Origin of the sequence: Neobacillus sp. 114 (assembly GCF_030127045.1) — a bacterium.
Lineage (GTDB): Bacteria > Bacillota > Bacilli > Bacillales > Cytobacillaceae > Neobacillus > Neobacillus rhizophilus.
Genome location: NZ_CP126144.1, coordinates 360172 through 475514 on the forward strand (window position 1 = coordinate 360172; position 115343 = coordinate 475514).

General features: G+C 42.3%; 102 protein-coding genes and 3 pseudogenes (2 of these 105 only partly in view). 79 read left to right on the plus strand and 26 right to left on the minus strand.

What is annotated here, in order from left to right:
* Positions 1-99 carry the beginning of a glycerol-3-phosphate 1-O-acyltransferase PlsY gene (gene plsY / locus QNN06_RS01810; protein ID WP_217034231.1) on the minus strand. The gene continues 528 nt to the left of window position 1, outside the view, so the window shows 99 of its 627 coding nt (coding positions 1-99); the start codon lies at positions 97-99; the stop codon falls past the left edge of the window.
* A gap of 297 nt (positions 100-396) precedes the next feature.
* On the opposite strand from plsY, the gene QNN06_RS01815 reads away from it, so the two are divergent.
* From QNN06_RS01815 to QNN06_RS01825, 3 genes are all read left to right on the plus strand, one after another.
* Positions 397-1338: a diacylglycerol kinase gene (locus QNN06_RS01815; protein WP_213120866.1), complete on the plus strand. Its 942-nt coding sequence runs from the start codon at positions 397-399 to the stop codon at positions 1336-1338.
* A 145-nt stretch (positions 1339-1483) separates the two neighbouring features.
* Complete coding sequence (locus QNN06_RS01820) at positions 1484-2035, plus strand: cysteine hydrolase family protein (protein ID WP_213120865.1); 552 nt, start codon at positions 1484-1486, stop codon at positions 2033-2035.
* A gap of 63 nt (positions 2036-2098) precedes the next feature.
* Entirely contained in the window at positions 2099-3568 is a 1470-nt protein-coding gene (locus QNN06_RS01825) for a nicotinate phosphoribosyltransferase (RefSeq protein ID WP_213120864.1), read from the plus strand.
* Positions 3569-3773: 205 nt separating this feature from the next.
* Here the strand turns inward: QNN06_RS01825 and QNN06_RS01830 are convergent, their stop codons facing one another.
* On the minus strand, positions 3774-4094 hold the full coding sequence (locus tag QNN06_RS01830; protein ID WP_213120863.1) for a hypothetical protein: 321 nt from the start codon (positions 4092-4094) through the stop codon (positions 3774-3776).
* A 756-nt stretch (positions 4095-4850) separates the two neighbouring features.
* Here QNN06_RS01830 and rlmD point away from each other — a divergent pair.
* The 27 genes and pseudogenes from rlmD to QNN06_RS31205 all read left to right on the plus strand — a co-directional run.
* The gene (gene rlmD / locus QNN06_RS01835) at positions 4851-6221 is read left to right on the plus strand and encodes a 23S rRNA (uracil(1939)-C(5))-methyltransferase RlmD (protein WP_284036827.1); all 1371 of its coding nucleotides are present in this window, start codon (positions 4851-4853) and stop codon (positions 6219-6221) included.
* A 309-nt stretch (positions 6222-6530) separates the two neighbouring features.
* Positions 6531-7367, plus strand: coding sequence for an ABC transporter permease (locus QNN06_RS01840; protein WP_213120861.1), 837 nt, complete (start codon positions 6531-6533; stop codon positions 7365-7367).
* Entirely contained in the window at positions 7360-8139 is a 780-nt protein-coding gene (locus QNN06_RS01845; RefSeq protein ID WP_213120860.1) for an ABC transporter permease, read from the plus strand. The genes QNN06_RS01840 and QNN06_RS01845 overlap by 8 nt, the downstream gene beginning before the upstream one ends.
* Positions 8140-8180: 41 nt before the next feature.
* Positions 8181-9221 (plus strand): ABC transporter ATP-binding protein, encoded by a 1041-nt coding sequence (locus QNN06_RS01850; protein ID WP_213120859.1) that lies wholly within the window; start codon positions 8181-8183, stop codon positions 9219-9221.
* Positions 9222-9276: 55 nt separating this feature from the next.
* Positions 9277-10335, plus strand: coding sequence for an ABC transporter substrate-binding protein (locus QNN06_RS01855; RefSeq protein ID WP_284036828.1), 1059 nt, complete (start codon positions 9277-9279; stop codon positions 10333-10335).
* Between the two features lie 77 nt (positions 10336-10412).
* Complete coding sequence (locus QNN06_RS01860; protein WP_284036829.1) at positions 10413-12125, plus strand: adenine deaminase C-terminal domain-containing protein; 1713 nt, start codon at positions 10413-10415, stop codon at positions 12123-12125.
* Positions 12122-13453 carry an amidohydrolase gene (locus QNN06_RS01865; protein ID WP_213120856.1) on the plus strand — a complete coding sequence of 444 codons (1332 nt, stop codon included), beginning with the start codon at positions 12122-12124 and terminating at the stop codon, positions 13451-13453. The genes QNN06_RS01860 and QNN06_RS01865 overlap by 4 nt, the downstream gene beginning before the upstream one ends.
* 235 nt (positions 13454-13688) lie before the next feature.
* Positions 13689-14189: a phage tail protein gene (locus tag QNN06_RS01870; protein ID WP_217034517.1), complete on the plus strand. Its 501-nt coding sequence runs from the start codon at positions 13689-13691 to the stop codon at positions 14187-14189.
* A gap of 105 nt (positions 14190-14294) precedes the next feature.
* Positions 14295-16373: a DUF4179 domain-containing protein gene (locus QNN06_RS01875; protein ID WP_284036830.1), complete on the plus strand. Its 2079-nt coding sequence runs from the start codon at positions 14295-14297 to the stop codon at positions 16371-16373.
* A 111-nt stretch (positions 16374-16484) separates the two neighbouring features.
* The gene (locus QNN06_RS01880; protein ID WP_284036831.1) at positions 16485-17273 is read left to right on the plus strand and encodes an enoyl-CoA hydratase/isomerase family protein; all 789 of its coding nucleotides are present in this window, start codon (positions 16485-16487) and stop codon (positions 17271-17273) included.
* 161 nt (positions 17274-17434) lie between these two features.
* On the plus strand, positions 17435-18370 hold the full coding sequence (cyoE, locus tag QNN06_RS01885) for a heme o synthase (protein ID WP_213120852.1): 936 nt from the start codon (positions 17435-17437) through the stop codon (positions 18368-18370).
* Between the two features lie 353 nt (positions 18371-18723).
* Positions 18724-18873 (plus strand): hypothetical protein, encoded by a 150-nt coding sequence (locus tag QNN06_RS01890; protein WP_213120851.1) that lies wholly within the window; start codon positions 18724-18726, stop codon positions 18871-18873.
* Positions 18874-18884: 11 nt separating this feature from the next.
* The gene (locus QNN06_RS01895; protein WP_284036832.1) at positions 18885-19352 is read left to right on the plus strand and encodes a cytochrome c oxidase subunit II; all 468 of its coding nucleotides are present in this window, start codon (positions 18885-18887) and stop codon (positions 19350-19352) included.
* 14 nt (positions 19353-19366) lie between these two features.
* Entirely contained in the window at positions 19367-21046 is a 1680-nt protein-coding gene (locus QNN06_RS01900) for a cbb3-type cytochrome c oxidase subunit I (RefSeq protein ID WP_284036833.1), read from the plus strand.
* A 199-nt stretch (positions 21047-21245) separates the two neighbouring features.
* Positions 21246-21878 carry an SCO family protein gene (locus QNN06_RS01905; RefSeq protein ID WP_213120848.1) on the plus strand — a complete coding sequence of 211 codons (633 nt, stop codon included), beginning with the start codon at positions 21246-21248 and terminating at the stop codon, positions 21876-21878.
* Between the two features lie 3 nt (positions 21879-21881).
* Positions 21882-22439 carry a hypothetical protein gene (locus QNN06_RS01910; protein WP_284036834.1) on the plus strand — a complete coding sequence of 186 codons (558 nt, stop codon included), beginning with the start codon at positions 21882-21884 and terminating at the stop codon, positions 22437-22439.
* A gap of 114 nt (positions 22440-22553) precedes the next feature.
* Entirely contained in the window at positions 22554-23375 is an 822-nt protein-coding gene (locus tag QNN06_RS01915) for an MBL fold metallo-hydrolase (RefSeq protein WP_284036835.1), read from the plus strand.
* Positions 23359-24666, plus strand: a complete 1308-nt coding sequence (locus tag QNN06_RS01920) for a serine hydrolase domain-containing protein (RefSeq protein ID WP_284036836.1) — start codon at positions 23359-23361, stop codon at positions 24664-24666. The genes QNN06_RS01915 and QNN06_RS01920 overlap by 17 nt, the downstream gene beginning before the upstream one ends.
* Positions 24667-24861: 195 nt before the next feature.
* Complete coding sequence (locus QNN06_RS01925) at positions 24862-26337, plus strand: IS200/IS605 family accessory protein TnpB-related protein (protein ID WP_284036837.1); 1476 nt, start codon at positions 24862-24864, stop codon at positions 26335-26337.
* Positions 26338-26784: 447 nt separating this feature from the next.
* Entirely contained in the window at positions 26785-28161 is a 1377-nt protein-coding gene (locus QNN06_RS01930; RefSeq protein WP_213120843.1) for an RsmB/NOP family class I SAM-dependent RNA methyltransferase, read from the plus strand.
* 5 nt (positions 28162-28166) lie between these two features.
* The gene (locus QNN06_RS01935; RefSeq protein ID WP_217034519.1) at positions 28167-28769 is read left to right on the plus strand and encodes an SAM-dependent methyltransferase; all 603 of its coding nucleotides are present in this window, start codon (positions 28167-28169) and stop codon (positions 28767-28769) included.
* Positions 28770-28846: 77 nt separating this feature from the next.
* Entirely contained in the window at positions 28847-29491 is a 645-nt protein-coding gene (locus QNN06_RS01940) for a LytTR family DNA-binding domain-containing protein (RefSeq protein WP_213120841.1), read from the plus strand.
* A 131-nt stretch (positions 29492-29622) separates the two neighbouring features.
* Complete coding sequence (locus QNN06_RS01945) at positions 29623-31140, plus strand: succinyl-CoA:acetate CoA-transferase ScpC (protein ID WP_481819238.1); 1518 nt, start codon at positions 29623-29625, stop codon at positions 31138-31140.
* A gap of 140 nt (positions 31141-31280) precedes the next feature.
* Entirely contained in the window at positions 31281-32294 is a 1014-nt protein-coding gene (locus tag QNN06_RS01950) for a DUF3231 family protein (protein WP_284036838.1), read from the plus strand.
* Between the two features lie 128 nt (positions 32295-32422).
* The gene (locus QNN06_RS01955) at positions 32423-32965 is read left to right on the plus strand and encodes a histidine phosphatase family protein (protein ID WP_284036839.1); all 543 of its coding nucleotides are present in this window, start codon (positions 32423-32425) and stop codon (positions 32963-32965) included.
* A gap of 77 nt (positions 32966-33042) precedes the next feature.
* Positions 33043-34038 (plus strand): DUF418 domain-containing protein, encoded by a 996-nt coding sequence (locus tag QNN06_RS01960; RefSeq protein WP_284036840.1) that lies wholly within the window; start codon positions 33043-33045, stop codon positions 34036-34038.
* Positions 34039-34084: 46 nt separating this feature from the next.
* Positions 34085-34210 (plus strand): annotated as a pseudogene (locus QNN06_RS31205) (ATP-binding protein); the annotation flags it as partial.
* Between the two features lie 79 nt (positions 34211-34289).
* Here QNN06_RS31205 and QNN06_RS01965 read toward each other — a convergent pair.
* Together QNN06_RS01965 and QNN06_RS01970 are read right to left on the minus strand one after the other, a co-directional pair.
* On the minus strand, positions 34290-34826 hold the full coding sequence (locus QNN06_RS01965; RefSeq protein WP_213120837.1) for a ribonuclease H-like YkuK family protein: 537 nt from the start codon (positions 34824-34826) through the stop codon (positions 34290-34292).
* 106 nt (positions 34827-34932) lie between these two features.
* Positions 34933-35445, minus strand: coding sequence for a DinB family protein (locus tag QNN06_RS01970; protein WP_213120836.1), 513 nt, complete (start codon positions 35443-35445; stop codon positions 34933-34935).
* A 280-nt stretch (positions 35446-35725) separates the two neighbouring features.
* Between QNN06_RS01970 and QNN06_RS01975 the strand changes: the two genes are divergently transcribed.
* Positions 35726-37030: a S8 family peptidase gene (locus QNN06_RS01975; protein ID WP_217034255.1), complete on the plus strand. Its 1305-nt coding sequence runs from the start codon at positions 35726-35728 to the stop codon at positions 37028-37030.
* Positions 37031-37182: 152 nt separating this feature from the next.
* Positions 37183-37776 carry a biotin transporter BioY gene (locus QNN06_RS01980; RefSeq protein ID WP_217034257.1) on the plus strand — a complete coding sequence of 198 codons (594 nt, stop codon included), beginning with the start codon at positions 37183-37185 and terminating at the stop codon, positions 37774-37776.
* Positions 37777-37900: 124 nt separating this feature from the next.
* Here the strand turns inward: QNN06_RS01980 and QNN06_RS01985 are convergent, their stop codons facing one another.
* A complete protein-coding gene (locus QNN06_RS01985) occupies positions 37901-39154 on the minus strand; it encodes a GGDEF domain-containing protein (RefSeq protein WP_284036841.1) in 1254 nt (417 codons plus the stop codon).
* A 245-nt stretch (positions 39155-39399) separates the two neighbouring features.
* Here QNN06_RS01985 and QNN06_RS01990 point away from each other — a divergent pair, with 245 nt between their 5' ends.
* Complete coding sequence (locus QNN06_RS01990) at positions 39400-39870, plus strand: nucleoside deaminase (protein ID WP_284036842.1); 471 nt, start codon at positions 39400-39402, stop codon at positions 39868-39870.
* Between the two features lie 707 nt (positions 39871-40577).
* Here the strand turns inward: QNN06_RS01990 and QNN06_RS01995 are convergent.
* Positions 40578-41312, minus strand: coding sequence for an IclR family transcriptional regulator (locus QNN06_RS01995; RefSeq protein ID WP_284036843.1), 735 nt, complete (start codon positions 41310-41312; stop codon positions 40578-40580).
* A gap of 168 nt (positions 41313-41480) precedes the next feature.
* Between QNN06_RS01995 and QNN06_RS02000 the strand changes: the two genes are divergently transcribed.
* From QNN06_RS02000 to QNN06_RS02020, 5 genes are all read left to right on the plus strand, one after another.
* The gene (locus QNN06_RS02000; RefSeq protein ID WP_213120925.1) at positions 41481-42335 is read left to right on the plus strand and encodes a dimethylarginine dimethylaminohydrolase family protein; all 855 of its coding nucleotides are present in this window, start codon (positions 41481-41483) and stop codon (positions 42333-42335) included.
* A 19-nt stretch (positions 42336-42354) separates the two neighbouring features.
* Positions 42355-43158, plus strand: coding sequence for a dimethylarginine dimethylaminohydrolase family protein (locus tag QNN06_RS02005; RefSeq protein WP_213120830.1), 804 nt, complete (start codon positions 42355-42357; stop codon positions 43156-43158).
* Between the two features lie 28 nt (positions 43159-43186).
* The gene (locus tag QNN06_RS02010; RefSeq protein ID WP_213120829.1) at positions 43187-44806 is read left to right on the plus strand and encodes a M20/M25/M40 family metallo-hydrolase; all 1620 of its coding nucleotides are present in this window, start codon (positions 43187-43189) and stop codon (positions 44804-44806) included.
* Positions 44807-44908: 102 nt separating this feature from the next.
* On the plus strand, positions 44909-46318 hold the full coding sequence (locus QNN06_RS02015) for an amino acid permease (RefSeq protein WP_213120828.1): 1410 nt from the start codon (positions 44909-44911) through the stop codon (positions 46316-46318).
* Between the two features lie 291 nt (positions 46319-46609).
* Positions 46610-47992, plus strand: coding sequence for an L-cystine transporter (locus QNN06_RS02020; RefSeq protein WP_284036844.1), 1383 nt, complete (start codon positions 46610-46612; stop codon positions 47990-47992).
* 126 nt (positions 47993-48118) lie between these two features.
* Here QNN06_RS02020 and QNN06_RS02025 read toward each other — a convergent pair whose 3' ends face one another.
* A complete protein-coding gene (locus QNN06_RS02025; RefSeq protein WP_284036845.1) occupies positions 48119-49276 on the minus strand; it encodes a M20 metallopeptidase family protein in 1158 nt (385 codons plus the stop codon).
* Positions 49277-49574: 298 nt separating this feature from the next.
* Between QNN06_RS02025 and QNN06_RS02030 the strand changes: the two genes are divergently transcribed.
* The 24 genes and pseudogenes from QNN06_RS02030 (at position 49575) to QNN06_RS02145 (ending at position 79191) form a co-directional block, all read left to right on the plus strand.
* A complete protein-coding gene (locus QNN06_RS02030) occupies positions 49575-50867 on the plus strand; it encodes an ATP-binding protein (protein WP_213120825.1) in 1293 nt (430 codons plus the stop codon).
* A 192-nt stretch (positions 50868-51059) separates the two neighbouring features.
* A complete protein-coding gene (locus tag QNN06_RS02035) occupies positions 51060-52292 on the plus strand; it encodes a Zn-dependent hydrolase (RefSeq protein WP_284036846.1) in 1233 nt (410 codons plus the stop codon).
* A gap of 147 nt (positions 52293-52439) precedes the next feature.
* Positions 52440-53906 (plus strand): PstS family phosphate ABC transporter substrate-binding protein, encoded by a 1467-nt coding sequence (locus QNN06_RS02040; protein ID WP_217034274.1) that lies wholly within the window; start codon positions 52440-52442, stop codon positions 53904-53906.
* A gap of 195 nt (positions 53907-54101) precedes the next feature.
* Positions 54102-54257, plus strand: coding sequence for a hypothetical protein (locus tag QNN06_RS02045; protein WP_284036847.1), 156 nt, complete (start codon positions 54102-54104; stop codon positions 54255-54257).
* A pseudogene (locus QNN06_RS02050) lies at positions 54238-54444 on the plus strand (ATP-binding protein); the annotation flags it as partial. The gene QNN06_RS02045 and the pseudogene QNN06_RS02050, both read left to right, overlap by 20 nt.
* Before the next feature lie 112 nt (positions 54445-54556).
* A complete protein-coding gene (locus QNN06_RS02055) occupies positions 54557-56182 on the plus strand; it encodes an ATP-binding protein (RefSeq protein WP_213120818.1) in 1626 nt (541 codons plus the stop codon).
* Between the two features lie 349 nt (positions 56183-56531).
* Positions 56532-57287: an NRDE family protein gene (locus tag QNN06_RS02060; RefSeq protein WP_213120817.1), complete on the plus strand. Its 756-nt coding sequence runs from the start codon at positions 56532-56534 to the stop codon at positions 57285-57287.
* A 243-nt stretch (positions 57288-57530) separates the two neighbouring features.
* Positions 57531-58742: a hypothetical protein gene (locus QNN06_RS02065; RefSeq protein ID WP_284036848.1), complete on the plus strand. Its 1212-nt coding sequence runs from the start codon at positions 57531-57533 to the stop codon at positions 58740-58742.
* A gap of 14 nt (positions 58743-58756) precedes the next feature.
* Positions 58757-59986 (plus strand): annotated as a pseudogene (locus QNN06_RS02070) (allantoate amidohydrolase).
* Positions 59987-59988: 2 nt separating this feature from the next.
* Positions 59989-61173 (plus strand): amidohydrolase, encoded by a 1185-nt coding sequence (locus QNN06_RS02075; RefSeq protein WP_284036849.1) that lies wholly within the window; start codon positions 59989-59991, stop codon positions 61171-61173.
* 640 nt (positions 61174-61813) lie between these two features.
* On the plus strand, positions 61814-62812 hold the full coding sequence (locus QNN06_RS02080) for a LacI family DNA-binding transcriptional regulator (protein WP_284036850.1): 999 nt from the start codon (positions 61814-61816) through the stop codon (positions 62810-62812).
* 208 nt (positions 62813-63020) lie between these two features.
* Entirely contained in the window at positions 63021-64298 is a 1278-nt protein-coding gene (locus tag QNN06_RS02085) for an ABC transporter substrate-binding protein (protein ID WP_284036851.1), read from the plus strand.
* Positions 64299-64421: 123 nt separating this feature from the next.
* Positions 64422-65288 carry a carbohydrate ABC transporter permease gene (locus QNN06_RS02090; RefSeq protein ID WP_284036852.1) on the plus strand — a complete coding sequence of 289 codons (867 nt, stop codon included), beginning with the start codon at positions 64422-64424 and terminating at the stop codon, positions 65286-65288.
* A complete protein-coding gene (locus tag QNN06_RS02095; RefSeq protein WP_284036853.1) occupies positions 65288-66121 on the plus strand; it encodes a carbohydrate ABC transporter permease in 834 nt (277 codons plus the stop codon). Before QNN06_RS02090 ends, QNN06_RS02095 begins: the two co-directional genes overlap by 1 nt.
* Positions 66122-66156: 35 nt before the next feature.
* A complete protein-coding gene (gene ebgA, locus QNN06_RS02100; RefSeq protein ID WP_284036854.1) occupies positions 66157-69309 on the plus strand; it encodes a beta-galactosidase subunit alpha in 3153 nt (1050 codons plus the stop codon).
* Between the two features lie 165 nt (positions 69310-69474).
* Positions 69475-70659: a galactokinase gene (locus QNN06_RS02105; protein WP_284036855.1), complete on the plus strand. Its 1185-nt coding sequence runs from the start codon at positions 69475-69477 to the stop codon at positions 70657-70659.
* Complete coding sequence (gene galE, locus QNN06_RS02110; protein ID WP_284036856.1) at positions 70656-71657, plus strand: UDP-glucose 4-epimerase GalE; 1002 nt, start codon at positions 70656-70658, stop codon at positions 71655-71657. Before QNN06_RS02105 ends, galE begins: the two co-directional genes overlap by 4 nt.
* On the plus strand, positions 71650-73131 hold the full coding sequence (gene galT, locus QNN06_RS02115; RefSeq protein WP_284036857.1) for a UDP-glucose--hexose-1-phosphate uridylyltransferase: 1482 nt from the start codon (positions 71650-71652) through the stop codon (positions 73129-73131). Before galE ends, galT begins: the two co-directional genes overlap by 8 nt.
* Positions 73132-73155: 24 nt before the next feature.
* Entirely contained in the window at positions 73156-74214 is a 1059-nt protein-coding gene (locus QNN06_RS02120; protein WP_284036858.1) for an aldose epimerase family protein, read from the plus strand.
* Positions 74215-74217: 3 nt separating this feature from the next.
* Positions 74218-75210, plus strand: a complete 993-nt coding sequence (locus QNN06_RS02125; protein ID WP_284036859.1) for a LacI family DNA-binding transcriptional regulator — start codon at positions 74218-74220, stop codon at positions 75208-75210.
* Between the two features lie 221 nt (positions 75211-75431).
* Positions 75432-75809, plus strand: coding sequence for a GntR family transcriptional regulator (locus tag QNN06_RS02130; protein ID WP_284036860.1), 378 nt, complete (start codon positions 75432-75434; stop codon positions 75807-75809).
* Between the two features lie 5 nt (positions 75810-75814).
* Entirely contained in the window at positions 75815-76714 is a 900-nt protein-coding gene (locus tag QNN06_RS02135) for an ABC transporter ATP-binding protein (RefSeq protein WP_284036861.1), read from the plus strand.
* On the plus strand, positions 76689-78662 hold the full coding sequence (locus QNN06_RS02140) for a multidrug ABC transporter permease (protein ID WP_284036862.1): 1974 nt from the start codon (positions 76689-76691) through the stop codon (positions 78660-78662). The genes QNN06_RS02135 and QNN06_RS02140 overlap by 26 nt, the downstream gene beginning before the upstream one ends.
* A 13-nt stretch (positions 78663-78675) precedes the next feature.
* The gene (locus QNN06_RS02145; protein WP_284036863.1) at positions 78676-79191 is read left to right on the plus strand and encodes an RNA polymerase sigma factor; all 516 of its coding nucleotides are present in this window, start codon (positions 78676-78678) and stop codon (positions 79189-79191) included.
* 388 nt (positions 79192-79579) lie between these two features.
* Here QNN06_RS02145 and QNN06_RS02150 read toward each other — a convergent pair whose 3' ends face one another.
* Entirely contained in the window at positions 79580-80485 is a 906-nt protein-coding gene (locus QNN06_RS02150) for an SDR family oxidoreductase (protein WP_284036864.1), read from the minus strand.
* Between the two features lie 177 nt (positions 80486-80662).
* Here QNN06_RS02150 and QNN06_RS02155 point away from each other — a divergent pair, with 177 nt between their 5' ends.
* The 3 genes from QNN06_RS02155 (at position 80663) to QNN06_RS02165 (ending at position 82478) form a co-directional block, all read left to right on the plus strand.
* Entirely contained in the window at positions 80663-81397 is a 735-nt protein-coding gene (locus tag QNN06_RS02155; RefSeq protein ID WP_284036865.1) for a sulfite exporter TauE/SafE family protein, read from the plus strand.
* Positions 81398-81503: 106 nt separating this feature from the next.
* Entirely contained in the window at positions 81504-81995 is a 492-nt protein-coding gene (locus tag QNN06_RS02160; RefSeq protein WP_284036866.1) for a hypothetical protein, read from the plus strand.
* A gap of 27 nt (positions 81996-82022) precedes the next feature.
* The gene (locus QNN06_RS02165; RefSeq protein WP_254124577.1) at positions 82023-82478 is read left to right on the plus strand and encodes a hypothetical protein; all 456 of its coding nucleotides are present in this window, start codon (positions 82023-82025) and stop codon (positions 82476-82478) included.
* Positions 82479-82540: 62 nt separating this feature from the next.
* Here the strand turns inward: QNN06_RS02165 and QNN06_RS02170 are convergent, their stop codons facing one another.
* Together QNN06_RS02170 and QNN06_RS02175 are read right to left on the minus strand one after the other, a co-directional pair.
* Positions 82541-83512: an NAD(P)H-dependent flavin oxidoreductase gene (locus tag QNN06_RS02170; RefSeq protein ID WP_284036867.1), complete on the minus strand. Its 972-nt coding sequence runs from the start codon at positions 83510-83512 to the stop codon at positions 82541-82543.
* Between the two features lie 136 nt (positions 83513-83648).
* Positions 83649-84827, minus strand: a complete 1179-nt coding sequence (locus QNN06_RS02175) for an SLC45 family MFS transporter (RefSeq protein ID WP_284036868.1) — start codon at positions 84825-84827, stop codon at positions 83649-83651.
* 248 nt (positions 84828-85075) lie between these two features.
* On the opposite strand from QNN06_RS02175, the gene QNN06_RS02180 reads away from it, so the two are divergent.
* The 9 genes from QNN06_RS02180 to QNN06_RS02220 all read left to right on the plus strand — a co-directional run bounded on the left by QNN06_RS02180 (position 85076) and on the right by QNN06_RS02220 (position 92908).
* Positions 85076-85852 carry a YhfC family intramembrane metalloprotease gene (locus QNN06_RS02180; RefSeq protein ID WP_217034287.1) on the plus strand — a complete coding sequence of 259 codons (777 nt, stop codon included), beginning with the start codon at positions 85076-85078 and terminating at the stop codon, positions 85850-85852.
* Between the two features lie 146 nt (positions 85853-85998).
* Positions 85999-86952 carry an efflux RND transporter periplasmic adaptor subunit gene (locus QNN06_RS02185; RefSeq protein WP_284036869.1) on the plus strand — a complete coding sequence of 318 codons (954 nt, stop codon included), beginning with the start codon at positions 85999-86001 and terminating at the stop codon, positions 86950-86952.
* 58 nt (positions 86953-87010) lie between these two features.
* Complete coding sequence (locus QNN06_RS02190; protein WP_249366988.1) at positions 87011-87721, plus strand: ABC transporter ATP-binding protein; 711 nt, start codon at positions 87011-87013, stop codon at positions 87719-87721.
* The gene (locus QNN06_RS02195) at positions 87699-88865 is read left to right on the plus strand and encodes an ABC transporter permease (protein WP_284036870.1); all 1167 of its coding nucleotides are present in this window, start codon (positions 87699-87701) and stop codon (positions 88863-88865) included. Before QNN06_RS02190 ends, QNN06_RS02195 begins: the two co-directional genes overlap by 23 nt.
* Before the next feature lie 85 nt (positions 88866-88950).
* The gene (locus QNN06_RS02200) at positions 88951-89622 is read left to right on the plus strand and encodes a response regulator transcription factor (protein ID WP_284036871.1); all 672 of its coding nucleotides are present in this window, start codon (positions 88951-88953) and stop codon (positions 89620-89622) included.
* Positions 89623-89631: 9 nt separating this feature from the next.
* Entirely contained in the window at positions 89632-90882 is a 1251-nt protein-coding gene (locus QNN06_RS02205; RefSeq protein WP_284036872.1) for a sensor histidine kinase, read from the plus strand.
* A gap of 97 nt (positions 90883-90979) precedes the next feature.
* The gene (locus QNN06_RS02210; protein ID WP_284036873.1) at positions 90980-91567 is read left to right on the plus strand and encodes a PepSY-associated TM helix domain-containing protein; all 588 of its coding nucleotides are present in this window, start codon (positions 90980-90982) and stop codon (positions 91565-91567) included.
* Positions 91568-91733: 166 nt separating this feature from the next.
* On the plus strand, positions 91734-92261 hold the full coding sequence (locus QNN06_RS02215; RefSeq protein WP_284037876.1) for a DinB family protein: 528 nt from the start codon (positions 91734-91736) through the stop codon (positions 92259-92261).
* Between the two features lie 20 nt (positions 92262-92281).
* Positions 92282-92908 (plus strand): histidine phosphatase family protein, encoded by a 627-nt coding sequence (locus QNN06_RS02220; RefSeq protein ID WP_284036874.1) that lies wholly within the window; start codon positions 92282-92284, stop codon positions 92906-92908.
* A 47-nt stretch (positions 92909-92955) separates the two neighbouring features.
* Here QNN06_RS02220 and QNN06_RS02225 read toward each other — a convergent pair whose 3' ends face one another.
* From QNN06_RS02225 to QNN06_RS02245, 5 genes are all read right to left on the minus strand, one after another.
* Positions 92956-94902: an FtsX-like permease family protein gene (locus QNN06_RS02225; RefSeq protein WP_284036875.1), complete on the minus strand. Its 1947-nt coding sequence runs from the start codon at positions 94900-94902 to the stop codon at positions 92956-92958.
* Positions 94892-95653, minus strand: coding sequence for an ABC transporter ATP-binding protein (locus QNN06_RS02230; RefSeq protein ID WP_217034295.1), 762 nt, complete (start codon positions 95651-95653; stop codon positions 94892-94894). Before QNN06_RS02230 ends, QNN06_RS02225 begins: the two co-directional genes overlap by 11 nt.
* 100 nt (positions 95654-95753) lie before the next feature.
* On the minus strand, positions 95754-96758 hold the full coding sequence (locus QNN06_RS02235) for a sensor histidine kinase (protein ID WP_217034296.1): 1005 nt from the start codon (positions 96756-96758) through the stop codon (positions 95754-95756).
* A complete protein-coding gene (locus QNN06_RS02240; RefSeq protein WP_213120794.1) occupies positions 96755-97450 on the minus strand; it encodes a response regulator transcription factor in 696 nt (231 codons plus the stop codon). Before QNN06_RS02240 ends, QNN06_RS02235 begins: the two co-directional genes overlap by 4 nt.
* 102 nt (positions 97451-97552) lie before the next feature.
* The gene (locus QNN06_RS02245) at positions 97553-98536 is read right to left on the minus strand and encodes a Gfo/Idh/MocA family protein (protein ID WP_284036876.1); all 984 of its coding nucleotides are present in this window, start codon (positions 98534-98536) and stop codon (positions 97553-97555) included.
* Positions 98537-99212: 676 nt separating this feature from the next.
* Between QNN06_RS02245 and QNN06_RS02250 the strand changes: the two genes are divergently transcribed.
* Positions 99213-100595, plus strand: a complete 1383-nt coding sequence (locus tag QNN06_RS02250) for an L-cystine transporter (RefSeq protein WP_213120792.1) — start codon at positions 99213-99215, stop codon at positions 100593-100595.
* Positions 100596-100664: 69 nt separating this feature from the next.
* Here the strand turns inward: QNN06_RS02250 and QNN06_RS02255 are convergent, their stop codons facing one another.
* From QNN06_RS02255 to QNN06_RS02265, 3 genes are all read right to left on the minus strand, one after another.
* Entirely contained in the window at positions 100665-101954 is a 1290-nt protein-coding gene (locus QNN06_RS02255; RefSeq protein WP_284036877.1) for an NCS2 family permease, read from the minus strand.
* Between the two features lie 301 nt (positions 101955-102255).
* Complete coding sequence (locus QNN06_RS02260; protein ID WP_213120790.1) at positions 102256-103221, minus strand: LacI family DNA-binding transcriptional regulator; 966 nt, start codon at positions 103219-103221, stop codon at positions 102256-102258.
* A 95-nt stretch (positions 103222-103316) separates the two neighbouring features.
* Positions 103317-104201 (minus strand): SEC-C domain-containing protein, encoded by an 885-nt coding sequence (locus QNN06_RS02265; protein WP_213120789.1) that lies wholly within the window; start codon positions 104199-104201, stop codon positions 103317-103319.
* Between the two features lie 201 nt (positions 104202-104402).
* Here QNN06_RS02265 and QNN06_RS02270 point away from each other — a divergent pair, with 201 nt between their 5' ends.
* Both QNN06_RS02270 and QNN06_RS02275 read left to right on the plus strand, forming a co-directional pair.
* Entirely contained in the window at positions 104403-104969 is a 567-nt protein-coding gene (locus QNN06_RS02270; RefSeq protein WP_213120788.1) for an MOSC domain-containing protein, read from the plus strand.
* A 135-nt stretch (positions 104970-105104) separates the two neighbouring features.
* Positions 105105-105917: a VOC family protein gene (locus tag QNN06_RS02275; RefSeq protein ID WP_213120787.1), complete on the plus strand. Its 813-nt coding sequence runs from the start codon at positions 105105-105107 to the stop codon at positions 105915-105917.
* Between the two features lie 42 nt (positions 105918-105959).
* Here the strand turns inward: QNN06_RS02275 and QNN06_RS02280 are convergent, their stop codons facing one another.
* From QNN06_RS02280 to QNN06_RS02305, 6 genes are all read right to left on the minus strand, one after another.
* Complete coding sequence (locus tag QNN06_RS02280) at positions 105960-107081, minus strand: Ger(x)C family spore germination protein (RefSeq protein WP_284036878.1); 1122 nt, start codon at positions 107079-107081, stop codon at positions 105960-105962.
* Complete coding sequence (locus tag QNN06_RS02285; protein WP_213120785.1) at positions 107065-108171, minus strand: GerAB/ArcD/ProY family transporter; 1107 nt, start codon at positions 108169-108171, stop codon at positions 107065-107067. Before QNN06_RS02285 ends, QNN06_RS02280 begins: the two co-directional genes overlap by 17 nt.
* Positions 108161-109660, minus strand: a complete 1500-nt coding sequence (locus QNN06_RS02290) for a spore germination protein (RefSeq protein ID WP_213120784.1) — start codon at positions 109658-109660, stop codon at positions 108161-108163. The genes QNN06_RS02285 and QNN06_RS02290 overlap by 11 nt, the downstream gene beginning before the upstream one ends.
* Before the next feature lie 148 nt (positions 109661-109808).
* Positions 109809-110003, minus strand: coding sequence for a hypothetical protein (locus QNN06_RS02295; protein ID WP_284036879.1), 195 nt, complete (start codon positions 110001-110003; stop codon positions 109809-109811).
* A gap of 173 nt (positions 110004-110176) precedes the next feature.
* Positions 110177-110959, minus strand: a complete 783-nt coding sequence (locus tag QNN06_RS02300) for a GNAT family N-acetyltransferase (RefSeq protein WP_284036880.1) — start codon at positions 110957-110959, stop codon at positions 110177-110179.
* A gap of 790 nt (positions 110960-111749) precedes the next feature.
* Entirely contained in the window at positions 111750-112340 is a 591-nt protein-coding gene (locus tag QNN06_RS02305; protein ID WP_213120781.1) for a guanylate kinase, read from the minus strand.
* Positions 112341-112576: 236 nt separating this feature from the next.
* On the opposite strand from QNN06_RS02305, the gene QNN06_RS02310 reads away from it, so the two are divergent.
* Together QNN06_RS02310 and QNN06_RS02315 are read left to right on the plus strand one after the other, a co-directional pair.
* On the plus strand, positions 112577-113029 hold the full coding sequence (locus tag QNN06_RS02310) for a nucleoside deaminase (RefSeq protein ID WP_217034320.1): 453 nt from the start codon (positions 112577-112579) through the stop codon (positions 113027-113029).
* A gap of 107 nt (positions 113030-113136) precedes the next feature.
* On the plus strand, positions 113137-113508 hold the full coding sequence (locus tag QNN06_RS02315; RefSeq protein ID WP_284036881.1) for a hypothetical protein: 372 nt from the start codon (positions 113137-113139) through the stop codon (positions 113506-113508).
* A gap of 57 nt (positions 113509-113565) precedes the next feature.
* Here the strand turns inward: QNN06_RS02315 and QNN06_RS02320 are convergent, their stop codons facing one another.
* Complete coding sequence (locus tag QNN06_RS02320) at positions 113566-114648, minus strand: branched-chain amino acid aminotransferase (RefSeq protein ID WP_217034324.1); 1083 nt, start codon at positions 114646-114648, stop codon at positions 113566-113568.
* 170 nt (positions 114649-114818) lie between these two features.
* Positions 114819-115343: the 3' portion of a hypothetical protein gene (locus QNN06_RS02325; protein WP_284036882.1), read on the minus strand. 12 nt of this gene lie beyond the right edge of the window; 525 of the gene's 537 nt are visible here — the last part of the coding sequence; the start codon falls outside the window, past its right edge — the gene reads right to left on this strand; its stop codon occupies positions 114819-114821.

A 115343-nucleotide genomic window follows, 5' to 3' on the forward strand; every position in this document is an offset into this window, starting at 1 on the left:
GTGGTCACGGATATCAATACCGTAGACCAGTTTTCCTATAATCAATGCAGTTGGAATACTTCCGATAATATAGGAAGCGAGCAGCAGCCACGAGAACATTAGAATCATTCCCTTGTAATAGAATTTTTCTTTTATTCTATCATAAATAAATGGTATTATTTTGATTATTTTTCACGAATTGGAAACAGCGTATGTATGAAAGCTTTCGGGTCAGGGGCCGTCCATTTTTCCTTTTAAATTTAGTCCGCTTATTTTTTGCAAAAAAATAAAACAAAGGTATTATAGTAAAGGGACGTTTTTGCCTAAAAATAGGATGTAAGGCATAATTGTAACGCACCGCATAAATTGGTAGAATATAGAAATAATAAGCTGATATTAAAATTAGGATGATGATGGATGAAAAAAGCAAGACTGATTTATAATCCTACTTCCGGACGCGAATTGATCAAACGTCATTTACCGGAAATCCTTGAAAAATTAGAACTCGCCGGATATGAAGCATCTTGCCACGCGACAACAGGTGCGGGCGATGCGACAAAGGCGGCGCGGATTGCTGTGGAACGTCAGTACGATGTGGTCATTGCTGCCGGCGGTGATGGAACAATTAATGAAGTGGTTAACGGCATTGCTGAGCAGGAGTACCGCCCGAGGCTTGGGATTATCCCGGCCGGTACAACTAACGACTTTGCCAGGGCTTTGCACATACCGCGTGACCTTTCTGCTGCAGTTGATATTATCACACGCGGGGAGCTTATTCCTGTTGATATTGGACGGATTAATGACAAATACTTTATTAATATTGCCGGCGGGGGCAGACTTACCGAGTTGACCTATGAGGTTCCGAGCAAACTAAAAACCATGCTTGGTCAGCTTGCCTATTACTTAAAAGGAATGGAAATGCTGCCTTCGATTAAGGCATCCGACCTCAAGATTGAATATGATGGAAAAATATTCGAAGGGGAAGCAATGATGTTTCTCATTGGCTTGACCAATTCCATCGGCGGATTTGAAAGGTTGGCTCCGGATGCCTCTATTAACGACGGGTTGTTTTCGCTGCTGATTTTGAAAAAAGTAAATCTGGCTGAATTTATTCGGGTTGCGACACTGGCCGTCCGCGGTGAGCATGTCAATGACCCAAATGTGCTCTATACCAAAGCAAACCGGGTAAAGGTGTATTCTGATGAAAAGGTGCAGTTGAATTTAGACGGTGAATTTGGCGGCTTGCTTCCTGCAGAATTCGAAAACCTATACCGCCATTTAGAGGTCTTCGTGCCCTATGATGATATTCGTCCGAATGACCGGCCGACGGATTGGGTTCCGGGAAAACGATATAGCTAGAGGAAAAAATATATACAATCGCGAAAGTTCGTTCCAGATGGAGCGGACTTTTTTATAAATTTTTAATTGTGTGAAAAGGTTTCAAACACTGTGTATAATGAATTAAAGACATAAGTCATGACACGGTTAAAAGGAGCGATTTCACATGGGTAAAAGGGCGTTAATAAATATTGATTATACGTTTGATTTTGTTGCCGATGCCGGGGCATTAACCTGTGGCGCACCAGGGCAGGCTATTGAGGGGAAGATTGTAGAACTGACAAAAGAGTTTATTGCAAGCGGCGAATATGTTGTTTTTGCTATTGATGTTCACGACCAAGGTGATGAATTTCATCCGGAAACAAAGCTATTTCCGCCCCATAACCTGCGCGGCACCTCGGGAAGGGATTTATTCGGGGCGCTGCAGGAAGTATATGAGGAAAATAAGGAACGGAAAAATGTCCAGTATATGGATAAAACAAGATACTCTGCCTTTGCTGGGACAGACCTTGAAATCAAGCTGCGCGAGCGGGGAGTCACGGAGGTTCACCTAGTTGGTGTATGTACCGATATTTGTGTCCTCCATACCGCCGTTGACGCCTATAACAAAGGCTTTAAGATTGTTATTTACAAGGATGCGGTTGCTTCCTTTAATCCAGCGGGGCATGAGTGGGCTCTAGGCCACTTCGAACAGTCGCTAGGCGCTGTGGTTATATAGACTTATTAATGGTAATATGGGATATAATAGTAAAAAGCTGTATTAGTACCTCGGAGGTCAATTATGAAACACATTTATCATGATGATAGTTTAAGTCTGCATACAGATCTTTACCAGATTAATATGGCAGAGACGTATTGGAGGGACGGCATTCACAATAAACGGGCTGTCTTTGAATTGTTTTTCCGCAAGCAGCCGTTTGGAAATGGCTATGCCGTTTTTGCCGGTCTTGAAAAAGTCATCCAATTTATTCAGGGCTTTCGTTTTAGTGAGGAAGACCTCGAGTATTTGAAAAATGAAGTAGGCTACCAGGCTGATTTTTTAGACTATTTAAAAGGGATGAGTTTCACTGGAACCATTCGGTCCATGAAGGAAGGCGAACTTGTTTTTGCCAGTGAGCCAATTTTGCGAGTGGAAGCACCACTTGCGGAGGCGCAGCTCATTGAAACAGCCTTGCTTAACATTGTGAACTATCAAACATTAATCGCCACGAAAGCATCAAGAATCAAGCAGGTTGTCGGCACTGAAGTAGCGATGGAGTTTGGATCAAGACGGGCTCAGGAAATGGATGCCGCTATTTGGGGAACGAGAGCTGCATATCTAGGCGGCTTCGAAGCTACCAGCAATGTTAGAGCGGGGAAAATGTTCGGGATCCCTGTGGCCGGGACACATGCCCATTCCATGGTGCAAGCCTATAAGGATGAGTATACTGCTTTTCATAAATATGCCAAGACCCATAAAGATTGTGTTTTTCTAGTGGATACGTATGATACGCTTCGCCTTGGCGTGCCAAATGCCATCAAGGTGGCAAAGGAACTGGGGGACACGATTAATTTCATCGGAATTCGCCTAGACAGCGGGGACCTTGCCTATCTTTCCAAGGAGGCAAGGAAAATGTTGGATGAGGCAGGTTTTAAGGATGCAAAAATCTTTGCCTCGAGCGATTTGGACGAATATACGATTATTAACTTGAAGGCGCAAGGCGCGAGAATCGACAGCTGGGGAATTGGCACGAAATTGATTACTGCCTATGACCAGGCTGCATTAGGTGCTGTTTATAAAATCGTTTCGATTGAAAACGAAGCGGGTGAAATGGAGGATACGATTAAAATTTCTTCCAACCCTGAAAAGGTAACAACCCCGGGCCTGAAAAAGGTTTACCGGATTATCAATAATACAAACCATCATGCGGAAGGGGATTATATCGCGATGGAGGGTGAAAAGCTTCCAGAAAAGAAGCTGCGCATGTTCCATCCGACCCATACGTATTTAAATAAGGTGGTCACGAATTTTACAGCAAAAGAACTTCATGAGGATATTTTTGTAAACGGGGAATATGTTTATGAAATTCCTTGTTTGGAGGAATCCCGGGATTATTTAAAACAAAATTTGGCTGCTCTTTGGGACGAATACAAGCGGATGCTGAATCCAGAGCATTACCCGGTGGATTTAAGTCAAAAATGCTGGGATAACAAAATGAGAAATATCGAAGAAGTGAAAGAAAAAGTAGAAGCGATGAAAGAAGAAGAATAACAAAAGGCTGCCCCCGAAGTTCATCAATACTTAGGGGGCAGCCTTATTTTTATTTTTACTTTTGTTTAAAGAAATCGATAAAGGCATGGTAAATTTCGATGCCTTGGAAGGTCAGAAGCCCAGCTGCTGTTAAGGAAAAGTAACCAATCATTAATAGTCGGAACCACATTGCCATTTATATTTCCTCCCTTATTTTTAAATTTATTTAAAAAAGGGAGGCTTTAATCACATAGTTAGCTTGATAAAAAATGGGGATAAGAAAACTTTGCTTTCTGCTGAAGTTGGTCTGGAACAATTGGAGAAGTATTGCTGCGAAAGGCATGATAGATATAAGCAGGAAGAATAGATGCAGGTCAAATGGCTGTTTTTTCTCATCGTCCCATTGATGCTTCGCTGTCCAATCATCTAATTGAATGATTGCCTTGCTATCTGGATGGTGGTGGGGAGGCGAATTTGAAGAATGCAAAAAGGTGAAGGCCAGAAAGGCAAGAAACATGATGATCGAGAAGCCTTTTATCATCTTCATCGCGATCCACTCCTTCCAAAAGGGATAATTTAATCATATACACTATTATTATATTTTAAAACAAAAATATTCTGACAATTTTTGTGCCTATTTTACAATATTATTTTTTCAAGGACAAACTCGTATCCAAATCAGATGAAAATGTCTTTGATATGCCGGATCAAGGACAAAACTGGTTAAAAACCAAAAGGAAATGTCCTTGATAAGCGTTATGAAGGACAAAACCGGATGAAAACTAGAAGGAAATGTCCTTGATAAGCGTTATGAAGGACAAAACCGGTTGAAAAGCAGAAGGAAATGTCCTTGATAGGCGTTATGAAGGACAAAACTGGTTGAAAAGCAGAAGGAAATGTCCTTGATAAGTGTTATGAAGGACAAAACCTGTTAAAAAGCAGAAGGAAATGTCCTTGATAAGCGTTATGAAGGACAAAACCGGATGAAAACTAGAAGGAAATGTCCTTGATAAGCGTTATGAAGGACAAAACCGGTTGAAAAGCAGAAGGAAATGTCCTTGATAGGCGTTATGAAGGACAAAACTGGTTGAAAAGCAGAAGGAAATGTCCTTGATAAGTGTTATGAAGGACAAAACCTGTTAAAAAGCAGAAGGAAATGTCCTTGATAAGTGCTATGGAGGACAAAACCCGGTTAAAATCAGTAGGAAATGTCTTTGATAAGCCGGACAACGGTGCTTTTCGCATTTGATACTGCTTTATGTTAAAATCTTGCTAGTAAATAGAGACGTAAAGGAAGAAGCAAATGAGCAGAGCATTACCAGTCAATAAAAATGATTTTATAGATGTTATATTTGAAGACTTAACTCATGACGGGGCAGGGGTGGCGAAGGTGGAAGGCTATCCGCTGTTCATACCGAACGGTCTGCCAGGTGAAAAGGCGAAAGTCAAAGTCATCAAGGTTAATAAAAGCTACGGGATTGGGCGATTAATCGAGCTTTACGAAAGAAGTCCGTATCGGGTGGATATCCCTGACAGTGAGAAACCGAAATACGGAGGCTGTCAGCTTGAGCATATCAGCTACGAGGGGCAGCTAAAGTACAAGGAAAATCAAGTCAGGCAGGTACTCACACGGATTGGTAAATTGGAGGATGTGACAGTTCACCCGATTTTAGGAATGGACAACCCATCGCATTACCGGAACAAAGCCCAGGTGCCTGTCGGTGAAAAGGATGGCAAGCTGGTTGCCGGCTTTTTTAAGCCAAGAAGCCATGAAATTGTTGATATGGACGAAAGTGTCATCCAGTTGCCTGAAGTAAATGAAGCGGTTCAGACAACCAAGGAAATCTGCAGCCAGTTTGGGATTCCGGCTTATAATGAGGAAACACATAAAGGTGTTTTAAGGCATATTATGGCCCGGTATGGAAAACAAACTGGGGAACTCATGGTTGTGCTGATTACCAGAACGCCGGAAATCCCGCATAAAAAGGAGTTAATTGAAGAACTCATCGTCCGTCTTCCAAAGGTAAAGTCGATTGTCCATAACGTGAATTCAAAGCGGACAAATGTCATCCTTGGCGAGAAGACCAACCTTTTATGGGGCAGCGAAGTGATCTATGATTATATTGGCGATGTGAAATTCGCAATCTCAGCGTTATCCTTTTATCAGGTTAATCCTGTTCAAACGAAGGTGCTTTACGATAAAGCATTGGAATATGCGGATTTAGACGGTGAGGAAAGTGTCATTGATGCTTATTGTGGAATTGGTACAATCTCTTTATTTTTGGCGCAAAAGGCTCGGAAGGTTTTTGGTGTCGAAGTGGTTCCGGAAGCGATTGAAGATGCGCGCAGTAATGCGGCATTGAACGGAATGACTAATGCTGAATTCGCAGTAGGGGAAGCCGAGGTTGTTATACCAAAATGGTACAAGGAAGGCAATAAAGCGGTTGTGCTGGTCGTGGACCCGCCGCGCAAAGGCTGCGACGAGGCCCTCCTTCAAACCATCATCGATATGAAACCAAGAAAAGTGGTGTACGTCTCCTGTAACCCGGCAACATTGGCAAGGGATTTAAGGATATTAGAGGATGGCGGCTACAAAACACTGGAAGTCCAGCCTGTTGATATGTTTCCGATGACAACGCATGTTGAGTGTGTGGCGCAACTCATTTTAAAGTAAGGCAACTAACCGGTTATTAATATTTCTAACCGTGAAAAGGATTTATTTCTATACCAAAAAACCACTTCCTATAAAAATAGGGAGTGGTTTTTTGTTGATAATCTTCGTGAATGAAGGTAAAATTAATCATCTGATTACGATATCTTGTATTTAGAAATCTAATTCACGAACATTCAATGTGAATTAAATATATATTATTCGTATTTTTGTTGCCAAAGAGAAATTAATAAATTATAATACTCAATGAAAGGAATACAATTTATACTTGTTTACCAACATGAATAACCCTTTTTGAAAGTGAGGCCAGAAATGACACAGCGAAGAATCCCTTACATCATCTTGGCTCCAGGATTGATTCTTTTAATTTTATTCTTGGTGTTACCTCTTATTTCCGCCATTTACCCAACCTTCTTTGATGGAGGATTCACCTTGGCGAACTATACTTCGTTCTTCTTGGATGATTATAATTTTGGTATTTTTTGGCGGACGATAAAGATTTCACTGATTGCGACTTTGATTTGTGTAGTGTTAGGAGTTCCAACCGCCTTTTATATTTCGAAAAGTCCAAAAAAATGGCGTGGCCTGTTAATGTCGATTACATTGTTTCCGTTGTTAACGAATTCGGTTGTGCGAAGTTTTGCGTGGATCACCATTTTAGGACAAGACGGAATTGTAAATAATGCTTTAAAGAGCATGGGGTTAATATCAAAACCACTTACTTTGCTTTATACGGAATTCGCTATTGTGATTGGCTCTGTGTATCTCTTCTTACCTCTAATGGTTATTACTTTAGTGGGGATATTAGAGAACATTGATTCGGAGATTATGGAAGCTGCAGAAACGTTAGGCGCCAATCGCTTGGTAGCATTTATGAAGGTGATATTGCCATTAAGTGTGCCGGGAATTATTGTTGGGAGTATTTTAGTTTTTACAGGAAGTTTGACAGCCTATACTACCCCGCAATTATTAGGCGGAAACCGGAACATCATGTTAGCAACCTTCCTATATCAAAATGCGACTGCATTAGGAAACTGGCAGGGTGCCAGTGTCATTGCTTTGATTATGATTGCCGCGACTTTGATTGTGATGAAGCTATTCAACTGGGTTGCGGGCCGCATGGATAAGCGAGGTGAGGCAAGTGCGTAAAAATGTTGGTTTAAAAGTCTTTACGGGTTTGGTATTTGCATTTTTGCTAGTGCCTTTGCTGATTATTATCGTGACTTCTTTTGGAACTAATTCAACTATTCAATTTCCAATTAAAGGTTTTACCCTTGATTGGTACGGCAAGGTGTTTAGCAATGAGGCCTTTATGGACAGCTTTTTTCTTAGTTTAAAAGTAGCTTTTATTGCAACACTCTTGGCTTTGATTATTGGTGTACCAGCCGCCTATTCTTTGGCGCGTCATAAGGTTTTTGGACGAAATTGGATTAAGAGTTTCTTTCTTTCGCCAACAATCGTGCCTGGATTGGTTGTTGGGTATGCGATGTATCAATTTATCGTGATTAAGTTCCAATTCCCGATTATCCAAGGACTGTTGTTAGGCCATTTCTTAATTTGCCTGCCATACGTAATCCGGGTTGTGGGCTCAACGATAGAGCAGTTAGATTTTTCAATAGAAGAGGTTTCATGGACGTTAGGCTGCACAAAATTACAGACGTTTATCAAAGTGGTGCTGCCAAACATTACTTCGGGAATTTTTGCTTCCTTTATGCTTGCGTTCATTAACTCCTTTAACAATATCCCTGTTTCGCAGTTTTTATCAGGACCAGGTGTTACCATGCTGCCAACCAGCTTAATGAATTATATTGAATACAACTACGACCCATCCGTTTCGGCATTATCTGTTGTATTAATGCTTGGGACGATTGTTTTGATGTTTATTATTGAAAAAACATTGGGGTTAGCCAGTATTTCATAGGAACAGACAGAATCCAACAGCGACGGGGGTAGAACAGCATTATGTCCTATGTTGAATTAAAAGATATTCGTGTAAGTTATGATAACAAAGCTGATATATTAAAAGATTTAAATTTATCGATTGAAAAAGGAGAATTGGTCTCCTTATTAGGACCATCCGGATGCGGGAAAACAACCACTTTAAGAGTGATTGCCGGCTTAATTGAGCCAAATGATGGCGAGTTCGTGGTTGATAATAAAAACTTAACAAAAGTGCCCGTTCATAAACGGGAGTTTGGAATGGTCTTCCAAAGCTACGCCTTGTTTCCCCATTTAACAATTAAAGAAAATGTTGCGTTCGGTTTGAAATTACGCAAGGAAAAAAAGCAAACCATTGAAAAAAAAGTAAATGATATTTTAGCCATTACGGGGTTAGAAGAGCTGAGCAATCGTTATCCAAAGCAGCTCTCCGGCGGGCAAAGACAGCGTGTAGCTTTAGCTCGTGCCTTAGTGATCGAGCCGAAATTATTATTATTAGATGAACCTCTCAGTAACCTGGATGCGAAATTACGACTGCAGATGCGGATAGAAATTAAACGAATCCAAAGTCAATTGGGGATTACATCCGTGTTTGTCACGCATGATCAAGAGGAGTGTTTCTCAATTTCGGACAAGGTGGCCGTTATGAATAAAGGCGTAATCGAGCAGTTCGACACACCTGAAGAAATTTATAAAAACCCAAAAACGGAGTTTGTGGCCCGCTTTATCGGGTTTGAGAACTTCTTTAAGCTAGCACCTACTGAAGACTGGAAGTATAAAGCAGTCGATGGAACGGTATTCGAAAGTACCCGCCAATGGGGGCCGGCAAAACGTACAGGAACCATTCGTCCAGATGATATTGAGATTTCAGAGGGTACAGAGCCAAATGCCAATAATGCTGTATCAGGCAAGGTCAAGGTCCGTACGTTCCTGGGGAAATCCTACCAATATGAGGTTGAAACCCCGATTGGAACATTGCTGGCAAATAAAGCGGATGATGTCATCTACCAAGTAGGAGACATAGTTACATTATCTATCCCTGCTCACAAGCTAATCATAGTTTAATAGGCAAATAAATTTATTAATAAAAACTTACATCTAAGAAAAGGGGACATGAAAAATGAAAAAGACAATTGGTTTAGTAGGCTTAACTCTTGCAGCTGCTAGTGTACTGGCTGCATGCGGCGGCGGAGGCAGCACTGCAAGCAAGGAAAAACCAAAAACATTGGTTATCTCAACCTTTGGCTTAGAAGAAGATAAAATGCAGGAAGATGTCTTCAAACCCTTTGAGAAAAAATACAATGTAGACATTGTGTTAGAAACAGGTACAAGCTCTGAGCGTTTAACAAAGCTTAAAAGCAATCCAAACTCAACGGTTGATGTAATCGAATTGTCCCAATCCAATGCGGCTGAAGGTGTAGCAGCAGGTTTATTTGAAAAAGTAGACAGCTCCAAGGTTCCAAATATGGACAACTTAATCGATAGTGCAAAAGAATTAGCTGCGGATGGTTCTGGCCCAGCCTACACGTTAAACAGTATCGGAATTGTCTATAATAAGAAGACAGCAGGGAAAGAAATCAAAGAATGGAATGATTTATGGGATTCCTCTTTGAAAGGGAAAATTTCCATTCCAGACATTGCGACCACCTTTGGTCCGGCCATGCTTTATTTAGGAAGTAATCACGTAAATACTGAGATTTCAAAGGATAATGGTAAGGCAGCGTTTAAAGGAATCACTGATATAGCACCAAACGTGGTAAAAACGTATAGCAAATCATCCGATTTAGCCAACATGTTCCAGTCAGGAGAAATCACAGCAGCGGTTGTCGGCGACTTTGCTGTTCCGATGATTACCGAATCCAATCCGGATGTCGCTTATGTTGTACCGCAATCTGGGACTTACGCCAACTTTAACACTATCAATATCAACAAAAATTCTAAAAATAAAGATTTAGCTAATAAGTATATCAACTGGAGATTAAGCCAGGAAATTCAAGAAAAAACTGCCGCATCTCTAAATGAAGCACCAACCAATAAAAAGGTAGAGCTAAACGAAGAAACAGCAAAAAATAAAACATATGGTGATGTGGCAGCTCGTACAAAGAAAGTGGATTCACTATTAGTCAATAAGAACCTTGAATCTTGGATCAATCAGTGGAATAGAATTTTGAACAAATAGTTACAGTTAAGGAAAAGGGCTGAGGATCATCTTGGCCCTTTTCTCTTTAACGGTTTATCTAAAGGAGGGAATGGGAAATGAAAGCTGACTTAGTCATTATAAATGGACAGGTTTTTAACACGTTTACGAAAAAGTTTGAACAGAAAAATGTGTACATTGTTGAAGATAAATTTTACTATGTAACAGCTGACGAGGTGGAGAATTTACAGGCCTGTGAAGTAGTCGATGCAAGAGGTCAATATTTGGTCCCGGGTTTAATGGATATTCATATGCATATTGAAAGCTCTATGACGTCCCCTGCCATTTTTTCAGAGGCTGTCCTAACCCATGGAGTGACAACAGTTGTAGCTGATGCTCATGAGATCGCCAATGTGTTTGGTATGGAAGGGTTGGAGGCGTTTTTTTTTCAGCCAAGTGTAATGGATATATTCTATGCGATTCCTTCCTCTGTTCCTTCGACGACCCCAGAGCTGGAAACGACAGGCGGTTATATTGGTGTTGAAGAAGTGAAGCAGCTCCTCAGGCATCCCAAAGTAATTGCTTTAGGGGAAGCGATGGACTTCAACGGCATTGTCAATCACCAGGATTCCTTGATCCGGCAGATTTTACTTGTTGTTCAAACCGAGAGGCCATCTATGCCTTTGGAAGGACATGTGCCGCGTGTTTCGGAATTGGAATTGGCCAAATTTTTATATGCGGGCATTACCGCTGACCACACCCATCAGTCGCCCCAATCGATTTATGAGAAAATCACCGGCGGGATGTTTTTAGAGTTTCAAAAGAAATCAATAACGCCGGAAAATATGCGTGTTATTGTGGAAAATCAATTCTATGAATATATGGCAATCATTACAGATGATGTGATGGCGGACGACTTGCTTGAAGGACATTTGGATGCAAACGTACGTTTAGCCATTTCATGCGGCATGCCGGCGGAACAGGCGCTATACTGTGCTACCTATACCCCTGCAAGACGGATGGGATTCCAGGACCGCGGCGCCATTGTCCCGGGATTTAAAGCTGATTTTCTATTAATAGATAATGTAGAACGCCTGGATATAGCGGCAGTTTATAAGGATGGAAAATTGGTACACGAGCGGGGAAATGCGATCAAGTATCCGGCTGTGAAACCTGCTTTTCCTGATCACTTCTATCAATCGATACAATGCCGGGCACTAACTTCAGAGGATTTGCGAATCAAAGTGAATTCGGCTGAAAATGCTGTCGTCAACGTGATGCAAATTTCCGAAGTGGGTACCTTTACTGAACATGTACAGCGGGAGATGGCCGTTACAGATGGTTATTTAGATTGGGAGAATAGCGGGCTGGCCTTAATTGTAGTGATGGAACGATATGGGAAAACAGGGGACACCGCCTATGGGTTTGTTGAGAATGCATTATCTGAAAAAGGAGCTGTAGCCACTACTTGGGCACATGATCATCATAATTTGATGGTAATGGGGACGAGTGCGGCAGATATACTTGCAGCACAGAAACAATTATTGGACATGCAAGGCGGATACGTCGTGATACAAGCGGGACAGGTGCAAGCCGTATGTCCATTGCCAGTCGGCGGGATTATCAGCGATGCACCGATTCAAGAACTAGGCAAGCAATTAAAAGAAGTACGCCAAGCGATGATTAAGTTAGGCTATCGCAACAGTAATGAGATTATGTCTTTTTCAACTTTATCTTTGCCGGTTTCACCTGCAATCAAAATTACCGACAAAGGGATGATGAATGTACGTTCGCAAATGATGATCCCATTGGTGGAGGGTGAGGAAGTTTGAATTTACTCATTAAAAACGCCTGGATATTGACGATGAATGAAAAAATGGAGCAGTTTCAAGCCGGCTATTTAATAGTAGACGATGGTAAAATTGTAGAAGCCGGTCCAATGGATTTGCTCCCAAAGAAGATGACCTTTAACCAATGCATTGATGCCAGAGGGGCGATTTTGCTGCCGGGTATGGTCAATACGCATACTCACATCGGGATGATCCCGTTTCGTTCTTTAGGTGATGACTATCCTGACCGGCTCCGCCGCTTCTTATTTCCATTAGAAAACGAATGTATGAATGAACAGCTTGCCTATACCAGCGGAAAATATGCCATTGCTGAAATGCAGCTTGCCGGTGTGACAACCTTCTTTGATATGTATTATTTTGAGCAGCAATTGGCAGAAGCCGCAGAAGAAATGCATAGCCGCGGCCTTTTGGCTGAAACAGTCATTGACTCCGTAACGGTCGATGTGCCGGAGCCAATGGGCGGATTGAAATACGCCGAAGGGTTTCTGCCAAGATGGCATGGAAATAGCAGGATTCGGGCAACGGTAGCACCGCATGCACCTTACACGAACACCATCGAAGTGCTCCAGCAAGCGGACACTTTGTCCCAAAGGTACGATGTGCCGTGGATGATGCATGTTAGTGAAATGGATTTTGAAATGGAGAAGTATCGTAAAGAACGCAATCAAACGCCGATTGAATTCTTAGAAGAGATTGGTGTGCTAAGCTCAAGGCTGGTAGCTGCCCACTGTATTCATTTGTCTGATCATGATATTGAATTGCTGAAGAGGTATGATGTAAAGGTTGCTCATTGTATCGGCGCCAATACGAAATCCGCTAAAGGAGTGGCCCGTGTCCAGGATTTATTGTCTGCGGGTGTGACAGTTGGGCTGGGAACAGATGGCCCAAGCAGTGGGAATACGCTCGATTTATTCAGCCAAATGCGCTTGTTTGCAAATTTCCATAAAACTTCTTTACATGATCGCAGTGCCTTCCCAGCTGAAGAGATTGTGAAGTTAGCGACCATCGGGGGAGCGAGGGTTTTAGGTATGGAGGACAAAATTGGCTCGATTGAGGCGGGAAAACAAGCTGACTTCATTCTAGTGGAAGTCGATTCAGTCAATATGTTTCCTATTTTTGATCCGTACAGTGCTTTGGTGTACTCTGCAAATTCCGGAAATGTAAGAGATGTATTCATTGATGGAAAGCAAGTTGTGGCAGAAAAACAATTAGTAAATTTTGATGCAACGAAATTAAGAGCAGAGCTTACAACCGCCATGGAAGAATGCGGATTTAAAAAAAGGGCTCTAAAAGCAATGGAGGGAAAATAGCCTGTTTGCAGGTAACGCTAATGAAGAAGTGGTAACCGCAGAACAAAAGGCCGAGCGTTTTTAAAGTTTAAATAAAGGTTTATGAAAAGGATAGACTGAGCATTTTTAAGCTGCCGGCTATCCTTTTTACGTTAAACCTTGAAGCGCCAATTTTCCCATTAACTGCACTAGTTAGTTGCAAAAGTTGAGATATGGCAGTGAAACGGATTAGCTTTTGGTGAAATGTGGTATCCTGTTGTTAGGAAATAAAGAGATTAAAGGAGAGATGGAAATGTCCTATATCGTTGATTTTAAAAATGTTTCTACGGTTGGCTTAGAGTCTTCACCGGCAGCAGAAGCGCTTGCTGGTTTACGTGCTCATGAAGCTCGTTACTTTATGAACAAATACAAGCATGAATTTACGGTTGTACCAGCTGGCGAAAGCGGGGAGACCCTTGATTATGTGAACCGAATTTTGAAAGAAGAACGTGATATTGAGTTTGCGGCTAAACCTCTAGAGACGTCGCGTTTTCAAGTGGAAAATATCGATTGGACGTACGTCTTTTATGAGGACGGTCTTTCGGTCAACGTCCTGTATACAGTTGATAATCCTAAGAAGCGGGCCGTTGGTTTTAAGCTTTCTGAGGGGATGGAAGTACCAAAGGAGTTAGAAGGAAAGTTTAAGTTTGCAAGGCAGAAGTCTAAACTAGCTGGAACAATTCGTGGCTCATTTTTTGTAATTAAAGGTGAATATTAAAATATCTAAGCTGGGAAGTTCTTGTATTATCTACAGATATTGCTAACAACGTGTTCTCCTTATATCATTAGTTATATAGAGAATGTTAAAGGGGGGAATACGTTTATGATCCCAGCAAAAATAGATCCCTTATCTATCACTACAATAAGGGAAAAAAGCCCGGAATCCATCGTTGATTGGTTCGACCAACATAAACAATCGTTCTATACTCTGGGCTGGTCTTATCTTAGGACTCAGCAGCAAATGGAAGAACTTTTTTACCGGTCCATTATCAAAGTGCACAAGGAATTACCTCGTTTTAAAAGTGAAACAACTTACGAAACGGGGGTTACATCCATTTTTATACATACCTGCCGAGAACTTTCTAAAGATAGAAGTTTACAAGACTCAGAGGAAAGTGAACCACGTCAGGAATTATTTAAAGCGTTTGATCAGTTGAAAGAGGATGAGAAAGAAGCGGTGGTCCTTACATATGTAAAAGGAATCTCCCGGGAAAATGCGGCACATCTTCTCCAAGTCTCAGTGGATAAGATGAAAGAGCTTTTGTTTTCTGGTATCCAGTCACTTAGAAAAGAATGGGGGTACGGATCTGTCTTTAATGGCTGTAAGGAGTATCAAAAAAATTACATCGATTACTTGGAAAGAACGCTGGAGCGATCGAAAAAGATTGATTTCGAGGTACATATTTATCATTGCCAAGACTGTCAGGAGGATTTGGGTACCTTTCAGGATGTCATGTTAACCATGGTAAATCTTACTGAAAGGATGAAGGATTTCCGTGTGCCATCTGAATTCATGGAGAACGTCAAAGCTAGGCTGGCAGAAAGGGAAAAGCAAAGACAACAGAAGAATAAGAAACGTAAAAGAATGGGCATTGTTTTTGCAAGTGTTTTAGCATTATTAATGGGTATAGAAGTTTTTACAGGGTCTTTTACCAACCTATACTATACATTAACAGAAGAAGATCAAGAGTTGCGTGCCGTACTGCAACAGGGCCTAGGTGAAAGGCTGAACCTGGAAGCGGAGAGCGCGGGGGTGAAAATTAAGATCAAGAGCGCGATTGCTGATGATGTTCAAACGCTTATCCTTTATGAAATAGAAGATACAGAAGAAAACAATCAATATGTGATGGATTATAATGAAGGTTTTTTTGTAGAGAACGAACATGACATCATGAGCCGTGAAACATATCCAAGGTATTATCCTCCTGACCTTAAATCGGCGGAAAATAATAAAGAAAAGAACGTGTATCGTGGGAAGATTAGTCTGCTGCCACTAACATCGGATAACGGGACAATCAAACTCAAGATCACTAAGCTTCAGAAATTGATTCGTGATTCCTCTGGTCAGAATAGTTTTAGGCCTTACGGGAACATGGAGAATAAAACTGGGGAGTGGAACTTCGAGATTCCTGTTACAAAACAGCCATCTACCGAATATGCGCTGAATGAAGAAACAGACATCGAGGGGATCCCAATTCGATTTGATAAACTAACGATTGCTCCAACAGCTACGATTCTGCAATATGCTATTAATAATGAACAGCCAGAAAAACGGATAGATCTTCTTAATTTTGACAATCTAGAAGTGAACGATAAAAAAATGAAAGCTGATATGTATGGCAGCAATTATTTGGATTTACACCAAGATATGAATTGGACTACTTTTCAAACATATTTTAACCCGCTTTTTGGAGAAAAACCTAAAGAGATCAACGTTCAATTCAAATCTGTTCTTTTAACGTTTGAAGACCACAAAACCATTGAATTACTGGATGCTGCTAAGGAATATCCTCAAACCTTTGAGTATGCAGGCAGTACAATCTCCATCGACCAGGTAGAAGTTGGAGAGCCTACCAATGTTGTGATAAGCAATCATGAAATTAAGAATCGGGCATATGAGTCGCTTAACTTCAATATTGTGGGTAAGGATGAAAATGAAATTAGTTCAATGGAGATGGATTCAGAAGGAGTGCTCGTTGATAAAAATGGGAAAGAATACGGTATGAATGAAATCCCTGTCGCATATGAAGAAATCGAACAGCCCCGTAATTTTTTTACAGTTCAAAGAATGAGGTTACACGGTAACAACCCTGGGGACAAAGTGATCCCTAAAAGGCTGGAGATTTATGGGTATAGCACTACGAGATATTTAGATGATGTTGTGAGGGTTTCGTTGGAATAACGTTTTGTATATTTTTCCAAAATAAGTCACTCACATGTACAAATCATCAGGGATATGCTATGTTTTCATTAGTCTGATAATTTAAACTAATAGTTTAATAGGAGGGAAATAATGGAACATATTTTAGTAGAAACACAGAATGGGGTTCGCACCTTAACACTAAACAGGCCAGAGCGTCTCAATGCTGTCAATGATAAACTTAGTGCTGAGATTATTCAGGCTATTGCAGAGGCATCTGCTGACGATGAAGTTCGAGTCATTGTGATAACTGGGAGTGGACGTGGTTTTTGTGCGGGTCTTGACCTGTCTGACTATGCCAAGAGAGATAGATCCACTTTTTCCCGCCATGAAAAATTAGATGACTTGGGTTGGGTTGGTCATCAGGCGTTAGGAATCGTTCATTGTGATAAACCTGTCATCGCAGCGATTAACGGAATTGCAGCTGGTGCAGGACTCGCTCTGGCTCTTGCCTGTGACCTGCGTTTTATGTCTGCTAGTGCAAGGGTAACTGCTGGATATATTCGCCGTGGTCTTAATCCGGATGCGGGAATGACCTACTTTTTACCACGTTTGGTAGGACAGGGGAAAGCAGCGGAATTGATATTTACGGGTCGCGATATCTATCCTGAAGAAGCCGAACGGATTGGTTTGGTGAACGGAATATTCCCAGACGAAGAATTTCATGATAGTGTTATGAATTTTGCCAAGGAGTTAGCGGAAGGACCGCCTGTTGCGCTGACCCTTTCCAAAAGATTGCTTGCAGCAAGCCCTGACTCGGATCTTACAACAATTCTAAAACAAGAGTTAGCTTCAATTAAAGTTTGTTTTGGAACAAAAGACGTCCAAGAAGGGGTAAAAGCTTTTGCCGAGAAACGGAAACCTGTTTTCCGGGGAGAGTAGTAACAAGTAAATTAAAAGAATGAATAAGTTTCGGGGGCCATCCCCCGTCTTTTTTTTGCCAATTTTTCTACAACGGTTTTCCATGATAAAGTATGGTAATATGGAATCATGTACTTAAGTTGTAGATAGTAATAACCATTTTTTTTTGGAGGGTTGTAAAGATGAGTCAAAATGGAATACCTTCCGCACTGAAAGGCAAAAGTGCTGCTATTTCAAATAATCGTTCCGGCCTTATGGCTGATATAAAAGCTCTTTTTAAGGGACCTGTCTTAATAGCCAATGTACTGCCCGTCTTTACTGGGTTTTGGCTGGCACTTTATTTTACCAGCGCCTCTTTTTCTGATTACTTGAATGTATTTTTGCTGACCATTATCGGCAGTACGCTGGTCATGGGCGGAGCACTTGTCATCAATAACTGGTATGATGTCGACATCGATACTGTCATGGATAGAACGAAGCATCGGCCGACCGTAACAGGGCATATTCCTCTGAACGTCGTGTTAATAATAGGAATTGTCCTCACAGTACTAGGCTTCATTCTTTTGTCTTTTACAAGATGGGAAGCAGTGATTTATGCTTTCGTAGGCTGGTTTACTTATGTCATCTTATATACGATGTGGTCCAAACGGAGGTATACACTCAACACCGTGATCGGCGCCGTTTCTGGTGCTGTTACCCCGCTAATTGGCTGGACGGCAATTGAGCCTGGGACCCATATTGTTCCGATTATGTTATTTCTGATTATCTTTGTTTTCCAAATGCCTCATACCTTTGCGATTGCGATGAAGAAGTGCGAGGAATACCGTGCAGCAAAGGTAGCGATGCTTCCTGTGGTACATGGGTTTGAAATGACGAAGCGGCAGATGGTGGTCTATATTGCCTGCCTATTGCCATTGCCGTTTTATTTAGGCTCGCTCGGGCTCACCTTTGTTGTCATTGCGACAGTGATGAACCTTGGCTGGCTAATTGTGAGTATCAGCGGATTTTTTACAAAAGATGACCTGAAATGGGCCCAGATTAATTTTCTGTACTCCGTAAACTATATCACCATCCTGTTTCTTTTGATGATTGTGGTTACATTGCCAATATTTAAATAGGTTATTTAGCAGCTGTCCTTATGAAAAATAAGGACGGTTTTTTTGTTTTTTTAAGATGATTTTACTTTATTTCACAAATTTGTCATTTTTGAATTCTCCCCCCTTTTTCCACTCTTTTTTTCTATTCCACTATAGAAATATTTCAATTAACAAGTTAAAAACAGTGAAAATACAGCTATTTTCCATAATCTTTTTCATAAACTTTCGGATTTTAGAAAAAAAGTACAATAATTTTCCCTTTTTTCTTCCGATTAAAATCACTTATGAAATGTGATGCAGTTCACTTCGCTGAGAATCGTTCCTAACTATGATAGAAGTAAGAAAACAGAATAAATCAAAAGGGGGATTCACAAATGGCATCTGCAAAAGCAAATCGCAATAATAAGCCAGGCAAGCAGCACGAAGAACCATTAAAAGGTACATGGATTTCCGTAGGTGTGGTTGGCGTCGTTATTCTCGTTACTTATTTAACTTTATATGGACTTTATATGACTAGAGTATAGGGGGGAAAGAAATGAAGATGCATCTTGATGAAAAAATATGGCTGTCATTAAGCTTCGGTATAATGATGATTTTCATGTTAATCACGGGCTATCAGGCTGTTGCTGAAGGAATGGCACCGCCAAGTAATATCCAAACTATCGATTCGCAAAAAGTAGATCAAACAGCGCCATTTGATAAGCCTGGAATTAAACAGATTGGCGATCATGAATACGAAGTAGTCATGACATTGCAAGTATTTAGCTTTAATCCTGGAAATATTGAAGTTCCAGCTGGATCAACAGTGCATTTTATCTTAACATCAAAAGACGTTGTCCACGGCTTTGAAATTGCCGAAACAAACGCTAATGCAATGGTAACACCAGGTTATATCTCAAGAGTTACCCAAAAGTTTGATAAACCGGGAAGTTATTTAGTGCTATGTAACGAATATTGCGGTGCCGGTCACCAAATGATGAGTACTACAATTACGGTTAAGTAAAGGGGGGAAAGGCTATGGAAACAGCAATAAATCAAACGTTTAAAACAAAAGCAACTAAATTGCTAGGTGTTAATAAAGAAGACGCAAAAATTTCGAAAACATATTTATTTGTATCATTTGTCATCTTGTTAGTTGGTGGATTTTTAGGGTTAGCACAGGGTTTAAACCGTGCCGGTCTTCTTGAACTGCCATCGTGGTTAAACTATTATCAGGTTCTTACGATGCACGGTGTGTTCATGCTTCTTGCCTTCACTACGTTCTTTACATTTGGTTATCTGTATGCAGGTCTTTCACATGAACTGGGAGGGCTTCTTCCAAAGGTTAGAAAGTTTGTCTGGACTGCGTTTGCATCCAAGATTATTGGCGCGGTATTGGTTGTTATTCCAATCCTCATGAATGAAGCATCAGTAATGTACACATTCTATCCGCCTTTAAAAGCACACCCAATGTTTTATATCGGTTTAGTATTCTTCGCAGTGGGTATGTGGTTGTGCAACGTTGGCGCATTTATCCAAGTAGCCAATTGGCGGAAAAATAATAAAGGAAAGCATGTTCCAATCTTCTCTTACTTTGCAACTGGTATCAACGTTCTAATGTTTTTTGCACTTATTCCTGTAGCAATTGAAGTTTTATATCTAATTCCTTGGTCTTTAGGCTGGGTTAAGACGGTTAATGTTATGGTTTCTCGTACATTATTCTGGGCCTTTGGACATACGCTCGTAAATATCTGGTATTTAACAGCTACTTCTGCATGGTATGTCATTGCACCGAAATTAATCGGCGGCAGACGCTGGAGTGACACATTAACCCGTGTCGTTATTATCGCTTTGGTAATCATGAACATTACCGGTGGATTCCATCACCAAATCATTGATCCAGGTATTTCTTTACCAGTTAAAATGATGCACGTATTTATGAGTTTAGCAATTGGTTTCCCATCATTAATGACCGCTTGGGCCATGTTTGCAGTATTTGAAAAGACTGCAAGAAAGCAAGGCGGAAAGGGACTGATCGGCTGGTATAAAAAAATGCCATGGGGCGATGTTCGTTTCCTAGCGCTATTTATCAGTATGGCTTCGTTTGCTCCAGCGGGTGCCGGTGGTATTGCGCAAACAACCAACCAATTGGACACAGTTGTTCATAACACGATGTGGATTGTCGGTCACTTCCACTTAACGCTTGGTGTAACTGTCGCATTGGCATTCTTTGGGATTAGTTATTGGTTAGTTCCATATATTTCAGGACGTGTTCTAACACCACAAATCAATAAATTAGGCGTCATCCAAACTTGGATCTGGACAATCGGCATGATCTTTATGTCAGGTGCCATGCACACAGTCGGATTATTTGGCTCACCACGAAGAACTTCATTTACAACATATGGCGATCATGCAACAGCATTAGGCTGGAACCCATATATGATGGCAATGGCTGTCGGCGGTACTTTGTTAATCATCGGTGTTATTCTTCAAGTGTATGCGGTAATTAATATGATGTTCTTTGCACCAAAAGGGGAAACAGAATTCCCAATTGCGGAAGCAGAAGAAAATGCTTCTCCAACTCCTTATTGGACAGAGCGCTGGGGACTATGGATTGTGGTTATGCTATTAGTCGTCGCAATGGCATATGTCGTTCCACTAACAGAATTTATTGTCAATGCACCTCCAGGATCACCTGGGTTCAAGACTTGGTAATTAGAAAAGCGGAAGCGCCTTGCACAGGGGCGCAAAGCATAAGACGAGCCTTCTTGACGGATTGGCTGTAGACCTTCGAGCCCCTAGGCGCTGAAGCTGGACAGTTTTGATAACAAAAGAGATAGCTCGTTTGCTGGGCTATCTCTTTCTGCTAAAAGAGAGAGAACTTTTTTAAAAATAGGTTTGGGAAGTGGTCGTTATGATCAAAAATCGGCATCAGGTAATTTCACTATTAGTCGTATTTGTGTTTGGATTTGTTTTATTTTATACAGGCACAGACGGTTTTCGAGCCTTTACGGCGGAAACAGCCAGGGTCAACAGGCTGCTGGACGAGAAGCCGAAATTTCCTAAAATAACATTGGAGGACAGCAAGCAACGGGAATATTCCATCTCTGAATTCAAAGGGAAGTACGTATTTATTACCTTTCTTTATACGTCTTGTACATCTGTCTGCCCGCAGTTGGAAATGAACATGTCAAAGGTTTACGAACAGATCCCGAAAAAATATTTGGGAAAGGATATCGTATTTTTGAGCATCAGCTTTGACCCATCCAGAGACACTCCACAGACGCTAGAAAAATACCGCACTTATTTTAAAAGTGATGGGGAAACCTGGCGGATGGCAAGGGTTCCGGACAAGAATGAATTGGATGCTTTGCTAAAAGAATTTGGAGTGACTGTCATTCCTGACGGATACGGGAATTTCACTCATAATTCAGCATTTTATTTAGTAGACCCGAAAGGCAGTCTTCAAGATGTGATGGACTATAAAAAAATAGATGAGGCAGCCGATAAGGTTGTCAAGATTCTAAATCAGGAAGCGGGGGAATAATCAATGCAACAATTTATATATGGATTATTGTTACTTATTGCCCTAGCTATTCCGCCTATTGCCCATTTTATGGAATCTGTGATGATTATGCATATGCATATGCAAATGCCAATGGTGGTGTTTGCGGGATTCCTGATGGCACGACTTTTTATGGACCGCTTTCCGAGATTTTTTGATAAATGGAACGGGAATGGCGTTCCGGGAATTTTATTGTTTGTCATAATTGTAGGCTTCTGGACGCTGCCGCGTTCGATGGATGACGCTTTAACTGAACAAAGCGTAGAGGTATTTAAGTTTGTGAGTTTATCGCTTTTAGCTGGATTTCCCTTGAGGGACAGCTGGAAAAGGCTAAATTCACTTGGAAAAAACATTCTTTTTATCTTCTTCACCATTCTGTTTCTGGTGGTAGGCTGGCTTTATATTGATGCACCTGTCCAATTATGCAATAACTACTTGGTTATCGAGCAAATCACGCTAGGCTGGGGCTTCTTGACTACGGCAATATGTATAGTTATATACTTGATATATATTACTTTTACGGACCGGACGAAATATGAATAATAGAAATGCAGCCGCTTGGAGTGATTTCCAGGCGGCTGTTTTTTGGCAAATAAAGAGGGATGTTTAATGGCAGTGTAGAAGTAGATGTTTGGAAGATAAAGAGGTGATTTAATAATGATTGAAGTGTATTCAAAAGAGGATGTTATCTGTGTTGAAGGGACCGTGGAAAGGTTTGGCCGCAAAATTTATGCTTATTTAGTAGACGGCATGTTAGTTGATACGGGTCCTCAATCCATTGAAGAGGATTTTATTTCTTTTTATAAAGAACATTCATTTGATAAGGTTGTTTTAACCCACAGCCACGAGGATCATTCTGGAACCGCTCCGTGGATTCAGGAAAATCGCGATATTCCAATTTATGTCCATCCAAAAGGGGTCGGCGTTTGTGCGGAGTTTGCTCCGTATCCGAAATACCGCCAGATTACCTGGGGGGTACGCAGAGAGTTTCAGGCATTGCCGCTGGGAGAATCAATTCAATCGCACAAATCAACTTGGAAAGTGATTTACACCCCGGGCCATGCCGATGACCATGTTGCACTTCTAGATATGGAAACTGGACGGCTTTTTTCCGGAGATTTATTTGTTGCTCCCAAGACAAAGGTGATTATGTCGAGCGAATCGATTCCGGTCATTATGAATTCGATTCGGACTCTATTAAATTATGATTTTGGTTCGATGTTTTGCGCCCATGCAGGCTACATACCGAACGGAAAAGATACGCTGAAGAAAAAATTGGAAAATCTCGAGAATCTTAGCGGGGAAGTGGAGCATCTCTATAAAAGCGGGCTTTCCGTAGCAGAGATTAATGAAAAGCTGTTTCCAAAAAAATACCCGCTTCTTACTGTTTCGGGCGGGGAATGGGACTCGATTCATATCGTTTCTTCAATAGTTGCGGATTTTTCGAAAGGTGTTATCAATAGTGGAAGACAAGATTAATAGACTGGAAACCTATATGGAATCATTAGCCGCCAACGAGTTTTTTAACGGCGCAGTGCTTTTCGGACACAAGGGGGAGATTTTATTAAAAAAAGGATACGGTTATGCATCGTTCCAATATGATATTTCCAACTCTTCGACCACAAAGTTTAGGGTAGGTTCGTTAACAAAAGCCTTCACCGCGATAGGGATCATGCTGCTGCATGAAAAAGGAAAGTTAGATATCGATCACCAGATTGATAAAATTCTCGCGGATTATCCGAATGGTTCTGTCATTACAATTCGCCACTTATTAACCAATACCTCGGGAATTCCTAACTTTACCTCCAGTCCGGAGTATTGGGTGAAAACAATGAGATTGCCGTCAAATCTTGATGCGGTTATAGATTCGTTTAAAAATTTGCCGCTGGAGTTTACTCCCGGGACGGATATGAACTACAGCAATTCCGGTTATTTGGTACTGACAAAAATAATTGAAAAGGCGTCAGGACAATCATACGCAGATTTTCTACAAAATGAGATTTTTAAAAAATTAGGGCTTAAGTGTACGGGAATTGACGATGGCCGCAGGATTGTAAAGTCAATGGCGGAAGGCTATACGGTATGGGGGGACATTATCCATACCGAGCATATCGATATGTCATTCCCGCTCGGCGCCTATGGCATGTACTCCACTTTGGAAGATTTATATATTTGGTGTCAGGCACTTTTAAAAAGCACTTTAGTAGACCAGTCGCTGCAGGAGCAAATGTTTACCAATATTAACAGGTATGGATATGGCTTCGGTTGGTTTATCGATGAGGGTGAATATAAGACTTGTAGTCATTTCGGCGATGTGAACGGTTTTGTTAATCATTTAGTGATGTATCCTAATGAGGACCTTGTGGTAATCGTATTAAGTAATCTCAATATTACTCCTGTTACGCAAATCAGCAGTGATTTGGCAAAAATAATATTTGGTGAAGAAGTGAACAGTGTTTCTCTAATTGTTCCGCTCGAAGGAGATTCGCTTCCACTGGGATCGTTTGAAGGGACCTATAAAAGTGATAAGGTTGAGATTACTGTTAGACATGATGATAATGAACTGTTTGCGGTCGTTCCAAAAATGTATGGTGTTCCCTATAAGTTCCGTTTGCAGCCAATTCAAGTTGAGGCCGCGAAGATGATTTGTAAAAGTGACTTTATCAATGATACATATACTTTTTTTCTTGATAACAATAGAGCCCCTTACAGGCTTGAATTTACTGATTGTTATGGTCAGGTATGTTTACTTGAACGGCAGAAACTCTGAAACAGGGTTCTAAGCAGTTTCTAAAAATATAGACATTAATAGACAAATATATAATTTTTTACATTATACTTTAATGTATTAAAAATGTATGCAGAATGATGAGGATTCCAAAATTTAGGGTAACTATTTTTATCAATTTTAATAAAAGTACCTATTATTATCCAAACCTATCAAACGAAACTATGTAACATCCCATTGAATCATAATTTGACATCGGAAATGTACCTTTCAGAATATGGCCGATTTTTTGGCATGCTGGAGCGGAAATTATTTGTTCAATCCCACATTAAAGGGATGCCAACCACATCCCTGAAGAAGTCTTTTTCCAAACAATTTGGCCTTACCGCCAGACAATTCAACTCCCTGAGGATGCAGCTGGATGGGAAGGTTTCTTCTATTTTAGAAAAAAGGAAATTTGATATTCAACAACTAGAATCCAAAATTGAATATTTACAAAAAAGCATCGTTAAGAAAACCACTCAAAAAGATAAGCTTCTGCAAAAACTTCTGAGAATTCCTCAAACTAGTCCGGCCTTCCCGAAACAACATAAAAAATACCGAAACATGAAATTTTACCTCCACCAAAAAAAGCGGAGGCTCCGAAATATACAGCACAAATTGGAAAAATTAAAATCAGATGAACTAAATCATAAAATTCGCATTTGTTTTGGGTCCAAGAAGTTGTTCCATAAGCAATTTTATTTGGAAGAAAATAAATACAAGGATCATGCGCAATGGAAGGAAAAGTGGCTTGAGTCCAGAAGTTCCCAGTTTCTTGTGGTGGGTTCCAAAGATGAAACGTATGGAAATCAATCAGCCACCTATGATTTACAAAACGCTATTTCGAAATATGGCAAATATATCACCTTTCCGGAAGTGCATTTTCCCTATGGCCAAGAGGTCATTGATCAGGCAAAGATTCCTTATATGGGCTTCACCCGAAACGGCAAACCGCAAAAATATTTTTCCTCCATTACTTATCGTTTTTTGAAACAGAAAAAAGGGTGGTATGTGAACGCAACCCTTGAAAAAGAGACTCCAAAAATAGGAACATCCAACCTGAATGGATTGATTGGAATCGACCTCAATGCAGGATTTTTGGCTATTTGTGAAATTGACCGGTTTGGCAACCCAATCAAAAGCTGGACAGTGGATGTTCCGATGTATTGCCGGAGAAAAGAACAGTTGCAAGCTTCTTTAAGCGATGCGTTAAAGGAAATTCTAGCCCATGCCGTTTCCGTACAAAAAGATGTCGTGATCGAGAAATTGGATTTTTCCCAAAAGAAAGCCAGTTTAAGAGAAATGGGCACTAAATATGCGCGGATGCTTTCGGGGTTTGCCTATTCCTCCTTTCAACAATTAATCGAATCAAAAGCAAAAAAAGCGGGAGTAAGAATCAGAAAAGTAAACCCCGCCTATACGAGCCAAATTGGGCAGATGAAATTTATGGCGCGTTACGGACTAAGTTCCCATGGTTCCGCTGCTTGCATGATTGCAAGAAGAGGCTATTATTTTAAAACGGAAAAACCAAAATATGACTCTGTGCTGTCTTTCCCAAAAAAATTCGATAAACAAAAGGCTAATTTTAATAATTGGAGGTCGCTCACGAGACACTGGGGAAAATACTACTATTTTCAGGATAAGATTGAACTATTAAAAGCGGATATTTGAAAGGAAACAAGAGAAATTGGAGCAACGCTTCCTGTTTACCTGAAAGGAAGAATAGGACCACGTACTCCAATTTTATAGGCAAGATTGCAATAATAGTGTGGCTTACAGCCAAACTAGAGTATCGAAAAGGTATCCTGTGCCGTGGATATCATTCGAAAGGATGAAGAAAATGACACTGTGACGGAAACGATGAAGTTTGGATTGGTCGAAGACTCATCCAGACGGATGTATCCATTCTAGTATTAGGGCGTGATTCCCTAACGCGATTCGCAAAAAGCTCTGTTCGTTTTGCGTGCTAAATGGAAAAGCAACAATCCATTTAGAACATATAGACAGTAATATCCATAAATGTCTATATTTTTAGGAACGGTACTGCCGTTTTATTTTTTTAAAAAGAATGGTAAATTTATCGTAAACATTATTTTAATCAGCAGATGGGTGATCAACATGGAGTTGCCAAAGGATTTTCTCGAAAAAATGAAGAACCTTTTAGATGAGGAATATGAGGATTTTGTAAAAAGTTATCACGAGAATAGATCGCATGGGTTTCGGGTGAACCCTTTAAAAATCTCGGCTGAGGAGTTTAAAAAAATCAGCCCTTTTAATCTGGAAAAAATCCCATGGGTGAAAGAGGGGTTTTTCTATGGAACAGAGGACCGGCCCGGGAAGCATCCGTACCATGAGGCAGGCTTGTACTATATTCAGGAGCCAAGCGCGATGGCGGCAGGGGAGCTAGTCGACCCGCAGCCGGGTGAGCGTGTCTTGGATTTATGTGCAGCTCCGGGTGGGAAAACCACTCATATTGCGGGGAAAATGCAGCAACAGGGATTTTTGCTCACGAACGAAATTCACCCTGCACGGGCCAAGGTTCTTTCGCAGAATGTCGAGCGGATGGGGATTAGGAACGCCGTTGTAACCAATGAAACTCCGGCGAGACTAGCCCAGCGGTTTCCGGGGTATTTTGACCGGATCATGGTCGATGCACCGTGCTCTGGAGAGGGGATGTTTCGCAAGGACCCTGATGCCTGTGCTGAATGGAGTCCTGAGAATGTAGCGGTATGTGCCGCTCGGCAGTTTGATATTCTCGAACACGCTGGGACGATGCTTCGCCCGGGGGGCAGGCTCGTATACTCGACCTGTACATTTTCACCTGAAGAAAATGAAGGTGTCATTAGTAAGTTTATAAAAGATAACCCTAACTTTGAGATAGAGGACGTTCAGGTTTATGAGGGCTTTGGAAAAGGCAGGCCGGACTGGATTTCAGATGGTGCTTCCGGTCTTGGAAAGACAATCAGGATTTGGCCTCATCAATTACAGGGTGAGGGCCACTACATTGCCGTTCTAAGAAAAAAGGATGGTGACGAAGCGGGCGGCAAGCTGAAGTACGCCAAAACCTTGTCTGACCAGAAAGTTTTAAAAAGCTATTATCAGTTTACGGAGGAGACTTTACTTGAGACGCCAAAAGGGGAATTTCTTTTATTTGGCGAGCAGTTGTACTTGCTGCCGAAGGAGATGCTGTCATTGGAAAATTTGAAGGTGGTCCGGCCGGGATGGCATCTGGGGACGATTAAGAAGAACCGCTTTGAGCCGTCACATGCCTTTGCTTTGGGTTTAAACGGAGAACAGGTGAAGCATAAATGGAGTTTGCTAAGTGATTCCCGTGAAATATCGGCATATCTAAAAGGCGAGGCGCTAACGGCAGAGGGCCCGAAAGGCTGGTATTTGATGGAGGTAGACGGCTATTCCATCGGGTGGGGCAAGCTGTCAGATCATATTTTGAAAAACCATTTCCCAAAAGGGCTGCGCTGGACGGGGATTGGTTGAGGGACATGAAAGAACATTATTATGATAAGCTATTAAATATAAAGACAAGAGCGGAGCAGCAGGGATTTCACCAGTCCCTGCATTACCATCGCTATGAGCCAACCCCCTATAGCGGACTGGAAGAATTATTTAAAACCTATGAGCTGAAACCGGGTGACCGGGTCGTGGACTTTGGCTGCGGCCGGGGACGGCTGAACTTTTATATCCACTATTTTTTTCATGCATCAGTGGTTGGAGTTGAAATGGACGAGGGGCTGTTTCAGGCCGCTTTGGCAAATCGCGAAAGCTATATTAGAAAAACAAAGAATCGCAGTGACAAAGTTGAGTTTCGTTGCTGCCTGGCAGAAGAGTATCCGGTAGCTCCTCGGGATAATCGGTTTTATTTTTTCAATCCGTTTTCGATTCAGGTCTTTCAAAAGGTTATTAATAATATCTTAGTTTCGCTGGAAGAATACCCGCGGGAACTTGATGTGATTTTATATTACCCCTCTGAGGATTATATTTATTTTCTGGAAAACCGAACGGCGTTTGACTTGATAGAGGAAGTAAAAGTGCCATTTGTTTACCGGCATAATCCAAACGAGCGGTTTTTAATTTATCGGCTGTGATTTTAAAAGTAGGTGTCCACCCTAAGAGGACAAATGTCCACGGACGGTGCTTGATACCTATTTGGAGGTGATTTTGAATGGAGAGTATAACGGTTGTTTCGCTGTTAGATGTAATTAGTGAGTTGTTTTCGGATGAGATTTCGATTGCGGTTTCCAACACTAGTGAGTATATTTATTACCGTCCGAGCAAGCGGATTGATTTGAAGATTCGCCGTGGTGATCCTTTGAAGGATGGCACGATTGCCTATAAGGCGGTGAATACTGGGCAGAAGGTTTCGGAGTTTATCGACCGTGACGTTTTTGGGATTCCATACCATGGGATGGCTGTGCCATTTTTTCATGATGGTAAGATTGAAGGCTGTGTGACGGCAATATTTCCGTCACTAACCAGCGGCAAGTTAGTCGTCACCATTAAATCAGAAGATGGCTGGATTCCAGTTCCGTTTTCACAGGTGATCTACCTCGAAGCTAAGGAAAAAAAGACCTTTGTTTACGCCGAGGGGCACAGCGGCACCCATAAATATTCGCTGCAGGAATTTGAATTTCTACTTCCAAAGGATGACTTTATCCGCTGCCACCGCTCGTTTATTGTGAATGTCAATCATATAAAGGAGATTCACCCGGACACCCATTCAACCTTTATTTTAACGATGAAAAATGGCGACAGAGTGCAGGTCAGCCAATCTTATTCGAGCTATTTTCGTAGATTGTTAGGATTTTAGATAAATAATTCTGCTTTAGCACGTAGATTTTCTGTTTTATCCGAAAATTTCATAACTAGTCCCCGATTTCTCTAACTGAAAACCTTTATCGGTTACAATTAATATAAAATTCCATTGGGGAGTGGGATGAAATGTTGGATAGCAAATACGAACGGATTAAAGATTCAAGACTTTGGGACCGTGTAGTGACGCCGGAAGAGGCAGCATCTTGGATTCAAGACGGCATGACGCTGGGATTAAGCGGCTTTACACGTGCCGGTGATGTGAAAGCGGTTCCCTTTGCATTGGTGAAACGTGCCGAGCACGAGTCGTTTAAGGTAAATGTTTATACGGGAGCATCATTGGGCTCAGACGTTGACAAGCTGTTTGCAGAGGCTGGAATTATTGGAAAAAGGCTTCCTTTCCAAGCAGACCCGACGATGCGCGGAAAAATCAATAGCGGTGAGTTATTGTTTGTCGATCAGCACTTATCACACACTTCGGAACTAGTTCGAGCTGGAGTAATGGAGCCTGTCGATTACGCTATATTGGAAGCGTTCTCAGTTACCGAGGATGGAATGGTGATTCCGACCACTTCAGTAGGAAATTCACTATCGTTTGCCTTAAATGCAAAGTCGATTATTATCGAGATTAATTTGGCACATCAGGTGAACCTGGAAGGCTTGCATGATTTATATGAGCCTGGGAAGCAGGGCGAGCGCGGCCCGATTCCATTGACAGGGGTAAAAGACCGGATTGGCACGATCGGAATCCCGGTTGATATCGATAAGGTAAGAGGGATTGTATTTACTAACCAGCTTGACTCGCCTTCAACGATTGTTCCTCCAGATGAAGAAACGGTCATCATGGCCAACCATTTAATCGATTTTTTACGTACCGAAGTGCAAATGGGCCGTCTGACAAACCGGCTTGCACCGCTTCAGTCGGGGATTGGCTCGGTTGCGAATGCCGTTCTTCATGGCCTCTTGGATTCAGAGTTTGAAGACCTTGAAGTTTACTCTGAAGTATTGCAGGATGCCGTGTTTGATTTAATTGATGCCGGGAAGGTTAAGTATGCATCATGCTGCTCTATTACATTGTCTGAGCAGAAGATGAAAGAGGTTTATGGCAATTTTGAAAAATACCGAGATCTGCTTATTATGCGGCCGCAGGAGATTTCCAATCATCCGGAAATTATCCGCCGTCTTGGATTAATTTCCATTAACACTGCGCTGGAATTAGACATTTACGGCAATGTCAACTCCACCCATGTACTTGGAACAAAGATGATGAACGGAATCGGCGGTTCCGGGGATTTCGCTCGCAATGCTCGCCTTGCGATTTTTGTAACGAAATCCATCGCTAAGGGCGGTAAGATCTCAAGCATCGTGCCTTTCGTTTCCCACGTCGACCATACCGAGCATGATGTCGATGTCATTGTGACGGAACAGGGGTATGCAGACTTACGGGGACTTGCACCGAGACAGCGGGTAGAATTGATTATCGAGCGCTGCGCGCATCCAATGTACCGTCAGCAGCTGCGCGAATATTATCAGGAAGCTCTCACAAGAGGCGGGCAAACGCCTCATGTGTTGGAAAAAGCATTTTCCTGGCATACCAATTTTGCAGCCAATGGAACCATGCTGCAACCTGTATTGGAAACGGTATAAAATATTATATTGCAAAACGAAAGGTGAGCCTGAGCATGCTAGGGCTCACCTTTCATTTTGCTGGGTTTTCTCGTTCTTTTTTCTGTGAAAAACATAACTTTATGAAATTTGGGGGAATTTAGTGGATGGAGGGATAAAAAATGACTGAAAAAGTGGAAAATGTCAATCTAACAAGTGCTGAAATATCCTCGTTATGGGTTACATATCTGAACATCGGTGTCGCAAGCTGTCTATTAACACACTATGCGGAAACGTGTAATGACCCAGAAATTCTTGCTATCGTTGAGGAATCTCAACATTTTGCCAAAAAACATTTGAAGCTGATAGTAGATTTGTTTCATGAAGAAAAAATTGCTGTACCTGAGGGCTTCAAGGTAGAGAAACATGTTATCCCTCGTGCACCGAAACTATTTTCCGATATATTTTATATCCATACGATACTGCATATGTCCAAGTACGGGGTTACCTCCCATAATGTTGGAATGATTCTGGCAGCACGAGTGGATGTGCGGCAATTTTATAAGGAGATGTTTGACGATGTTTCTTATCTCCATAATAAGGTTGTAATTTGTATGCAAGAAAAAGGGATTTTTATAAGAATGCCATACATGAACTATCCAACAAAAATTGACTTTGTCAATAAAGAAAGTTTTTTAACCGGCTGGTTTGGCAGAAGGCGTCCATTGTTAGGTATTGAAGTAACCCATCTAATGGTCAATGCCAACCAGAATGAAATTGGAAGAGCACTTTGTGCTGGATTTTCTCAAGTAGCCCAAGACCAGGAGATTAGAGATTATTTTCTTCGTGGCAAACACATCTGCAAACATATCCTAAGCTCCATCCATGATGTGTTAATAGAAAGTGAGGTACCAGCACCGATGTCGTGGGATCAAGGTGTAACCGACTCAACAGCTGCACCATTTTCGGATCAACTAATGCTTTATATCGTGGGGGTTCTTTCTAATCTTGGCATTTCCTCTTATGGTGCTGCAATGTCAGCTACCATGCGCAGGGACATAAGTGCCATGTACACCGGCTTTATCGCCAAAACAGGAACGTTTGGCGAGGACGGTTTGAATTTAATGATTGAAAGAAGATGGTTGGAACAGCCGCCGCAATTTGAAGATCATGATAAATTGGCTAAAAAGGAATAAATGATGAAAATAAATGATTGAAAAAAGGGAATCAACCTGGAGAATGGTTAATTCCCTTTTTTGTATGGAGGAGATACCAGGAGAGCGGCGAATTAAAAGAAGTGTTTGTTTTTAAGGGGGAATGTTTAATGGAAAAAAAGGTGTACGTGATTAGGCATTGCGAGGCGGAGGGACAGCCAAGGGAAGCACAGTTAACAGAGAGGGGGATGCAGCAGGCGAAGGAGTTAGTTGAATTTTTGGCAGGTGTAAAGATTGATAAAATTATATCAAGTCCGTTTCGGCGTGCTGTTCAGTCGATTGAACCATTGGCTTTTTCGAAAAAAATTAGAATAGAAGTGGATGAGCGCCTCTCAGAGCGTATTTTAAGTACAAAGGCATTGGGGGATTGGCAAGAAAAATTAGAGACGTCATTTGTGGATCTAGAGGTAAAATTTGATAGCGGGGAGTCCAGTGCCGAAGCGATGGACCGAATTGTTAGTGTCGTAAAGGAAGTTTTGGCTGTGGAGACCGAAAATACGCTTATCGTCACTCATGGGAACTTGATGTCATTGCTATTAAAATATTTTCAACCGGACTTTGGATTTGAAGAGTGGAAGAACCTAAGTAACCCAGATGTCTACCTTTTGACCTTTTGCAATCAGAATGTCAGTATTAAGCGTGTGTGGGAGTAAGAAAAAGGTGTTTTTGCCTCTGTTATACGTTAGAAAGAGTAATTGAGGGTGTCAGACACCAAAAACAGGAGAGTTCCATGGAATTAACTAAACGGATTGATGTGCTTGATTATTTGCGTGGATTTGCGTTGCTGGGAATCATTTTGGTAAATATAGGGCCGCTGCTTTCTGTCGAGGAACCTTCCCAGAACTCAATGGACGCATCCTACTGGCGGTTTTTATATTTATTTGTAGAAGGCCGCTTTTATACCATTTTCACCTTTTTGTTTGGGGTCGGGTTTTATATTTTTATCACAAGAGCCAACGCAAAGGGCATGAACGGATATGTCTTATTCTTGAGGCGAATTGCTGTATTATTCCTCTTTGGCTTGATTCATGTCCGGTTTCATCCGGGAGAGGCATTAACCGTTTATGCAGTCTGTGGATTGATACTTTTGCCTTTTTATAAGATTAATAAAGCGGTGAACCTCATCATAGGGTTTGGTTTGTTAGTCATTATTGGCATTTCCGCCATAAAAATTTTAATGGTCGTTCCGGTAATGCTGTTAGGGATTTCGGCAGGGCAGTTCGGTTTGTTTGAGGTTGTAACCAAAAGGGTTAACCAGATTGCCGTTTTCACTATGATTATGTTCGGGTTAAGCGCAATAGGACTGCTTTATCAATACCAATATGCACCGGTTTTTTCCGAGGGATGGTCTGGGCCTTCAGGTAGAGAGGCAGCGAGGTTTATTGATATTGGCATCACAATAGGTCCGATTGTTTCGGCTTTTTATGCTGGCCTTTTAGTACTATTGCTGCAGATTCAGATTATCCAAAAGCTGCTGTCACCTTTAAAAAGCTACGGAAGGATGGCACTGACAAACTATCTATTGCAAACAGTGTTTATCTATCTGGCAGGCTGTACCTTTAACCTGTTCGGAAGGGTTTCTTACATAGAAACTCTTTACATATGTCTGGCTATTTACGTTATTCAAATGACATTTAGTGTCATTTGGCTGCGATTCTTCCGATACGGCCCGCTCGAATGGATTTGGCGGGCACTAACCTACCTAAAGGTCCCGTCAATGCGGTAACGCGCTAAAGTGCCGAGGGCCTGACCCTCGGAGCCCATTCTATGCCACAAAGGACAAAGGAATCGGGCTTGGCCTAACTGTCAGCAACAAAATTATCCAAGAACACCAGGGCACCATGAAAATCGAAAGTCATATCGGCCATGGCAAAACAGTAAAAGTGGAACATATTTAAAAAAGGTGTCAGGCACCGCTCGTGGACAAATGGGCAATTTGTCCACCGGGGGTGGACACTTTTTTTGCTGTTTTTAGCATTATTTTGTATAGCGATTGGCATAGCTTGATGCGACAAAGGCGTCGGGTTTTATTTTTGGTTCTACGCCCATAGATTCCATTCGCATGACCATTTCTTTAACAAACTCACTCGTTTTGTTTCGAATCCCCGCCCCGATGTCGATATGGCCCTCTATCGTAAAAGTAGCCCCTTGATAGACATTTGGCAGAACAATATTGATTAACTCATTTTTCTTATCCTCTGTAAACAGGGAGACGACTTCCTCCGTCAAAGATAATTCCAGTGAAATCCGCTCGTGCAGCTGAGTCATTTTTCTTGGAACAATCACCTTTTTTATACACGCCCATACGCCATTCCCCACATTTTGAATGACAATGCCAGTAATGAAAATTGTATGTGACCTGTGAACCTGAGAATCCGTTCCGACCATTAAGCGGTAATTCCCGCATGGGTCGCTTTTCATAAATTCAGTTATACGCTCGAAAACCTGTTCAAACTCCATCTTGCTCTCTTGAAGATTTTTAAATGTATGGCCTGCAGGCCTGGGATTTACCATCATGAATCCACCACATCTTTCCCTTCAAATCTTTGATGTTATTATTCTAGCTTATGGAAAAATAAGGATTGGCGTGCAGCGATTGAAATGATTCTAGGGATGGGCTTTAGAGAATTTCAGATTTAATTTCCTTTATTTGTTCAGTATGCCGCTGATCGTGCAAATAGACGTTTTCAATCCATTGGTAAAGAGGTAGATAACCAAAAAGAGGATGTTTAGCGGATTTCTCTGTCAGAATGGTTTCGTCTTTTATTCCATCCATAACATCGAGTAATAATGTTCTTGATTCATCTAGCAAATTGAGAATCTGCTGTAATTCGAAAGTTTCAGAAGAAGGGACAACGATACTAGGTGCATCTGCTTTCTTAGTACGGTCTAATAAAAATAGGTGTATCGGCTTTGGCTCGGACTTTTTACTAGTTTCAGAGTTCAGGCCATAGACAACCCCGCTGGTAAACGCCTTTTCAGTTAAATAAAGATGGTGGCAGACCTGGGCCACACTCCAACTATCTTCGCCAGGTGATTTGTTTAATTCCGCAAAACTGAGAGTCTTTATCTCATTTAGCAACTGCTGGCGTGTCTCCGCCAGTCTTTCACGATGTATCTCTAAGTCAACCATAACCATACCTCCTAAATTGGACTAACAAAATATGTCCCACTATGTTTTATATTCGGCACCAAGCCAAATATTCCTTTTCCGGCCAATCAACAATGGTGAGAAGTTGCCCGCCAGAGGTGGACAGGGTTCAAGAACGGTGCCTGATCCCCTTACAAAACAAACGATTATTTTTCAAAAACCTTAAAGGAACGCCTATTTACTAGAAATTGGACAAGTACCGTTACCATTTTTTAATAGTTTCATAACTTATTTAAAAAGCTATGAAAGGGTGAGAAAATAATTGTTTGGTTATTCAATGGTTCAAATGGTGCGTACTCATGCCCATAAATTGGACAGACATTTGCGGGAAGAAGTTTTAAATTTGTACAAGCCGTTTACATGGACGCCGTGCTTTTTGCATAAACATTTCGAGGGATTCCTTAAATGGGGCCGCAAAATGTCCGTTATTATTGAATTTGAGGAAGGCTGCTTTGAAAAAGGTTGCCATCAGGTATCCGAAGTGATGAAACAGTATTCCCGAAATAGCATGAAACGAAGTTTATCAAGTATGTCCTGCCATAGTGCAGATGTGACTCCAAATGGCTTAGAAGGGATCCTGTCGAGCTGCCATCATGTCAAAAAGGTTTATTTAAACAGGGAAGTGAAGGCGTTGCTTGATGTTGCTGTCCCTGCCGCTAATGCTAAAAACATCAAAAGAAATAACACTGTACTAACAGGGGAAGGAGTAACAATCGCGATTATCGACACTGGCATTTATCCACACAAGGACTTAGGGGATAGAATTAAAGGCTTTGTTGACCTCGTCAATAATGACCCAGACCCTTATGATGATAATGGCCATGGAACCCACTGTGCCGGTGACGCGGCTGCCAATGGTCCCTATGCAGGACCAGCCCCAGGAGCTCATCTGATTGGCGTAAAGGTGTTGGATAAATTGGGCTCGGGGTCTTTGGATACCGTCATGGAAGGGGTGGATTGGTGCATTAATTACAATGCCGGTAATCCGCCTGAAAAAATTGATATCATCAGCATGTCATTAGGCAGCACAGCTCAGCCGGGTGAAGATCTAATGGTTAAGGCTGTTGAAAAGGCCTGGGCAGCAGGTATTGTCGTGGTAGTGGCGGCTGGGAATGAAGGTCCGAATTATGGAACCATCGCAAGTCCTGGTATTAGTCAAAAAGTGATTACCGTTGGAGCTCTTGATGATAAAAATACAGTGGACCGCGGCGATGACGATGTGGCCAGCTTTTCGAGCAGAGGGTCAAAGGATGTTAAAGATGAGCTAAATAAGCCGGATATTTTAGCGCCCGGGGTGAATATCATTTCACTAAGATCCCCTAATTCCTATTTAGACAAGCTGCAAAAATCTGCAAGGGTAGAAAATGATTACTTTGTTTTATCAGGTACTTCCATGGCAACACCTATTTGTGCGGGTATATGTGCATTGATTAAACAGCGCGTGCCTGGAGCAACACCGCAGCAAGTAAAAGACCTATTGAAGAATAACACAGATTTATGGAAGGACCGCGAAAACGCGATTTACGGAGAAGGCTATATTAATGCGGATAGATCCATTCCGGAGTAAGCAAATAAAGCGGAATAGGGAGATATCTCATTAATTATGGTAGAAATCAGCTGTTTTTGTTAACTTAAATAAAATTTTGGTTGACAAATAACCACCCGCCCATTTATTTTAAAACTATCAGATATCAGAATTTAATTTAGGGTGGGGAGAAAATGAGAAAGTTAAGAGCGCTGGACATCACGCTTGTCGGGATGTTCGTGGCCCTGATGGCGGTCGGGGCAAACATTACGACGATTGCACCATTTTTGCAGGTTGGCGGAGTGCCAATCACGCTGCAAACTTTTTTTGCTATTTTGGCAGGGCTAATTTTAGGAAGCCGATTGGGAGCCATTGCGATGATTGTTTATACGTTGGTTGGCATGGTCGGAGTACCTGTTTTTGCCGGCTTTTTTGGAGGACTCGGAATTATCCTTCGTCCAACCTTCGGCTTTATTATTTCTTATATTTTTGTAGCTTTTATCATTGGAAGAATCGTCGAAAAGAAAAAAAGCCTGCCTGCTTTTATCATAGCGGCTTTAATTGGAATGACGGTTAATTACCTGTTTGGAACCAACTGGATGTACTATGCCTACAAGCTTTGGGCTGCAGCACCGGAAGGCTTCACCTATAAAATGGCCTGGCTATGGATGGTACCGCCGCTACCGAAAGATATCATCCTGTCCGTATTTGCCGGCATCATGGCCCATCGCCTAGAAAAAACCGTCCTCTCTAAGGGACAATTCAAAAACCTAAAGCGGGCATCCTAAGGTAGAAGGCTATGCGGGCATTATCTTGAAATGTCCACCCATATGGACAAATGTCTTTTTGTGGTGCATGACACCAAAGGTAATACCAAAAAGTGATAACAAAAAGAAGTGGCAGTACCTATTGTTAGGTTACTGCCGCTTCTTTGTTTATGAGGCCGTTTATATAGGATACATGATTTTTACCGAGCTGCTTGGACTTGAACATTAATTCGTCGGCGAGGATGTAGGCTTTCTCCATTGAAACATATTCTTTAACCTTGTAGTAGTAAAGTCCGAAAGATGCGGTATAAAAAATCAGAATGTTTTCCCCGTTGTATTCTGCATTTACTGATCCTTTTTCAATCCCATTGCGAATATCGTTAACCAGATCAACGGTTTGTTCAAAATTCCGATTCCGGAGGCAAAGTGTAAATTCCTCACCGCCGCTCCTAAACAGAAAATCCTCCGGTCCAAGATAACTCTTTAAAGTGGCGGCAAACTGCTGAATGACTTTATCGCCTACAGCGTGGTTATAGCTGTCGTTTATTCCTTTGAATTTATCAATATCGGTTACGACAATCCCGATATTTTCATTAGATCGACTGAGCTCGGCTAATTTTTTGTCCATAAAGGTCCGGTTGAAGGCCCCTGTCAAAAAGTCTGTATAGGCCATTTGCTCGAATTGGTCACGCTCTAATTTCGTTTGAATGTTTTGCGATTTTAAATAGAAGGAATGACTGACGATGTAATTCAAAATAAAGACAATGATTAACATTTCCCACTTTTGATCCTGAAGGAAATGGAAAAGAAGGCCGTTTGATATGGCAACTTTCCCATAATCCAGCATGCTGATGTCTTTAAAAATAAAATCGAAGGCCTTCTTAAAGGATAACTTCTCACCCAAAAGTAGAAACAGGATGACCATCGTTGTGCCGGAAAGGTAAGAGGTAATGCAAACAATTAGAAAGATTAGAATCCAATACCCAAATGGAATGGCTTGAAAGCTTTCATGGAGGTACTGGAATAACAGGTAGGCTGCCGAGTTAGTGATCACAAAGGTGCCAGTATTATAAAAGGCATCAAAAAACTCAGTCGAGTCTGCTGTTTTTGTCCATTTACGATAAATATAAATAGAAAAACGGTAAATCGTTTCAAATATAAACAAGCCGAGCGGCCCGGCAAATAGGACAAAAGATAGGTCGTAACTAATCCCATATTCAATATTGGTATTGCCGTTTTTAAAGAACACTCGAAGACGGAAGTAAAGAATGGAGAAGAACCAGTATACAATTAATATTTTTAAAAAAAGGGAATGGTCCACTAAAATACCGGAAGAACTTAAAGCTGCCAAAAGTGCCGCGGTAAATAAGGAAATCTCGTAAAGCTTGGCTTTATGCATGATCGTCAGTCCTTCCAAAAGGTTTCAAAGAAGAGGCAATGAATTCGCTGAATTAGTAAAAAAGAATGATTATAGGCCAAGCGAATGGATAATCATATTTTACAAAATTTCTATTATATAACCTACATTTTTTTTGAAAATATCCTGACTCAATTTTAAGTGGGAAAATAAGTCATCATTCTTTTTTCTTAAAAAGGATAATAAATTGAAGGGAAGAGATAATGTCATAGAGTTGGGGGAAATTTATGAGGGACGAAAAGTTTATGAAAATGGCCGTTGATGTGGCGCTTGATAATGTACTCCGGTATAGCGGCGGTCCGTTTGGGGCGGTTATCGTGAAGAATGGCCAGATTATCAGTGTTGGCAGCAATCAAGTAACCTTGAAGAATGACCCCACCGCCCATGCTGAGATGCAGGCGATTAGGGAAGCCTGCAAGGCTTTAAATAGTTTCCAATTAACTGGCTGTGAACTATATACAAGCTGTGAACCCTGCCCGATGTGTTTCGGCGCCATCTATTGGGCCAGGTTAGAGAAGGTGTATTATGCCTGTACACATGAAGATGCTGCGAAAATTGGGTTCGACGACCAATTTATTTACGAACAGCTTGAAGTGCCTTCTGAAAAACGCACCATTCCTTTTATACAGCTGCTCACAAACAACACTTATCAGCCCTTCACTGCTTGGGTCAACAAACCAAACAAACAACAATACTAATAACAAATGTCCACCCTGGGTGGACATTTGTCAGATTGTCGAGAAAGGGTATTTTTCTCGGCAATTTTTTATTTTGTCCAAACCTAAATTACCAAACTTTTATGTTTATCTCTGCTAACTGGCCTGTTGATTTCCGCTCCGGGCAGTCGCTTTCCGCGGGGAGGTCCTGGAGCCTCCTCGGCGCTGAAAGCGCCTGCGGGGTCTCCAGTGACCTCTATATCCCGCAGGAGTCGACTGCCCTCCGCTCCAATAAACAGGGAGGCAAAAACAACTAAGTATGGCACTACACCTTATCAAACTTTGAAAAGTGTACTGCACTCTTAAATGAATTTTGGCAGGCTCTAGAGAGGAGAACGTTCATATGCATTACCATTGTCTAGAAACATTTTGTCTTAATAATTAATTCACTTTTTATTTTTATTTGTATTGTGAGGTTGAAGATCTTTTTTAATTACACCTGTTGATTGGCGCGGAAGGCACGAAGACTCCTGCGGGAGTACGGGGCAGGGGAGACCCCGCAGGAGCGAAGCGACGAGGAGGCTCCCCGTCACGCCCTAAGGTGCGCGAAGTGCCTGGAGCGCCAATCAACAGACTTGTTGAAATACCTTATATTAATAATATTTTAATATAATTAACGCGGTGAATTGTTAAAGAAAATAAGTAAAAAAAGCTGTCGATAGTTTCTCGACAGCCTGACACCGTTTCGATTATTTTGCTCCTAATTTTCTGGAGATGCGCAGCCCGAATTCAATTACTTTTTCAATCAAAAAGCTTTTCCTTTCCTCCGTTACATTGAAATTGACATAGCCGACGCTGATGGCCCCGATTAGTTCATTTTGGTGGTTGAAAATCGGAGCGGCGACGGATGACGTACCAGGTGTCCTTTCCCCGTGACTCTCTCCATACCCAAGCTTTTGAACACCCCGCAATAATTGTAAAAACGCCTCGTGTTCATTTTCAGGTACTAAAGAAGAAACAATTTTTAGCTTATCTTTTGGAGGCATGTGAGCAAGCATCACTTTGTTGGCTGCCCCAATGTTCAAAGGTATCCGAATACCAAGCTGATCATATATTCGAATCGGGTTATTCAGGCAGTCAATTCTTTCTACAACTAAAGACTCTAACCCAATAGGCTTACTAAAATAAACACTTTCCTCTACCTCATGCATTAGTTTTTCCAATTCCGGGCGGATCTGCGCCACAAAGTCAAAGGTATCGTACATTTGCAGGCCATACTGGAGCCAGGCATTCCCCATTGAATAGAACTTTGTCTCAAGATCCTGTTGAATAAGCCCATGCTGCTTCATGGATTGTAATAGTCGATGCAATGTGCTGATAGGCAGTTCGGATTCCTTTGATAATTCCGAAATGGCGAACCATCTTTTTGTATCACTTCCCGCAAGAACCTTAATAATTTGCATTGCTCGATCAATTGTTTGCATGTATTTCCCTGCCTTATTTGATTTTTTGGAAAGTGTCTACCGTATTCAGTAAATTCGAAAAATATTGACATCCACTTTATAAGCATATAATATCATATTATAAGTTTTCCTGTCACAGGAAACCCATTCCACCATGCGGAAAAAGGAGGCGGTTTTTTGTTAACATCTATGTATAAAAAGCTCAACAGGGTCATTGTCAAACATCCAAACGATGCATTTATCAGTCAGGAGCATTTAAGTAAGGAATGGAAAAGATTCAACTATATTAATGAACCTGATTTCGCAAAAGCACAACAGGAATATGAGCAGTTTCTTGCCATTATCAAGGAGCATGTAGGGTATGTTGAGTTCTTGCCGGAATCAGAACGGGTTGGATTAGATTCACTCTATGCCCATGATCCCGTTAAATTTACGCCAAAGGGCGCCATCATTTTGAAATCAGGAAAAACATTGCGTCAGCCGGAGGCAGAGGTTTACAAAGATTTTTTACAAGAAAAAGAGATTCCGATAGTAGGAGAATTGACGGGCCAGGCAGTTGCCGACGGGGGAGACCTTGTCTGGCTTGATGACCGCACACTGTTAATCGGACGCGGCTACCGGACAAATGATGAAGCTATCCAGCAAATTAAAGAGATGGTCGCAGATCAAGTCGATGAGGTAATCGTGGTACAACTCCCGCATGACCAAGGGGAGGACGAGTGTCTGCATCTAATGTCCATAATCAGTATCGTGGACGAAGATTTGGCGGTAGTCTATTCACGGCTGATGCCTGTGTTTCTCAGACAAATGCTGATTAAACGAGGCTTCCGGCTGGTTGAGGTACCCGAAGATGAGTACATTAGACTTGGCTGCAACGTGCTCGCGCTGGCACCTCGGGTTTGTATGGTGGTTTCTGGAAACCCTTTCACAAAACAGCAATTAATCGATGCCGGAGCAACTGTCTATGAATATGACGGAAATGAAATCTCTTATTTAGGGACGGGCGGTCCGACCTGCCTGACATGCCCAGTGGAACGAGATTAAGAAATTGGAGGATGAAAAAATGCTAAAAGAATCTGCGTTGAAATCAACAGAAGGAACAAAATTGTTCCATCATACAATTGTCAAAAGACCTGGAACAACTTACGTTAATGGCTTAACTACCTCAGACCTTGGCAAACCAATTTTGGAAAAGGCATTTGAGCAGCACGATGCTTATATTGAAGCACTTAAAAAGTGCGGTACTGAAGTAACTGTCCTGCCAAGCAATGATCAATTTCCGGACTCCACCTTTGTGGAAGATACAGCTGTTTTAACCCCGGAATTTGCGGTTATTTCCAATCCGGGGGCTGAGTCAAGAAACGGCGAAATCCAAGACATGGAGCCTGCCATCAAATCCTTCTACGATAAAATTTACTATATTAAAGCGCCTGGCACACTCGATGGCGGCGATATTTTACAAGCTGAAGATCATTTTTATATCGGTATTTCCGAGCGGACAAACCAGGAAGGTGCCGAGCAGCTGAAACAAATCTTAGAATCTGAAAACTATAAAGCTACCATTGTACCGCTTCAAAAGTTTTTCCATTTAAAAACCGGAATTGCTTATTTAGGAAATCAAACGATTGTGGCGGCTGGTGAATTTGTCGATCACCCTGATTTCAATTCTTACAAAAAAATTATTGTGCCACAGGAAGAAGAATATGCGGCAAATTGCATTCAGGTAAACGACTATGTGATCATCCCTGCAGGTTACCCGCAGACAAAACAAAAAATTGAGGAAGCCGGATATCAGACAATTGAAGTTGATACTTCGGAATTCCGAAAATTGGACGGCGGTTTGAGCTGCTTGTCGCTGAGATTTTAAAAATTGCGTGTGAAGGAGTTTGGGAGCGATGAGACAGCTTAAGTGGGGGACACCGAAGGCTTTGCGGGAGCTATTATGCGAAGTAGTAAGCTGGAAAAGTATGACATTGACGGAGGGAGAGCGTGAGTTTCCTTCCAAGGTGGCGGCGAAGCTTAAAGATTTGGCATATTTTCAAGAAAATCCAGAACACTTGGGTCTTCATAATGCCGATCTGGGCCGCCGTTTTGTAACCGCTTTATATAAACACCCGAGTGCCGCGGAAACGGTTGTATTGATTAGTCATTTTGATACGGTGAATACCGAAGAATATGGAGACCTTCAGGAGTATGCATACCGGCCAGAGGAATTAACGAAGCTTCTCCATTCCCGAATCGATGAATTGCCGGCGGAAGCCCGGGAAGATCTTTTATCAGGAGAGTACCTATTTGGCAGGGGCACGATGGATATGAAAATGGGTCTGGTCATGCATATGGGGCTGATTGAAAAAGCTTCGGTCGAGCAATGGCCGATTAATCTTTTGCTGCTGACGGTTCCGGATGAAGAAGTGAATTCTTCGGGAATGCGGGCAGCGGTTCCGAAATTATTGGAATTAAAGGAAAAGCATCAGCTTACCTTTAAGCTTTTCCTAAACGGTGAGCCGGTCTTTACCCAAGAGCCGGGTGACCGAAACTATTATGTGTACTCAGGTTCAATCGGCAAGATTATGCCGTCTGCCCTTTTTTACGGAAAAGAAACCCATGTAGGGGAACCGCTTAGCGGCATTACCGGACCGTATATTGCTTCATTTTTAACACAGAGGATGGAGTGGAATTTAAGCTTGCAGGAAAAGGTGATGGGAGAAAGAACGCCCCTTCCAGTAACACTGCAGCAAAAGGATTTACGGCTGGAGTACTCTGTTCAAACACCATACCGTTCAGCCGCTTTGTATAACGTATTTTTAATGCAGCGGAATGCGGAAGAAATTATGAATATGTTCGAGAAAGTCGCATTAGATGCAGCTAAATCATGTAACCAGGCCTATTCTGAGATTTGCAAAGCGCAGTCGGTTACTCCGGTAGGGCAGGTACGAGTGCTGCGCTATGACGAACTGGAAAAGCATGCGCTTCGAAAATTTGGTGCAGATTTTGTTGCGGGGATCAAAGCATCCGTTCATAAAAGGGAGGAGTGGGATGACCGTGAAAAATCTTTCCGTATTGCGGATGCCTTAATCATTGAGTGTCAGGAGCTTGCACCAGCGATCGTCCTCTTGTATGCACCGCCTTATTATCCTGCTGTAAACTCGTCGGAAAATGAATTGGTGAAAAAGTGCATTGCCTACGTGAAGGAACATGGTTTTGAAAAGTTCGGGCTTCCTGTCAATCAAGTCCACTATTTTAATGGAATCAGCGATTTAAGCTATGTCAATTACCAGGATGCCGGCGAAGGCTGGACCGTTTTTAAAGAAAATACACCGGCTTGGGGAACAACCTACAGCATCCCATTCGATGAAATGACCCAGCTCCATGCACCGGTTCTAAACGTCGGACCGTTCGGCAAAGATGCCCACAAACGAACCGAACGCCTTCACATCAAAAACGCCTTTGAAGAAGTGCCGGCACTCGTCGAAGGCATGGTCAAAATGCTGGTGGAGAAAGAGGTTCGCTGCTAGGAATTAATTAATGTTATTGGAACGGGTGTCAGGCACCGCGCGTGGACAAATGGGTGTTTTGTCCACGTGGGGTGGACACCGCTAAAAAAGGGGTGGGTAAAGATGGAACAAGAAGGTCAAAAGAACCAGTTAAGCAGGTCAATGAAACGGCGTCATTTGTTTATGCTTTCATTAGGTGGTGTAATTGGCACCGGGTTATTCTTAAATGCGGGCTACACGATTAACCAGGCAGGAGCAGGCGGGGCGTTAATAGGTTATTTATTTGGCGGCCTTATTTTGTATTTGGTAATGGTGTGCCTGGGAGAGCTTGCGGTCTATATGCCGGTTACAGGTTCCTTTCAAACATACGCCAGCAAATTTATTAATCCAGCAGCCGGTTTCTCGTTAGGCTGGATGTATTTCATTGGTTCCGCTACCACTGCGGGTGTGGAATTTACAGCTGCGGGTATCCTGATGCAGCGGTGGTTTCCGGGTGTTTCAGTGTGGATTTGGTGCGCCATTTTCATCGCCTTGTTATTTGTCCTTAATGCCTTGACCACAAGGGGCTTTGCTGAGGCCGAATACTGGTTTGCGGGTATTAAGGTTATAGCTGTTATTTTCTTTATCATTATTGGGGCAGCAGCTATTTTTGGCATTATTCCACTTGAAGACAGACCGGCACCATTTATGGAAAACCTCGCTCCCAAAGGGCTGTTTCCAGCAGGTCTGACAATTATTTTTGTCACCATGATGAATGTTATTTTTTCCTATCAAGGCTCAGAATTAATCGGCATTGCCGCCGGCGAAAGTGAAGAACCTCAGAAGAATATACCTCGTGCCATTCGAAATGTCCTTTTTAGAATTATTGTCTTTTATATCGCTTCTATTATTATCTTATCGGCTATTTTTCCAACGAAGGAACTTGGCCTGCTGGAAAGCCCGTTCGTTACGCTGATGGATATGGCGGGAATCCCATTTGCTCCTGATATTATGAACTTTGTTATTTTAACCGCAATTCTTTCGGTGGGGAACTCCTGTATTTATGCTTCCACCCGGTTGCTTTGGGCGATGGCGCATGACGGCATGGCACCAAAGTATTTCGGAAAATTATCCAAACGGAAAGTGCCGTTCGCAGCCCTTGTGTTTACGATGATTTTCTCGTTATTGTCGCTGCTTACAAGCGTGTTGGCGGCAGATACAGTGTTTGTGCTGCTCATGTCCATTGCCGGTATTTCTGTTACCATCTCGTGGATAGGGATCGCTCTGTCCCAGCTTATGTTCCGGCGCAAGTTCTTGCAAGCAGGCGGAAAATTGGAAGACCTGCAATTTAAGGTCCGCTACTATCCTCTAGTTCCGCTCGTTTGTATCATCTTCTGTGTATCGATATTAATATTCTTGGCCTTTGACCCAACTCAGCTGACCGGGCTCCTGATTGGACTAGGCTTCTTATTAATTTGCTATTTGTTCTATTACTTTAGAAATAAGAAGTTGGAGAAACTCAGCACAACGAATAACGAAATAAATCCACTTTAAGAAACATTGTTATTTAACTGACTTGCTTGGAAGCAGGTCAGTTTTTTCTTTAGCTAATAGGAAAGTATAAATTCAACTACGGCTCATGAACCGTCCTATCGAACTCGCTAATCGGCGAGTTTCCATTTAAAAAATTTATTTCATTAAGTTGTTTTTGTAATGGAATTTTAACATTCTTCTATACATATTTATTAATATCAAACGTTTGATGATGTAAAATCGGAATTCCGACTTGGCGCATTGGAATGTATTGTTTAGAGTTTCCCAAAAACTTAAATAGGGAGGACTAACATGAATACCATTCTAATCATTGTAAACATTGCTGTCCTGTTGTTGCTTATGTTCGGGTTGTTCCAGATGCAAAAGAAGCATATATCATTTTCGATGCGTGTTTTCACGGCGCTTGGTTTAGGTATTATTTTTGGGATTATTCTTCATGCCATCTACGGTACGACATCTGAAGTGCTGGCCCGTTCCATTGAATGGTTTAATATTGCCGGAAACGGTTATGTCAAACTACTGCAAATGGTAGTAATGCCGTTGATCTTTGTCTCGATTGTCGGGGCGTTTACGAAGCTGAAATTATCCAAGAACATTGGCAAAATCAGTGTCCTTGTCATTGGTATCCTGCTCGGGACGACGGCGATTGCGGCAGCCATCGGAATTGGCTCTGCCCTGGGATTTAATTTAGACGGCGCTCAGTTGACCCAGGGCGATGCAGAGAAGGCTCGTATTGCACAATTGGAGGAACGGGTTCCGACAGTGGAAAATATGACACTGCCGCAGCAAATCGTTGATTTCATCCCAAGTAATCCGTTTCAGGACCTTACAGGCGCCCGGGCAACTTCAACGATTGCGGTGGTCATCTTTGCCGCCTTTATCGGGATTGCCTATCTCGGGGTAAAACGAAAAGAACCGGATCATGCGGAATTCTTTTCAAAAATTATTGATACCGTCTATTCAGTCGTTATGAGAGTGGTCACCTTGGTGCTCCGGCTGACCCCATATGGGATTCTTGCGATTATCACGAGGGTGGCTGCAACAAGTGATTACGATGCGATTGTGAAACTAGGGACGTTTGTGGTCGCCTCCTATGTAGCCCTCATCATTATGTTTATTGTGCATCTGTTGCTTTTAATGGCGGCGAAATTAAGCCCATATAACTATGTGAAAAAAGCACTGCCTACGTTAACCTTTGCGTTCACTTCACGAACGAGTGCGGGAACGCTCCCGATGACGATTAAAACCCAGTCGAAGGATTTGGGTGTATCTGAAGGGATTGCAAACTTTGCCGGCTCCTTCGGACTGACCATTGGGCAAAATGGCTGTGCCGGGATTTATCCAGCCATGCTGGCGGTCATGGTTGCACCGGCTGCCGGGGTCGATCCGACGAGTCTAAGCTTTATTCTGACTCTTATTCTTGTTGTGGCAATTAGTTCTTTTGGTGTTGCCGGTGTTGGCGGCGGTGCGACCTTCGCAGCCCTCATCGTGCTATCCGTGATGAACCTGCCAATCGCCATCGTCGGCCTGCTCATCTCCGTTGAGCCGCTTATCGACATGGGCAGAACCGCCCTAAACGTCAGCGGCGCCATGACAGCTGGAGTCCTCACCAGCAAAGCAACAGGCGAATTCGATAACGACACCTACAAGCAGCCGGACATCGTGGAAGCATAAGCACGGGTGTCAGGCACCGCTTGTTGACATTTGTCCGCCTCTGGTGGACACCTAATATAAAAAGCCGAGCCCCAAATGTTATGGTTGGGGTTCGGCTTCTTTTATTCCTTATTAAACCTCTCTAATCTATGCTTGCAGCGCCAGTTGGATCATGAGTTCAATAGCGGTTGGGATGGCGTCTTCGTCAATATCGAATTTCGGGTGGTGGTGCGGATACTGGCTTTTTTCGCTTTGCATCCCGACATTGATGAAGGCCCCGACCTTTTCTTTCAGGTAATAGGAAAAATCCTCGGCTCCTAATACAGGATCTATCGGCAAGAAGGCATCTGCTCCAAAGGTATTTTCAATGACACCGCGAGCAAATTCACATGCCTCCGGGTGATTGTACAACGGAGGGGTTCCCTCGATAAATTGATAATGTCCTTTAGCCCCAAAGCTTGCGCAGATGGACTCTGTCAGTTGGGCCGTTTTCTCATGCATGAGCTCGGCTGCCTCAAAGGTCAACGCCCGGATTGTCCCCTTCAACGTCACCTCGTGAGGAATGACATTGTAGGAATTTCCTGCCTGCATCCCACCAAATGAAATAACGCCTGCATGCAATGGATGCAAATTCCGGCTGACAACGGATTGGAAAGCCTGAATTAAGTGGCTGGCAATATAAATCGGGTCGACCGTATCATGCGGATAGCCGCCATGACCGCCTTTACCTTCAATTTTAATATCAAAATCATTACAGGAAGCCATCGCATAGCCAGTGGCAAAGCCAACTTTGCCCATAGGCATGCGCGAAATCAGATGGATTCCATAAATCGCGTCAATCCCGTCCAGCACTCCTTCTTTCACAAGCTTTTGGGCGCCGCTTGGGGAGGCTTCCTCTGAGCTTTGAAAAATCAAGCGTATATTATTTTTTACCAAATCAGGATTGTTGCTCATCCATTTTGCCGCCGCCAGCAAAATCGCCGTATGGCCGTCATGGCCGCAGCCGTGCATGACGCCAGAAACCTTGGAAATATAAGGCTTGTCCCCTTCCTCCTGGAGTGGCAGGGCATCCATATCGGCTCTTAGGGCAATCGTCTTGTTGCCTTCTGTTCCTTTAAAAAAGGCCACCACGCTAGGGCCTGAAAATCTGTCATCCAAAGGGATGCCGAATTCCGCCAATTTTTCTTTTACATATGCGGAGGTATTGTATTCCTGCCCGGACAGCTCCGGATTCATATGAAAATGTCGGCGCTGCTCGATGGCCCAAGCCTTTAACTCTGAATCTACATTTTTTGTCGGTAACATGATGTAACTCCTTCGATTCTATGTGTATTTTTATGCAATCAATTTTAAGATATATTCAACTGTATTACAAGAATCAAATACTGGATGGAAAAAAATACTGTCATGACGCGGTTGTCCAGGAATTAATAGATAGTTCCCAAGGACCTAAACCGGAAAAGAAATCCACTAGACTAATAACCTAATTAAGAGCTATAGTAATTGTAATATTTTTAAAGAAAACTCGCCGATTGGCGAGCCCCTTAGGGCGAAGACAGAGGAGTAGTTGCACTTTCTTATTAGCTGAAAAAAGGAGAACCGGATGAAAAACAATAAAGTACTTTTTAATGCAGGGGAAATGGACCGCACAGAATTACCTTTCTATTACGATTATGGAAAAATTATTTCCGCCATTCAAATGCATCTTCATGATGAAGTGGGCGTGGACTTCAACATGTATTCCGATGAAGACACCTCCAATGAAATTTGGGAAATTCTCGAGGAAGATTTGAAGGTGGAATCACCTGAGGTACGGCTTTTAAGTTATATTTACAAGGAAGGCGAGACCCGGACGATTTCCTCCAACCATACTGACAAAGCCCTGGAGTTTATCATCAAGCCGCGGATTGCGAATGGTCTTTACTACTATCCAGCCTATCGGGTTGCCTTATCCCGGGTGCTAACCTTTCAAAGCGACGGCGAGCTCCACCGCGATCTTATTTTTGCCGAAAATGACGCTTGCTTGGTTTCCTTTCTGCAATATGTTCTTAAAAGAAAGCGCGATTATATTAAAAACTACGTGACTGTCTATACGGATACAGAAGATGGTGTAGAGACGGACATCGAAAGCATTAATAGTTTGGTAAGAAGAGAGGACGTTTTCCTTGAAGAACCATTGAAAAAGGAAATCTTCCGGTCGATTGACGAATTCTTCTCAGATAGCGGTGAGTTTTTCAAGACGTATGATATCCCGTACAAGCGGGGGATTCTTTTATATGGCAGTCCTGGGAATGGCAAAACAACACTAGTAAAATCAATTGCCAGCAGCATCAATGCTCCGGTGGCTTATTGGCAGATTACCGAATATACCTCGAGCTATACGATTAAAGAAGTGTTCGGTTCTGTTTTGAAGCTGGCGCCAATGGTACTGGTGATTGAGGATATTGACTCAATGCCGTCCGGAGTCCGCTCGGTATTCTTGAATACGCTCGATGGAGCTACCTCTAAAGAGGGTGTTTTTTTAATCGGTACGACGAATTATCCGGAAAAAATTGACCCGGCACTAATGAACCGCTCCGGCCGGTTTGACCGCGCTTATGAAATCAAACTGCCGACAAAAGAGCTTCGCTATCAATATCTAATGGCGAAAAAGCTTGACCGAATCTTATCAGAGGCAGAAATAAGGGAGGTCGTCGAGGCATCGAAGGAATTTTCCTATGCACAGTTGAACGAACTGTACGTCTCCATTACACTTCAATGGCATTACGAGCAGCAGGTCGACATCATCCGCCTCTGTGCCGATTTAAAATCCATCCAGCAAAAACAGAAAAAACAATCGTGGGACGACAGCGATTCGACTGCTTCGGTGGGATTTATCGGATTCCATGAAGAATAATTTTTAAAGCGGATAGCCTTAATTGGTTATCCGTTTTTATTTATCAAACTGTCTAGTGAAATCTTGTTTAGCTGGACTATAATTAAAATAACTGAATATTCCTGTAATGTTTAAGGAGCATTTTTCAAACAAAAGCATTTCTTCTCCAAGAGATTTTTAAAAACGATATCAATCTATAAGGGGAGTGTTTAAATGCAAAAACAAAAGCTGTTGATTAATGGAGAAAGACTTAAAGAAGAATTGGAACGTTTTGCTCAGTTTGGCCGAACGGAAAACAATGGTGTCACCCGTCTTTCTTTATCGGAAGAGGACCGTAGGGCAAGAGGTTATTTCCGCAAATGCTGCGAGGACTTAGGGATGACAGTCAAGGTTGACGACATGGGCTGCATGTACGCGACACTGGCCGGAACGGAAAATAAGCCTCCTATCCTGATTGGCTCCCATTTAGACTCCGTTAAAAAGGGCGGCCGGTTTGACGGTGTTTTGGGTGTCTTGACGGGACTGGAGGTCGTGCGAACACTCGTTGATCATAAAATCCAACCTAAATACCCGATTACAATCGTAAACTTCACAAACGAAGAGGGAGCAAGATTCGAGCCTTCGCTGATGGCTTCTGGTGTGCTCGCCGGCAAATTTGACAAAGCCGTCATGCTGCAAAAGAAAGATTCAGAGGGTATAACCTTTGAGGAGGCCCTTAAGGCAATTGGATACGAAGGCAGTGAAGAAAATCGTCTCAAAGAAGCAACAGCCTTTTTGGAAATGCACATCGAACAGGGCCCGATCCTCGAAAAAGAAGGCCTTACAATTGGTGTCGTCGAATGCGTCGTTGGCATGGCCTGCTTTGAAATAGAGGTAACCGGCGAATCGGACCATGCCGGAACAACCCCAATGACCATGCGCAAGGATGCCCTGTTTGCCACCAATAACCTAATTAATGAAATCCGCAAAAGCTTAAGCGTATTGGACTCCGAACTAGTTTTCACCATCGGCAGGGTAAACGTGTATCCGAGCATTCATACCGTCATCCCGAACAAAGTTGTCTTTACGCTCGAAGCACGCCATAAAGACATGGAAATCGTCAATACTTTTAAGGATTTTGTTCAAGGTCTGCCGCATCAAGGCCTTAACGAAGGCTGCGAAATTGAGGTAAAAAAACTTTGGGAGCGCGACACGGTCTGGTTTGCGCCTGAACTGTGCGCTTCTTTAGAACAATCCGCCCAATCACTTGGGTATTCTAGCAAACGAATGGTCAGCGGCGCTGGGCATGATGCCCAGTTTATTGCAAGCTACGTCCCAACAGCCATGCTGTTTGTTCCAAGCATCAATGGGAAAAGCCATTGCGAGGAAGAACTGACTACCTGGGAAGACTGTGAAAAAGGGGTCAATGTCGTATTGGATACGGTTCTGAAGCTGTTAAAAAAGTAAAATAGGAATGAGGAACAGACTCTTCCGTAAGTGGTGGAGTCTGTTTTAATGTTAATTTTAGGAAAAACTATATTGCTAAACGGATCAACAGAGTGTAAAATTACACTAAAATATATTGAGAGTTCTATTTATAAAGGGGGGCTGAAAATGGGGAAAAAACTGCTTTTCTTCATTTTGTATTTTGGTGTAGTGCCACTAGTGATTTCTTTCTTAGCACTTCCGTTAATGGGGAAATTTGAAATGCTTATGGAAACCCTGCTGTCTGTTCTGATTGCGGGCGGTGGTCTGGCAGGATTTTTTGTTAGCAAGAAACTGCTAAGTTCGTGTCAATTAAAAGGGTATATAGCTCTAATCCCGCTCCCACTTACCTATACTGCAGTTTTATGGGCCGTTTTTATGCTGATTAACGGAGGATTTTACGGAGCGGATTCATGGTTATTCTATTGCATCTTTCATATCGCCTATGCGCCGATTTACTTTGTCGCTATGTTTGGCGGTGAAGGAAGGCTGTTTTTATGGGCGCCTCTTGCTTATGAACTTTCATTTGCTATTGGAGTAGTTATAGCAGCGGCTTCTCGGAAGGTACAATTCGCTTCCGTTTTCAACATGAGGAAGCAGTTATTATCCATATTGGCAGTTTTCCTTTTTGCAATAGGAACTGGTTCAGCTGTTCATTGGTATCGCAGCCAAACTGTTTTGCCATCCTACGGCTTTAAATATGCTGGCGGCTATTCAAGTACGGACTTAACTCCTTACGATGTGACAAATCCAAATAACAAATTACCGAAGCTTAACACAAAATCAACTTTTATCATAACGAACCCAATGGAAATGCCCGTGCTGGATGGTGCAGAAGCGGCTTTTCCGGTTTATTCGGCCTTTGCTAACGCTACATACGAAAATATTCATCAGTTAATGGGAAATGGCCGGGAAATCGTCAGTTTTATGAATACGATATATGCCTATGAACGGCTGCTATCAGGGGAAGTGGATATATATTTTGGAGCAGAGCCTTCAAAAGAACAGCGGGAAATGGCGAAGAAGGCTGGAAAAGAGCTGGTGATGACCCCGATCGGCAAGGAAGCGTTTGTCTTCTTCGTCAATCCGAAAAATGAGGTAGATAGTTTAAAGGTTTCTGAAATTAAAGGAATCTACTCGGGAGAGATCAAAAACTGGTCCAAGCTTGGAGGAGACTCCGAGAAAATCATCGCTTTCCAGCGCCCTAAAAATTCTGGCAGCCAAACCCTTTTGGAAAAAATAATGGGCGAAACAAAAATTATGAAGCCGCTAAAGGAAGATGTTCCTGAAGGAATGGGCGGGATTATCGAACAAGTGGCCGACTATCGGAACTATCAAAATGCAGTCGGATTCTCATTCCGCTTTTTTGCCACCGGAATGAAAGAAAATCCGGACATCAAACTGTTGGCAATTAACGGGATAGAACCTAGCTCAGAAAACATCGCAAGCGGCAAATATCCATTCACCGCAACACTTTATGCTATCACACTCAAGGACAATCCAAACCCAAACATCCAGCCATTCCTCGACTGGATGCAAGGGCCTCAAGGCCAGGATCTAGTTAAAAAGGTAGGGTATATTAAACTGACTCAATGATAGTGTCAGGCACCGACCATGGACTTTTATATTAGTTAAAAATAGTAGAAAACCAAGATATTCGTTATGGCTCCTCCGTTTTTTGCGGGGGAGTCATATTTTTTTGATAAAAATTTATAGTATGTCCATTCTTTCACCAAGTTTTCACCAAACTCTTATACACTTCAATCATCAAGAACGAAAGGAGGCAAGAGTTTGATGAATACGAAAGTGAAAAAAGGAGTTTTATGGGGTGTGATCATTGCTGCAATGGTGTTTGTGGTAAATGTCCACCATTATCTGTTTGGAGGAGCCAGCGCCATGGCCGGAATGAACCCGCAAGGCGGTTTCAGATATCCCCCATATTTTTGAGCGCTTTTACCGGGCTGATAAATCAAGAACTCGGCAAATAGGAGGGCATGGCTTGGGACTTTCGATAGCCAAATGGATTGTGGAAACACACAGCGGGAGCATAAAAGTCGACAGCGAACTGGGAAAAGGCAGCCGCTTTATCATTCAGATTCCTCAAGATTCCTCAAGTATTAATTTGGAAGAATAATGGATGTGGAGATTCTTCATTTTTTTTGGAAAATTCCACCTAAAGGTAACTATTCCAATGAAAGACAGTCTGGTTTATGATATGAATATACTAGTTTTTAGGTGGGAGTCCGTTGATTCTATTAGATTACATTGTTAATCTGTCACTGTTTTCTGTCCTTATATGTATCCCTTTGGTGCTTCGATCTTTTAATATCATGAAACAGATGAAGCATACAACTATACTATATGGTCTTTATGCGGGAATTGTAGCGGCCATTCTTGTTGCAATTTCAATCCATCAGCATGGCTACGTTTACGATATCCGCTATGCTGCTGTAATTATCAGTTTTGCTTATCTGGGGCCGGTCGGCGGATTGGTTACGGCCGTTTTTTCATTAACTGCAAGACTGATGGCTGGAGGGCAGTGGGTTACACCTGTCATTGGCTGGCTTATCATTATGGCAGGTTTTTGCATCAGCCATTTGTTTATAGCCCGCTTTTCTGCAGTGAAAAAAAGCGCTATATTATTTGTCATTTATGCTGTTGTTTATTTCATAGATGTACCAATCCTATTTAATATTTTTCGAGATAAGCCCTTGTTTCATCTTCAATATGTTCTGTTCGTGATGCTCGGGGTCATTTCGGGCGTGATCCTGATTGAATCCTATCTGAAGCTTTATCGATTAAATAAAAGATTGGCAGAAACGTATAAGATGATTGAAGAAAGCGAAGCAAAGTATCGGCTGATTGCCGAAAATACATCGGACCTAATCAAAGTAATGTGGAAGGATCACTCGATTACTTATTTTTCCCCGTCACATGAGCTGGTCCTGGGATATCAGCTTTCAGAATTGGAAGGGAAAGAACTATGCCAATTCATTCATCCTGATGATGTTGGATTTTTTAGAAAAACCGTCCAAAGGCTGTTTGAAAAAGAAGAAGCACAGTCAATGGAGGTCCGATTCCTTCACAAGGACGGCCGCTGGATTGAGTTTGAATCCCGCTGTATGCCTGTTAGAGGAAAATATAATATAATTGAGCACCTTGTCATTGTCAGCAGGGATATTTCAGAACGGAAAAAGGCCGAAGAGATTCTCTTGCAATCCGAGAAGCTTTCTATTGTTGGAGAGCTGGCTGCAGGGGTAGCCCACGAAATACGGAATCCCCTTACGACCATTAAGGGCTTTGTTCAGCTTTATAAGGCTGGTAACAATAACCTTGAATATAGTGATTTGCTGCTGGGGGAACTTGAACGAATTGAAACGATTACAAGTGAGATGCTTTCGTTAGGTAAACCACAGGCGGTTAAACTCACCCAGGCGGATTTACGGGAATTAATTGAAAATACGATTGAATTTCTATCTCCTCAGGCTCTTATGAACGGTATTCAAATGAACACTTTGTTCGAGGAATCACCATTCCCGATTATTTGTGAGAAAAATCAATTGAAGCAGGTATTCCTGAACATTTTAAAAAACGCCATGGAGGCGATGCCCCAGGGCGGCAATATCGAGATTTATCTCCGTAAAGGGGATGATGACGAATGTATTGTCCAAATCAGGGACCATGGCTTCGGGATCCCGGAAGAGCTTTTGCCGCGGTTAGGTGAACCGTTTTATAGTTTAAAAGAAAAAGGAACCGGACTGGGTGTCATGATTTGCCACAAGATCATCAAGCAGCATAAAGGAAGTATTTCGTACTCAAGCAAACAAAACGAAGGAACATTAGTAGAAATTAAACTGTCGCTGGCAGAATGATTGTTATAAGGGACTGTCTATTCAGACAGTCTCTTTTTTGTTGGGAAAACTAATTAAACGTTTGATTGAAACGCTGGAATTCTTGGCACATAAGGGCTGGGGGAACTAATTAAATGTTTGATTGGATTTTTTTGGTCGAACGGAAAAATTAATCAAACGTTTGTATAGATTTAAGAAATGAGAGGAAAAAACTAACCAAACGTTTGATTGAAACGCTGGAATACTTGATACATAAGGTTTTGCGAAACTAAACAAACGTTTGATTGAGTTTTATCAAGAGTATGGTGGATAAGGTGATAAACCGTTAAAATAGGAGAAGGGAAATTCTTCAAAAAGGCTGTGATGATTCGTGTGTTTAATTCTTTTTGCGTATAAAGTGCACCCTAAGCATCAGCTGATTGTGGCTGCCAATCGAGATGAGTTTTATAAAAGATCGACTGCCCCTGCCCATTTTTGGAAAGATGAGCCTGATATCCTTGCCGGCAGGGACCTGGAGAAAATGGGAACCTGGATGGGCATCACCCGGGGAGGGCGGTTTGCCGCATTGACCAACTATCGCAATCCAAAAGAGGTTGCCGAGGGAAAACGGTCAAGGGGGGAACTGGTGGCGGATGCCTTGAATTACAATGGGACCATTGAAAGCTATATGCAAAACCTGTCAGAAACAAAGGAGCAATACCCCGGCTACAACCTGCTGGCTGGAGATGCCGAGGGGCTTTATTATTATTCTAACATTGGACAAGAGCTTCAAAAGCTTGAGCCGGGCATTTATGGGGTCAGTAACCATCTTCTTAATACCGAGTGGCCAAAGGTGATAATGGGGAGGGCAGGCCTGGCAAACATCGTAACTGAAGACCCGAAGGATCTCGAGGAGCAGCTTATGACTCTTCTCAATAATGCTGATCCTGCACCGGATGAACGACTGCCGAATACGGGCGTGTCATTAGAGATGGAAAGAATGCTTTCACCAATGTTTATTAAAAGTGGGAATTACGGGACAAGAAGTTCGACGGTTATGCTTTTGTCTAATAATGAAATAAAATATATAGAACGAGTTTTTTCAACCGAAGGTACCAATGATCAAAAATATATCATCTCCTATTAATACAGTGGATCATGCATCTGCTGTATTTTTTATTGGTTTTAGATGTTTTAGAATAATTTTATAAAACTACTAAAATAACAATTAATTTGCAGTTTATTGGATAAAAGCTTTGAAAACGGTTACTCGTAAAATGGAAAATTATAAATTGACTGAAAAGTAGAATTATATTATTATTCATATAATAACAATAATTTAGTAACACGAAATATTAATATTCCATCTTAGAGAAAGTGAAGTGATTTTATGTCACAAATGCTAGCATTAGTCATAGTAGTATTTATTTTATTAGTAGGAGACCTTGTTGCCGTACGGACAAAAGCATGGATTCCATCGATATTTGTCAGTGCTGTGTTATTCCTTATTGGTTATTGGACCTTTTTTCCAAAAGATATCGTAGCGATTTCTGGTGTTCCGCCCGTTGTTGCTACGATGATGATGTATTTACTTATCACCAATATGGGCACATTGCTATCTCTTCATGAATTGAAAAAGCAATGGAAAACGATTGTCATTGCCCTTTCTGGAATCCTTGGGATTATTGCCATGTTGATGACCGTGGGCAGCCTAATTTTTGGCTTTCAGACAGTCGTTGTGGCGATTCCGCCATTAGTTGGCGGGGTGGTTTCTGCGTTAATCATGTCTGAGGGAGCAAAGGAGGCAGGCCTTGCAACTCTATCAGTTTTTGCTATCGTTATCTATGTTGTTCAGGGGTTTGCAGGTTACCCGATTACTTCAATCGTTTTGAAAAAAGAAGGAAAAAGGCTTTTGAAGCAGTACCGCAGCGGGGAAATTGGAGCAGTTAATGTACAGGAAACCGCTGCAGCAGAGGTAGCGGCCGCTTCCGCCGTTGCCAAGCCAGAGCTAAAGCTGTTTAAAAATTTACCCGATAAATACAACACCGATTTCTTTAAGTTTTTTAGACTTGCATTAGTTGCTTACCTTGCCTACCAAGTTTCGGCGTTGGCCGCGCCAGTTGTTTCGATCAGCCCGTTTGTTCTATGTTTGTTGTTTGGGGTCATCGCCTCAAGTGCTGGCTTTTTGGAAAAACAGGTCCTGCAAAAAGCCAACGGTTTTGGTTTAGCCATTATGGCGCTGATGCTGTTTATATTTGACGGCCTAAAGCAAGCGACACCAGGCATGATGATGGAAATTCTATTCCCACTGGTGGGCACCATCATTTTAGCAGTCATCGGTATGTATATCTTCTCATTTATCGCCGGCAAGATTTTGAAGGTGAGCAAAGATATGGCGTTTGCCGTTTCCCTGACTGCCTTATACGGATTTCCGGCTGACTATATCATTACCAATGAGGTAATCAAGTCGTTAACAGATGACGAGGAAGAAAGAGAAATGCTGACAAGCCATATGCTGCCGCCAATGCTGGTGGGTGGTTTCATCACAGTGACCATCGTATCGGTCATTCTAGCCGGCATCTTTGTTGGATTCTTGAAATAATTGGAGGGAAAACATTGAGCGATTTACAGCAAAGAATCGAAAAACATATTGAGATCTTGAGTCAATTTACTGCCACACCGGGAAAAGGGACGACCCGGTTGGCATATAGTGAAGAGGACTTGCAGGCTCGTAATTATATCAAAGAAATTATGAAGGAATACGGACTCTCGGTTCGTGAAGATGGTTTAGGCAATATTTTTGGTAAACTCGAAGGCACGTAAAAGGATGCACCTAGTGTCCTAGTCGGTTCCCACTTTGATTCCGTGCCGAACGGCGGGTCCTACGATGGTCCTGCCGGTGTGGTGGCAGGGCTTGAGGTAGCGGGTCTTTTTTCGAAAAATAACCTAAAACCTAAATACCCATTGGAAGTGATCGCCTTGATAGAAGAAGAGGGAGCAAGATTTGGCGGCGGTCTGATGGGTTCTAGGGGGATTGTCGGCTTATTGACAGAGGAAGAGTTTTTTAACATTACCGATAAAGATGGGAAGACGACTGTCGAGGCAATGACGGAAATTGGCCTCGACCCGTCTTTGCAGAAAAAAAGGGACCCAATAACGCTGAAGGCCTTTTTGGAATTGCATATTGAACAGGGACCAATCCTGGAAGAAAAGGGCATTCCGATTGGCATGGTGGAAGCCATTGTCGGTCTAACCCAATTGGAAGTAACCGTTGAAGGACGGGCAGGGCATGCGGGCACTACTCCAATGGACCGCAGGGCGGATGCTTTAGTAGCGGCTGCACAAATGATTGCTAAATTCCCGGAATTCGCTTGCAAGGAAGGGGATGGAACAGTCATCACCACCGGCCGGCTCAATGTTTGGCCGAATGGTGCAAATGTGATTCCTGATAAAGTAGTTTTTACCGTCGATATCCGCTCCGGAAAAGAAGAACGCGTCCTTGAAGCGGTCGAGAAGGTAATGGAATGGGTAAAATCCTATAATGGCCATGGGATCAAGACCACAGTCCAGCAGCAATTGTACATGCCGCCAAAAGTGATGAATCAACAGATTGTTTCACTTTTAAAACAGAAATGCAGCGAACTGAATCTTTCCTATTGCTCCATCAACAGCGGTGCGGGCCATGATGCGATGGTCCTTTCGGATGTGACCGACGTGGCTATGTTATTTATTCCTAGTAAGGACGGGCTCAGCCATTGTCCGGAAGAGTGGTCCAGCAGTAAAGATATCGCCAATGCAGTTGAGATTCTATACGAAGCAGCAAAAACGTTAACGGAGGCAGAATAGCTATGATTCATGCAAAAATTAAAGAAGCGATTCAAAAATATAACGAAGAATTAGTAGAGTTGCGCAGAAAGTTTCACCGTGAACCGGAATTGTCCTGGGAGGAATTTAAGACAACCGCCTTTATTTGCGAGTACCTTGAGAACCTTGGGATCCCGTACCGGAAGACAGAACCAACGGGAGTCATTGCCACGATTGAAGGCGGGAAGCCTGGAAAAACCGTGGGGCTGCGGGGGGATATGGATGCCTTGACGGTGGAGGAATTAAATAAGGAACTTCCGTATGCGTCCCTAGAAGATGGCAAAATGCATGCTTGCGGCCATGATGCCCATACAGCGATGCTGTTGATTGCCGCTAAGGCTCTGAATGAGATTAAAGAAGAACTGCCTGGTAATGTCCGATTGATTTATCAGCCGGCCGAGGAAGTGGCGACAGGTGCGAAAGCAATGGTGAAACAAGGAGCGATGGAAGGGGTCGATAATGTTTTCGGCATCCATATCTGGTCACAGATGCCAACAGGAAAGGTTTCCTGCAATCCTGGTCCATCCTTTGCGTCCGCAGACCTATTTACCGTCACGTTCAAAGGCAGAGGCGGTCATGGGGCGATTCCACAAGCTTGTATTGATGCAGCGGTTGTGGCTTCCTCATTTGTGATGAATGTCCAATCAGTAGTCTCACGCACCGTCGATCCGCAGCAGCCGGCAGTTCTAACGGTTGGGAAAATGGTTGTCGGGACGCGGTTTAACGTGATTGCTGAAAATGCGTACATTGAAGGAACGGTCCGCTGTTTTGACCCGGCAGTAAGAGATCATATTGAAACCCAGCTGAAGCAGTATGCCAAGCAGGTCGCTGCTATTTACGGTGCGACGGCACAGGTTGACTATGTTCACGGCACCCAGGCGGTCAACAACGACGAGTACAGTGCGAAGCTTGTTCAAAAAACCGCTTCTGAAGCATTTGGCGAGGAAGTCGTCTACTTCGAAAAGCCAACCATGGGCGGCGAAGATTTCAGCGAATACATGATGGAGGCCCCTGGCAGCTTTGCTCTTGTAGGCTGCGGCAACCCTGAAAAAGACACACAATGGGCCCACCACCATGGCAAATTCAACATCGACGAGGACGCCCTCGCAACCGGCGCCGAACTCTACGCCCAATATGCATGGGCATACTTGAATGAAAAGAAAGCATAGGAAATGGAATAAAATGAGGAAAGGTGTCAGGCACCCTTCATGGACAAAATGGGATTTTGTCCACGGAGGGTGGACACCTTTTTTATTTAGGCTCTGTTATTATTCATTGTTGATTTCCGTTTTAGTTATGTAATTCATAGGCGGAGAATTTCCCACTAATGTATAAAGAAGAAGCTTAAGAAGCAGATATAAGCGAAGATATTCCGATTAACTGCTCTAAATAAGACAAAATCCAAAGATTTGGATAATATAAGCGAAAAAACTTCCTTTATTTTAAAGGGAATATGGGTATTTCCCAATTTAAAAGGAATTTTATCGTTTATTATTCAAACACAGTGAAATCAACGTTCGCTAATAACAGAGCCTTTATTTAAAAAACTAATCAAACGTTTGATTGAATTTTATTAGAAAGATTGCGGATAAGGTGATAAAAATAGGAGAATGGAAATTTTTCAAAAAGGCTGTGACATTACAGGTGTTTTATTCTTTTTCTTATTAAGTGCATTAAAAGAGGCTCCTTTTTTCAAAAAAATCCCGCGAATCCTTCTGAGTCGCGAATAAAACGTTTAGTAAACTTGTTTACTTTGCTAGCTCATTTGGATAAAATAAAAATGGAGCGAAGAAGAGGGGGTGGAAGAGAATGGCAACCATTAGGGATATTGCCAAAAAATCAGGATATTCAGTCACAACCGTTTCAAGAGTTCTTAATAATGATACCAATTTATCAGTAAGTGATGATACACGAGAGAAAATAAAAGCGATTGCAGAAGAGATGGGCTATAAGAAAAAACAAGGGATAACTCAATTGAATAATGTTGCTTTTTTATATTGGATATCTAATGAGGAAGAGCTTGAGGATGTTTATTTTAAGGGAATTCGTACAGAGTTAGAAAAGCAGGCAGAACAAAGGAAAATAGAATTAATACGATACCATCAAAAAGATGGTATTGAGAAAATTGATAAAAATTCATCGGCTTTTATCGCGATCGGAAAATTAACGGATCGAGAAATAAAGTATTTGGAAGAAATTACACCCCATGGTGTGTTTTTAAATACAAGCAGGGATCCGCAGAATTTGGATTCGGTGCTCCCGGATTTAAAACTGATGACAGAATATATGATTCAATTTTTTGAAGAATGCGGCTATGAAAGGATTGGTTTTATTGGCGCAATGGACTATGACGTTGAAACGAAAGAACCAATTCCACAATTAAGGGAAATCACCTTTCGTAACTATCAAAGGGAAAGAAATAAATTAAGAGAAGAAGATATATTAATTGTTCCTTCTAGTACAGTAAAAAATGGCTATCAGATTGCATTGCAAGCAATTGAGAAGATGGGGGATGACCTGCCAGAGGCATTTGTAGTTGCGACAGATCCACTTGCAATCGGAGCCTTGCAGGCGTTTAATGAAAAGCAGATTCCGATTCCCCAAAGGGTCGCCTTTTTCAGTATAAATAATATCAGTGTCACCAAATATGTGTCGCCTCCGTTAACGACATTCCATATTGATATACCTACGATGTGTGAAACCGGATTAGATCTTATAACCGAGAGACTATTTAAGAATCGAACCACAGCAAAAACGGTATATATACAAGGTACACCGATTTTCCGCAAAAGTACTCCAGCTAAATAAACCAAAAAAACGAGCAAACCAGCTCGTTTTTTTTGTGTGTTTTAAGAGATTAACAATAGCCAAACTGGAAGGTAAAAAAACTAAACCTAGGAAATAAATTGAAATATACCAATTTACTAAAATATTGATAAAAATAGCGTTTACATTTTAACTAAAACATGTTACTATTTTTTAGTAAACAAAACACTAAAACAGGGGTGATTATTTTATGAAAATAAAGCTAAAATTATTTTCATCAGTTGCAGCATTATCTCTGCTCCTCGCAGCATGCGGTTCCGGCTCCGGTTCCAGCGGGGAGAATGGAGCTTCGAAAGACGGAGCCATCACGATTTGGGCAAACAATATTAATGTGCCAGTCCTTGAAAAGGCGGCAGAAAACTATCAGAAAGATCATCCTGATTTTAAAGTAAATGTGATTGAAACTGGCGGAAAAGACATTATTCAAAAAACCACAACTGGTTTGCAAGCTGGGGGCAAAGGCCTGCCAGATGGCTTACTACAATCAGATGATGACCTTAATGGGAAATTAGAAGCTTTTCCGAACGCATTTGAAGACTTAAGTAAATTAGGATATGACAAGTATAAAAAGGATTTCCCAGAGTTTAAAATTAACGCAGTATCAAAAGATGGAAAAATATATGGGATGCCATTTGATGCTGGTCCGGCAGGTGTCTTTTACCGAACAGATTTATACAAAAAAGCGGGGGTAAATCCGGAAGAAATTAAAACATGGGATGATTTCATCACAGCAGGTGAAAAAGTTAAGAAAGCAACTGGTAAAGCAATGTTAGCCTTTGACCAAGCAGATTCAAATGTTTATACGATTTTGTTAAATCAACAAGCCGAAGGATATTTTGATAAAGACAATAAATTAACGGTTGGCAGTGATGCATCCATTAAAGCCATGAAAGTGATGAAGGCGTTAAACGACAAAGGGTTATTGTTAGGTGTAACAGGATGGGATTCATGGGTTACAAGTATTGCCAATTCTGATACTGCATCCGTAGTTGCCGGCGGATGGTTAACAGGAACCATTGAACAGCAAGCACCAGATACAAAAGGTAAATGGGGAGTAATGCCGTTGCCTGCATTCGAAGAAGGAGGCTCACGTTCATCACTTCAGGGAGGAAGTTCATTTGTCATCCCGTCTACAGGTAAAAATGTAAAAGAAACGTATGAATTCTTAAAATGGTTTACAACTAGCTTCGAAGCTCAGGAAATTGCCATGAAAGGCGGACTTTTCCCTTCGTATAACCCAGTGTTTGAATCAAAGCTATTTGATGAAGAAGTAGAGTTCTTTGGAAATCAAAAAATATGGCGTTTCTTTGCTGATGAAATGGATAAAATCCCTAGCATTACGTATACAAAAAATGACCCGATTGTTCGAGATGAAATTGTCAAAGCTTTAGGGGAAGTTATAAATGGGGCTAATCCAGAAGATATAATTAAAAATACCAAGAAGAATATTGAAAACAGATTGAAGTAAAAGTGCAGATGCGCCCGTTTTTTCAGGCGGGTGCTGAAGCTATTCATTAACCAAAGTTCCAATTATAAACTTTAGCGAGGTAATGTGCGGAAGCGTTTATTACCATTTAAGGGGTTGAACAGCATGATTAATCGAATAAATAAAGCAAAAATAACGCCGTATCTATTTTTAGCCCCAGCTGTCATATTTTTCATTCTTTTTACGATATATCCGATTATTTCCTCTTTCATTTTAAGTTTTCAAAAATTAGAAGGCGGCTCCTATGTTTTTGCAGGATTAGATAACTATATCCGATTATTACACGATTCGACATTTTATCGGGCGTTATTTAACACCTTTATTATTTTCATAGTCCAAGTACCAGTTATGCTAATACTAGCTCTCATATTGGCAGCATTTTTAAATAGTAAACTGTTAAAGTTTAAAGGACTTTATCGTACAGCATTCTTTATGCCGGCGGTTACATCGTTAGTGGCCTATTCAATCTTGTTCTCTATCATTTTGATGGATAAAGGAATTGTCAATCAATTTTTTACATTGATAGGGATTGACCCCATTCCGTGGTTAAAAGATTCTTTTTGGGCGAGGGTTTCAATTATTCTTGCAATGACATGGAGATGGACAGGCTATAATATGGTCATTTATCTTGCGGCAATGCAAAACATCCCGGAAGAAACCTATGAGGCGGCATCTATTGATGGGGCTGGGAAAATCAGACAGTTCTTTTCGATTACCATTCCACAATTAAAACCGATTATTGTGTTTACGTCTGTGATATCAACTATTTCCACCTTACAGTTATTCGATGAACCGTTTAACCTGACAAAAGGTGGTCCTGGGGATGCTACGATGACGCTTGGGTTAATGATTTATTCTAATGGATTTAAGTACTATGACTTTAGCTATGCATCTGCGATAGCCTATGTAGTGGTGATTTTAGTAGCTATTCTTTCAATCATTCAAATGAAAACGACAGGGGATGGAAAATAATGCAGGAAAAGACAGCTTCCACTCGGATTAAAAAAGTGATTCTTCCTCTCCTATTGCTCATTGGTATTGTGATGTCAATCTTCCCCTTTTATTGGATGCTTGTTGGATCCTCCAATCACACAAGTAAAATGTTTTCCAATCCACCGACGATGGTAGTGGGAGATCAATTTTTAACGAATTTAAATAATCTAAATGCATCGATCGGGATTTGGCGGGTGCTTTTTAACTCCCTTTTTGTGTCCATTTCCTATGTGATTTTGGCGCTGATTGTTTCGACCATGGCGGCATATGCATTATCAAAGTTTCACTTTAAAGGAAATAAATTTATCTTTATGGCGTTTTTGTTATCGATGATGATTCCCCATCAGGCACTGTTGATACCGCAATTTCGGATGATGTCGGATTTTAATATGCTGAATACGTATTTGGCGCTTATCCTGCCGTCTGTTTGTACGCCGTTTGCAATCTTTTTAATGAGGCAAAACTTTATGGCGTTTCCAACCGAATTAATGGAGGCAGCTAGAATGGATGGCGCTGGTGAGTTGAGAATCTTTTTCCGAATTGTATTACCTTCTATGAAACCAGCGCTTGCGGCGACGTCCATTTTTTTATTCCTCCAGCAATGGAATAACTTCTTATGGCCGTTAGTTGTAACAACATCCAAGGAGATGTATACGTTCCCAGTCGCTTTATCAAGTCTTAGAGGAAGTTCGATTATTGACTATGGGCAAATTAATGTCGGAATCATGATTGCGACTATTCCAATTATTATTTTCTTCTTAGTCCTTCAAAAGCACTTTATCCAAGGTATGTTAGGAAGTGCGGTGAAATAAGCAGCACTTAAATAAGAAGATGCAGGAGGTTCAAAATGAAACAAACAAAAGATTATGAATTACTTTCTGTACTTCATAGAAATCGAATAAAAGATCGCTCTTATTTTATGTCCTATAAAAATATGGAGGATGCAATCAGCTATGAGCGCGGCCGTGCTTACGGATTTTTATTGCTGAATGGAATGTGGAAATTTCATTATGCTGAAACACCTGAATTAGCCCCGAGTCAATTTTATAAAAATGAATATGATGTAAGTGCTTGGGCAGATTTGCAGGTGCCTTCTAACTGGCAGATGCAGGGGTACGGAAGACCGCATTATACCAATGTTCAGTATCCATTTCCTGTAGACCCGCCATATGTTCCAACAGAAAATCCAACAGGCTCCTATCGAAGAGATTTCTATTTATCAAAAGAAATGCTGGAGGGGCGTCTATTCTTGCGTTTCGAGGGAGTGGATAGTGCATTCCATCTTTGGATCAATGGCGAAGAGGTTGGTTACAGCAAGGGGAGCCGCCTTCCTTCAGAATTTGATGTGACACAGTTTGTTAAAGAAGGAAAAAATACGATTGCGGTACAGGTCTACCAATGGTCGGATGGAAGCTACCTTGAGGACCAAGATATGTGGTGGCTAAGCGGAATTTTCCGCGATGTCTATATGTTAGCAAAGCCCAAAGTGTATACGCATGATTTCTTTGTAAAGACAATTCTTGATGAAGACTATACAGATGCTGAATTACGGATTGAGTCATGGATTCATTCTTTTAGAGACGGGATAAATCATCATGAGTTTATGGTACAACTTCTTGACAGTGAATATCGAAAAGTAACTGAGAAAACGCAGGAGGTTGTACTGAATGGGATAGGTGAATCAAGCTTAAATATGACCATTCCGATTTCTTCACCTAACAAATGGACGGCCGAAACACCGTATTTATACCATTTGCTCATAACCTTAAAGGATGAAAATGGTGAGGTCATCGAAGTTATTCCGGCAAAAATCGGTTTTAGGCAGGTGGAGCTGAGGGATGGCTTGATTCAAGTGAATGGTGTGCCAATTCTTTTTAAAGGTGTGAACCGTCATGATCATCATCCAGACTTAGGCCGAGCCGTTCCAATAGATTGGATTGAAAAAGATATTAAGTTGATGAAGCAGCATAATATTAATGCCGTTCGGACAGCCCATTATCCAAATGATCCGCGTTTTTACGATTTATGTGACGAATATGGGCTTTATGTCATAGATGAGACAGATTTGGAAACTCATGGATTTGATAGAATTGGCAATATTCATCAGTTAAGCCAGGATCAGGAGTGGAAGGAAGCCTATGTTGATCGGATGAAGAGGATGGTGGAGCGCGATAAAAACCATCCATCGATTATTATCTGGTCCTTAGGGAATGAATCTGGATTTGGGGAAAACCATATACAAATGGCGAAGTGGACAAAACTAAAGGATCCTACCAGACTCATACATTACGAAGGCGAAACGCGTTTTATCATGACGGAATCAAATCATAATCCAACACGACTGCACGAAGCTGCTGATATGTTTTCAACCATGTACACTCCTCATGAAATAATGAAACGACTGGGTGGACGTACAGATTTAAAACAGCCGCATATTCTATGTGAATATGCTCACGCAATGGGGAATGGACCCGGGGGGATAAAAGAATATTTTGATCTCTTCTATCAATATGATAGATTACAAGGTGGATTTGTATGGGAATGGCTGGATCATGGCATCCGTCAATTTACCAAAAGTGGTGAAGAGTATTTTGCTTATGGCGGCGATTTCGGTGAGACCCCTCATGATTCCAATTTTGTTATTGATGGACTTGTTATGCCTGATAGAACCCCTTCTCCAGCCCTGCTTGAATATAAAAAGGTTATCGAGCCGGTTCGCGTGGAGGCAGTTGACCTGGAGAACGGTGTAGTTCGTATTCATAATCTGTATGACTTTATTCATTTAAATCATCTTAGTTTATCATGGGCGGTAGAGTCTGACGGTAAGATTCTTGATAATGGAACAATGAAAATGCCTGAAATTTTACCACGTGAATCACGTGAAGTATCCATTCCTTTTGTACTGCCAAGTGTGAAACGTAAAAATACAGATTATTGGTTAAATATTTCTTTTATTCAAACGGAAGATCTTAAATGGGCAAAGGCGGGTCATGAAGTTGCTTGGGTACAATTTAAACTGCCTTCAGCGGTTAAGAGTAATGAAGGTGTTGCTTTTCCAAGATGCTTCTGTCCCCTTTTAATAGAAGAAACTGGGCATCAGTTAATCGTAACTGGTGAATCCTTCTCACTCACATTTGACCGTGTATATGGTGTCCTTCATTCTTGGAAGGTTTATGGGATGGAACTATTAGAAAGTGGTCCAACTGTGAACATTTGGCGGGCGCCGACTGATAATGACAGACTGGGATTAGAAGAATTTAGCGTTAAAAAAGAAGAGTCAGAATGGCGAGGGTATGGACTGCACCAAATGAAAAACCGCATTGAATCGTTTGACTATAAATTGTCTCAGGCTAAGGATGTTGTCACCATTACTGTAAAATCAAGACTTGCGCCGCCTGTTCATGCTTGGGGATTTAGTACGGTTATTACCTATGAAATCAAGAATAATGGTGTGGTGTCTGTCGATGTGAGCGGTAAAAAACTTGGTGTATCATCAGCCACATTACCGAAAATAGGCTTACAAATGAAGTTAAAACGTTCATTTGACCAGGTGGATTGGTATGGACGGGGGCCAGGTGAATCGTATGCAGATAGTAAACAAGCGGCACGGTTTGGTATCTGGTCTTCTACGGTCGATGGTTTATTTACTCCTTATGTGGTCCCACAGGAAAATGGAAACCGCCATGAGGTAAGATGGGTGTCCTTGACAAATCTTTCAGGGGCCGGTTTATTAGCGGCAGGGAAGCCAGCCTTTGACTTTAGCGCATATTTTTATACTACAGAAGATTTAGAATGGGCAAAGCATACCTATGAATTGGTGAATGAAGATTTTATTACATTTAATGTAGATTATAAACAGCAGGGACTTGGATCAGCAAGTTGTGGACCTGGAGTGCTTGAACAATATCGCCTGTTGAACACAGATTTCCACTTTGCGGTAAGTTTCAAAGCATTTTCGAAAAATGAAATATCGCCGGTTGAATTAAGTAAATTGGTGTGACGAATGGCTAGTAATCTGCCATATTGAATATTAATTAAAGTGACCCTTCCCTCCAGGAAGGGTTTTTTATTTTTTAGTTAAATTTTTACTAAAATATTGATTGTTTTTACTATGGGGGATAAAATGAAGTTACGAACCAAACCTTAGCTTCTGGAGGAAAAGGAAATGACCATCACATTACTATCTAATAAATTTCAAGAATTATTTCATTCGTTACCCGAAAGGGCATTCTTCGCTCCCGGAAGGATTAATTTAATCGGGGAACATACCGACTATAACGGCGGTCATGTATTTCCGTGTGCCATTACGTATGGAACCTATGCGGCTGCTCGGAAACGGGAAGATCAGCTCGTCCGTTTATACTCGGAAAATTTTCCGGATAAAGGGATGATTGAATTTAACTTAAACAAACTGGATTACGAAAAGGATCATCATTGGGCCAACTACCCAAAGGGAATAATCCGCTTTATTATGGAAGCTGGCTATATGATTCCGACCGGGTTTGAATGTGTAATTAAAGGAAATATTCCTAATGGTGCAGGTCTTTCCTCATCTGCATCCATAGAGCTCCTAACAGGAGTATTAGTAAACGGCCTGTACGAATTAGACATTCCCCGCCTTGAGTTAATTAAGATTGGCAAGCGAGTGGAAAATGAATTTATTGGTGTTAACAGCGGAATTATGGACCAATTCGCTGTCGGCATGGGCAAAGAAAATACGGGAATTCTGTTAGATTGCCAGACTTTAAAATATGAGTACGCGCCGATTAAGCTGGAAAATCACAAAATTATCATAATGAATACAAACAAGCGCCGGGAGTTGGCAGACTCAAAATACAATGAGCGCCGGGGCGAGTGCGAAGTGGCACTGAGCCAGATTCAGCAAAAACTCCCAATTGATGCGTTGGGGCAGCTGTCTATACGAGAATTTGAAGATAACAAACATCTTATTACCGATGAAGTGGTTCGAAAGCGTGCAAAGCATGCAATCTATGAAAATATAAGAACGTTAAAGGCACTTGAAGAATTAAAAGCCGGCAACTTGGAGGTGTTTGGCCAGCTGATGAACCAATCCCATGCCTCGTTACGTGAGGACTATGAGGTGACAGGAATTGAACTTGATAGTTTAGTAGAAGCGGCATGGAAGCAGCCGGGGGTCTTTGGTGCTCGGATGACAGGTGCTGGGTTTGGCGGATGTGCGATTGCAATAGTTGCTAATGAAGAGGTTGGAAATTTTATCGCTAATGTCGGTGAGGTGTATTTTGAAAAGATTGGCTATAAGGCTGATTTCTATGTTGCCGGCATTGGCGGGGGGGCAAAGGAAATCGAAATGGAGGCTGTTGCGGAGTGAGTATTCTTGTTTTAGGCGGGGCGGGCTATATTGGCTCGCACGCTGTGTACCAATTGATTGACCAAGGTTATGAAGTGGCAGTGATTGATAACCTGCAAACCGGCCACCAGGGTGCCATTCACCCAAAAGCCCATTTTTATAAAGGTGATATCCGAAGCCGGGAGTTTATGAAGACGGTTTTTGAAAAGGAAAATGTAGAGGCTATTATGCATTTTGCTGCCAACTCCCTTGTTGGAGAATCGATGTTGGAACCGCTGAAGTACTTTGACAACAATGTGCATGGGACACAAATTGTTCTTGAAATGATGAAGGAATATGGCGTGAAACATATCGTATTTTCTTCGACAGCTGCCGTTTATGGAGAACAAGAAATAATGCCGATTGCAGAAGAAGCGGCGGAGCTGCCAACTAACACGTATGGAGAAACCAAACTGGCTGTGGAAAAAATGATGGCATGGTGTGAGAAGGCATTCGACCTGAAGTATGTATCCTTAAGGTATTTCAATGTGGCAGGAGCAAGAAGTGACGGACAAATTGGAGAAGACCATAATCCAGAAACCCACCTGATTCCGGTTGTATTGGAAGCGGCGTTAGGAAAGCGGCCGGCGATTACCGTTTTTGGGGATGATTATGATACATCGGACGGAACCTGTATCCGAGATTATATCCATGTCGAGGACTTGATTGCTGCCCATATTTTAGCCCTCAAGTATTTACAAAATTACGGACAAAGCAATATCTTTAACCTCGGCTCCAGCCAAGGGTTTTCCGTAAATGAAATTATTGAAACGGCCAAAGAGGCTACGGGTATTGATATTCCGGTTCAATTTGGTGCACGCCGATCAGGTGACCCAAGCACCTTAATCGCCTCATCCGAAAAAGCGCGGCAAGTACTCGGCTGGAACCCGGCAAGAACATCAATCAAGCAAATCATCAGCGATGCTTGGAATTGGCATCAGCATCACCCAAATGGTTATGAAGGTGAACAATATGATTAATCAACTTGTTCAACAACTAATTGGTAAAGCCCTGGCTGTTCGTTTAATCGAGAGGGATGACGAAATCTATGCTCGTAACCAAATCCTGTCGCTATTACAATTAAATGAGTTTACGGAATGTGAAGGAGAAACAAATCTTGAGATTCCCGATGTGTTAGAGGAGATCGTAGATTACGCCTGCGAGAAAGGAATCATTGAAGATATTTTTGATGAAAAAGAGATTTTTACTAGTAAAATTATGAACTGTTTCATCGCCCGGCCATCGACGGTCAATCAGAAATTTTATGAAAATTATAGACAGAGTCCGGAAGCGGCGACTCAGTATTTTTATGATCTAAGCAAAAACAGTAACTATATCCAGATGAAGCAGATTCGGAAAAATATCGAATATAAGGCGGAGACGGAATACGGAAGGTTGGATATTACGATCAACCTTTCGAAGCCAGAAAAAGACCCGAATAGCATTGCCCGCGAGCGCGAGATACAACAAACAGCCTATCCAAAATGTCTACTTTGTATAGAAAATGAAGGCTATGCCGGGAGGATTGGTCATCCGGCCCGTTCCAATCATCGCATGGTCCGCGTGAATCTGTTGGACAGAATATGGTACTTGCAATATTCACCGTATGTGTATTATAACGAGCATTGCATCGTCATATCTGAAACCCATTCAGATATGAAAATTAATCAAGAGACGTTTTTAAGATTGTTAACCTTTGTCGAGCAGTTTCCGCATTATTTCTTAGGGTCTAATGCCGATTTGCCGATAGTGGGCGGTTCCATTCTCTCTCATGACCATTATCAAGGCGGCAATTATGAATTTGCGATGGCGAAAGCAACTGATGATTGGAGCTTTGAAATGGCTGGGTTTCCGGATGTTCAAGGCTCTGTTGTCAAATGGCCGATGTCTGTTATCCGTCTCCGTTCGGAGCAAATAAGTACTCTGACGGATGCTGCTGTCCATATTTTAACAAAGTGGAAAAATTATAGTGACGAATCGCTTGGTATCATCGCCTGGACCAGTGAGACTCCTCATAATACAATCACACCGATAGCCCGTAAAAAAGGGAACTTGTTTGAACTGGACTTGGTCCTTCGCAACAATCGGACGAGTGTAGAGCATCCGCTCGGAATATTCCACCCCCATGCCGATGTTCATCATATTAAAAAGGAAAACATTGGGTTAATTGAGGTCATGGGGCTCGCTGTATTGCCTGCCCGTTTAAAGGATGAGCTGTCCGAAGTTGAAAAGTACATCCTCGGAAAGCCAAATGCAGTGGCTGATTACCATTTGGAATGGGCGGAGCAGTTAAAACACCGATTAACCCCAATTGCGAACGAATCAAACATAGAATCTTTGGTTAGGGAAGAGGTCGGCAAGAAGTTTTTGAAAGTATTAGAGGACGCTGGTGTCTTTAAACGGGATGAAGCGGGGAAAACCGGGTTTCATCGATTTATCCAAACAATATCTTGAGTTTGAAAATGGAGTGGTAAATCAATGAAAATAGTTGAACGGGAATTTGGTAATTATGATGGTGAGCTGGTGATAGAGTATACATTGACGAATGATTTCGGGATGTCTGTTTCTTGTTTGAACTACGGTTGCGTTATTACAAAAATTATTGTTCCTGACAGGAATGGCCATTTTGAAAATGTTGTCCTTGGTTTTGATCGGTTTGAGGACTACCTGGAATGGTCGCCTTATTTTGGGGCAGTAATTGGGAGAGTGGCCGGAAGAATAAAGGATGCCCAGTTTCAATTGGATGGAAAAGAGTACCTGCTAGCAGCGAATGATTATCCCAACCACCTGCATGGCGGGCAGAAGGGGTTTAGTTCAGTAATTTGGAAAACAGAAAAAATCGAACAGGAAAATGTGGTCGGGTTGAAGTGTTTCTATCGAAGTTTGGACGGAGAAGAGGGATACCCAGGTAATTTGGATACTGCTGTTACCTATCTTTTATCCAATACGAATGAGCTGAGCATCAGCTATGAAGCACGAACGGATCACAAGACGTTAATCAATTTAACGAACCATTCGTATTTTAATTTATGCGGCAATCTGAAAAGGGATTGTTCTGAGCACATCCTTCAATTGGAAAGTGACCGCTTTTTAGAACTTGGACTAGATTTGATTCCTACAGGGAAAATGCTGGAATCAAAGAATACGCCATTTGATTTTAATCAGGGGCGTTTCTTGTTGTCAGGAATGAAGTCCTCCCATCCGCAAATCGTGCTTGCTGGAAACGGCTATGATCATCCGCTTCTTTTTAAAAAAAGTGGAGAAAATACAATCATGTTAAGTGATAAAGAAAGCGGCAGATCTCTGTGGGTGACAACAGACCAGCCATGTGTGGTCCTTTATACCAGTAATCAACTAGAAGGTCCGTTTTCGATATCAGGTGTCCGCGCAAGGAATTATTTGGGTGTGAGTCTTGAAACGCAAGGTCTTCCAGATGCCATTCACCATCCGGGGTTTCCTACTGTGATTTTACATCCTGAGGAAGTATACTATTCAAAAACGAAGTATCGGTTTTTTTCAAATACAATAGGAGTTTGACTTATGGCAACTATTAAGGATATTGCAAAAAAAGCGGGAGTATCAATAGCCACTGTATCAAGAGTGCTGAATTATGATACGACTCTTTCAGTTAGCGATGAAACAAAAAAGAGAATTTTTGAAGTGGCAGAGGAGCTGGATTATAAGAAAAAAGCGGTTGTTCGGAAACCCGAAATCGGAAAGATTGCTCTTTTTCAATGGTATACAGAAAAAGAAGAGCTAGAGGATTTGTATTACATGTCCATTCGTCTTGGAGTGGAAAACCGCTGCCGGCACCATGGGATCCAGGTTATTAAATATTTTCAGGATAGCTTCGAGGAATTGAAGGGAGAAGATATCCACGGACTAATTGCCATCGGTAAATTTAGCCGCAGGCAGATCAGCGAGCTGGCTTCTGTAACGGAAAACATCGTGTTTGTCGATTATTCTCCCGATGAGGATCAATATGATTCCGTTGTGGTTGATATGGAAAGAGCCACTATGAAAATCCTGGATTATCTGTTGGAGAAAGGGCATAAGGAAATTGGCTATATTGGGGGAAGAGAAGCTTATAAGGACCAAGCCACTGTCATCGAGGATTCGCGGGAACTGGCCTTTAAGCGGTATTTGACAGGAAAAGGGCTTTTGGATGAGAAATTCATGTACATCGGAGGATTTTCGGTGGACCAAGGCTGCACTCTAATGAAGCAGGCGATTGAGGATCACGGTGACCGCCTGCCGACAGCTTTTTTCGCCGGTAATGACCCGATTGCTATTGGAGCACTTAGGGCCTTGCTTGAAGCGGGGATTTCCGTACCTGAAAGGGTAAACATCATCGGAATAAATGATATTAGCGTATCCAAATATGTTTTTCCTGCCTTAAGCACAGTAAAAGTCTATACCGAACAAATGGGAGAAACGGCGGTCGACACCCTCCTCGAAAGAAACGAAGGCCGAACCATTGCCAAAAAAATAGCCTTCCCAACCAAACTAATCATAAGAAACAGCAGCTTCTAACTAAAGAACATAGAAAACAAGTACAAGAGCTGGATGACCCAAAACAGGGGCATCCAGTTTTTGCATTTTGTCAGCCTCAGGTGGACAATCTCCACGCGCGGTGCCTGTCACCTTTTCCCTGCAAATACCAAATTAGGGCTTCCTTTTTAGAAAGGAATGGAATATAATCATAGTGTACTATGTATGATAGTACAGTTAATACAGATTGGGGGCACCCAGTTATGTTTGAGCTGGATATTAGGAGCCGTAAACCGATATATGAACAGCTGGTGGATAAGATGAAAGAACTGATTATGAATGAGCTGCTCAAGCCTGATGAACAGCTTCCATCGGTCCGGCAGCTTGCAACTGAGCTTTCCATCAACCCAAATACGATTCAAAAGGCATATCGAGAGCTTGAAACGCAGGGGTTTATTTATTCTGTCAAAGGAAAGGGAAGCTTTGTCAATCCTAACCAAAAAGCAATTGACAAGGAGAAGATTGTGGAAATGAAGAAGGAACTGGAGAAATTAATCTTGGAGGCCTTATACCTCGGGATTCCTGCCCAAGAACTGATCAGTCTCATTCAAGACCTTGATGCTTCTAAGGGGGGAGCCTGACAGCTATGATTGAATTTAAAAACGTAACGAAAAAATTTGATCGATACACAGCCATTGAAAACGTCAACCTGACCATTCAAACGGGTTCAATATATGGATTAATCGGATCAAACGGAGCAGGAAAGACAACAATTATCAAGCTGCTCGCGGGTATTTACCGACAGGATCAAGGGGAAGTCACGATTGACGGGCAGCCCGTTTTTGAAAACGTTCAGCTCAAAGAAAAACTTGTTTTTATACCTGATCATCCATACGTTTTCCCGCAATATACCACGAGGCAAATGGCCCGTTTTTACCGTAACTGCTATCCGAGTTGGGATGAGGAACGCTTTAAGAATTTGGCTCAGGCGTTTGAGGTGGATGTAAATAAGAAAATTCAATCCTTTTCCAAAGGCTGGCAGCGGCAGATTGCCTTTATTATGGCTCTGGCGGCAAAACCGGACATTCTCATCCTTGATGAACCAATGGATGGCCTTGATCCGGTTGTTCGGAAAAAAGTAAAAAATCTGCTGATTCAAGATGTTGCGGAGAGGGAAATGACGATTCTCGTTTCGTCCCACAACCTTCGGGAAATTGAGGACATTTGCGACCATATCGGCATCCTTCACAAAGGGACACTATTAATCGAGAAAGAGCTGGATGATCTAAAGTCCAATGTCCACAAAGTCCAAGTTGCATATAAGAATGGCTTGCCGGATAGACTGCTCGATAAACTAAAGCCGCTTCATGCTGAAAAACGGGGAAGTGTCCATCTGCTTATCGTCAGGGGTGAAGAGGCGACAATAGCAAAACAAATTATCGAGACCCATCCCGTCATTTTTGACTTGCTCCCACTAACACTTGAAGAAATCTTTATTTACGAAATGGGGGATATCGGCTATGCCATCAAAAATGTCGTTGTTTAATAAAGAACTAATGCTGCAAATGGGCCGGAGTACAGGATGGATTTCCGTTATTTATTTGCTAGGGCTGCTATTTGTCCTTCCGATTCGTATTCTATTAATTCTATATTCAGATTCTGATAATTTTTTATACTATCAGTCTCGTAACAACCTTTTTCAATATGACTACGAGATTCAGGTTTTCCTGATTGCGATTGCCCCTGTCATTTTGGCTGTCTTTTTGTTTCGGTTCCTGCATGTCAAACAAGCAGCGGACCTCATGCACAGTCTTCCGTTAAAAAGGAGTCGAATTTTTCACCATTACGCCCTGACAGGAATGGTGCTGCTCATCCTGCCGGTTGCCATCGTAACAGGAATCGTCTACATCATGCATTTCACCTATGACCTCGGCAGCTTGTTCACTATACATGATTTACTCTACTGGTCAGGCACAGTCATCGTTATTACGCTGCTCCTGTATATAGCAAGCGTATTTGTTGGAATTATGACGGGAATCTCGGTAGTTCAAGCCGTACTGGCGTATGTTTTTCTATTTTTCCCAATCGGGATTACCGTATTGCTGTCCTATAATTTGAAAATCTTGCTCTACGGATTCCCAGGCGATTTTTTCCTAAACCGCCAGTTGGAAAAATTATCACCGATCACCTTTGTCACCGTTCTTGAAAGCCGAGCTTTTCAATGGAAGGATGCTGTGCTGTATATCGTTATGACACTTGTCTTGTACGGGCTGTCCCTGTTTTTTTATAAAAAAAGAAACCTGGAGTCGGCCTCCGAAGCGATTGCCTTTCCGAAATTGCGTTCCGTCTTTAAATATGGGACTGCCTTTTGCTTCATGCTGCTGGGAGGGTCGTATTTTAACGATGTTTCCTTTAAAAACCTTGGCTGGACCTTGTTTGGCTATGGAATCGGGGCAGGCATTGGCTACTTTGCGGCTGAGATGGTGCTGCTTAAGACATGGCGGGTATTCACCCGCATCAAAGGTCTTGTCGTTTATCTAGCTGTTATTGCGTTTCTTGTAGTAGGGGTTCAGGCGCTTGGATTTTATGAAAATAGAATCCCGAAACAAAATGACATTAAGAATGTCCTGCTGACGGACAACCCGAATTTTTATATGAGATATGATGGGTTTTACGGAGATGTTTTTGACCCAAAACCGATGAAGGAACCTGAAAACATAGATGCCGTCCTGAAATTGCATAAACAAATCTTAGCCAATAAAAAAGTTAATCAGCAGGAAAATAATAAAGCTGATCGAGACTTTTTTATCGTTTATGAATTGAAAAATGGCCAGAAGGAAGTCCGTCAATACCGTGTCATGACGCGCCTATATGAGGATTTCTATAAGCCTATTTACGAATCGAAGGAATTTAAAATGACTTCAAAAGAAATTTATATGATGTCTGAAAAGAAGGTAAAGTATCTGCAAATTAGGGCAAATGGCCCTTTGAACAAGGTTGTCACTCTTTCCACGCCGGAGGACGTAAGGCAGGCACTGTCTCTATTAAAAGAGGATGTTCTTGCGGAAACGTATGACGATCATATGTATTATACAAACGGGGGGGCCTTTATACAATTTAACGTAGGAAAAGAGCAATCTGTTGTTTTAGATTATATGCCGACTTATGTGAAATTTACAAACTGGCTGAAGGAAAAGGAAATGCTGGAGCAGGCTAGGCTAACCGCTGCTGATATTTCACATGTCGTGGTAGCAAAGGGTGATTTCTCCGAGATTAATGATTCTGATTTAGGCCTAGAATCGGCTATTGAAAAGAGCAAGAATGCATTAAAAATCACAGATAAAGGCCAAATTGAGCAAGTATTGGAAAAGGCCGGATCCAATCCTCGCCACGAATATGCGGCAGTTGTGTATTATAATGGCGGCAATTTCAAGGAAATTATGTTTTTTGATGAGGAGCATGTGCCGGAGTTTATTAAAAATCATTTTAAATAAGCGGGAGCGAGAAATGAACGCGGTAAATTTTAATGAGGTATATTCCAAACACGCAAAACGGCTATATTATATTGCCTATCAGTATACTAGAGACGAGTTTATGGCAGAGGATATCGTCCAAGAATCCTTTTTAAAGGCGTACCGGAAATTGGACACGGTCGAGGACAATGGCAAATTGGGAGCATGGCTCTCGGCCATTACCGCGAGAACCGCGATTGACTTTCTTAGGTCGGAGAAAAGACGCCATTGGACACCGATGGACTATGCCGAACTAGAACCGCTGCACTGTGTCGGAGCGAGCGGCGGCTCTAGTACAGAGGAGGCGGCTGTCATCCGGCTTTTCCAAGAGGAGATCGGTGGCTCAATAGAGAGCCTCTCCAAGGAATTCCAGGAAGTACTGATACTCAAAATGCAGTACGGACTAAAAGAAACTGAAATTGCCAGCAGACTCAACCTCAAATCCGCCACCGTCAAAACTCGGCTTTACCGGGCAAGGAAACAGCTGCGGCGGATTTTGGCGGCAGGATAGGGTGTTATAGGGTGTCAGGCACCACGCGTGGACATTTGTCCACGTGAGGTGGACACTCTTTTTTTATTTCTACTAAACCGACTGAAAATAAGATGGTTTGGTAGTTATGAGAGCTTCATAACACCCGGGCGAGAAGGAAAAGGAGGTATCGGTAGTTATGAGAGCTTCATAACGCTCGAGCGAAAAGAAAAGGTGGAGCTCCGGTAGTTATGAGAGCTTCATAACACCCGGGCGAGAAGGAAAAAGGAGGCATCGGTAGTTATGAGAGGGTTCATAACGCCCGAGCAAGAAGAAAAAGGAGACTTAGGTAGTTATGAGAGCTTCAAAGAGTTCCGGCAAAGGTTCAAAGCACAAAACTTCATACGTTGTTAATGACCTCGGCCATTTCTTATGAGGAAATGAAGTCCCCGCCATTAACATGTAAGGTTTGCCCAGTGACGTATCGCGAGTCATCGCTCGCAAGATAGACATAGGCAGGTGCGAGTTCGAAAGGCTGGCCGGCACGTTTCATTGGGGTGTCGGTTCCGAACGTCGAAACCCGTTCTGCCGAGAATGACGAAGGAATGAGCGGTGTCCAAATCGGCCCCGGTGCCACGGCATTGACACGGATACCCTGGTCAACGATAGATTGCGAGAATGACCTTGTAAAGGACACGATGGCTCCTTTTGTGGCGGAATAATCAATCAGTGTTTTTTCGCCGCGATAAGCTGTGATAGAGGCGGTATTGATAACCGAGCTCCCATCTTTTAAATGTGGCAATGCTGCCTGGGTCATAAAAAAATACGAAAAGATATTCGTTGCAAAGGTATGAAACAGCTGCTGCTCAGAAATATCCGTCAACTGCTCTTGAGGATACTGTACCGCACAGTTGTTAACTAAAATATCCAGTTTTCCGAACGTCTTAATCGTTTTTTTCACAACCTCCAGACAATTTTCTTTATAACGGAGATCGGCCGGAATGGCCAAACAACGCTTGCCAATCTCTTCCACTCTGGCTTTCGTTTCCTCAGCATCCCGTTCTTCATAAAGATAAACGATGACAATATCTGCACCTTCCTTGGCAAAAGCATATGCGACTGCTCGGCCAATCCCGCTGTCCCCGCCGGTTATAATAGCTACTCTGCCCGCCAATTTACCGCTTCCATTGTAATCCTGATTTTCTGAAATCGGCCTCGGATTCATTAAGTATTCAAGTCCCGGCTGCTGGTCCTGGTGCTGCGGAGGAAAGGAAATCGGCTGCTCCTCGCATTTCGATTCCTTGCTGTAGTAAGGATATATCGGATAATTTCTCATAAAAGTACCTCCCTAACATGGGCATTAAACTAAGACACTATATGCAGTCGAGTCAAGCGGGGTTACCAGATAGCAAAATCCATAAGTAATTCTTATCCTTTTTCATAATAACTGCGAAATTTATTTATCGAGGGGATAGGAATATACTGGTAGTGAAGTGACAAGGGGGTGTAAAGGATGGAATATATCTTGCTTTACATGATTGGAATCTGTGCCACAACGCTTGGGACGCTTGCCGGCGGGGGCGGACTCATCAGCCTCCCCGCCATGCTGATCTTAGGGCTGCCAATCCACTCGGCTATTGGTGCAAACAAAGTATCCAACACGGTCAGTTCTTTTTCGAGCTTTTACCATCTTTATAGAAAAAAAGAAATTTCCCTAAAGGAAGCCATCTGGATTATTCCTGTCAGCCTCGGCGGCGGGGTCACCGGCGGCTTCATCGCATCCCGTGTATCGGGGAAAAATATGTACATCATCGCCATTATTCTGCTTATTTTCGCTTTTATCGCTTCCTTTAAGGGAAAAGGAAATTTCGCCGGAACGGAACCGTTAAAGATGAACAAGGTCAGTGTGCCAGGCTTGTTCGGAATCGGATTGTATGACGGCCTGTTTGGCCCGGGACAAGGAACGCTGATGCTTTATTTATTCGGCTATTTGAATATTGCCTACCTTCGCGCTGTGGCTTTGGTGCGGATCGCGACTTTTTCCAGCTGCTTTGGCGCCGCCATTTCCTATATCTCAACTGGAAAAATCATTTGGCCGATGACGATTGCGCTGCTGCTTGGTTCCCTTTCTGGAGCGCAAATCGGCGTCCGCATTGCCGAAAAACTAAAACCAAAATATGTGAAACCCATCTTACGAGTAGTGACAATCGGTCTGATTTTCCAAATATTTATAGATAAAGTTATATGATGCATGGGGACGGTTCTTTCGTTTCATTTTTAAATGAAACAAAAGAACCGTCCCCGCGTTTTAGGCATACCTTAAAGGAGCAGGAATTTGTGGGGCGGGTGATGTTGTGGTTGGTGGCAGTACTGAGTGGAGTGGGTATCTTGATGCGATTGATGCTGCCTTGGAACAGGGGATGGCGGCAAAAGAAGTGGTTTGCTCGATTACTACCGGGTTTCGAGTGCTTCCCTCGCTGCAGAATGCGCCGGGCCTGAACCCGTATCATGCGTCTGTAGCGGATGTCGGGTACGGCTTTGACGCGGTCAGGGGGACGATTGCCCGATTGAGGGGCGGCGAAGTGATTCCTCTAGTAAAAGAAATGCTGGTCCTCGACCTCGATACGCTGCGGATCAGCGAAAAACAATTGAGCCCCAATTTTGAGATGGTTGCCCAAGTGGCGGGACCGGATACTTATTATTTGATTGAACAAGGCCAGCATTTACACCGGCAGATTGCTAAAAAAATCAACGAGGCCATTGGGTACGGTAAGGCTCTTTTCGGTCCTGAATGGAATGTGATTTTGAAACGTGTGCAAAAAGTTCAGGCCATTCCACGTCTTTAATAGAACCAGTGATAGGGAGGGAAGGGAATGCCAGGTGCTCAAATGAATGAAGAGGAACGACAGCGGCTGCTGGAATGGTGGGACACAACCGAGCGGGGAACAGTTGTGGTAAAAAGACTAATGTCGTATGTGACAGAACTCCGGCTGCATCCGGAGTCAAGACGTGCCGATGGGATGATTTTGTTTTATCGGGCTGCATCAGAGGTTTCGTATGGGTACGCGGGGATGAGAGGCTGCATTCGCAGAGCGTTCACACCCGAATATTTCGAATTCCTCCGCCATAATATTGTCAAATGCCACAGCTTTGCAAGGAGATTTTCAGTCGACACAAAGGTCCTTCTCGAGCGGGTCGCCAAACAAATCAGCGGGCAGGAAGCTCTCGCAATAGTCCAACGCATTCGCGAAACCCTTCGTGAAAATGACACGGTTTTAGAGGAAATAGAAAATAAGAAGAATGCTTTTTTGGGTGTGATTCAGGTGTGAAACATGGGGACGGTTCTCTTGCCTCATTTTTAAAATGAGGCAGAAGAACCGTCCCCATGCACTCAAACACAAGCTTCGTATTCTCTCATAATGTTACTAATAATGGTTTTGACCGGCAGGATTTCCTTGATTTCATGGACTCTTGCACCAGCGAAAACAAGGCCGTTCTCACAATCCCCATTCATGGATGTAATCAACGAATCCAGTGTGCAAAAACGATAAGAACAATTCTTCAGGCAATCAATGCACTGCTTTATTTTCACCTTTTTCTCATCTGAAATCAGTTCGGTAAAATGGTTTTTAATCATACGTCCCTGGAGGCCAACTGTGGTTTTGAGCAAAATCGTATCTTCCTGCCGGGCATGAACATATTTTTCTTTAAATGATAGTGGTGCGTCACACTCTTCGCTGGCTACGAACCTAGTACCCATTTGGACTCCTGATGCCCCCATTTTTAAGGCTCGGGCGAGATCCTCTCCTGTCAAGATACCGCCAGCTGCAATGACGGGAATCTTCACTGCGTCTATTACTTCTGGCAGGATATCGAATAAAGGCCTGTCGGTACCTAGGTGCCCGCCGGCTTCAAAGCCTTCAACCACAACAGCGGAGGCCCCAAGGCGTTCAGACATCTTCGCAAGCCTTGCTGAAGAAACAATCGAAATGACGGGAATACCTGCTTCTTTGCCCCAGGCATACATATCCCTTGAAATTCCGGCCCCTGATATGATGAAATCAACCTTTTCTTCAATGGCTGCTTTCATTTTTTCAGCAAAGTCATTCATGGCAAAAAGAACATTAACACCAATATAGCCAGTGCCCGTTATACTTTCCCTCGCCTTTCTTATATGCAATCTCATATCCTCGACCGTAATCCCTGTACCTGAGATGATTCCAATGCCTCCTGCGTTGGCAACTGCTGATGCCAGCTTACTTAAAGAAATTCCTACTCCCATACCGCCTTGCAAGATAGGAAATTTGGGCAACATATGACCTATTTTCAATTGTGGGAAATTCAAGAAAAAACCCCATTTCATTATTATTTGAAGGACCTTAACACCTTCTCATTGTAACAATAGGGTTTCCGTAGGGCAGTGAGATGTTTAACACCTGGTGTTAATAGTTGATAATATTTTGGGATTTGTCACAAAATGTTCAAACTCTTCATAAAAATTAATGAGCCGAATCAGATACAGCCTCATGATTTTTAACTTTAAGTATGCAGGCCAACGCAAACAGCATACTTACCGCAGCTGCAAAGAATAACATCCCAAATCCAAAGTGGTCAATCAGCAGGCCTAAAACTGGCGGGGATACGATGGCAGCGAGGGAGGAAACCAAATAATATAAGCCGGTTCGGGTCCCGTTTCTGTGTTCACTTCCCGTTGAAACCACATAAGGATAAGCATTGATATTGATGCAGGCCCAAAACATTCCCCCGGCGACAAGAAAGAACCTCAGGACAAACACGGAGTCTACCCAATTTAAGAAGAGAAAGACAAAGAATAACCCGATGACTCCAATTAAGATCACCTTTTTCTCCCCATATTTAGCGCCAAAAAAACCGCTTGGAATAGAGGACAGGACAAAGCTTAATGAAAAGAACGCTAACGAGAAGGCGGAATCACTTCTAGACAAGCCAAGTTCTTTTACCCCATACAAGGTAAACAACGCCTCCATCCCCTGGATCGCCACAAACCAAAAGAAAATGGCCGCCAGTAAAAAAATCGTGGGTGCGTTCAGTTCACCTTTGTAATCTATCTTAGAAGCAGTTGTCATGGTTACCGGTAAAGAATCACGGTTTTCCTTAATATTTTTAAACAGAACCCATAACGTAACTATTAAAACCATCCCCACCAATAGAAATGGCAAGGATTCATGAACATTAAACAAAAGTGCCCCCACACTGAATGCCAAGATGGCCCCTAGGCCGCCCATGAAATTAATGATCCCGTTCGCCTTGGTGCGCTGATGTTCTGGTGTAATGTCGGGCATCAGGGCAATGGTGGGTGAGCGGAAAATAGCCATTGATAAGTTCATACCAACCATGAAAAGGATTAACGTGAAAAGGTTATGATGGAAAGGAATTAGCGCGATAAAGAGGGCTGCGAGTGGAATGCCGATAAGCAGGTAGGGCATGCGCCTTCCGAAGCGTGTCTGGGTCCGGTCACTGAGGCTGCCTACATAGGGCTGTATAAAAAGGGCGAAATAATTATCAATTGTCATGAGAAAGCCGATTAAAGCCGTGCTTTCAAGATAATCGTTCAGAAAGAACGGGACAAAGCCGTTATACAAAGACCAGCCGATACTAATGCTGAAAAATCCGAACCCTAACAGCCATGTTTTTCGCAAGAGAAAACCTCCCCTCGGCAGCTGAATCTTTTGTCCTATATCGAAAGCATGCCTCATAAACCATTAATAGGAATGTTATTATCATATGCCGCACCTTCATTCTTTTGCCTGATTTTTTCATAGCTTGATAGGGAAGAGCCCGATAAAAGAAATTTTTCAAAAAGCAATTGACAGATATTAGAAAAGATATTATTATCATTATTGAGAATGATAATAATAAAAACAGAGGGTTCAAAGGGGAGATTGAAATGGTAAGTACAGCAAAGATTATTGCGATGTTTGTTCCAATTATCTTTTCGTTTGTATTATTTATTGGATTGATTTTGTTTTATAGAAAGAGAACTGGGGTGTCTGCAAAGCCTGTAATTTTAGGGGCAGTTGGTTTTATTGTGTTCACCCAAGTGCTCGAGAAGATTTTGCATGTGGTCGTAATCACAAGCTTCCCAAATTACGCCGACCATCCTTTGGCATGGGGAACATACGGCGCCTTGGCGGCAGGGCTTTTTGAAGAATTAGGTAGATTCATATTATTTACATGGCTTTTGAAAAAATTCCATGACTATAAAGGCGGTATTTCGTTTGGAATTGGCTGGGGAGGCATTGAGGCAATTCTCCTTATGCTGGTGGTTTGCGGTCAGGCTTTGGTTTTTTCCTTTATGCTCAATGCCGGAACGTTTGAAAGCTCAATGGCTCAGCTGCCAAGCGACCAGGTGGCAGCCATTAAAGAGGGTATTCTAAGTCAAGGAATAGACTTTTATTACTTTGCCATCCTTGAACGTTTCTTAGCAGTCTTTATGCAAATGGCTTTTAGTTTATTAGTTTTATTGGGTGTTACAAAAAAGAAATTTTCATATGTAATTTTGGCAGTTCTCATCCATGCAGGAGTAGACTTTCCAATCATATTTGCTCAAGTCGGCAAGATTACTAATCTGTGGATCATTGAAGGATACTTGGCGGTTATCGCTGTATTCTCAATCATCTTTATCAAAAAATCCAAAACGATGTTTACAGACGACGCAAAATAGAATAATAGAAAATGAAAGACTTGGACCTAGCGCGGCTCAAGTCTTTTTTTATTTAAGGAAAAGTTAAGGAAGGGACCTGATAATAGGCTTATCCAAAAATATATTTCCGGCTGGGTTCTACCGGATATGAAAAGGAGTAAGCAAAGATGAAAAAATGGATCCTTATTGCAGTTAGTGTGCTTATTGTGGGGTATGTCGGTTATCAGTGGTATAACTCCAAAAATGCCACGCAAACCGCATCGGCGCAAGTCCGGACTGCGACCGTACAAAAAGGTAAGCTAGAAGTGAAAATCAGCGGATCGGGTGCGGTCCAGCCGGTGACAAGTACTGACATTAAGTCAAACGAAAACAATAAAATAATCGAAGAAGTATTGTGGTCTCCCGGTGAGGAAGTAAAAGCAGGTGAAGAATTAATCACCTATACGGATGGAAGCGACCCTGTCACGGCACCTGCAGATGGTATGATCACTTCTTTTTCTGTTGCTGCAGGTGATCGGGTTACACAAGGACAGGTTGTTGCCCACTTAACGAACTATAAAGACTTACAAACCGTCGTACAGGTCGATGAGCTGGATATAACCAAGATTCAAGTAGGACAAGCGGTAAACATAAAGGTAAATGCGCTGCCTGATCAAACTTTCACAGGAAAAGTATCGGCGGTGGCTAATGAAGGGACATCATCCAATGGTGTGTCCACATTCGATGTCACCATCCATTTTGATCAAATCGATAACCTGAAGGTTGGCATGAGCACAGAGGCAAGTATTCTGACTGCAAGTAAAGAGGATGCCCTCTATGTTCCACTTGATGCGGTCCATACAGCAAATGGTGAAAAATATGTCATCGTTGCTTCAAATAACTCTAACGTTCAATCAGAACAAAAAACGGTAAAAACAGGGTTAGCAAATGAAGATTATGTAGAAATCACAGAAGGTGTTTCAGAAGGTGATATCCTTCAGTTACCTCAATTAGCGACAGACAGCTCGTCTACCACGAATACCCGCGGAATGATGCAAGGCGGATTTGGAGCAGGCATGGGCGGATTTAATCGCAACGGAGGTGGACAATGGCGGTCCGGCGGAGAAAGGAGCGGGAACTAATGAGCAAGCAAATGGTTCCGTTCCGTAATTTTACGGCCTCAGAAGGGAGCAGTCAGTAATGGGTCAACCAATCATTCAAATCACCAACCTAATGAAAACCTATAAGCTTGGCGGCGAAACAGTTCACGCCTTAAATAATGTATCTATCAAAATTGAAAAAGGGGAATTTCTAGCGATCATTGGCCCGTCTGGTTCGGGAAAGTCAACCTTGATGAACATGGTCGGCTGTCTTGACCGCCCCCAGTCCGGAAAATACTTGTTGGACGGCAAGGATATTGGCAAGATGAATGATAATCAGTTGGCGGTAATCCGCAATCAAAAAATCGGCTTTATTTTTCAAAACTTTAACCTGTTGACCAAATTAACGGCGCTTGAAAATGTGGAACTGCCCTTGTTGTATGCAGGTGTTCCGGCAAAGGAACGGAAAGCAAGAGCAATGGAAAGCCTAAGCAAGGTTGGTTTGAAGGAACGGGCCGGGCACCTGCCTACCCAGCTATCCGGCGGTCAGCAGCAGCGGGTTGCAATTGCCAGAGCATTGGCCGGAAATCCTTCCATACTTCTTGCCGATGAGCCAACTGGTGCCCTTGACAGCAAGACAAGTAAGGAAATTCTTAGCTTAATGAAAGAACTTAACGAATTAGGCCATACCATAATTTTGATTACACACGATTTGGCGATCGCGAAGCAGGCAGGGCGAATGGTCAGCATCCAGGATGGACAGCTATTGGAAAATGGGGGTGAGCTGATTGGGAATATGGCAATCTATTAAAATGGCACTTCGCAGTATCCAAAGCAATAAGCTTAGATCGGCCCTCACCATGCTGGGGATGATTATCGGGGTATCCTCGGTGATTGTGCTTGTGTCGATTGCCCAAGGTTCGGCCCAGAACGTTACCAGCAGGATTAATCAGCTTGGTACAAACCTGTTAACCATCAATACGTTTGGAACGGATTTAGCTTTAACGGAAGATAAAATCAGCGAACTTAGTAAATTGAATGGTGTCAAAGCCATTTCTCCTGTTGTTTCGGGCCGTGTCAATGTGAAAAAGGATAAAACCGCTTCGCAGGTATCCGTGACGGGGACTAATGCCGCTTATTCGGATGTGCGAGACACAAAGGTTAAGCAAGGACGTTTTATCACCGACCTTGATATTGAATATCGGCAAAAAATTGCTGTGATCGGCTCGGAAACAGCTTCCACCTTTTTTGGAGCGGAAAACCCAGTCGGGCAATACATTCAGATAGAAGGAACTTCTTTTAAAGTTGTCGGGGTGCTCGCATCAAAAGGAAGTTCAATGGGACAGGGCGGCGACAACACCATTATCGTTCCGCTTAGCACTGGTCAGCGATTAGTGAAAAGCACAACCATTAACCAGGTCTACTTGCAAGGAAAAAGCGAGGAACAAATGGATGTGGTCATGAATGAAGTGAAACTGGCGCTTGCTGGCATGTATCCAAACAAAAGCGATTCGTACAGCGTCACTAACCAAAAGGATTTGATGGATACGATGAGCTCCGTAACGAATACGATGACGATGATGTTGGGCGGAATCGCCGGAATTTCTCTGCTTGTTGGCGGGATTGGAATCATGAATATCATGCTCGTCTCGGTTTCAGAACGGACGAAGGAAATCGGGATCCGCAAGGCGATTGGCGCCAAACGGCGTGATGTACTTTTGCAATTTCTGATTGAGGCGGTTGTGTTGAGCGGTGTCGGGGGATTGATTGGGATCCTTGCTGGAGTAGGATTAGGAAAAATGCTGTCATCACTGTTTAGTTTAACAGTGTCATTCACCTCTTCAGTGATGATTGGTTCGTTCCTTTTCTCGCTGGTGGTTGGTGTCATCTTCGGAGTGTTCCCGGCCAATAAAGCGTCAAAACTAAACCCTATTCAAGCCTTAAGGTACGAATAAAAGTATGGATTTAAGCGGCCTTTCTTTTGCGGCCGCTTTGTTTCCTATATAATAATTTTAATAAATATTTTGGGAGCGTTCATTTATGCGTTTATTAGTGGTAGAGGATAATCTCTCCTTGCTGGAATCCATTGTCCAGCTATTATCCGATGAATTTGAAGTGGATCAGGCATCAAACGGGGAAGATGCCTTGTTTTTGGCGATGCAAAATATACATGACGCGATTGTACTCGATGTGATGATTCCAGAAATCGATGGTTTTGAAGTGCTGCAAACCATTCGTAGGGAAGGCCTAAACATCCCAGTTCTTTTTCTAACGGCACGGGACTCCTTGGAGGACCGCGTAAAAGGACTAGACAGCGGCGGGGACGATTACTTAGTGAAGCCGTTCCAAGCAGCGGAATTAAAGGCGCGGATCCGTGCCCTATTAAGACGAAGCGGGAGCTTAACGACCAACCAAACCATTCAATACCGGGGAATTGAATTACTGGGCCGGGAACGGGATATTGTGGTGGACGGCAAACCCATTAAGCTCACGGCCAAGCAATACGAGCTGCTTGAATTTCTCATCCAGAACAAGGGAGCGATTTTAACAAAAGAACAAATCTACGATCGAGTCTGGGGCTTCGATTCAGATACTACCATCGCCATTGTTGAGGTGTTTATGCATCATCTTCGGAAAAAATTAGAACCCCATGGCTATCATGCGGATATAAAAACCATTCGCGGTGTCGGCTATATGCTGAACGAAGAATAAGGGCAGCATATGTTTCGACGTACACATATTAGGCTCACTTTGTTAAATTCGCTGGTTTTCATCGTCTTAATCAGCATTCTTGGAAGCATTATTTATTTTTACATGGACCATCGATTATATCAGGACGTAAACCGGTCGTTACTGGAATCTGCTGCCCATTTTCAACAGCAGCCGGACGACGATGATGATCATGGCGCTCCCGGTCCTAGGTTCATGAGGCGAGATCCAAGGATTATGACCTTGTTATGGCAAGGGGAAGATAAACAGCTGCTCGGGGAACAAGGCCGTGAAACCGAGTTATTTACAGGTAAAGAGGAGCAGATCCGCCCGAAAAAATTAAATTCCTTGCAGGATGTGGAGGCAGGAGGATTTTCTTACCGATATATCGCATTTGAAGTGAATACGACTGCCGGAAAAATCACCGTGCAATTCATTCGCAACGTCAATTCGGAAAAAGAATTATTAAATAGGCTGTTTTTAATTATCTTAATCGGCTGTGGTATTGGTGTCGTTTGCGCGCTGGCTTCCGGGTATTTCCTGGCTGGCAGGGCTCTTGTCCCGATTAAGAAGGCTTGGGATAAACAGCAGGAATTTGTCTCGGATGCCTCTCATGAGCTGCGGACGCCGTTGGCAGTCATCCAGGCTAAAACCGATGTGCTGTTCCGGAATCCAAAGGCTACCATCCAGGATAAAATTCACGATATCTCCACTATTTCGAAGGAATCACGCAGGCTTTCCAAGCTGGTGACCAATTTATTAACGCTGGCGAGATCGGACTCCAATCAACTGGAAATGAAGAAGCAAGAGTTCCAAATCGATGAGCTTTTAAAAGAAATCCTTTTGCAATTTGAAGATATTGCTTTATATCAAGAAAAATCAATCCATTTAGACGCCCCTGAGCCTGTTGCTTTTTGCGGGGATAAGGAAAGGATCCATCAGCTCATTGTTATATTACTGGACAACGCGATGAAGTATACAAATGAAGGCGGAGAAATCCAGCTATCTTGCATGCAAAGCCACTCTTCCATTATCCTTTCCGTAAAGGATACCGGGATTGGCATTCCCGAGCAGGACATCCCGCGGATATTTGACCGCTTTTTCCAAAGCGATAAAGCTCGGACATCTGCTGAGGGAACGGGGCTTGGCTTATCCATCGCTAAATGGATTATCGACAAGCACCATGGCAAAGTAAAAGTAAACAGCTCGCTTGGTAAAGGAACATTGATTGAAATTGTCTTTCCAAGAACCCAAAAAAATTAATTTGGGTTCTTTAATTTTTTTAAGAATATCTTAAGGAAAGCTCTTCATAATGAGGGTATCTAATGGGTACAAGCATATTGAAGGGAGAAAACTTTAAATGAAAAAAGTGAGAAAAACGCATTTATGGATTGGTTTGATAGCTTCTGTGTTAATCTTTATGGAGTCGCTCACAGGGCTGCTTATGAATGAACCATGGCTGATCGGACAGACCCAGATGGGGGAGCGCGGCAATTTCCAGCCTGGTCAATTTAGACAAGGTTTTACAAACGGCGCTGGACAGACTCAAGGAGGGTTTAATCGCCAAATGGATGGCCAAGCAGGCGATAACAACCAAGGACAATCAAATGGGCAATTCGGAAATCAAATGCAAGGGCAAGATGGTAATCAAATGCAGGGGCAGAACAGAAACGGCCAATTCCAAGGAGGAGCTGGCAGGTTTAACGGAAACGGAAACTTCACGAGAGGGTTCCGCGGTGAAGGCATAGGCCAAACATCCGCTATGGGCATCATCAGGGGACTTCATGAAGGCCGAATCGGAAATACCGATGTCAAGTGGCTGATCGACCTGACTGCCATTGCGATGATGTTCCTAACAGGTTCAGGCATCTATCTTTCTCTTAAAGTCCTTGGCGCGGAGAGAAAAAGGAAAAGACGTGAGGAAGATCCTTATAATGCGGTGCTCTAATTAGGAAAAGCTAACATGATAGATTTTTAAGATGGAAGAGGCACACCCGATGCGGGGAGTGTCTCTTTATTTTTCAGAAAATTAAACAGGACTTCGAATGGTGAACGCCGAATAGTAGGGAGTAGAATTTTTCGGACAGCGGAGGAATACGAATTTGATAAAAGACATGGATTCAATATTAATCATTGATCAAAAGGATGGGCTGGGGCCAGAATTCAGCAAACTAGTTTCAATGATGGACTACGCAAGGGCCACAACGATTGAAGAAGTAAAGGATCTTACCGTCAAGGAGTTGGATTTTCTTTATGACGAGGATGCCAATTCCATCGGTATGCTGCTCGCGCATTTTGCAGCAGTTGAAAAAGTGTACCAAATCGTTACCTTTGAAAATCGGGACGATTTAACCGATGAAGAAGTTGCCCGTTTAAATCCAGCACTAGATCTGGGAAGACCCGCACAAGAAATCAAAGGTTATCCCATTGATTATTACTTAACGGAATTAGCAGAAGTCCGGGCTGCCACCGTTGAAAAATTTAGAACCCTGCCGGACGAATGGTTATTTGAGCAGACTCCATTTTGGTGGAACCTTCCGGCCAATAACTATTTTAAATGGTTTCATGTTTTTGAAGATGAATTGAATCATAGGGGCCAGATTCGTCTCATAAAAAAGATGATCAAAAAAGAAAAAAACTAAGAAATTAGAGGTGGAGATAGTTGAATATTTATGTTATCCGTCACGGCGAATCAGAGCATAATGTCGACAGGAATGTGATGGCGCACACGCACGATTCCCAGCATAGTTTGACAGAGCTTGGCCACAAGCAGGCCGACGTAACGGCCGATTTTATGAAGACAATTGTGAATGGAAAGACCGTACTATACAGTTCCCCTTATTTACGGACGAAACAAACTGCCCAGGCGATTCATTCCTTGCTGCCGGGGGAGGTTCCATTTTTCGAAAATCCTCTTTTGAGAGAATGGGAGCTTGGCAATCTTTATGATTTCAACAACCGAACTCCGGAGGCTAAAAAGGAATATAAAGCGGCGGGCCAATTTTATTTCCGTTTTCAAAATGGCGAGTCTCTAGCCGATGTGTACCTGCGCGCAACCATGTTTATGAATACGGTGGTTGACCGCCTCAAGCGGCAACAGCGCTATGATAATCTTGTGATTGTCACGCACGCCGCCTTTATCCATATGCTGCTGGCATTCCTAACGGAGACGCCGGTTGAGGATTTATTGAATTTCAAGCCGATTGAAAATGCCTCTGTCACCAAGATTGATGAGGTGGATGGAGACTATCAGCACGAAAAAATCTTTGTGCCGAAGGTTGAAGTCTAGCCATTATATGCAAAATGGCCCTGCCAAAAAGGCTGAGGCCATTTTTTTTAAAGTGCTTCGTTTATCACCTTTTTGTAATAAGCAACCGAAAGGACACCAAAAATGGAGTAGAGTGCCGCATACAACAGCATCACAACCAGCATCGGTGTCCAAACCTCTGCACCAAACAAAAACCAACCGGATTGAACCGCAAAATAACCGTGTGCCAGGCCAACCGCTAACGGAATGCCAAAGCTAAAGAGCTGCTTTCCTTGAATTCCTCTTAACAAATCCCCTTGTGTAAAACCAAGTTTTCGTAAAATCGTATAATTTGGCTTTTCCTCTTCACTTTCTCCCATCTGCTTAAAATAAAGAATACAGCCGGAAGTAATCAAAAAGGTTAACCCAAGGAAGCCAACAATAAACATGGCCAGCCCCATATTCTTTTTCTGCTCTTTGATCAGGTCGAGACGGGAATCATTTCCATGGTCGCTGCTAAAATGCAGACTAGAGAAGATCTTATTGGCTTTTTCAAGCTGCTGCTCATTTTTTAAATTAATACCTATGAAAAGGGATGATTTTTGTTGAACTTTTGGATCCAGATCCTGTTTCAATCGCTGAAAAACAGCATCATCAACAATGGCAGTCGGTGAACCGCCAGCTGTGTAGTACCAGGAAATGACGAACTCTTTTTCCAGTCCCGAGTATTTTAACGGAATCACTTGTTGAAGCCCCTTAAATTCAATCGTTCCCGAATCCTTTAAGGTCATAAACTTCTGCAGCAAATCACTATAGCCGGTAAAAATAGTTTCACCCGGTGCTGCATCAACATTTTTTACAGATCTGTCGCTGATGACTGACATAGGCATGTCGGCAGGGTCGACCATCATTCCTTCCAAATTCCGTTCTAGGATTGGCTTCAAGTTTGCGCTGACCTGAATAACCTCAATACGTTTTTCATGAAAATCGATTCCTGCATTGTCCAGAGCAGTCTCAAATGTCGTTGCATCCCCTTCGGTAATAAAAGCAAAATCAGCGGCCACATTATTTTGGGCTGTTTTGTCAACAGAATAATAGGAGATATAGCATAACGATAATAGACCGATTGCCAGCGCCGATACAGTCGTGATAATCGTTAATAACATGGCATTCGATTTCATTCGGAACATGATGGAGGACAGCGACATCACTTCATTAATTGATAAGTAGCCGTCTTTGCGTTTGCGGATGAGTTGGAAAATGAAACTGACCGAACCCTTATAAAACAAATACGTTCCGATAATGACTGATCCCAGAATTCCCGTCATCGCCGCAAATAATGCCGGCATGGTGGTAAAATCTCCGCCGAACAGCTTGGAAGAAACATAATAGCCGGTGGCAATCAGCACCAATCCAAGAATCCCAATAAAGTTTTGAAACATGGATAATTTTTTTACTTTGCCCTCTGTCGATGAAATGACCCTAAACAAAGCTAAAATGCTTTGGCGTTTGATAAATAGATAGTTCATCAATATGATAAACAGGTAAATCACGATAAACACGATCATTGTTTGCACGAATGCCTCTGATGAGAAATGAAGGCTGGCTACTGCATCAACGCCGGTAATGTTAAATAAAATCATCAATATTAGCCGTGACACTGAAAACCCGAGAAAGATGCCAATCATCAGGGAGCCGAAGTAAAGGATAAAGTTCTCGGCACTGAGAATCCGAAATATCCGGCCTTTGGTCATCCCGATTAACTGGAATAATCCGATTTCTTTGCTCCGCCGCTTGATGAAAATGTTGTTGGCATACAGCAAAAAGATGGAGACAATTGCGACAAGCAAAATAGAAGCGGTACGAATGGCGGCGGCTCCTTTGATGGTCCCTTTCGCTTCCGTCATCGCCGGGTCATACTGCAGTGTAACAAACGCGAAATATAAAGCTACACTAAAGACCAACGCAAACACATACAAGAAATAATTTTTCAGGTTCTTTTTCAGGTTGCGAAGGATCAGTTGATTAATGTTCATATTGAACACCGCCCAACACCGCTTGTGTTTTCATGATGTCTTGAAAGAAGGCCTGCCGGGGCTGTTCGCCCTTATTTAACTGGGTGTAAATCTGCCCGTCCTTGATGAAAATGACCCGGCTGCTGAAGCTGGCGGCAACAGGATCATGGGTGACCATCACAATCGTAGCATTACGCCGTTGATTTAATCCGCTAAGCTTGTTTAACAGGTCTGATGCCGACTTGGAATCGAGCGCACCCGTCGGTTCGTCCGCAAAAATAATACTTGGTTCATGGATAAACGCCCTTGCAGCAGAAGTCCGCTGTTTTTGACCGCCGGAAATTTCGTTTGGATATTTGTCCTTGAGCTCGTAAATACCGAGTTCTTCAGCAACTTCGGCGAATTTTTGATCCGCTTCTTTTTTAGGCATTTTCGTGATGGACAGCGGCAGGAGAATGTTTTCTTTTACCGTTAATGTATCTAAAAGGTTATATTCTTGAAAAATAAACCCTAAATGATGTTTCCGAAACTCAGCTAGCTGTTTTTCTTTCATTCGAGTGATTTCGTTTCCTTCAATTTTGATGGAACCGTTGCTTGATTTGTCAATCGAAGAAAGGACATTCAGAAGCGTTGTTTTTCCGGAGCCTGAGGCACCCATGATGCTGACGAATTCCCCTTTTTCAATACTTAAATCAAGTCCCTTTAAAACGTCCTGCTTATTCCACTTATTGCCGTAGCTTTTATAAATTTTACTAGCTTCTAAAATTGTCATTTCGACACACTCCTTATTTGGATAGCTTTAGTATAAAGGTGCGTGTAGATCACTTCCTTCGTTTCGCCGAACAAATGCGGCAAAGCATGTGACAATGTTGTCACATGCCTGAGATATGAAGGAATTCATTTCTTTTTGGAAAAATTAGCCTAAATGTCGTGCCTTCTCCTAATTTGGATTGCACCTCGATATGGATGAATAGCGGCTGGGAAGCCTTTTTTGCAAGATAAAGCCCCATGCCGGTAGCCGCGCTGTCTTGATGTTTGGTGGTCGAGGTGAAGCCCTTGTCAAAAATGCGTGGCAGATCCCGCGGGTCAATGCCTCGGCCGAAATCGGTGACTTCAAGTATGGTCTGTCCATCTTGAAGGCCGCTTTTGATGAAAATATCCGAGGCTTCGCTGTATTTCACAGCATTGGTTAATAACTGTCTAAGAATAAACGCCAGCCACTTGGCATCCGTCAGTACCTCGGTGATGCCAAGCTCTACATCAAAACCGATCCCTTTTTGCATACACCATGATTGCAGCGTTTTAATCTCTGAATAAATAATCGGCTTTAAATCTGTTTTTTCGATATATAAGTCATTTTCCATAAATGGTATCCGCTTTTGGTGAAGCTGCTGGTCAAGCAGCAGATGAATTCGCAGCCACTCAAATCTTAGGTTTGCCCTCAGCTTGCTATCCTCCATGCGTTCAATCATTAAAGACATAGCTGTTAGCGGTGTTTTTACCTCGTGTATCCAGGATAGCAGTTCATCCTTTTCCTGCTCCAGCGTCATCCGATTAGAGGAAGCCTCTAACTTGAGGGAATCGGTTTGGCTGATGACGCTCCTTTCAATAATTTTTTCAAAAGGGCTTCGGCTTTTCGGCAGGCCAGTTAGATCAAGGCTGCTTTCCCAATCCTCCAGGCCTTTATAAAAGTGAGTCTCCTTGTGGTAACGAACGGTTAGGAAAATCGCAAAGATGATGAGCGACAGAAAAACCATATACAGGACGGGCAAAAACGGGATAGCAGAATCAATGTAGGCGATAAAAACGATGAGAAATTCTAAGGATAAAATGAGTAGAATCCAGCTCCGCCGTTCTTTTAAAAAATGTTTTATCATGGCAGCTGCGCCTCATCGGCCGCCATATAGCCTTGTCCCACCTTCGTTTCGATAAAATGACCGATGCCAATCTCATCGAGTTTTTTGCGGAGCCTATTGACATTGACTGTTAGGGTATTGTCGCTGACAAACCGCTCGTCGTCCCACAAGCTTTTGATTAACGCTTCGCGCGTGACGATTTTATTCTTTTGATTAATAAGCTCCCTCAGGATAAACATTTCATTCTTGGTCAACTCGATTGAACCTGCGTCGTTGGCAATTGTGTTTTTTTGATAATCGACTGTCGCCCCGCACCAGGTTTTCAGTTCGATTTGGCTGTCACTGCTGTAATCATAAACCCGGCGCAGCATCGCCTGTATTTTTGCAATCAGGACATCGAAATGAAAGGGTTTTTGGATGAAGTCATCCGCGCCAAGCTGCATCGCCATTACCATGTCCGAAGGATGATCCCGTGACGATAAAAATAAAATCGGGACGCTCGAGTGGGAACGAATCATCCGGCACCAATGGAACCCGTCAAATTTGGGCAGCTGGATATCAATGATGACCAAATCAGGCTTGGTAGCCGTGAATTCCTGCATGACTTGAGCAAAATCTGTTATTCCATACACGTCATAGGACCAGCCGGATAGCCGTTCCTTCACTTCATTGAATAAAGTAGCATCGTCTTCAATTAATAATAGTTTAAACATTGGTATCACCAACTTATTTTGGTTTTTCCTCAAATACATAGTATAGCAAAAATTTCCTTTTATTTATAAAAAAAGAGCCAACTTCAGTGGCTCCTTTGTAAATTATGGCTGGTCGGCTGGGAAAACGATGCCTGCGTTCTTTCTAGCTGCAACTAGCATCTTCATGACTGAGTAACTGTAATCGAGTAGTTCATAGCAGCGGTCAAAGTCCTGATTTTTATACGTTTCTTTGAAGGCAAGCAGTTCATAATAAAGCTTGTTCGCTGTCGTCTGATTGTTTAAGGTGACGGCTGTTCCATCGGTATGTAAGATGACGTTTTGACACCCATTTGCCCCATGTTCAACATGAATATATCCTTTTTCACCTTGGATAAGGACAAAGTTCAGGCCTTGTGTATCCTTGCTTCCCACGCACTCGGCGATAAAGTCGGGATATTTCATGACAAGTACCCCTGAGGTATCAATCCCGTTCGCATGCTTATTTGCCGTATAGCGGATGGATTCTGGTGTCCCGAACAGGCTCATCACGAAATGCAGGTTATAAATGTTGATATCAACAAGGGCGCCGCCGGAAAACTTCGGATTAAATACATTCGGTGTCTCCCCTGCAAGCAGGGCATCGTACCGGCTAGAGTATTGGCTGTAGTTGCCCTGGATTATCCTTATTTGCCCTAGGCTTGGCAGGTTTTCTTTAATGAGTTGATAGTTGGGCAGGTGAATGGTTGTGATGGCCTCAAACAGCATTAAATTCTTTTGTTTGGCGAGTGCTATCAAGCTTTCAAGCTCTGCGACGGTCGATGTGAACGGTTTTTCACATATGACATGTTTTCCATGTTGGAGAGCTTGGGTCGCCTGTTCGTAATGCAGGCTGTTTGGGGATGCCAGGTAAATAAAGTCGATGCCTGGGTCCTGGTACATTTTTTCGATGTCGGTGTAGATAGCAGGGATTTGATATTTTTCAGCTAACGGTTGGGCAGTTTCCTGTTTTCGGGAATACATCGCCACACATTGGGCGTCTTTTATATTATTTAATGCAGAAAGAAAGGTATCCACAATCGAACCCGTTCCAATAGTAGCAATATTCATATGCTCAAGTCCTCCAATAACAAAATACTTCTAACATCATAATGTATTTTGGCAGGCTTGCCAAATAAGTAATGAGGCATGGGGACGGTTCTTGTGCATCACTTTTGAATAGTGGGGAAGTTTAGCTCTTCGTGAAGAAAATAAAAGACAAAACCGAAACTTTGCGCCCGTAAAGTGTCCAATAAAAGGCCATTAAAGGACAAAACGGAGAGCCCGAGCTGGTAAAGTGTCCAATAGAAGGCATCTAAAGGACAAAAGGGAGATCCCGAGCAGGCAAGGTGTCCAATAGAAGGTCTCTAAAGGACAAAACGGAGAACCCGCATCCGTAAAATGTCCAATAGGAGGCCTCGCTAAAAAAAGCGTACCAAAGAACGATTCTTTCAGTTAATGGAGAGAATGAACGGGCAAAAGCCCTTTATCTTCAGGAAGGCTTTGAGCAAGTAGAGGGCGTAGCGTGATATCAATATGATCTATAAATGTTTCAAATTGAAAACAATTAAATTATATTAATATAATAAAATAAGTTATGAGGGCGCCCTTCGTTAATAAGGAGGGCGCCCCTTATTTATAGGATTATTTGGTGAAAACTTAATTGCTTTAAAGGATTAATAATTCCGACTTGACTCATAGGATTTTATATATTAAACTTTGAAAGTATTAAATAGGGGGTTATGAAATGAATAACATATTAATTATCGTGAATGTTGTCGTTCTTCTCTTACTGATGTTCGGCTTGTTCATGATGCAAAAAAAGCATGTTTCTTTTTCAAAACGTGTGTTTACCGGACTTGGTTTAGGTCTTGTATTTGGATTTCTCATTCATCTTATTTACGGTGGAACACATGAAGTAACAACACAGTCGATTAACTGGTTTAACATTGTCGGCGGCGGTTATGTTAAACTGCTGCAAATGGTTGTTATGCCATTAGTGTTTATATCCATTGTGGGAGCTTTTACGAAATTAAAGCTGACTAAAAATATTGGGAAAATCAGTTTTCTTGTCATTGCCATCCTGCTTGGGACAACGGCGGTTTCCGCAGCTATCGGTATTGGATCCGCGCTCGGATTTGGACTTGATGGAATCAAGTTAACGGCAGGGGATGCCGAAAATGCCCGTAATGAGCTATTGAAAGAAAAAGTGGCTGGTGTAGAAACTATGACGCTGCCGCAGCAAATCGTTGAACTTATTCCAGGCAATCCGTTTCTAGATTTAACAGGCGCTCGTCCAACATCAACGATTGCCGTTGTTATTTTTGCAGCTTTCATCGGCGTGGCATATCTTGGGGTAAAACGCAAGGAACCTGAGAAAGCTGAATTTTTTGCAAAAATAATCGATACGTTATATTCCATCGTCATGAGGGTGGTAACGCTCATTCTCAGATTAACACCATACGGTATTTTGGCTATCATTACAAAGGTGGCTGCTGTAAGTGATTACGACGCGATTGTAAAATTAGGCAAGTTTGTCGTCGCTTCTTACGTGGCGCTTATCTTGATGTTTATTGTACATTTATTACTTATAACATTTGCAAAATTAAGCCCTGTAAACTATGTGAAAAAAGGGATGCCTACATTAACGTTTGCCTTTACGTCACGTTCAAGTGCAGGAACATTGCCAATGACCATTAAGACGCAAACGAAAGACTTTGGTGTGTCTGAAGGGGTTGCCAACTTTGCTGGTTCTTTCGGACTTTCCATCGGACAAAACGGCTGTGCAGGAATTTACCCGGCGATGCTCGCAGTCATGGTAGCGCCGTCTGCAGGTATTGACCCGACAAGCATTTCTTTTATCATCACTCTGATTATAGTAGTTGCAATCAGTTCATTCGGTGTAGCCGGTGTAGGCGGCGGGGCAACCTTCGCAGCCTTAATCGTTCTATCAGTCTTGAACCTGCCAGTTGCAATTGTTGGTCTTCTTATCTCTGTTGAGCCTCTAATTGACATGGGACGTACTGCCCTAAACGTCAGCGGTTCAATGACTGCCGGTGTGTTAACAAGTAAGGCAACCGGTGAATTCGATAGTGAAGTTTACAAGCAGCCTAACGTAGCGGAAGCATAATATGGTAATTAAAAAAGCAGAATGCTGGGATGGCATTCTGCTTTTTGTATATAGTAAACGCACTTGCTGTTAACCAATCGAGTGCAGTAAAAAGTTCGTCAAGAAAAGAATCGAAATAATATAGATTGATAGGGAAAGCTGATGTTTCTTGTTGGTAAACAGCTTTACCAGCGGATAGGCGATAAATCCGAAGGCAATTCCATCAACGATGCTGTAGGTTAACGGAATCATGATAATCACGAGAAAAGCCGGAAAGGCTTCCGTAAAATCAGTGAAATCGATATTTACGATATTAGTCAGCATTAAACCGCCGATAATAATTAGGATTGGCGCGATTGCTGTTGCCGGAACCAGTTTGATGAACGGCATGAAGAAAAGCGATGCCAGGAAAAGCAGCCCCGTGATAATCGAGGTTAAACCTGTTCTTCCGCCTGCGGTAATGCCTGCTGCCGTTTCAACCGTTGATACAGATGGACTAGTGCCGAATAATCCGCATACGATTGTGGAAATCGAAATGGCCTTTAAGGATTTTCCGTTTTTTTCAGGCGCTTGCAGCATCCCGTCTACTTGGGAATGAAGCAGGCCGATATTTTCAAAAACAAGCACCAATACCAGTGAAAAAGCCGCTGTCCAGAACGGAATGGTGGTTATATTTCCAAAGTCTGCACTTAGGAAGACGTTTTTATAGTCCGCAAAGGAAATAAAACTGGTGTGGGTTTTCGAAAAGTCTACCAATCCGAAAAGATAGGACACGATCGTTCCTAAAATAATGCTGATCAGGAAATTCCCAGGTACTTTCTTTAAAAATAAAAATAACGTGATAATCAGATTAATTATCGACGCCATTACAATCGGGGACGCCAAATTGCCAAGCGCCACAAAGTTCGTCGGATTCCCAACAATGATGCCGCTTTTTTGCAGGCCAATAAAGGCAATAAATAAGCCAATTCCGACTGAAATGGATTCCTTTAAAGATGACGGAATCGCTCTTGAGATGATGCCCGATAATTTCGTGAAAGCCACAATCACAAAGAGAATGCCTGATACAACTACGGCTGCCAGAGCCTCCTTGTAGTCCAGCCCCATCGTTCCGACAATTGTATAGGTGAATAGGGCATTAATCCCCATTCCTGGTACGATGATTAATGGTGCGTTGGCGATAAATGCCACAAGCACGCAGCCAATCAGTGAAGATAGTACGGTTGCGATAATTCCGGCTTCGAGTGGTATGCCTGCATCCTGCAGGATACTTCCATTGACAGCGATAATATAGACAATGGAAAAGAATGCCGTAACCCCCGCAATAACCTCCTTCTTCAAGCTTGTTCCGTGCTCCTTAAGTTTAAAAACTCCCTTCATTTTCTTATCACACTTTCTAGTGTGTCCCTCTCCCGCCCGCATCAAGTTAAAATTCTATGAATCAACTTATGCCGGGGAATATTATAACACAGAAAATGACAATGACAAGAGAGGAGGTTGCTTCCAGCTACTGCCTGCAGCACCCACCGTAACGCTCTAGAATTCGATCACGCCGGCTAAGTGCTGCAGTATTACAAAATTTAGGATAGAGTATGAAACGCGTTTCAGGTCAAGGGGCTAAATGTAATTTTTGAAAAAAAGACCTAGTTACAGTCACATCAACCGGCCGGAAGTCTTGAGATTAGATAGTACCCCGTTTAATCAATCTTACAGGTATCTCCTGATATGAAATTTCCTGGTTTTCCGCAATTCCTTGAAGGAAGAGCTTTCTGCCAATTTCTACAAGCGGGATTTCAATCGTCGTGATATCCATTATTTTTGCAATGGGTTGGTTATTAAATCCAATCAGCGCTAGATCATTCGGAATAGAAATCTGCCGATTCCTTGCGCAGGTGACAATTCCGGCAGCGACATCATCATTTGTCACCAGGAGGGCCGACGGAGGATCGTCCATACTTGCAATCGTATCAACGACCCGTTCGCCATCCTCAAAATAAAGACAATTATCGAAAACGTAAGCAGGGTCAAATGGCAAATGATTTTTTTTCAGAAAATCCTTATAGGCCATTTCTCTAAACTTACTGTTTGTACCCGTTTTTCTCCCGATGGAATAACCAACTTTTCGATGTCCGTTTTGTATTAAATATTCAAGCGCATAGATGAAGGTCTGATAGTGATCCACAAAGGTAGAAGACACTTTTTTGCCCCTGGTGTCCTCACACAGGACAATCGGCCCATAAGGAAGAAACTCCTCAATCAACGGCCAGCTGCTTGCTCTTGAACAAATGATTAACGCATCAATTTGTTTTTGCTTTAACATTTGTAAGGCGTCTAATTCTCTTTCTTCCTTATAGTTGGTTTGAAAAAGCACCAGATTATAATTGTGTGTCAATGCCTCATGGGAGATTCCTTTAATTAACGATGCGAAATAAGGGTGGTCAATGGATGGAACCATCACACCGACAAGGAAGGTTTTTCCCATGCTTAAATGAACCGCGTTAATATTTGGCTGGTAATTGCTTTGCTTAATGGCATCAAGAACAGCCTTGCGCTTTTCCTCTTTGACATAAGGGTGATTATTGAGCACCCTAGATACCGTCGTGACGGAAACGCCCGCCATTTTTGCTAAATCTCTGATATTAGTCAAGGTGTCAGACACTCTCCATCGATCCTATTATTAGGAAGAGTATAATACTTTTTATAAGGAAAATGAAGAATGAATAGCATCACTTCGTTAGGGTGTTATACGTGAGTAGGCTCTAGTTCAGGGGTGTTCAGCTTCATATACTTCCTGCCTCTGTTCGGATAAATCCCCTCTGTGTGATACCATTCCCATGCTTTTTCGCCCTTTTTGCGGCCGATGGAACCGTTCATTATGAGCCCCGGACTAATCAAGTGGCGGGGGATTCCTTTGATGTAATAAGTCCGGTTGGTGTTGAATTCGGTTAGCACAATGGTATCTTCAATTCTACTGGTCACTTCAAACAGACTGTCCTTCCGTTCAGAAAACTGGTCAAACTTATATTCGACTTTTTGCATCGCCAACTCGAGATTAAATTCACTGTGGTGAAGCCGAGGGAAATCGCATAAAAAGAGGTAATTTAGCAGGCGTTCGCAGGTTTTAAGGTCAGAGCGGGCCTCATTCGCATATTGGTTAACAAGACCATACCAAGAAGTGCCAACCTTTCGATCCAGCCAGCGGACGAAATTTTTTAACTGCATCAGGAATTTTTCGGTTTCTTTTTCTTGCGGCGTAATTTTCATACAATGAGGAAAATGAGTGAAGATTAATTCTTCCCAGAACGGGGAGTCGCATTCTTTCCATGATGGAGGACAAGAATCTTCTAACGTATCGGTCATAAAGCTTGAAAAAATCTCGAGAAATTCATTGCGGAGCTTGTTGGCAGGCTGTTCACGTTTGTAGGAGAGAATGTCTTTTCCATAATAGTGGACGTGCGCTCTGAAACGCAGGTGAAATTGAGAGCCTATCGCCATGTTCTTTAAAAATTCTTCCCGTTCCTCAGGATTAGCGAAAGGTTGTATAAATACATTCATTTGCAGCTTATCACCGCAGCATTTCTTCTGAGGTTTGCCGCTGCCGCACGGACATAAAGATTGTTTTTTCATAGAACGAATCAACCAGCTTTCTTAGTGGATTTTTTTGAAAGGGGCAAGAGAAGATATTCTAGGGGTGACAACCGTATTATAACTTATCTATGAAAAAATGAATCTGAAAATTGTGTGAACGCGGCCGATTTGTAAAAATTGGATTTAGTGTCAGCCTGAGGTAAAGTAGAATTAGTGGATTTTTTACGGGAGGATTTTGATATGAAAAAAGCAAAAGCAAACATCAAGGCCATATTAATTGCGGATCAGGATGGCACATTTGTGACCAGAAGGATTCCGGAAGTACAACTTGAATTTGGCGGAATACGAGGGGACAGACATTTCGGGGTAACGTGTGCGGCCGATTCCAGGCAGCCAATGTATCCAAAGGGGACGGAAATTCTGAACCGCCGGCAGATTACCGTCGTTTCAGAGGAAGACTGTGCCGAGATTGCGGAAGAGTTAGGGGTGCCGCATGTTCTGCCGGAATGGCTGGGAGCAAACCTATTGGTGCAAGGCTTTCCGGAGTTGACCAAATTAACGCTGGGCTCACGGATATTGTTCCCAAGCGGGGCTGGGTTGATCTGCATGGGGGAAAACCTGCCATGCATCTTCCCTGGTGAGGAGATTCAAAAGCATTTTCCGGACCATGCTAAGCTGGCCGCACGTTTTGTCCGTGCCGGGTATAAGCGGCGGGGTATCGTTTGTGCAGTGGAGAGACCGGGGGGCATTTCTGAAGGTGAAGAGGTACAAATATTGGTAAATGATTATATGAATCCATTGCAATAGGTGATGCCATGAGAACAAAACGAGCAAATAACCCAGTGGAATTGTTCTCATAAAAGGCATATGGGGGCTAATACCACATTTACGGAATGAAGCCGATACACTGAAATGAATTTTTCAAAAAGGGGACCTATTCACATGCAATTAGCTTTCGACCATTTGGTTTGGTTTTTCAAAAAGCCAGAGGAGGCTATCGCTCCTCTGGAACAAGTAGGTTTAAAAGTGGCACCTGGTGGGCGCCATGAGTCTTGGGGAACGTATAACACATTAAGTTATTTTGGATTAAGTTACTTAGAGTTTTTGGGGATTGAGGATTGGCAGCGGGCGGAAACGCATGAGGCCAACCGATTGATTACCCATATTGTGGAACAGCTTCCGAAGGATAATGGGGAGGGGCCGGCCAGAATTGCGATTCGTACAAATGAGATTGAAGCATTGGCAGAGCAGCTGAAACAGAAAGGGTTCACGGTTTATGGACCAATTCCAGGAGAGCGAGTCCGCGGTGACGGCGAGATTATTAGATGGTCGCTGCTATTTCCGGAATATGAAGGGGCGGAATTGAGGCTTCCCTTCTTTATTCAATGGGAAAAATCGGACGAGGAACGGTTGGCGGAACTAGACCAGCAAGGCCTCATTGACCTCCATCCGGCGGGGCATGTCCGATTTGAGGGTGTTGCTTTTGCGATCCATAATTTGGACGAAACCTTGTCCGTTTGGAAAAAACTCCTCGATATGCCCATCAGTGAGGAGTTCATCGACCAAGAATTAAATGCCCGCTGCGGAAAAATAGCATTGGAAGGAACAGAGCTTTTGTTTTGCAGTCCTATTGGGGAAGGGATGGTCGCGGAAGTGCTGAAGGAAAAAGGGGAAACTCCATTCTTAGTAAACCTTTCCGCTACAAACCAAAGACGTGTCTTTGAAATGCTAAAGGGATACTGGAGTTTCAAATAAGGGAAGCGTTAAACAGGGGGTCAGGCCCCCTGTTTTCGACTGTTAATTGATAATTCCTGAGTTAATAAGCTCCAAATCGAGTTTAGCCTTTATTGGAATGTTTTTAATGTCCGCATTTTTGTACTTTTCCTTCCAAAGTTGATGATGATGCACCCTTATTTCTTCCTCGATTCCAAACCCGTCACAATTTGCCGCTTGCAATTTGGCTATTGTTTTTTCAGCTTTCTTTGTTAATCGTTTCTGGATGGTTTTATTTAATTTTTTTAAAAGAATCGGGTTGGTTAATTGATCTTTTGGATATTCGGTAATTCGATATTGAAGCTTACTGGACAATATGGCGGTAACCGCCTCGTTTTTTACAGATAGCTTTGTTTTTTGGCGGTTATTCAAAATCTCTATCACAATAAACTCCTTTTGGCTATCTTGATTGTTCGTGTTCAATAAAAATGAAACCTTTTGCTTTTTTTCTCCATTAAGCAACAAAAACATCTTTGATTCGGAAACATTTAGTTTGCCGGTCATCTTTTCATTATTAAACAGTGCCATGCCGATGGAACGAGCACGATGCCGTTCAGGGCTGATTTTTAGAAGAGGCAGTAATGGATCTTTGGTGTGCTTCAGTAATAACGGGCAGACCGATTGCACGTTGTAGTTTGTAAAAAAGCCGGTTGCCTCGCCGCTTTTTAAATATTCATCATAATATTGTCCGTTTAAATTTGCTTCTTCCTGTTTAATGCGGACAGCATCCCTTGCCTTTCCTTCAATGATAGCCACTTTTGCCCCGAGAGCCCCTTTTGGGTTTCGGTAGATATGGTCAAGTTCTTTGTATAGCCCTTGTCTAGCCATTTCTTCACCGAAAAGAACGACTTGGGCTTTGGATATGTCGATTTTCTCGGAGATATTTAGATCGGCATGCAGCAAGGTATCTAAAGCTGTTTCCCCCTCCGTTGTCAGAATAGTGCTCTTAGTAGTAGAAGCAGAATTATTTTGGACTCCTTTGCTTATCGGATAGTCGGTGTTAGAGATGATCTTTCCATTGTGGCCTTTATCGTAACCGATGAGCAGGATTAATTTTTGTTCCTTCAATAGCCGTTGATCCCAACAGCCTGATAAAAGGAAAGGAATAGTTGTAAGGACGATGAACCGTTTAATAATGTTCCGCATTAACCTCACCCTTTGACCTTTTTTTAAAAAGAAAGGAAAGCAGTAAAAGAAATACTGGAATGGCCATAAAGAAGATATAGCCAGAGTAGGTTGCAGTCTTTGTCACTTTCTCTATTTCATTTTCTCCATTAAAAAATAGGGCAAAAACAAAGCAGGTAAAAGCGGACAGGTATACCCACGCTTTCCTCGGCCAGCGTTTTATGAGAAAGGTCCCTGCCAGGGAGGCACCGTAAAGATAGCTGATAAAGGAGGTTCCTACAAGGATAATCCATAATGAAATGATGAATAAGTCCGGCCTCTCAATAATTTTAAAAGAAAAAGATTTTAACAAATAAAGGACTGGTTGAGGCAGTAGTTTCATTACCTCATTGTTAAAGTATATTAAACAAACAAATGTCAGGAATGAGTAAAAAAAGGTAATAAAAATATTGGCTAAGGTAGCGGCTTTAAACTTTTCCCTTCCGCTTGCCAAAACAAAGGGAGATATTAATAGAATAAATTCAATCCCCTGCCAGGCTAACGTTACATTGGACGCTCCTTTTAAAATATTCATCAACCCCGATTGGCCAATTGGCAAAATATAATGGATATTCTCATCTTTAAAAGCGACAGGCGTGATGAATAAAAATACGAGCAAAGCAAAAGTGGCGATGAAGTAAAACCTTGCGATTACCTTTAAATTATCGATGGCGATGTAAATGCCGACGGACGCCATCAAAAAAAGAATGACCCAAGCTGGGGTGTAGGGGAGCATCCACCTTTTTAAGATATGGACAAATAAAACAAGTATGGTTGCCCCTGTAAATAAGAAATAACCCATATAAAGGAATGTAATGCCTTTTCCGATAGCATTTCCAAACATCGAATGCAGAATTTGAAAAAGGTCTTGGTTAGGAAACCTGCTGCACAAAATAAGGTAGAAAAGGACAAGAATCTCCATAAATAGACCTGTTAGAAGAAGAGATATCCAACTATCCCCTTTGGCTATTTGGTGGATTTCATAAGGAAGGGATAGAAAGGCAACTCCTATTTGTGTTTGTATTAAAAAAGTAATCATCTGGAGTTTCGTGATTTGAACTTTATTTTTCATTTTTTTCCCATCTTCTAGGTTGATTTAGTCGTTTTTTATTTTTCACATGCAATTCCCGAGGGCGATCCTTTAGCAGCCAAATCGGAAATCGAATAATGGCGTCCTTCATTCCCTGTAAATTAAACGGGGCAATTGGGGTGAAGTAAGGAGTCCCCAAAGATTCAAGCTTACACAGGTGGCCGACAATAAACATTAAGGAAAAGATAATTCCAGCAAAACCGAAAGTGGCCGCTGACAGCATGATTGGAAAGGTTAAAATCCGGACCGTATTGCTCATCTCATAGGATGCTACGGTAAAGGAGGAAATGGCTGTAAGAGCTATGACAATCACCATGATGTTGGAAACTAGCCCTGCAGAAACGATAGCATCCCCGATGATTAAACCTCCTACAATACCAATGGTTTGTCCAATCGGTGTCGGCAGACGAATTCCCGCTTCACGAATTAACTCGATGGTAAACGCCATAACCATGGCTTCAATTAAGGGCGGAAACGGGATGTTTTCTACCGAACTTTTCACCAGTACTAAAATTTCTTTCGGGATAATCTCGAAGTGAAACCCGATTACCGCAATATATAAACTAGGTAATAGAAGTGATAGCAGAAAACAGACCACTCTTAGAAAACGAAAAAAGGAACCGGTAATAATCCGGGTGTTATAATCATCCGATGTTTGGAAGAAGGAAAAGAATGATACAGGAAGAGCGAGTGCATCAGAACTACCTTCAGACAATAGGATGATTCTTCCTTCCATTAATTGTGCAATCGCCCGGTCGGGTCGTTCGGTATAAAGTAAATGAGGAAAAGGGGAGAATGGCTGGTCCTCTAGTAACTCTTCCAGGTACCCGGGGCTGAATGTCATATCGATGGATAGAGTTTGTATTCTTTCTTCTAGTCTCTTTACTAAAGCAGGGTTACAGATTCCTTCGATATAAACAAGCGCTATCTGGGTGTTTGTGTATTCCCCGATCTGGTGGTAGTTAATTTTTAGATGCCTGCTTTCAATCCCTTTTCTGATTAAGCCAATATTGGTTGATAGGTTTTCAACAAAACCAACATGCGAGCCTCTAACTGTTTTCTCACTATCAGGTTCTTTAAGATTACGGGAAATCTCTTTCATCGTATTAAAAGAAAAGATTTCGTCAAGGCCATTGAATATAACAACGGCATTCCCTTTTAATAAAGCCTTTACGGACTCTTGCAGCGTTATTTTATCTTGTGTTTCGGCAGTGTAAGGAATATCCGCAGCATTCAATTCGCCAAATTTTATTAAAGGGAATAAAATACTCTCTTGAATCTTTTCCGAGTCTGAAATTGTAGCAATATATATGACAAACCCTTTCCTGCTGTTATAGGAAACTGGGAGCATTAGTAAGTCTTCGGTATTAACGAACGAATTCTTTATGTATTCTATGCGGGCATCGAAAGTGGCAACATCCTTAGTAGAAGGTTGTCCATTCTTATCCTCAAAATCGGATGTCTGTTTCATAGATGAACCCCTCAGAATGAAATGTACATTTTATGTTTTACTAAAGTTTCCAATCCTATTCGTTTCAAATCTATAATAATTAAAGGGGTTGAGGGCAGCCTCAGCAGTTAGTATCTGTATAAAAAAAGGGGGTCAGGCCCCCGGCGCATTAATACTTTAATGCATCTGAAGCCTGACCCCGTTTTTCCATTTCGAGTGCGGTAACGATATAGGCAAATCCGTTCATCAGAAAATATATGACATTGGATTGGGCTCGCTCGGTTTCCCCTAAATAGGTATTAATGATGGTGAAAACAGAATATAAGATGACAAAGAATAAGGCGATTTTGTTGAATATGACCATTGCTTCCAACCCCTTTATTTAGATGCTTATATTAGCTTATTTGCATGCAGGCGATTTTATGCAGTGGGACAGCCCCCAGCTTGTTAAGGTAATGGTGATTGAGGGACTTATACCTAGTGTATTAACGGTAAAAAGGAAGGTGACTCGGCACCTTCCTTTTTTGACGGGAATTTTTAGCGGTACATGGTCCACTTCCCAATATCTTTAAAGCCAAGCCGTTTATAAATACGGCCTGCTTCCGGGTTATCATAGAAGAGACAAAGCGTTTTACCTTCAGCTAGAACAACCTTAAATAACTTTTCCATGATAGCTGTTGCTAGACCTTGACGGCGGTTTTCCTTTCGCGTGCAGACTCCGACAATCATTGCTGATATGGAATTTTCCGCTGTTGTGGAAACACAGGCGGTCATCACACCTTGGCGGATGGTATAATAGGTTCTTCCTGTGTTGGATTCCATCGCATTGATTAACATCTTCCGGGCATCGCTTCTAATTTGAAATTCCTCAATGCTGCTGCGAAGCTCAATGATTTGATCAACGTCCTCAATTGTCGCCTTTTTAACATCTACATTGTTGTCACCAAGACAATCGTCAGAAAGGCACTCTGCAAAAAATGTTACTTGTTTTTTGCCAAGAGATAGTTCCTCAAAAACTTCGAATTTCTCCACGATGTCAGACTTCCCGGATAGAAAAATAGGCTGTGTGTACTGTTTCATAATCGAAACGAATCCGCTTGTATCGAACTCTCCCTTTGCATACGGGATAAAGGATTGATGGTACCGAAGCAGGACGGCCTTAATGGAGTACTTCTCATCAAATTCTCCCCAAAGCTCCTGAAACTCAGAGGAATATCCAAAAGCCTCGATATCCCCAATGATAAATAGATTAATAGACGGTTCTTCACTTAAAAAGGTAAGAACCTGCTGGTGGTCTTGTTCGGTAAGCTTCCTAATCACGCCATGATCCCCCCCTTGTTTTAAATAGAGTACTCGTGCGATATGGAAAGTTCAAGGATTTTTTTGAAAAGGCCTGCTTAAAACTCGTAATCCTTAAAAGATATATAAATAAGGTAAAAAAGTGAAGAGATTCTCAAAATTGAACAGAAGCGAATTGAAATTCATTAAATAAATTAACAAGCCGTAGTTTGGGAGCATTCTCACGGCCGCTTTATTTGTTGACCAGAAAGCATTGTATTAAGCTAGAAAGTTTTTTAGCACTGGCTTGAGAAGGTTTGAGAGGTTCATAACGCCAGAACGGTTAGAGGAATCAGTGAATCGGTAGTTATGAAGAGTTCATAACGCCTGAACGGGTTGAGAACCGAGTGAATCGGTAGTTATGAAGAGTTCATAACGCCTGAACGGTTGGAGGAATCAGTGAATCGGTAGTTATGAAGGAGTTCATAAAGCCTGAATGGATGGAGGAATCAGTGAATCGGTAGTTATGAAGGAGTTCATAAAGCCCGGGGGATGAAGGAATGAGGGTTTCAGTATTTATGAAATGCTCATAAGGCCCAAACATAGAAGGAAATTATCGCTCGGGTAGTTATGAAGAGTTCATAACTACCCAATGATGAAGAAAATGGGAGCTCCGGTAGTTATAAAGAGTTTATAACTACTAAAACGGTAAAAGGAAACCGCTGCTCCGGTGTGATGGAGTAAAACAAAAGGCGAACAGTCCCGTGTGTACTGTTCGCCTTTTATTTACCAATTTTCTGGGTTAATGCGGGGTAAGCCCCTTTTAAGTAGTTTAGTAATCCGTTACGGTGAGATTTCTGTCCAGGTAGGATTCGATTAGCTCGCTTACTTGGTAAGAGACCTGCGGGGAATCGAAGTTTTCAAATGCATGTTCACAGCTGCCTTTATAGCTCATAGTTTCGTTATAATGGCTCATATGCCGTTCAATGACTTCCTCGCTATCCTGGCGCTTCTTATGTCTTTCGATGACCGTATCACGATCCGCGTACACAAAAATTCGTACAACATGATCTCCATACATTTTTTTAAGTTTTTCAGCGCCTTCTGGATTTAAGGTCAAATAAACGAAATCATGGTTTTTAAAGGCCTCCACAACATCTTGTTCACGAATCCCATAATGGATTCCATCAATCTCGACACTTTCGAGAAATTCTTGTTGGGCCTGCATGTTTTTGAAGGTTTCATCAGTTATAAAGTGGTAATCTTCGCCGTCTTTTTCATAATGCCGTGGGGAACGAGTGGTGTAAGAGAGAACAGTTTCCATGTCAAATGCGGTAGCAACATTTTTCGCAATGGTTTTTCGTCCAGAGCCATCAGGACCTGTGTAAACGAAAATTTTTTCTTTCCCTTTGATCTGATACATCGAGGTACCTCCTTTTATTTTTATGAGATAACCCTTTTATCTGGAGGAAATTTTTCTGGATGTAGATAGGGTATACTATCATTATAGCAAAATGATAATGATATGGGAATGTGTGGATTGGGAGGAAAAAAATCTAGGTATTTCGGATGACTTTTCAAATAAGGGGAATCACGAGAATGATTCCTTTTGATAAATAGTTTAAAATGAAAAAATGCTAAAACGAAAGGAAGTATAGAATGGACAACTTCATGAAACGGGCTGTAGAGCTCGCACTTCAAAATGTCGCAGAAGGCGGGCAGCCGTTTGGAGCAGTGCTTGTCAAAAATAATACAATCGTCTCAGAGGGTGTAAATGAGCTTCACAAAAAGTTTGATATCAGCGGCCATGCGGAGTTGCTGGCCATTCGCCGCGCCCAGGAACAATTTAAGACAAATGATTTATCAGGATGTATTATTTACGCCAGTGGTGAGCCCTGCGCGATGTGTTTAACGGCCATGTACTTTGCCGGGATTGAAAAAGTCTATTATTGTGCGTCGGTAGAGGACGCCGCCGTAGTGGGCTTGGGAAAATCAAAATCCATTTACGAGGATTTGAAAAAATCTCGATCCGAAAGGTCCCTGCAAATCATCCAAATGCCTTTAGAAGAAGGACAAGAAAGTCCAATGGAGCTTTGGAAAAAACGGCTTTGAAAAAATACAAAGTGCGGAACAGTTTACAAGGATATGATTAAAATGAAACTTTTATAGACATGTTACGTATATAAATATATACGATTACAAGGAGATGTATGTAATAAATGTTTCTAGCAGAACTTCAGCCTGAGGAGAAAAGGGCATTTCTTGAACTTGCTGCGATGATTGCCAATATTGATGGGAATTTGTCGATATTTGAAAGTTCCGTCCTTAGCAAGTTTCAAAAGGAAATGGGGCTGAAGGATTACCAAATAGAAGGTCTCGCAATCGAAAACATTCTAATAACTTTCAAAACTGAACGCTCCAAAAATATCGTTATAGCAGAACTCTTACAACTGATTTATTCAGATGGGGTTTTTCAAGAAAAAGAAAGCGAAACCATCCAAATCATAAAGGAACACTTTGGATTCGATGCCAATGAATTTGGCAGCTTCAAAGATTGGATAGAAAAAATAAAAGAGTTGTCAGTAAAATAAAAGGTGCCTGACCCCCGGTGCGTTATCGCGGCGGGGATCAGGCACCTTTTCTATTGGTTAGACTTCTACAGCGCTCACTTTAACGGTCCAGTTGAACGGATCCTCGAGCTTGCCTAATTGAATGCCTGTGATGCCATCATAGAGGCGTTGGGATGTTTGCCCGATTTTGCGGTCGTTAATGACGATAGTTTTGCCGTTCCATGTTAATTCGCCAACAGGTGAGATAACGGCTGCTGTTCCAGCTCCGAAAACCTCTTCCAGTTCTCCGCGCTCATATGCCGCAAAAACCTCTTCAATGGAGATTCTCTCCTCGCGGACAGGTTCTCCCCAATGTTTTAAAATCTGAATAACAGAATCACGAGTTACCCCAGGTAAAATGCTGCCATTTAGCTTAGGTGTAACGACTTCACCATTAATTTTGAAGAAAATATTCATGCTGCCGACTTCTTCAACATATTTGTTTTCCTTTGCATCGAGCCAAAGAATTTGCGCGTAGCCGTTCGCTTCGGCCTTTTCCTGGGCTTTCAGACTTGCTGCGTAATTGCCGGAAGTCTTCACATGTCCAACCCCGCCAAGAACTGCGCGGACATAATGCTCTTCAACGTAGATGTTAACAGGATTTAATTGCTCCCCATAATAGGCACCTGAAGGAGACGTAATTACCAGCAAGGTATACTGATGGGCTGGGTGCACTCCAAGTCCTGCTTCCGATGCATAAATGAATGGGCGAATGTAAAGCGATTGTCCGGCGCCTTCCGGGACCCAGTCTTTTTCAACTGTAACCAATTGTTTAATCGCTTTTAATAAGAACTCCCCATCAACTTGCGGAATGCAAAGCCTCTCGCAGGAGTCGTTCAGGCGCTTCATGTTTTTATCCGGACGGAAAAGCTGCACCTCGCCATCTGGAGTTTTATAGGCCTTCATTCCTTCAAAAATCGCCTGTCCGTAATGGAATACCATGGATGATGGATCAAGTGTTAATGGCCCATAAGGTACAATCCTAGCATCGTGCCAGCCGTGATCAGTATGATAATCCATCACAAACATGTAATCGGTGAAATACTTCCCAAATCCAAGCGAAGCAGGGTCAGGCTTAGCCTTTAATTGTTCTCGTTGAATAAATGTAATCTCTTGTGTCATCTTCGCACCTCATCTCGAAATCTCTTATATATAGAGACTACGACTTTTTCAGAAAAAACACAATAATTTGAGTATGGAAAACTTGGTATTCAATGGTACTTTAACGCTTTAAATTAATTTGTACACCTTATGGTCCGTTAATGTGCAAAAATGGTGCTGGCGAATTACGTTCAAAGAGGCTTAAAAAATAGCGCTCCACCAATGGCAATCCAAATGGGCCCAAATGGCACTGACATCCAGGCAGTGAAGAATTGGTCATTAAAGAAGAGCAGGCATAGTGAACTTATTAATATGAAATAACTGATTGGGTCAGGCAGTGATTTTACCTTTATACTTCTAAGGCCAAACAGAAACAATCCTATAATTAACATAATGAAACCGACTGGTGCTGCCGGTTCCCACGCGCCATTCAAGAACTGTCTTAGTGAATGCCCGATAAAATAAAGGACGCTTCCAGATTGAATGAGGATAAAGGCGAATTTCGCAAGACCTTTATGGAGGAAAAGCTCCCGGTAAAAAATCACCATTCCACTTGTAATAAACAGCATTCCACCACTGAGCAGCGGCATCAAACCTTTTGAATCCCGGTAGATATCCAAAGCTGGGTTGCCAGGGGGACTAAGAGCCAGACGAGTTCCGACTATCACCCAAACAAGCCCGCCGATGAACAACAACAGAGCATGGAAACGAATCCT

Coding starts and splice junctions, on each gene's coding strand:
- QNN06_RS01815 (WP_213120866.1), top strand. CDS start 397: ATGAAAAAAGCAAGACTGATTTATAATCCTACTTCCGGACGCGAATTG.
- QNN06_RS01820 (WP_213120865.1), top strand. CDS start 1,484: ATGGGTAAAAGGGCGTTAATAAATATTGATTATACGTTTGATTTTGTT.
- QNN06_RS01825 (WP_213120864.1), top strand. CDS start 2,099: ATGAAACACATTTATCATGATGATAGTTTAAGTCTGCATACAGATCTT.
- QNN06_RS01830 (WP_213120863.1), bottom strand. CDS start 4,094: ATGAAGATGATAAAAGGCTTCTCGATCATCATGTTTCTTGCCTTTCTG.
- rlmD (WP_284036827.1), top strand. CDS start 4,851: ATGAGCAGAGCATTACCAGTCAATAAAAATGATTTTATAGATGTTATA.
- QNN06_RS01840 (WP_213120861.1), top strand. CDS start 6,531: ATGACACAGCGAAGAATCCCTTACATCATCTTGGCTCCAGGATTGATT.
- QNN06_RS01850 (WP_213120859.1), top strand. CDS start 8,181: ATGTCCTATGTTGAATTAAAAGATATTCGTGTAAGTTATGATAACAAA.
- QNN06_RS01855 (WP_284036828.1), top strand. CDS start 9,277: ATGAAAAAGACAATTGGTTTAGTAGGCTTAACTCTTGCAGCTGCTAGT.
- QNN06_RS01860 (WP_284036829.1), top strand. CDS start 10,413: ATGAAAGCTGACTTAGTCATTATAAATGGACAGGTTTTTAACACGTTT.
- QNN06_RS01875 (WP_284036830.1), top strand. CDS start 14,295: ATGATCCCAGCAAAAATAGATCCCTTATCTATCACTACAATAAGGGAA.
- QNN06_RS01880 (WP_284036831.1), top strand. CDS start 16,485: ATGGAACATATTTTAGTAGAAACACAGAATGGGGTTCGCACCTTAACA.
- cyoE (WP_213120852.1), top strand. CDS start 17,435: ATGAGTCAAAATGGAATACCTTCCGCACTGAAAGGCAAAAGTGCTGCT.
- QNN06_RS01890 (WP_213120851.1), top strand. CDS start 18,724: ATGGCATCTGCAAAAGCAAATCGCAATAATAAGCCAGGCAAGCAGCAC.
- QNN06_RS01895 (WP_284036832.1), top strand. CDS start 18,885: ATGAAGATGCATCTTGATGAAAAAATATGGCTGTCATTAAGCTTCGGT.
- QNN06_RS01900 (WP_284036833.1), top strand. CDS start 19,367: ATGGAAACAGCAATAAATCAAACGTTTAAAACAAAAGCAACTAAATTG.
- QNN06_RS01905 (WP_213120848.1), top strand. CDS start 21,246: ATGATCAAAAATCGGCATCAGGTAATTTCACTATTAGTCGTATTTGTG.
- QNN06_RS01910 (WP_284036834.1), top strand. CDS start 21,882: ATGCAACAATTTATATATGGATTATTGTTACTTATTGCCCTAGCTATT.
- QNN06_RS01915 (WP_284036835.1), top strand. CDS start 22,554: ATGATTGAAGTGTATTCAAAAGAGGATGTTATCTGTGTTGAAGGGACC.
- QNN06_RS01930 (WP_213120843.1), top strand. CDS start 26,785: ATGGAGTTGCCAAAGGATTTTCTCGAAAAAATGAAGAACCTTTTAGAT.
- QNN06_RS01935 (WP_217034519.1), top strand. CDS start 28,167: ATGAAAGAACATTATTATGATAAGCTATTAAATATAAAGACAAGAGCG.
- QNN06_RS01940 (WP_213120841.1), top strand. CDS start 28,847: ATGGAGAGTATAACGGTTGTTTCGCTGTTAGATGTAATTAGTGAGTTG.
- QNN06_RS01945 (WP_481819238.1), top strand. CDS start 29,623: ATGTTGGATAGCAAATACGAACGGATTAAAGATTCAAGACTTTGGGAC.
- QNN06_RS01950 (WP_284036838.1), top strand. CDS start 31,281: ATGACTGAAAAAGTGGAAAATGTCAATCTAACAAGTGCTGAAATATCC.
- QNN06_RS01955 (WP_284036839.1), top strand. CDS start 32,423: ATGGAAAAAAAGGTGTACGTGATTAGGCATTGCGAGGCGGAGGGACAG.
- QNN06_RS01960 (WP_284036840.1), top strand. CDS start 33,043: ATGGAATTAACTAAACGGATTGATGTGCTTGATTATTTGCGTGGATTT.
- QNN06_RS01965 (WP_213120837.1), bottom strand. CDS start 34,826: ATGGTAAATCCCAGGCCTGCAGGCCATACATTTAAAAATCTTCAAGAG.
- QNN06_RS01970 (WP_213120836.1), bottom strand. CDS start 35,445: ATGGTTGACTTAGAGATACATCGTGAAAGACTGGCGGAGACACGCCAG.
- QNN06_RS01980 (WP_217034257.1), top strand. CDS start 37,183: ATGAGAAAGTTAAGAGCGCTGGACATCACGCTTGTCGGGATGTTCGTG.
- QNN06_RS01985 (WP_284036841.1), bottom strand. CDS start 39,154: ATGCATAAAGCCAAGCTTTACGAGATTTCCTTATTTACCGCGGCACTT.
- QNN06_RS01990 (WP_284036842.1), top strand. CDS start 39,400: ATGAGGGACGAAAAGTTTATGAAAATGGCCGTTGATGTGGCGCTTGAT.
- QNN06_RS01995 (WP_284036843.1), bottom strand. CDS start 41,312: ATGCAAACAATTGATCGAGCAATGCAAATTATTAAGGTTCTTGCGGGA.
- QNN06_RS02000 (WP_213120925.1), top strand. CDS start 41,481: ATGTATAAAAAGCTCAACAGGGTCATTGTCAAACATCCAAACGATGCA.
- QNN06_RS02005 (WP_213120830.1), top strand. CDS start 42,355: ATGCTAAAAGAATCTGCGTTGAAATCAACAGAAGGAACAAAATTGTTC.
- QNN06_RS02010 (WP_213120829.1), top strand. CDS start 43,187: ATGAGACAGCTTAAGTGGGGGACACCGAAGGCTTTGCGGGAGCTATTA.
- QNN06_RS02015 (WP_213120828.1), top strand. CDS start 44,909: ATGGAACAAGAAGGTCAAAAGAACCAGTTAAGCAGGTCAATGAAACGG.
- QNN06_RS02020 (WP_284036844.1), top strand. CDS start 46,610: ATGAATACCATTCTAATCATTGTAAACATTGCTGTCCTGTTGTTGCTT.
- QNN06_RS02025 (WP_284036845.1), bottom strand. CDS start 49,276: ATGTTACCGACAAAAAATGTAGATTCAGAGTTAAAGGCTTGGGCCATC.
- QNN06_RS02030 (WP_213120825.1), top strand. CDS start 49,575: ATGAAAAACAATAAAGTACTTTTTAATGCAGGGGAAATGGACCGCACA.
- QNN06_RS02035 (WP_284036846.1), top strand. CDS start 51,060: ATGCAAAAACAAAAGCTGTTGATTAATGGAGAAAGACTTAAAGAAGAA.
- QNN06_RS02040 (WP_217034274.1), top strand. CDS start 52,440: ATGGGGAAAAAACTGCTTTTCTTCATTTTGTATTTTGGTGTAGTGCCA.
- QNN06_RS02065 (WP_284036848.1), top strand. CDS start 57,531: ATGTCACAAATGCTAGCATTAGTCATAGTAGTATTTATTTTATTAGTA.
- QNN06_RS02075 (WP_284036849.1), top strand. CDS start 59,989: ATGATTCATGCAAAAATTAAAGAAGCGATTCAAAAATATAACGAAGAA.
- QNN06_RS02080 (WP_284036850.1), top strand. CDS start 61,814: ATGGCAACCATTAGGGATATTGCCAAAAAATCAGGATATTCAGTCACA.
- QNN06_RS02085 (WP_284036851.1), top strand. CDS start 63,021: ATGAAAATAAAGCTAAAATTATTTTCATCAGTTGCAGCATTATCTCTG.
- QNN06_RS02090 (WP_284036852.1), top strand. CDS start 64,422: ATGATTAATCGAATAAATAAAGCAAAAATAACGCCGTATCTATTTTTA.
- QNN06_RS02095 (WP_284036853.1), top strand. CDS start 65,288: ATGCAGGAAAAGACAGCTTCCACTCGGATTAAAAAAGTGATTCTTCCT.
- ebgA (WP_284036854.1), top strand. CDS start 66,157: ATGAAACAAACAAAAGATTATGAATTACTTTCTGTACTTCATAGAAAT.
- QNN06_RS02105 (WP_284036855.1), top strand. CDS start 69,475: ATGACCATCACATTACTATCTAATAAATTTCAAGAATTATTTCATTCG.
- galT (WP_284036857.1), top strand. CDS start 71,650: ATGATTAATCAACTTGTTCAACAACTAATTGGTAAAGCCCTGGCTGTT.
- QNN06_RS02120 (WP_284036858.1), top strand. CDS start 73,156: ATGAAAATAGTTGAACGGGAATTTGGTAATTATGATGGTGAGCTGGTG.
- QNN06_RS02125 (WP_284036859.1), top strand. CDS start 74,218: ATGGCAACTATTAAGGATATTGCAAAAAAAGCGGGAGTATCAATAGCC.
- QNN06_RS02130 (WP_284036860.1), top strand. CDS start 75,432: ATGTTTGAGCTGGATATTAGGAGCCGTAAACCGATATATGAACAGCTG.
- QNN06_RS02135 (WP_284036861.1), top strand. CDS start 75,815: ATGATTGAATTTAAAAACGTAACGAAAAAATTTGATCGATACACAGCC.
- QNN06_RS02140 (WP_284036862.1), top strand. CDS start 76,689: ATGCCATCAAAAATGTCGTTGTTTAATAAAGAACTAATGCTGCAAATG.
- QNN06_RS02145 (WP_284036863.1), top strand. CDS start 78,676: ATGAACGCGGTAAATTTTAATGAGGTATATTCCAAACACGCAAAACGG.
- QNN06_RS02150 (WP_284036864.1), bottom strand. CDS start 80,485: ATGAGAAATTATCCGATATATCCTTACTACAGCAAGGAATCGAAATGC.
- QNN06_RS02155 (WP_284036865.1), top strand. CDS start 80,663: ATGGAATATATCTTGCTTTACATGATTGGAATCTGTGCCACAACGCTT.
- QNN06_RS02165 (WP_254124577.1), top strand. CDS start 82,023: ATGCCAGGTGCTCAAATGAATGAAGAGGAACGACAGCGGCTGCTGGAA.
- QNN06_RS02170 (WP_284036867.1), bottom strand. CDS start 83,512: ATGAAATGGGGTTTTTTCTTGAATTTCCCACAATTGAAAATAGGTCAT.
- QNN06_RS02180 (WP_217034287.1), top strand. CDS start 85,076: ATGGTAAGTACAGCAAAGATTATTGCGATGTTTGTTCCAATTATCTTT.
- QNN06_RS02185 (WP_284036869.1), top strand. CDS start 85,999: ATGAAAAAATGGATCCTTATTGCAGTTAGTGTGCTTATTGTGGGGTAT.
- QNN06_RS02190 (WP_249366988.1), top strand. CDS start 87,011: ATGGGTCAACCAATCATTCAAATCACCAACCTAATGAAAACCTATAAG.
- QNN06_RS02200 (WP_284036871.1), top strand. CDS start 88,951: ATGCGTTTATTAGTGGTAGAGGATAATCTCTCCTTGCTGGAATCCATT.
- QNN06_RS02205 (WP_284036872.1), top strand. CDS start 89,632: ATGTTTCGACGTACACATATTAGGCTCACTTTGTTAAATTCGCTGGTT.
- QNN06_RS02210 (WP_284036873.1), top strand. CDS start 90,980: ATGAAAAAAGTGAGAAAAACGCATTTATGGATTGGTTTGATAGCTTCT.
- QNN06_RS02215 (WP_284037876.1), top strand. CDS start 91,734: ATGGATTCAATATTAATCATTGATCAAAAGGATGGGCTGGGGCCAGAA.
- QNN06_RS02225 (WP_284036875.1), bottom strand. CDS start 94,902: ATGAACATTAATCAACTGATCCTTCGCAACCTGAAAAAGAACCTGAAA.
- QNN06_RS02230 (WP_217034295.1), bottom strand. CDS start 95,653: ATGACAATTTTAGAAGCTAGTAAAATTTATAAAAGCTACGGCAATAAG.
- QNN06_RS02235 (WP_217034296.1), bottom strand. CDS start 96,758: ATGATAAAACATTTTTTAAAAGAACGGCGGAGCTGGATTCTACTCATT.
- QNN06_RS02240 (WP_213120794.1), bottom strand. CDS start 97,450: ATGTTTAAACTATTATTAATTGAAGACGATGCTACTTTATTCAATGAA.
- QNN06_RS02245 (WP_284036876.1), bottom strand. CDS start 98,536: ATGAATATTGCTACTATTGGAACGGGTTCGATTGTGGATACCTTTCTT.
- QNN06_RS02250 (WP_213120792.1), top strand. CDS start 99,213: ATGAATAACATATTAATTATCGTGAATGTTGTCGTTCTTCTCTTACTG.
- QNN06_RS02255 (WP_284036877.1), bottom strand. CDS start 101,954: ATGAAGGGAGTTTTTAAACTTAAGGAGCACGGAACAAGCTTGAAGAAG.
- QNN06_RS02265 (WP_213120789.1), bottom strand. CDS start 104,201: ATGAAAAAACAATCTTTATGTCCGTGCGGCAGCGGCAAACCTCAGAAG.
- QNN06_RS02270 (WP_213120788.1), top strand. CDS start 104,403: ATGAAAAAAGCAAAAGCAAACATCAAGGCCATATTAATTGCGGATCAG.
- QNN06_RS02275 (WP_213120787.1), top strand. CDS start 105,105: ATGCAATTAGCTTTCGACCATTTGGTTTGGTTTTTCAAAAAGCCAGAG.
- QNN06_RS02280 (WP_284036878.1), bottom strand. CDS start 107,081: ATGCGGAACATTATTAAACGGTTCATCGTCCTTACAACTATTCCTTTC.
- QNN06_RS02285 (WP_213120785.1), bottom strand. CDS start 108,171: ATGAAAAATAAAGTTCAAATCACGAAACTCCAGATGATTACTTTTTTA.
- QNN06_RS02290 (WP_213120784.1), bottom strand. CDS start 109,660: ATGAAACAGACATCCGATTTTGAGGATAAGAATGGACAACCTTCTACT.
- QNN06_RS02295 (WP_284036879.1), bottom strand. CDS start 110,003: ATGGTCATATTCAACAAAATCGCCTTATTCTTTGTCATCTTATATTCT.
- QNN06_RS02305 (WP_213120781.1), bottom strand. CDS start 112,340: ATGTATCAGATCAAAGGGAAAGAAAAAATTTTCGTTTACACAGGTCCT.
- QNN06_RS02310 (WP_217034320.1), top strand. CDS start 112,577: ATGGACAACTTCATGAAACGGGCTGTAGAGCTCGCACTTCAAAATGTC.
- QNN06_RS02315 (WP_284036881.1), top strand. CDS start 113,137: ATGTTTCTAGCAGAACTTCAGCCTGAGGAGAAAAGGGCATTTCTTGAA.
- QNN06_RS02320 (WP_217034324.1), bottom strand. CDS start 114,648: ATGACACAAGAGATTACATTTATTCAACGAGAACAATTAAAGGCTAAG.